The organism is Mycobacterium sp. 1164966.3 (assembly GCF_001665395.1).
Taxonomy (GTDB): domain Bacteria; phylum Actinomycetota; class Actinomycetes; order Mycobacteriales; family Mycobacteriaceae; genus Mycobacterium.
In genome coordinates this window covers 1-87865 of record NZ_LZSG01000015.1, presented here as the reverse complement: position 1 = coordinate 87865, position 87865 = coordinate 1, and the positions used below count along the sequence as shown (strand labels likewise).

At 66.2% G+C, this 87865-nt stretch carries 79 protein-coding genes and 2 pseudogenes; 31 read left to right on the top strand and 50 right to left on the bottom strand.

Features of this window, described 5'->3' with window-relative positions; translation table 11 throughout:
• Positions 1-733 precede the first annotated feature (733 nt).
• The 11 genes and pseudogenes from secA to A9W99_RS05865 form a co-directional block, all read right to left on the bottom strand.
• Complete coding sequence (gene secA / locus A9W99_RS05915; protein ID WP_067374758.1) at positions 734-3577, bottom strand: preprotein translocase subunit SecA; 2844 nt, start codon at positions 3575-3577, stop codon at positions 734-736.
• 208 nt (positions 3578-3785) lie between these two features.
• Entirely contained in the window at positions 3786-4496 is a 711-nt protein-coding gene (gene hpf / locus A9W99_RS05910) for a ribosome hibernation-promoting factor, HPF/YfiA family (RefSeq protein WP_082929845.1), read from the bottom strand.
• Between the two features lie 315 nt (positions 4497-4811).
• Entirely contained in the window at positions 4812-5444 is a 633-nt protein-coding gene (locus A9W99_RS05905) for a ComF family protein (protein ID WP_067374754.1), read from the bottom strand.
• Between the two features lie 149 nt (positions 5445-5593).
• The gene (locus A9W99_RS05900) at positions 5594-6433 is read right to left on the bottom strand and encodes a hypothetical protein (protein WP_067374752.1); all 840 of its coding nucleotides are present in this window, start codon (positions 6431-6433) and stop codon (positions 5594-5596) included.
• Between the two features lie 82 nt (positions 6434-6515).
• Positions 6516-7199 carry a hemerythrin domain-containing protein gene (locus A9W99_RS05895; RefSeq protein WP_156622959.1) on the bottom strand — a complete coding sequence of 228 codons (684 nt, stop codon included), beginning with the start codon at positions 7197-7199 and terminating at the stop codon, positions 6516-6518.
• 179 nt (positions 7200-7378) lie between these two features.
• A pseudogene (locus A9W99_RS27530) lies at positions 7379-7483 on the bottom strand (alpha/beta hydrolase); the annotation flags it as partial.
• Positions 7484-7578: 95 nt separating this feature from the next.
• Entirely contained in the window at positions 7579-9186 is a 1608-nt protein-coding gene (locus A9W99_RS05890; protein WP_067374748.1) for a GMC family oxidoreductase, read from the bottom strand.
• A 1-nt stretch (position 9187) separates the two neighbouring features.
• The gene (locus tag A9W99_RS05885; protein WP_067374746.1) at positions 9188-9907 is read right to left on the bottom strand and encodes an SDR family NAD(P)-dependent oxidoreductase; all 720 of its coding nucleotides are present in this window, start codon (positions 9905-9907) and stop codon (positions 9188-9190) included.
• 31 nt (positions 9908-9938) lie between these two features.
• Entirely contained in the window at positions 9939-10961 is a 1023-nt protein-coding gene (locus tag A9W99_RS05880) for a nitronate monooxygenase family protein (RefSeq protein WP_256389937.1), read from the bottom strand.
• Positions 10954-11760 carry a Crp/Fnr family transcriptional regulator gene (locus A9W99_RS05875; RefSeq protein ID WP_172828815.1) on the bottom strand — a complete coding sequence of 269 codons (807 nt, stop codon included), beginning with the start codon at positions 11758-11760 and terminating at the stop codon, positions 10954-10956. Before A9W99_RS05875 ends, A9W99_RS05880 begins: the two co-directional genes overlap by 8 nt.
• An 878-nt stretch (positions 11761-12638) precedes the next feature.
• Positions 12639-13580 (bottom strand): R2-like ligand-binding oxidase, encoded by a 942-nt coding sequence (locus A9W99_RS05865; RefSeq protein ID WP_067374742.1) that lies wholly within the window; start codon positions 13578-13580, stop codon positions 12639-12641.
• A 188-nt stretch (positions 13581-13768) separates the two neighbouring features.
• On the opposite strand from A9W99_RS05865, the gene A9W99_RS05860 reads away from it, so the two are divergent.
• The 3 genes from A9W99_RS05860 to A9W99_RS27695 all read left to right on the top strand — a co-directional run bounded on the left by A9W99_RS05860 (position 13769) and on the right by A9W99_RS27695 (position 16486).
• On the top strand, positions 13769-14809 hold the full coding sequence (locus A9W99_RS05860; protein WP_371514926.1) for an AraC family transcriptional regulator: 1041 nt from the start codon (positions 13769-13771) through the stop codon (positions 14807-14809).
• A 70-nt stretch (positions 14810-14879) separates the two neighbouring features.
• Complete coding sequence (locus tag A9W99_RS05855; RefSeq protein ID WP_067374738.1) at positions 14880-15947, top strand: LLM class flavin-dependent oxidoreductase; 1068 nt, start codon at positions 14880-14882, stop codon at positions 15945-15947.
• Between the two features lie 146 nt (positions 15948-16093).
• The gene (locus A9W99_RS27695) at positions 16094-16486 is read left to right on the top strand and encodes a hotdog domain-containing protein (protein WP_156622958.1); all 393 of its coding nucleotides are present in this window, start codon (positions 16094-16096) and stop codon (positions 16484-16486) included.
• A 34-nt stretch (positions 16487-16520) separates the two neighbouring features.
• On the opposite strand, the gene A9W99_RS05850 is transcribed toward A9W99_RS27695, so the two are convergent.
• On the bottom strand, positions 16521-17561 hold the full coding sequence (locus A9W99_RS05850; protein WP_172828813.1) for an AraC family transcriptional regulator: 1041 nt from the start codon (positions 17559-17561) through the stop codon (positions 16521-16523).
• Between the two features lie 744 nt (positions 17562-18305).
• On the bottom strand, positions 18306-19376 hold the full coding sequence (locus A9W99_RS05845; protein ID WP_067374734.1) for an AraC family transcriptional regulator: 1071 nt from the start codon (positions 19374-19376) through the stop codon (positions 18306-18308).
• Between the two features lie 323 nt (positions 19377-19699).
• On the opposite strand from A9W99_RS05845, the gene A9W99_RS05840 reads away from it, so the two are divergent.
• The 3 genes from A9W99_RS05840 (at position 19700) to A9W99_RS05830 (ending at position 21174) form a co-directional block, all read left to right on the top strand.
• Positions 19700-20116 carry a BBE domain-containing protein gene (locus A9W99_RS05840; protein WP_067374732.1) on the top strand — a complete coding sequence of 139 codons (417 nt, stop codon included), beginning with the start codon at positions 19700-19702 and terminating at the stop codon, positions 20114-20116.
• Between the two features lie 2 nt (positions 20117-20118).
• Positions 20119-20505 (top strand): methyltransferase dimerization domain-containing protein, encoded by a 387-nt coding sequence (locus tag A9W99_RS05835; protein ID WP_067374730.1) that lies wholly within the window; start codon positions 20119-20121, stop codon positions 20503-20505.
• 72 nt (positions 20506-20577) lie between these two features.
• Positions 20578-21174 (top strand): class I SAM-dependent methyltransferase, encoded by a 597-nt coding sequence (locus A9W99_RS05830; RefSeq protein WP_156622955.1) that lies wholly within the window; start codon positions 20578-20580, stop codon positions 21172-21174.
• On the opposite strand, the gene lpqB is transcribed toward A9W99_RS05830, so the two are convergent.
• From lpqB to A9W99_RS05780, 10 genes are all read right to left on the bottom strand, one after another.
• On the bottom strand, positions 21163-22908 hold the full coding sequence (lpqB, locus tag A9W99_RS05825; RefSeq protein WP_253869620.1) for an MtrAB system accessory lipoprotein LpqB: 1746 nt from the start codon (positions 22906-22908) through the stop codon (positions 21163-21165). The two genes, A9W99_RS05830 and lpqB, sit on opposite strands and share 12 nt — an antisense overlap.
• A 20-nt stretch (positions 22909-22928) precedes the next feature.
• Positions 22929-24611 carry an MtrAB system histidine kinase MtrB gene (mtrB, locus tag A9W99_RS05820; protein ID WP_067374724.1) on the bottom strand — a complete coding sequence of 561 codons (1683 nt, stop codon included), beginning with the start codon at positions 24609-24611 and terminating at the stop codon, positions 22929-22931.
• Between the two features lie 76 nt (positions 24612-24687).
• A complete protein-coding gene (gene mtrA, locus A9W99_RS05815) occupies positions 24688-25374 on the bottom strand; it encodes a two-component system response regulator MtrA (RefSeq protein WP_067237492.1) in 687 nt (228 codons plus the stop codon).
• Positions 25375-25477: 103 nt separating this feature from the next.
• Positions 25478-26119 (bottom strand): dTMP kinase, encoded by a 642-nt coding sequence (locus A9W99_RS05810; RefSeq protein ID WP_067374722.1) that lies wholly within the window; start codon positions 26117-26119, stop codon positions 25478-25480.
• 92 nt (positions 26120-26211) lie between these two features.
• Entirely contained in the window at positions 26212-27690 is a 1479-nt protein-coding gene (ahcY, locus tag A9W99_RS05805) for an adenosylhomocysteinase (RefSeq protein ID WP_067374720.1), read from the bottom strand.
• 92 nt (positions 27691-27782) lie between these two features.
• The gene (locus A9W99_RS05800; RefSeq protein WP_067374783.1) at positions 27783-28388 is read right to left on the bottom strand and encodes a TetR family transcriptional regulator; all 606 of its coding nucleotides are present in this window, start codon (positions 28386-28388) and stop codon (positions 27783-27785) included.
• 41 nt (positions 28389-28429) lie between these two features.
• Positions 28430-28612, bottom strand: a complete 183-nt coding sequence (locus A9W99_RS05795) for a rubredoxin (RefSeq protein WP_067374718.1) — start codon at positions 28610-28612, stop codon at positions 28430-28432.
• 13 nt (positions 28613-28625) lie between these two features.
• Entirely contained in the window at positions 28626-28787 is a 162-nt protein-coding gene (locus A9W99_RS05790) for a rubredoxin (protein ID WP_067374786.1), read from the bottom strand.
• Entirely contained in the window at positions 28787-30040 is a 1254-nt protein-coding gene (locus tag A9W99_RS05785; RefSeq protein WP_067374716.1) for an alkane 1-monooxygenase, read from the bottom strand. The genes A9W99_RS05790 and A9W99_RS05785 overlap by 1 nt, the downstream gene beginning before the upstream one ends.
• Positions 30041-30307: 267 nt before the next feature.
• Positions 30308-31819, bottom strand: coding sequence for an amino acid permease (locus A9W99_RS05780; protein WP_067374781.1), 1512 nt, complete (start codon positions 31817-31819; stop codon positions 30308-30310).
• A gap of 79 nt (positions 31820-31898) precedes the next feature.
• On the opposite strand from A9W99_RS05780, the pseudogene A9W99_RS05775 reads away from it, so the two are divergent.
• Positions 31899-33280 (top strand): annotated as a pseudogene (locus A9W99_RS05775) (FAD-dependent oxidoreductase).
• Here the strand turns inward: A9W99_RS05775 and manA are convergent.
• From manA to A9W99_RS05755, 4 genes are all read right to left on the bottom strand, one after another.
• On the bottom strand, positions 33258-34484 hold the full coding sequence (gene manA / locus A9W99_RS05770) for a mannose-6-phosphate isomerase, class I (RefSeq protein WP_067374711.1): 1227 nt from the start codon (positions 34482-34484) through the stop codon (positions 33258-33260). The pseudogene A9W99_RS05775 and the gene manA sit on opposite strands and share 23 nt — an antisense overlap.
• Positions 34485-34492: 8 nt before the next feature.
• Positions 34493-35575, bottom strand: coding sequence for a TobH protein (locus A9W99_RS05765; protein WP_067374709.1), 1083 nt, complete (start codon positions 35573-35575; stop codon positions 34493-34495).
• Positions 35572-36969: a phosphomannomutase/phosphoglucomutase gene (locus tag A9W99_RS05760; protein WP_067374707.1), complete on the bottom strand. Its 1398-nt coding sequence runs from the start codon at positions 36967-36969 to the stop codon at positions 35572-35574. The genes A9W99_RS05765 and A9W99_RS05760 overlap by 4 nt, the downstream gene beginning before the upstream one ends.
• Before the next feature lie 207 nt (positions 36970-37176).
• Positions 37177-37620, bottom strand: coding sequence for a DUF3499 domain-containing protein (locus A9W99_RS05755; protein ID WP_156622953.1), 444 nt, complete (start codon positions 37618-37620; stop codon positions 37177-37179).
• 160 nt (positions 37621-37780) lie between these two features.
• Between A9W99_RS05755 and A9W99_RS05750 the strand changes: the two genes are divergently transcribed.
• The gene (locus A9W99_RS05750; RefSeq protein ID WP_067374779.1) at positions 37781-38203 is read left to right on the top strand and encodes a metallopeptidase family protein; all 423 of its coding nucleotides are present in this window, start codon (positions 37781-37783) and stop codon (positions 38201-38203) included.
• 13 nt (positions 38204-38216) lie between these two features.
• Here the strand turns inward: A9W99_RS05750 and A9W99_RS05745 are convergent, their stop codons facing one another.
• A complete protein-coding gene (locus A9W99_RS05745; RefSeq protein ID WP_371514925.1) occupies positions 38217-38579 on the bottom strand; it encodes a WhiB family transcriptional regulator in 363 nt (120 codons plus the stop codon).
• 397 nt (positions 38580-38976) lie between these two features.
• On the opposite strand from A9W99_RS05745, the gene cofD reads away from it, so the two are divergent.
• The 4 genes from cofD to A9W99_RS05725 are packed head-to-tail and all read left to right on the top strand — an operon-like array spanning position 38977 to position 43508.
• Positions 38977-39975 carry a 2-phospho-L-lactate transferase gene (gene cofD, locus A9W99_RS05740; RefSeq protein ID WP_067374777.1) on the top strand — a complete coding sequence of 333 codons (999 nt, stop codon included), beginning with the start codon at positions 38977-38979 and terminating at the stop codon, positions 39973-39975.
• A complete protein-coding gene (locus tag A9W99_RS05735) occupies positions 39972-41321 on the top strand; it encodes a coenzyme F420-0:L-glutamate ligase (RefSeq protein WP_067374701.1) in 1350 nt (449 codons plus the stop codon). Before cofD ends, A9W99_RS05735 begins: the two co-directional genes overlap by 4 nt.
• Before the next feature lie 16 nt (positions 41322-41337).
• Entirely contained in the window at positions 41338-42909 is a 1572-nt protein-coding gene (locus A9W99_RS05730; RefSeq protein WP_067374699.1) for a class I SAM-dependent methyltransferase, read from the top strand.
• The gene (locus A9W99_RS05725; RefSeq protein ID WP_067374775.1) at positions 42906-43508 is read left to right on the top strand and encodes an NUDIX hydrolase; all 603 of its coding nucleotides are present in this window, start codon (positions 42906-42908) and stop codon (positions 43506-43508) included. The genes A9W99_RS05730 and A9W99_RS05725 overlap by 4 nt, the downstream gene beginning before the upstream one ends.
• Positions 43509-43604: 96 nt before the next feature.
• Here the strand turns inward: A9W99_RS05725 and A9W99_RS05720 are convergent, their stop codons facing one another.
• Genes A9W99_RS05720 through rfbD form a run of 3 tightly spaced genes read right to left on the bottom strand, consistent with a single transcriptional unit; the run spans position 43605 to position 46486 of the window.
• A complete protein-coding gene (locus A9W99_RS05720; RefSeq protein WP_156622962.1) occupies positions 43605-44681 on the bottom strand; it encodes a sugar phosphate nucleotidyltransferase in 1077 nt (358 codons plus the stop codon).
• 13 nt (positions 44682-44694) lie between these two features.
• Positions 44695-45588, bottom strand: coding sequence for a glycosyltransferase family 2 protein (locus A9W99_RS05715; RefSeq protein WP_067374694.1), 894 nt, complete (start codon positions 45586-45588; stop codon positions 44695-44697).
• Positions 45581-46486 (bottom strand): dTDP-4-dehydrorhamnose reductase, encoded by a 906-nt coding sequence (gene rfbD, locus A9W99_RS05710; RefSeq protein WP_067374692.1) that lies wholly within the window; start codon positions 46484-46486, stop codon positions 45581-45583. The genes A9W99_RS05715 and rfbD overlap by 8 nt, the downstream gene beginning before the upstream one ends.
• A 65-nt stretch (positions 46487-46551) precedes the next feature.
• Here rfbD and A9W99_RS05705 point away from each other — a divergent pair, with 65 nt between their 5' ends.
• Together A9W99_RS05705 and A9W99_RS05700 are read left to right on the top strand one after the other, a co-directional pair.
• Positions 46552-48015, top strand: coding sequence for an LCP family protein (locus A9W99_RS05705; protein ID WP_371514924.1), 1464 nt, complete (start codon positions 46552-46554; stop codon positions 48013-48015).
• Positions 48003-48728, top strand: coding sequence for a TIGR03089 family protein (locus tag A9W99_RS05700; protein WP_067374687.1), 726 nt, complete (start codon positions 48003-48005; stop codon positions 48726-48728). The genes A9W99_RS05705 and A9W99_RS05700 overlap by 13 nt, the downstream gene beginning before the upstream one ends.
• 23 nt (positions 48729-48751) lie before the next feature.
• On the opposite strand, the gene A9W99_RS27585 is transcribed toward A9W99_RS05700, so the two are convergent.
• On the bottom strand, positions 48752-50122 hold the full coding sequence (locus A9W99_RS27585) for a PPE family protein (protein ID WP_067374685.1): 1371 nt from the start codon (positions 50120-50122) through the stop codon (positions 48752-48754).
• 50 nt (positions 50123-50172) lie between these two features.
• A complete protein-coding gene (locus tag A9W99_RS05690) occupies positions 50173-51564 on the bottom strand; it encodes a PPE domain-containing protein (protein WP_067374683.1) in 1392 nt (463 codons plus the stop codon).
• 270 nt (positions 51565-51834) lie between these two features.
• Between A9W99_RS05690 and A9W99_RS05685 the strand changes: the two genes are divergently transcribed.
• Together A9W99_RS05685 and ctpC are read left to right on the top strand one after the other, a co-directional pair.
• Entirely contained in the window at positions 51835-52116 is a 282-nt protein-coding gene (locus A9W99_RS05685) for a DUF1490 family protein (protein ID WP_067374681.1), read from the top strand.
• Between the two features lies 1 nt (position 52117).
• The gene (gene ctpC, locus A9W99_RS05680; RefSeq protein WP_067374680.1) at positions 52118-54292 is read left to right on the top strand and encodes a manganese-exporting P-type ATPase CtpC; all 2175 of its coding nucleotides are present in this window, start codon (positions 52118-52120) and stop codon (positions 54290-54292) included.
• Positions 54293-54315: 23 nt separating this feature from the next.
• Here ctpC and A9W99_RS05675 read toward each other — a convergent pair whose 3' ends face one another.
• Complete coding sequence (locus tag A9W99_RS05675; protein ID WP_082929841.1) at positions 54316-55011, bottom strand: cation transporter; 696 nt, start codon at positions 55009-55011, stop codon at positions 54316-54318.
• A 116-nt stretch (positions 55012-55127) separates the two neighbouring features.
• Between A9W99_RS05675 and A9W99_RS05670 the strand changes: the two genes are divergently transcribed.
• The 3 genes from A9W99_RS05670 to A9W99_RS05660 all read left to right on the top strand — a co-directional run bounded on the left by A9W99_RS05670 (position 55128) and on the right by A9W99_RS05660 (position 59737).
• The gene (locus tag A9W99_RS05670; RefSeq protein WP_067374770.1) at positions 55128-56057 is read left to right on the top strand and encodes a class I SAM-dependent methyltransferase; all 930 of its coding nucleotides are present in this window, start codon (positions 55128-55130) and stop codon (positions 56055-56057) included.
• Positions 56054-57250: a CoA transferase gene (locus A9W99_RS05665; RefSeq protein ID WP_067374678.1), complete on the top strand. Its 1197-nt coding sequence runs from the start codon at positions 56054-56056 to the stop codon at positions 57248-57250. The genes A9W99_RS05670 and A9W99_RS05665 overlap by 4 nt, the downstream gene beginning before the upstream one ends.
• 207 nt (positions 57251-57457) lie before the next feature.
• Entirely contained in the window at positions 57458-59737 is a 2280-nt protein-coding gene (locus A9W99_RS05660) for a bifunctional SulP family inorganic anion transporter/carbonic anhydrase (RefSeq protein ID WP_082929840.1), read from the top strand.
• Between the two features lies 1 nt (position 59738).
• Here A9W99_RS05660 and A9W99_RS05655 read toward each other — a convergent pair whose 3' ends face one another.
• From A9W99_RS05655 to A9W99_RS05630, 6 genes are all read right to left on the bottom strand, one after another.
• The gene (locus A9W99_RS05655; RefSeq protein ID WP_067374676.1) at positions 59739-60179 is read right to left on the bottom strand and encodes a response regulator; all 441 of its coding nucleotides are present in this window, start codon (positions 60177-60179) and stop codon (positions 59739-59741) included.
• On the bottom strand, positions 60176-61741 hold the full coding sequence (locus tag A9W99_RS05650; protein ID WP_082929847.1) for a CHASE3 domain-containing protein: 1566 nt from the start codon (positions 61739-61741) through the stop codon (positions 60176-60178). Before A9W99_RS05650 ends, A9W99_RS05655 begins: the two co-directional genes overlap by 4 nt.
• Positions 61742-61809: 68 nt before the next feature.
• Positions 61810-63024, bottom strand: coding sequence for a PP2C family protein-serine/threonine phosphatase (locus A9W99_RS05645; RefSeq protein ID WP_067374766.1), 1215 nt, complete (start codon positions 63022-63024; stop codon positions 61810-61812).
• 314 nt (positions 63025-63338) lie between these two features.
• Positions 63339-64508, bottom strand: coding sequence for an acyl-CoA dehydrogenase (locus tag A9W99_RS05640; RefSeq protein ID WP_067374672.1), 1170 nt, complete (start codon positions 64506-64508; stop codon positions 63339-63341).
• Between the two features lie 13 nt (positions 64509-64521).
• Complete coding sequence (gene purE, locus A9W99_RS05635) at positions 64522-65037, bottom strand: 5-(carboxyamino)imidazole ribonucleotide mutase (RefSeq protein WP_067374670.1); 516 nt, start codon at positions 65035-65037, stop codon at positions 64522-64524.
• Positions 65030-66226: a 5-(carboxyamino)imidazole ribonucleotide synthase gene (locus A9W99_RS05630; RefSeq protein WP_082929839.1), complete on the bottom strand. Its 1197-nt coding sequence runs from the start codon at positions 66224-66226 to the stop codon at positions 65030-65032. The genes purE and A9W99_RS05630 overlap by 8 nt, the downstream gene beginning before the upstream one ends.
• A gap of 98 nt (positions 66227-66324) precedes the next feature.
• On the opposite strand from A9W99_RS05630, the gene A9W99_RS05625 reads away from it, so the two are divergent.
• Positions 66325-66996 carry a GtrA family protein gene (locus A9W99_RS05625; RefSeq protein ID WP_067374764.1) on the top strand — a complete coding sequence of 224 codons (672 nt, stop codon included), beginning with the start codon at positions 66325-66327 and terminating at the stop codon, positions 66994-66996.
• Here the strand turns inward: A9W99_RS05625 and A9W99_RS05620 are convergent.
• Genes A9W99_RS05620 through A9W99_RS05610 form a run of 3 tightly spaced genes read right to left on the bottom strand, consistent with a single transcriptional unit; the run spans position 66954 to position 69811 of the window.
• Positions 66954-67469 (bottom strand): PH domain-containing protein, encoded by a 516-nt coding sequence (locus tag A9W99_RS05620; protein ID WP_067374666.1) that lies wholly within the window; start codon positions 67467-67469, stop codon positions 66954-66956. The genes A9W99_RS05625 and A9W99_RS05620 overlap by 43 nt on opposite strands.
• Before the next feature lie 9 nt (positions 67470-67478).
• Positions 67479-68297 (bottom strand): biotin--[acetyl-CoA-carboxylase] ligase, encoded by an 819-nt coding sequence (locus A9W99_RS05615; protein ID WP_067374665.1) that lies wholly within the window; start codon positions 68295-68297, stop codon positions 67479-67481.
• 8 nt (positions 68298-68305) lie between these two features.
• The gene (locus tag A9W99_RS05610; protein WP_067374663.1) at positions 68306-69811 is read right to left on the bottom strand and encodes an adenylate/guanylate cyclase domain-containing protein; all 1506 of its coding nucleotides are present in this window, start codon (positions 69809-69811) and stop codon (positions 68306-68308) included.
• A gap of 124 nt (positions 69812-69935) precedes the next feature.
• On the opposite strand from A9W99_RS05610, the gene A9W99_RS05605 reads away from it, so the two are divergent.
• From A9W99_RS05605 to A9W99_RS05575, 7 genes are all read left to right on the top strand, one after another.
• Complete coding sequence (locus tag A9W99_RS05605; RefSeq protein WP_067374660.1) at positions 69936-71585, top strand: acyl-CoA carboxylase subunit beta; 1650 nt, start codon at positions 69936-69938, stop codon at positions 71583-71585.
• Complete coding sequence (locus tag A9W99_RS05600; protein ID WP_082929837.1) at positions 71582-71848, top strand: acyl-CoA carboxylase subunit epsilon; 267 nt, start codon at positions 71582-71584, stop codon at positions 71846-71848. The genes A9W99_RS05605 and A9W99_RS05600 overlap by 4 nt, the downstream gene beginning before the upstream one ends.
• Complete coding sequence (locus A9W99_RS05595; protein ID WP_067374658.1) at positions 71845-72483, top strand: nucleoside triphosphate pyrophosphatase; 639 nt, start codon at positions 71845-71847, stop codon at positions 72481-72483. The genes A9W99_RS05600 and A9W99_RS05595 overlap by 4 nt, the downstream gene beginning before the upstream one ends.
• 192 nt (positions 72484-72675) lie before the next feature.
• On the top strand, positions 72676-73572 hold the full coding sequence (locus A9W99_RS05590) for a sulfurtransferase (protein ID WP_067374656.1): 897 nt from the start codon (positions 72676-72678) through the stop codon (positions 73570-73572).
• The gene (locus A9W99_RS05585) at positions 73569-73997 is read left to right on the top strand and encodes a SufE family protein (protein ID WP_067374653.1); all 429 of its coding nucleotides are present in this window, start codon (positions 73569-73571) and stop codon (positions 73995-73997) included. The genes A9W99_RS05590 and A9W99_RS05585 overlap by 4 nt, the downstream gene beginning before the upstream one ends.
• A 110-nt stretch (positions 73998-74107) precedes the next feature.
• Positions 74108-75916 (top strand): acetyl/propionyl/methylcrotonyl-CoA carboxylase subunit alpha, encoded by a 1809-nt coding sequence (locus A9W99_RS05580; protein WP_067374652.1) that lies wholly within the window; start codon positions 74108-74110, stop codon positions 75914-75916.
• 239 nt (positions 75917-76155) lie between these two features.
• Positions 76156-76569: an STAS domain-containing protein gene (locus tag A9W99_RS05575; protein WP_067374650.1), complete on the top strand. Its 414-nt coding sequence runs from the start codon at positions 76156-76158 to the stop codon at positions 76567-76569.
• On the opposite strand, the gene A9W99_RS05570 is transcribed toward A9W99_RS05575, so the two are convergent.
• From A9W99_RS05570 to A9W99_RS05540, 7 genes are all read right to left on the bottom strand, one after another.
• The gene (locus tag A9W99_RS05570) at positions 76540-77328 is read right to left on the bottom strand and encodes an RNA polymerase sigma factor SigF (protein WP_067374648.1); all 789 of its coding nucleotides are present in this window, start codon (positions 77326-77328) and stop codon (positions 76540-76542) included. The genes A9W99_RS05575 and A9W99_RS05570 overlap by 30 nt on opposite strands.
• Before the next feature lie 7 nt (positions 77329-77335).
• Positions 77336-77770 (bottom strand): anti-sigma factor, encoded by a 435-nt coding sequence (locus A9W99_RS05565; protein WP_067374646.1) that lies wholly within the window; start codon positions 77768-77770, stop codon positions 77336-77338.
• A gap of 378 nt (positions 77771-78148) precedes the next feature.
• Complete coding sequence (usfY, locus tag A9W99_RS05560; RefSeq protein ID WP_067374644.1) at positions 78149-78466, bottom strand: protein UsfY; 318 nt, start codon at positions 78464-78466, stop codon at positions 78149-78151.
• Between the two features lie 175 nt (positions 78467-78641).
• Entirely contained in the window at positions 78642-79022 is a 381-nt protein-coding gene (locus tag A9W99_RS05555) for a phage holin family protein (protein ID WP_067374642.1), read from the bottom strand.
• 128 nt (positions 79023-79150) lie between these two features.
• Positions 79151-79534, bottom strand: a complete 384-nt coding sequence (locus tag A9W99_RS05550; protein ID WP_067374640.1) for a hypothetical protein — start codon at positions 79532-79534, stop codon at positions 79151-79153.
• A gap of 130 nt (positions 79535-79664) precedes the next feature.
• Positions 79665-80999 carry an L-lysine 6-transaminase gene (gene lat / locus A9W99_RS05545; RefSeq protein WP_067374760.1) on the bottom strand — a complete coding sequence of 445 codons (1335 nt, stop codon included), beginning with the start codon at positions 80997-80999 and terminating at the stop codon, positions 79665-79667.
• A 53-nt stretch (positions 81000-81052) separates the two neighbouring features.
• Positions 81053-81505 carry an Lrp/AsnC family transcriptional regulator gene (locus tag A9W99_RS05540; protein WP_067374639.1) on the bottom strand — a complete coding sequence of 151 codons (453 nt, stop codon included), beginning with the start codon at positions 81503-81505 and terminating at the stop codon, positions 81053-81055.
• A gap of 42 nt (positions 81506-81547) precedes the next feature.
• On the opposite strand from A9W99_RS05540, the gene A9W99_RS05535 reads away from it, so the two are divergent.
• The 4 genes from A9W99_RS05535 to A9W99_RS05520 all read left to right on the top strand — a co-directional run.
• Complete coding sequence (locus tag A9W99_RS05535) at positions 81548-82774, top strand: VOC family protein (protein WP_067374638.1); 1227 nt, start codon at positions 81548-81550, stop codon at positions 82772-82774.
• Entirely contained in the window at positions 82771-84288 is a 1518-nt protein-coding gene (locus A9W99_RS05530) for an aldehyde dehydrogenase family protein (RefSeq protein ID WP_067374637.1), read from the top strand. Before A9W99_RS05535 ends, A9W99_RS05530 begins: the two co-directional genes overlap by 4 nt.
• 49 nt (positions 84289-84337) lie before the next feature.
• A complete protein-coding gene (locus A9W99_RS05525) occupies positions 84338-85012 on the top strand; it encodes a TetR/AcrR family transcriptional regulator (RefSeq protein ID WP_067374635.1) in 675 nt (224 codons plus the stop codon).
• A 69-nt stretch (positions 85013-85081) separates the two neighbouring features.
• The coding region (locus A9W99_RS05520) for a DEAD/DEAH box helicase (protein ID WP_156622951.1) at positions 85082-87865 on the top strand (2784 nt) is incomplete at its 3' end.

Below are 87865 nucleotides of genomic sequence, written 5' to 3'. Positions count from 1 at the left end.
GCCCCCCCCCGGGGCCCGCGCCCCCACCGCGGCCAGGGGGCCCCCGCCCCCCGGGCGCCCCGCCGCCCACCACGCCGTTTTCCCAAAGGGGGGGCCCGCCAAACGGTGGGGGGGGCCCCGCTTCTTTCAGCTGAGGCGTTCATGCGTTCCACGTAGATGGCCACGACAAGTGGCGGTGCGCTGAGGTCTCTCGATCAAGCGCTGACAATGCGTCGCAATATTCGTGGACGGCATGACAGCCATCGCTCAACGTGCTGGTTCTCTTAGACCACCCCCTTCGTAGGTTCGGAACAAGTACTGGCACTGGGCGTTTCACCTCGACCCGGAGGTGAACGCTGCCGCGGCCACACCGCGCCGCTCGGGCGTCGGACGGGAAGTTCAGTTTCCGGGGCCGACCATGCGGCCGGCCTGGGCGTGGTCGTCACGCTGACGCGCGCCCGGCCCCCAAAACGCCTGCGCGCCAGCAACTCACGGGTGACGTGCTGAGCCGGTCCGCTCGGGCGCCGCAGGCGTATCCATTCGGCCTCCACGATCGCCGACGCCTCGATGACCGCCGGACAAACCGGCTCAACCGCACTCGGAGAGTCAAGATCAATCAACATCACATCCACCTCAACTCACGAGATGACCTGCACTTGTCGATATATATTTCTGATACCAGAACACTCAGATCATTTCAAGTGTCCACGGTATCGAATTACGGCGCGCCGCACCGGAGCTCGCCGTCGCCGGGCTAACGCTTCTTCACCGATTTCGGCGGCTTGGGGCCGCGACCCTGCTGACGCGCCGCCGCGCGCCGCTCACGACGACTTCCCCCGGCGGGCACCCCGGCCGGCGTCTTGCCGCCGCCGTTGCGCTGCACCGCCGCAGAGCCGTCCTCCGACGGTCCCGAATAGGTCAGCGCGGGCGACTCGTTGTCAATACCCTTGGCGCGCAAGGTGCTCGGAGCCTCTTCGCGAGCTGCGGCAGGGGCAGGGCTCCCGCCGTCGGGCTGGGCCGAGCCGCCGGCCGCTGCGGTCGCGAATTCCTTGAGCTCTTCCGGCTCCTCGACCGGGCCCACCTGCGGGGCCGGGACGGTCTCGACGGTGACGTTGAACAAGAAGCCGACCGACTCCTCTTTCATGCCGTCGAGCATGGCCATGAACATGTCGTAGCCCTCGCGCTGGTACTCCACCAGCGGGTCGCGTTGCGCCATCGCGCGCAGGCCGATGCCCTCCTTGAGGTAGTCCATCTCGTAGAGGTGCTCACGCCATTTGCGGTCGATGACGTTGAGCAGCACGTTGCGCTCCAGCTGACGCATGGCGCCCTCGCCGGCCAACTCCTCGAGCTCGGCTTCCCTTGTGGCATAAGCGCGTTCGGCGTCTTCGAGCAGCGCGTCCAGTAGCTCCTCGCGGGTGAGGTCGTCACGCTCCGAGTCGTCGTCATGACGCGTCAGGGTCTCGTGCTCGATCCCGACCGGATACAGCGTCTTGAGTGCCTCCCAAAGTTTCGCCAGATCCCAGTCTTCGGCGTAGCCCTCGGCGGTAGCGCCGTCGACGTAGGCGGTCACGACGTCGCGGAGCATGTCGAGCGCCTGCTCTTTGAGGTTCTCGCCTTCGAGGATGCGGCGGCGCTCGGCGTAGATCACCTTGCGCTGCTGGTTCATCACCTCGTCGTACTTGAGGACGTTCTTGCGGACCTCGAAGTTCTGCTGCTCGACCTGGGTCTGCGCGCTCTTGATGGCCCGGGTGACCATCTTGGCTTCGATCGGCACGTCGTCGGGCAGGTTCAGCCGGGTCAGCAGGGTCTCGAGCGCGGCCCCGTTGAACCGGCGCATGAGTTCGTCGCCCAGGGACAGGTAGAACCGCGACTCGCCCGGATCGCCCTGCCGGCCGGAGCGGCCGCGCAGCTGGTTGTCGATGCGCCGCGACTCGTGCCGCTCGGTGCCGAGCACATACAGCCCGCCGGCCTCGATCACTTCCTTGGCTTCTTTGCCGGCCTCTTCCTTGACCTGCGGGAGCTCCTCGTGCCAGGCCGCGTCGTACTCCTCGGGTGTCTCAACCGGATCGAGTCCCCGCTCACGCAGCCGCAAGTCGGTGAGGAAGTCGACGTTGCCGCCCAGCACGATGTCGGTTCCGCGGCCCGCCATGTTGGTGGCCACAGTGATGCCGCCGCGGCGGCCGGCGACGGCGATGATGCCCGCCTCCTGCTCGTGGTACTTGGCGTTGAGCACGTTGTGCGGGATGCGCCGCTTCTGGAATTGGCGCGACAGGTACTCCGAGCGCTCCACACTCGTCGTGCCGATCAGCACTGGCTGGCCCTTTTCGAAACGCTCGGCGACGTCGTCGACCACCGCGATGTATTTGGCTTCCTCGGTCTTGTAGATGAGGTCGGACTGGTCGGTGCGGATCATCGGCTTGTTGGTCGGAATGCTGACCACGCCGAGCTTGTAGATCTCGTGCAGCTCGGCGGCCTCGGTCTGGGCCGTGCCCGTCATGCCGGCGAGCTTGTCGTAGAGCCGGAAGTAGTTCTGCAGCGTGATGGTGGCCAGCGTCTGGTTCTCGGCCTTGATCTCGACATGCTCCTTAGCCTCGATGGCCTGATGCATGCCTTCGTTGTAGCGGCGGCCGATCAGCACACGACCGGTGAACTCGTCGACGATCAGCACCTCGCCGTCGCGGACGATGTAGTCCTTGTCGCGGTTGAACAGCTCCTTGGCCTTCAGCGCGTTGTTGAGGTAGCTGACCAGGGGGGAGTTGGCGGCCTCGTAGAGGTTGTCGATGCCGAGCTGGTCCTCGACGAACTCCACCCCTTTCTCGTGCACGCCGACGGTGCGTTTGCGCAGGTCGACCTCGTAGTGGAGGTCCTTTTCCATCAGCGGCGCCAGCCGCGCGAACTCGGTGTACCAGTTGGAGGCGCCGTCGGCTGGGCCGGAGATGATCAGCGGGGTGCGGGCCTCGTCGATCAGGATGGAGTCGACCTCGTCGACGATCGCGTAGCTGTGACCGCGCTGCACCAACTCCTCGAGCGAGTGCGCCATGTTGTCGCGCAGGTAGTCGAAGCCGAACTCATTGTTGGTGCCGTAGGTGATGTCGGCGTTGTAGGCGACCCGACGTTCGTCGGGGTTCATGCTGGCCAGGATCACCCCGACCTGCAGCCCGAGGAAGCGGTGCACCCGGCCCATCCACTCGCTGTCGCGTTTGGCCAGGTAATCGTTGACTGTGACGATGTGTACGCCCTTGCCGGCCAGCGCGTTGAGGTAGGCGGGCAACACGCAGGTCAGGGTCTTGCCCTCACCGGTCTTCATCTCGGCGACGTTGCCCAGGTGCAGCGCGGCGGCACCCATCACCTGCACGTCGAAAGGCCGCTGATCGAGCACCCGCCAGGCGGCTTCGCGCGCCACGGCGAACGCTTCGGGCAGCAGATCGTCGAGGTCCTCGCCCTCTTCCAACCGCTTCTTGAACTCGTCGGTTTTCGCCCTCAGCTCGGCATCGGTGAGCTTTTCGACGTCGTCGGACAACGTGTTGACGTAGTCCGCCACCTTCTTGAGGCGCTTGACCATGCGACCTTCACCAAGGCGCAGCAACTTCGACAGCACAGTGTTGTCCCCTTTTGGGATGTTCCCCTACTGGTAGGAGTCTTCTTCGATCAGGCGACTCCCATCGTAGGTGACGAGCCGGTGCTGACCGGCGTAGCGGCGATCGCAAGCGCGGCAGCGCCGCGCGCTGCGGGTCGCCGCCAACGACCCTAGCGGCGATCGCAAGCGCGGCACCGCCGCGCGCCGCGGGTCGCCGCCGAAGACCTCGTCAGGCGAGTCTGATCAGGCCGTAATCGTAGGCGTGCCGACGGTAGACCACCGACGGCCGTTCGGTCTCCTTGTCATAGAACAAGAAGAAGTCGTGCCCGACCAGCTCCATCTCGTAGAGCGCGTCGTCCACCGACATCGGCTTGGCCTGGTGGTCCTTGACCCGGACGATGCGGCCCGGCGCATGATCGGTGCGGGCCTTGACTTCCTCGCCGTCGTGTTCCGGCGTCTCGGCGGCCTTCTTCTTGCGTGGCTTAGGGGTCTGCCCGGCCGCGGGCACCACGGCGGTGGCGGCGGCCAGTGAAACCGGGGTCTTGTCCCCGTAGTGCACCTTGCGCCGGTCCTTGACGCGACGCAGCCGGTTCTCCAGTTTGGCGACCGCGGCCTCGAATGCGGCATAGAAGCTGTCGGCGCACGCCTCCCCGCGAACTACCGGCCCGCGGCCGCGAGCGGTGATCTCCACGTGCTGACAGGATTTGCGTTGACGTCGGTTGCGTTCGTGATCGAGTTCGACGTCGAACAGGTAGATGGTCCGGTCGAACCGTTCCAGGCGAGCGAGTTTCTGCGAGACGTAAATGCGGTAGTGGTCGGGGATCTCGACGTTGCGGCCCTTGACGACGACTTCGGCATGCGACGCCGGTTCGGCCTGTTCGTCGGTGTCGGCTGGCGGTTGGTCCAGGGCCCGACTGGAATCCACGGTAAGCCTTGACATACGTGACAACTCGTTTCTCTTTTCGCGTCACACGCGCCCTGCGTGCCGGCGTTTCTGAACGCGCCGACGGGGTTGGAACGGTGCCAGATCGGTTACCGCCTCAGGCTGCCCGCCGGAGCAAGGTGTCGAATACTCACCCCCTCCCTGCGGTGGCGTTTCAACCTGGGAAATCGCGACCATAAGTCTTCCGGTGAACCAAGAACGTTGTTCTCGACGTTAGCTCGTGTTCGCCCCGGCGTGCCACCAATTTGGTGGAGCTGTTGCGAGTTCTTCACGTCTTCATGCGATCTTCTTCAGTTCGGTACACGACTCGGCTCACGCCGCCGCGAGGGTCAGGACAGCGCTCACGTGAACGCCGGCGGCGTGCAGCACCCGGACGGACTCGCGAGCCGTCGCACCGGTCGTGACGACATCGTCGACGACCATCACTTCGGTGCGCGGCGGCCGGCCCCGCAGCCGTACCCGCCCCGCGATATTGCGTTCCCGGGCCGAGGTGCCAAGGCCGACGGAGTCGCGCGCCATCGGCTTCATTCGCAATGCGTCTGCGACGGCGATGCCGGGGTGCCCCGCGGCCGCAGCCACCACCATTCGGCCGACCGGGTCACCTCCGCGCCGGCGGGCCGCCGAGCGCCGCGTCGGCGCGGGCACGATGGTCAGCGGCGCGTCGACGATGCCCCAGGACAGCAGCCGGTGAACACCGACGGCCAGCACGTATGCCAGTGGCGCGGCCAGATCGGCGCGGCCGTGTTCCTTCAGTGCCAGGATCGCCCGGCGACGGGCGCCGGCATAGCGGCCGAGCGCGAACACCGGCACCTGCGGGTCGATGCGCGGGCTCACCACGTGCGGCTGGTCGGCTCTGACGTCGAGGTCGGCGGCGCAGGCGTCGCACCATCGCGTCGATGGCGTGCCGCAGCCGCCGCATTCAAACGGCAGGATCAGGTCGAGCACACTGCCAGTGTGGTAGCAGGGGGTGACAGAGGTGGTTCATCGTGCTGACGACCGTCGTCTGTCCGCTCGCCGGGCCTGTTCTCACGGTGAGATTTCGACCGATTTTCGCCGTGCGGACACCTCCGGCGCGAGCTGCTGGGCTCGTCGTGTCAATCGGAGCCTTTGAACACCGACGGCCAGGCGAAGCTGAGCGCCCCTTGGCTCAGCCGGCTGATCAGGTCTTCGAGGTACTTCAGCGGCAACTCCATCCGCCACTCCGGCAGCAGCCCCGACAACTGCAAGGAATCCACGCCGACGCTGACATCGGTGACCAGCAGCCCGTGCGGCAGCTCCGGCAGGGCCACCCGGTAGGCGGGCATCCGGCCCGGCAACGTCCAACGCCGTTGTCCGGTAACCAACGCGCGCGGGCGCAGCCACAACGTCTTGCCCAGCACTTCGACGTCGACGTCCAAGCCGCCCCAGCCGGGCCGACGGGCCCACCGCAGCCGGGCGTTTCCGTCCTCGCACAGCTCGCCGCGCAGCTGCGGTGTCGCCCGGCGCAGCACATCGTCAAAAATGTGCGACGACACCGCCGTCGACAGCTCCGCCGGGGCGGCCACCACCAGCGGCGGCATGCCCGGACGGATGTGCAGGTTGTGCAGGACTGCATCGGCGGTCTTCAGGTGGTTGCGGTCCCATCGGACGTCGCGGGCCGCCAGCCGCACGTCGCCGAGCTGTCCGACCGCCAAACCCTGCGGATCCAGCGCCGAATCCAGCTCGGTGACGGTCAGCTTCACGTCCTGGTCCCCGATCCGCACCGTCACCTCCTTGCCGACGAGCAATTGCTGCAGCGTGAGGAACAAGGTCCGGTACGGCATCGCAGCCGCCTGGGCGGCACCCGCGGTGACCGACGGCAGCCCCGGCAGACCGCTTGAGGACCACAACGAGCCAAGCATCTCCAGCGCGCCGAAGGGGTCCTCCCAACGCAGGCGGGGAACTTTCGGCGACATCGGCAGCGCCTCCTCACGGCGAGGGTAGCCGGTGCGGTCAGCGGGCTACAACGCGCCGGCCCGCACCCGGCGATTGGTGCCCCTAACTTGGCTGGCTCTCAAGGCGAGCCCGGTAGCTGCTCGCAACTCGTCCTGCAAACAACTTCGCCAGCACCCTTCGTGGCGCCGACATGCCAGCGAGAAACCGTCTGCGCTCATCGACTGTGCATGTCTCGAGGACCATGCCGATGAATGCGACGCCGAAACCAATGTTGTGAACAGTGAGGAAGGAAGCGCCCCGTTCGGTCGTCGCGTGCCATTCCGCGTCGGTGATGCACTCGTTGATCAGCGGAACGACCCGCAACTCTTCGGCGTTGAAGTGCTCGTTGACCAACTCGGCGAGGGTTTCGATCTCGTAGATCAATTTTTGCGCGGCACTTGACTGAGGGGCACAGCCCGCGGCAGTGCAGTCAGTGTCAGCAATCCAAGCTGCCAAGCGCACCTCGACGCTACTCACCAATTTGGCCATAAGCGCATGCTCAGTCTCCATACGATCGATGTCATCTGCTCGTAGACGTACCCGTGACCGCAGTGTCGGCCACAGCAGCTCGTCCTCGGCGTGGTGGTGGTGGTGCAACGCCGCCAGCACGTTCAAAATGTGATCCGCTACGCGCTTTCGGCGCCCGTACTGCCCGGGGTGCACCTGGCGAATAAGCTCCGAAGCAGATCTCAGTTCACTGCGAAAGACTCGATGCACCATGGCCATTTCGAATGCGTCGGTTGGCATCGTCACTTCACCGACGTGTGGCGAACATCCTCGGAGTACGCCCAATCCCAGTTAGTTGCCAATCGATTCTCCTTTTGTGGGGATCGAGCGATCGTCGACTCACCCATAGCCACACCACGCATTTGGGCAACGAGATCTCTAAAAGCATTGCAATGCAATCCCTTCATGTTCTGTCTCTTTCATCCGTTGCCCTCCAAGAAGGCTGGCAGCCGGTGCAGCACCAGGTCCGGTCGTTCTTCGACAATCCAGTGCCCAACGGCATCTACCGTCTCGATCCTCAGGTCGTCCGGCATCGGCAACATGAATCGTCACATCGTCGCTTACCTCGACGAACCGGTGCACGACGCCGTCGATCGTCGGCATCGGTATTGGGCGGCCATCAGGCCGAGGTCGCCAGTCGGTGTTCCGCCTTGATCTCTTCGGCAGCACGCTCCCCAATAATTACGCATGGCGCCATCGTGTTTCCGGTGGTGATTCTGGGCATGATGGATCCATCAGCGACGCGCAGGTTTTCGGTCCCATAAACCTTGAGGCTGCCGTCGACCACGGCCAGGGGGTCGCGCCCCATCTTGGCCGTGCCCACTTGGTGCCAGTAGCTGAGCCCGGCGTCGCGCAGATAAGTCACCAGGGCTTGGCCCTTCAGGTTGCCTGGCATGACCTCCCGCTTGAAAAAGGGCTGCAGCAATGTCGAGTTGCCCAGTTCCCGCATGCCTTCAATGCATTTCACTGCGATCCGCACATCATCCGGGTGCGACAAGTTGTTGTCGACCACCCTGACGGGCTCATCGGGATCCGGACTTCTCAGCTCGACCCTTCCACGACTTTTGGGTTGTGCCAGAGCACCGAACATGGTCCACGCGGCCCCCGGTACACCGAATCGTGCGAAGTTCTCCGAGCTGGCAAGTACGAGTGCCCCGTGACAGGCAAATAGATCGGGCTGGTCGAGGCCGTCCTCACTCGGCCAAAATGTCACCGCGTTGCCCGGCTGGACGTCGAGCTGGCCACCGGGCAGTTCCCACATGCACGAGAAGCCGAGGTGATCTTGGAAGTTACGCCCTACCCCAGGCAGGTGCTGGATAGCCGGGATTCCCAAGCGTCGCAAGGTGTCTTGGTCACCAATCCCGGAAAGCAAGAGCGCCTTGGGTGTGTGAATGGCGCCCATCGATAGCACAATCTCCGTGTTGGCGAAGAACTTTCGGACTTCGCCGCGATAGGTCACCTCTATCGCGGTCGCACGGCGACGGTGGATGATCACGCGACGTACATATGCCTCTGACAGCACCGTTAGATTTGGCCGATCCATGTACGGATACGTGTAGGACCGGAAGACCGATTGGCGCTTGCCGCAGCGGGCTCGAACATCGATGATCGCCGCGCCACCCCTGCCTTCCATCATCTTTCCGTTCGGATTTTCATGTGGCGCAACGCCCAAACACCTGGCAGCTTCCACCACGGCGGCAGTGGCGGGATGGGGATTAGATTTCGGTTGCACGAAGACTGGACCGCCGCTGCCCCGGTACTGCGGGTCTGGGGCGCCATGCCAATCCTCGATGCGGCGGTAGACGTCGAGGGTCGACGCGTAGCACCAGGCGTTGTTGCCCGACTCGGCGGCGAAGAAATCCCAATCCGACTTGTGGCCGCGTGCCCACGCCATCAGATTGATGCTGGACCCGCCGCCAAGGACTTTACCCATCGACAGGATGAGCGCCCTGCCATTGAGGTGCTGGTTCGGTTCAGCCTGAAAGGCCCAGTCCGTCACGTTGCCGAGATTTTCTTGCCACAGCCGCGGCTCGCTGACGCTGGGTATGTCATCGGAGCCGCCCGCCTCCAGCAACAACACTGTTACAGCTGGGTTTTCGGCCAAACGACCGGCGATGACCGAGCCGGACGTTCCCGCACCACAGATGATGAAGTCGTAATGCTGCTTGAGGTCAGTGGTGAGGCGCTGCTGGTTTTCGCGCACGCGCTGGTCCAATTCGGCGTCCACGCTAGTGCCCTGCGCTCTGTCCGCCGTCGACGTGCAGGATTTCGCCGGTGACGAAGGACGCCGTTTCCAGATATAGCGCACCGTGCACGACGTCGGCGACGGTGCCGATCCGATTCTGGGGATGCATTCCCGCGTAGGCGGTGGCTGCGTCGGCTCTCCTGTGCATGGGCGTGTCGATGACACCGGGAGATATTGCATTGAACCGGATTCCGCGCCCGGCGTACTCGATAGCCAATGATTTGGTCACGGCAGCCAGGCCGCCTTTGGTCAGTGCCGTGAGTGCCGATGGGACGGCAGTCAGAGCTTGCTCGGTCAGAGTCGTGGTGATGTTGACCACGTGTCCGCCGTTGCCCTGGGCAAGCATCATGTCGATGACGCGTTGCGTGACGTTAAAGAAGCCCCACATGTTCACCGACGTCACCCGCGCATAGTCTTCCAGGCTGTACTGGGTGAAGGGCTTGGAGATGAAGACACCGGCATTGTTGATCAGCGTGTCGATGCGGCCAAAGCGTGTGGCCGCCTCGACAACGAGGCGCTCGGCGGTTGCTGGGTCGGCGATATCGCCTGCCACCGTGCGGACTTCAGGATGGGGCGAGTGATCGATGGTGCGCGAGTTGGCAATCACCTGGTAACCGTGCTTGCGGTACGCCTCGACCAAGCCCGCGCCGATTCCTCGTGATGCGCCAGTGATGATCGCGACGTTCTCGCCGCTGAATCTCATTTCTCCTACCCTTCTCTGACTGGTCGGCGGTTCAACCGGCCAGCTGGCGAACAATGTCAGCGACTGAACCCGTCTTGGCGTTGCGGAACGACGTTCCTGCCCACATCCCCACGCCATGCGGATCACCCAACTTCACCGCCGCCTCCTGAACGGGGCCGGTCATCATCGCGACCTGCGGGAAACCGAAAATCGCGTGAGCATCGTGGTCATCGGTGAATCGGTTGCGCAATGCGCGTGCGTAGCGTCCGGTAAACGCCCGCGTCACAACCGTTTGGGTGAATTGCGGATCACGCAATGCCGCGCGATGCACCGCATTGGTGCCCGCTTCGTCGGCGAGCAAGAGCGCCGTACCGAGCTGTACGGCGGTGGCGCCGGCCTCGCGCATCCGGGCCACATCGTCTGGTGTTCCGAGACCACCGGCTGCGACGACGGGACAATCGAAACACGCGACCAGGCTGGCCACCAGATCATCGAGCGAACAGCGGGGCGGTGCGTCGAGCACGTCAAAGGTTGCGCGGTGCCCGCCCGCGTCGGGCCCCTGCACCACCAAGGCATCCACGCCGCAGCTGAGCGCTATCATCGCTTCTCGAACGGATGTGACCGTGGCCATAATCGTGATGCCGAGACCGCCGAGGCGCCCACACTGCATTTCGCTCGGCGAACCGAACGTGAATGACACAACCTCGGGCCGCAGGTCGAATACCACGTCGAGCTTCGCTGCCCAGTCGTCGTCGTCATGATGCGGTTCGCCAAGCGCTACACCATAGCGTTCGGCCTCCTGCATCAAGGCTGCCGCGAACGCTTCCAACTCCGCCGGCAAAGACATCGGCCGTTGGGGCACAAACAGATTCACACCAATCGGACCCGGCGTCTGCCGCCGCGCCGCGAGTATGTCGTCGGCCAACTCTTCGGCCGACAACATGCCGGCTGCGAGAAACCCCAGACCGCCCGCATTGGTTACCGCGGCGGCCAACGCAGGTGTCGTCGGACCGCCTGCCATCGGTGCGCCCAGCACCCGAAGGCTCAGTTCGGCCAAGGAGAATCGGTCAAACACAGTGAGCCTTAAGCATATTCGAGTGTGATATTGCTGAAAGCGCGTGGGCGTCAACGACCACCACGCTGTTGTACTCCAAACGGATCCAGCCGCGATGTTCAAATTCGCGCAACGTGTCGCAGATCGTCTCGGGAGCAACGCCCACAAGAAGCGAAAAGTCCTCCAATGTCAGGTCATGCACAACCCGGACCGCTTCGCCCTCTCGCCGGCCAAACCGCTTCCTCAACAACAGCAGCTGATTCGCAACACGGTTCTGGGCATCAGCAAAGGCGAAGTCCACCAACGAGTTCGTCGACGCCTTCACCCACCGCGCGAATAGACGCAGCACCTGATCACTGAATTCTGGACGCTCGGCTATCCAAAGCAGAAACTGTGCGCGTTCTATCGCCACTGCCACAACTGTGGTAAGGGCGGTTGCGTCGATTTCATGTGCTTCCGGATCGAAAAGCGTCATGGCACCAAACATTTCTCTGGGCCCTAAGATGGTCAACACCACCTCCCCGCCTTCAGGGTGACGGTAAGCGACCTTGACCTTTCCAGAGATGATGATGTAGACGCGGCCACCGCGGCTACTTTGCGCAACCATGATTTCTCCTGGCAAGAATTGCACGGGCTCAAGCTGCTCCGCTACGGCGAACAGACTCTCAGGATCGAGCTTGCTGAATAATCCCGACGCGATCAGCGCCTGGTATACATCGGAGCTTCCGCGACCGTCGTGCCGTCTTTCAGTCAGTGGATGATCAACGCGATTCCCATTGAGATCCTTCGGGTCGATATCTTGGTTCGCTGTGTTGCTCATCGAGGAGCAACCGTGGGACGTGCGTAAAGTTCGTGATTGCAACCCTTTTGTGGCCGGTTGCCCATCCATACCTAACGCATACCTACGCCGCGTCGTCGACAGCCGGAAGATCGGCGTCGCTATCCAGAATGCCGACGCGAGCACTGTGACCGCGGCCCGAATCATGAAACTCACGTTATGGAGGCGACTGCTGATCGACTAGCCACCGCACGAAGCACTGTGGCCGGTTTGCGCATCCTGGAATGACGCGGTACCACTAAACCGTCGACTGCAGCCCGAGCACTCGGAGGTCGCCGACGTGTTGGCGGTAATCGCTTTAGTGAGTGCGGATGTCGTTGCCCATAACGACTTTCGCGTCTTGGAGGATTCGAGGAGCCGATCGGTGAGTGCCATCGACCCATTTGTCGGCTACTCGGACTGCTGTAGTTGTGCAGCCTCGGCAGCAACGAGTACTGGCCAGCCGCTCGGGCAGGGCCAGCAGGAGGTCTCCAGCGGGGACGAATCAGCCAGTTGAGCTGTTTGTCAATTCCCATGTGTCATCGTGTGGATTCATTACTTAGTAGGTGTCGAATCCGTCGCTGGCTTCTGCGGAAATCGTGTCGATGACCTCCACGGGTAGGTCCTCGCAGTGCGCACGTTGACGAATGCTCTCGGCGTGAAGAAACTCCGAAAGCGATCTCGGGAGGAAGCTATCCAGCGCCGCGTTGCGCCTACTGCATCGAGCGCCAGTAGCACGCTCCGAACCGTGCGTCGACATGACGCAAGGCACAGACGCTGTCGGCCGATCTCGAAAACGTTCGATTGACGCTCATGGCCCCTACGTGCTTCCCGGACGGCGCGGTTCGCGAGCGACCAACGGAAACCCTGAGAAACACGGGTCACGCCGTTGCATTAAGGGTCCGTTGGTCCTCGTCAGCGAAGGTGTCCTCAAGTTGTAGCGGCGAGTAGTCCACATCGATTTCTTCGACCTGTCGCCCCCGGGCGCTGCTGATCGTGCCGAATCGTCGCATCCCCTTGTCGCTGGAATACTGCAAGAACTCGTCGAGCGACAAGCCGAACGGCATGTCATTACCGTAGGCTGCAAAGCTTTCTTCGGTGAGACGCAGTGCCAGCGGGATGAGCTCGTTCATTCTGGTTTCGAACACCGTCCAGTTGGCGTCGTCGGCGGCGACGTGGCGTCGACAAGTGAAGGTGCCCCATGCCATGTGGCGCCGCTCGTCGTCGCCGATGCGCCGAACGAGCTCCTGCATACCGGGAAGAACGCCACGCTCCGCGCAAATCTTGTGCCAGGCATAGTATCCCGTCAGCGCAAGCATCCCCTCGACGACGTGGTTGTAGACAACCGAGGCACGAACTTGGGCCGCCGGTGAAGGATCGATCGTAAGAGTCGCCAGCGAGTCCGGAAGTTCCTCGCTGAATAATTGCCGGTAAGCCGGCATCACGTCGAGATAGCCGTGCAGGTCCTCGTTCATTCCAACGGCATCGAGCCACATGCGAAAACCCTGGGTGTGTTTAGCCTCCTCGAACGCGAACTGGGTCAGATACATCTCGTCGCTCAGCCGCCCTTCGGCCCGCATCGCAGCCATGAACGGCTGGATATCCTTCGTGACGGCCTCCTCGCCGGCGACGAACTGCGCGCACAGCCGCGCTGCATAGTCGCGTTCACGGTCGGACAGCGCTTCCCAGTCGGCTCGGTCGCGGGTCAAGTCGATATCGGCGGGATTCCAAAACTTCGCGCTGCCGCCGGCGAACAGCCTGAGCGGCAGGCTGTCCCAGTTGAGACCGCCCTTATCGAGCGAGCCATAACGTGCCCGTGTCATCTGACCTCCTTAGATCAGAGGGCTGACCACATAGGGTGCCCCAGGGGTAGGAACCCAGCCGACGCTAACGGGGCCTTCGGACACCGACTAGCCGCTGCACGCGGGACTCTGGCCATCGCGCGCAGGAGCGAACTCGGCTTCGGCGACGAGACCGGTGCGGGTAATATTCTCTCTGGCATCAGTGCTTTGTGGACTGTTACCCACTGGTGTGCTTTGGAAGGTGGGAAGGGCTGACCGAGAAGGACCGACGGACAGCTACCGTTTCGGATACTTGTGCATGGACGACGGCGGACGCGTTCGACGATTTCGCCGTCCTGTGCTGCCCGGATCCGCACCTCAATCTTTTGAGTGACCCAAACTCGTTTTCGCTTAGGCAGCGGGCCCGTCGTATGGGTCCGATCGTCTTCGTTGACCTCGTCGCCGGCTCCGACATGTCACTGGATTCCGGTGAGCAGTGCAGCGGGTATCGCGTTAATTTCGTGCGGTCGGGCCACCTGGAGGCAACTTATCGAGGCTCATCGCTGAGCGCCGGCCCCGGTACTGTCGCCGTATACCAACCCGAGGGGCTGGCCGTAGCGCGATGGGCAGCGGGCAGCCGGATGCTAGGCATAAAGATCGACAGTAGAGCTGTCGATGATGCGCTTCGTGACGCGCTCGGTCGGCAGGTGACACGTCAACCTGACTTCGCAAAAACCATGCCAACCGAGGCGGCGCTGACGCAGAGCTGGGTAAGCATGGTATTGACGTTCGCGCACCAGCTTTTTCGGCCGGACAGTCTTCTCAATCAACCGATGGTCGGGTTGCCAGTTGTCGACGGCATCGTGCACGGGTTCTTATTGGCTGCTGACCACGCCCACCGCGAAGCCCTCATCGAAGACCCGCGGCTGGTCGCACCTCACGCGATTCGTACTGCAGTCGACATTATCGAGGCGGAAGCACAGTTGCCGTGGACGCTGTCCTCGATCGCCGCACGTTGCCACGTAAGTGTGCGTTCGCTACAGCAAGGCTTCGAGCGCTACCTGGGGACATCGCCGATGGCGTATCTGCGGCAAGTTCGATTGCGAAGGGCACACCAGACGCTGGTGGAGTCTGACCCCTCAGAGGTCACCGTGGCCTCAGTTGCGCACCGTTGGGGATTCACTCATCTTGGTCGGTTCGCCGCTGCGCACGCCGAGCGATATGGCGAGCCGCCTTCGGAGACACTGCACCGCAACACATTTGCGCGCTAGGACGCAAATTGGCCGGATTAGTGCGCGCATCGGCTAGCCGGCCCGCAGCCACCGCAATACTGTCGAAGTCATGCCTGAGCGCGGAACGGCCTTGCGCAGGCTGGGTTTCCTCACCATAGGTCGATTCGACGAGGCCGATCCGGGACCTGGTCACGAAGAGACACTGCGGATGATGGTGCGTGCGGAGGCGCTCGGCTTCGACAGTGTTTGGGTACGGCAACGGCATCTTCAAGCGGGAGTCTCTTCACCAATCGCGCTGCTTGCCGCCGCCAGCCAGCGCACCAGCCGAATCGAGTTGGGCACCGCGGTGATTCCGCTCGGCCTGGAGAACCCTCTACGGCTGGCCGAAGATTTGGCCACGGTCGACATCTTGTCCGGTGGCCGGCTCAACGTGGGCGTTTCAGTTGGCATTCCCCTGCTTTACGAACACTTCAAGACGGCGCTGTATCCCGAGACCCACGAGCTGGAGAACTTCACAAAAGCACGCGTTGAACGACTTGTGGCATGTCTGCGTGGTGATCCCGTCAGCGCCTTCCACGGGACCTTCGGCAACGACGAGTTCTACCGTCATGTTCAGCCTCACTCGCCGGGTCTGGCCGGGCGGGTCTGGTACGGCGGTGGGTTGATTTCCGCGGTGTGGGCAGCAACCCAGGGACTCAACTACCTCACCGCCAACCTGGTTAGCAGCGAAGGAGCCGAATCAAATGACTTCGCCACGATTCAAGCCGGGCATATCGACGCCTTCCGCACCCACCATCCCAGCCCCGAAACTGCCCGCATCTCACAAAGTTTGGTAATAATACCGACCGACTCGGCGACGCGGAAGCAGCTTGCCAAGTACCGCGCGTATGCCGAAAGCCGATCTGAGCGCACGCTGAAACCCCAGGGCCCACGGGGGATGATTGTCTCTCCCGATTATGTTGGTACATCGGACGAAATCGCCGATGTACTGTACGCCCATCATGGATTTCAGCGCGTAGATGAGATGGCTTTCGCATTGCCCCACGGCTTCGATGAAGACGATAACGTGCAAATCATCACCGACGTGGCCGAGAAACTGGGACCGAGGCTGGGCTGGATTCCAGCTCAACCGAGTAATGGGCGGCCATCCGCACAGCACGCCACGTCTGACGTCTAAGTGATCATGAAAGCACCGCCGTCACGCAGTAGTTGAGGCAAGCGAGCACCACGATTAACCATTCTCGGCTCTCGACACCGGACAGTTACCGGGTTCTGTTCGGTGAATCTGGCGCAGCGCTTTCCGACACAGAGTGGATCGCTGCGGTGAACAGCTCACTTCCACCTAATCTTTCGTCGCTCAATGCGCGATTCGAATCGGGATCTCGTTCAGACAAGTGCCTTCAAATCTCCTATGAGCCCGGACACCAATACTTTTCGTTCGTAAGTCTCAGTGGTGGGGCAATCGCCGAGATGCTGGACCAAGCTGCGACACACTGCGGTACCTTCGTAACAAGCCACGTCTGCCATACGCTGACAATACGGGTCAACTACTTACGAGCAGGCACCGGAAGTGTTTTCATTGCCACCGCTCGGATACTAGAGATGATTACCAGCTCGGCGGTGGTCAGAGCCGATTTGGCAGGCGATCGAGGAAGGCGAATCGCTTCGGCGTCCGTCGCCGTGCAGTTGGTCAGAGACGCCAAAAGGCATGCATAAAACGCCCGCGCGGCGAGGCTGACGTCAGCAAAACTTACGCGATAGACCTTGACGGTCGTCTGATCGCCGGGTCGGCCGGCCGGCGCAGAGTTATGGCTGGTCGCTCACCATAGCGAGCTGCATGCGCGGCGGCGAAACGTCCCAAATTGGCAAAGCCCCAACGAAATGCGACCGACGCGACTGTATCTACCGATGGATCGGAGGCCTCTAGGTCCTGGTGGGCGCGGCGCAGCCGAACCTCCCGCAAATACGCCGTGGGTGTAGTACCGACGTGTGCTCGGAAGCCTTGCTGCAGGGAGCGCACACTCACATAGCTGCGCGCGGCTAGTGCCGAGATGGTTAGTGGCAGGTGTGCTTCCGTTTCGATGATGTCGATCGCCGCGCGGATGGCGCGCGGCGGAGGGTCGATCGCCCCGCCTACCAAGGTTGCGCGGTATGAGTGGTCCGTGGCTAACAACAGGCCGCGGACTACACCCTCCGCGAATGGCATTCCGACCATTGGCTGATGCAGGATACTGCTAGGCCGGAAAAGCTGCTCGGTGAACAGCGACACCAGGTTAATCCAGCTACGCACCGCTTGACTTGTGGTCCGCATGAAGGGCTCCAAGTCAATTTGGGAACTTACCGAGCGCCCGATCGCATCTGCGAGAGCGTCTTCGACGGCGTAACGATCGATCATCACAGCTAGCAAACGGCCGACATAACCAGGGACGCCGGCTTGTCCCTCCGGCCGATACACCCCGACCGAACCAGGCCCCACTACGAGGGGGACATTGCTATCCATCCCAGCCGAAGAAGTCGCGACCGGCAGAGTGACATGGTAATGCGGACGAATTTCGCCACCGTTCACCCAGACTTCATCGTGAAAATCAATGTCTAGCACGGTAATCGGGCCGAGTCGACGCCTGCGATGGGTGAACGAAAGCCCCCCCGCGTCTTCCAGCGGGCCGATATCTGGCCACCAGGATGACTCCAACTTGCTGTGGCGTAGCTCGCCGAAGTCGTCCAACGACTGCACGGTAACCCAAGGGTTGGCGTCATCCGGCCGGACAGCCGGCGCGTTCTGCTCTCTCATCCGCATCGGCTTCTTCGTCCTGCGCTGAACGTCCTGCGACGCAATGTCTTCAGCGGCGGTTCACCGTACCGGGCATTGTGGGCGGCGGCGAACCGGCCGAGATTGGCGAAACCCCCATGGCAAGCAACGGAGGCCACGGTGACTGTCGATGGATCAGACTCGAGCAAGCTCTGGTGTACTCCACGCAATCGCACCTCGTGCAAATACCAGCGCTGTCCGCAATCCATCGACATATCAGACCCGACGACTTTAGCCAGGGTGACCGACCCTATGCGGCCCGCCCGCTGCGTGAGGACGAATGATTCGGAATCTCTCACCAAATGGAGGTCGCGCTCGCCGCAGCACGAAAATCCAAAATTATCGAATCCTGTTGTCGCGCAGGTATGCATACCGGAAGCATCCACTGTGGGCCGTTCCGCCACTCCGTCGCCTCACTCACTTTCTGTAGTAATATCTCATCCACATTCCGCATTCCACGCTAGCGCCGCCGGAACCGGTTCGATATCCCGCTGCCACAAATTTGCGCAATCTGGGCATAAACGTGCGCAATCTGGCTAGTCGGCGTGCCGGGCCCACCCAATCACCGACTGACGACCAAGTCCCCGCCGCCCGGGCTACCAACACGGGGCTGAGGACTTCAGCATCTGGTTGTCAATCGAACAACCTATGCCGACAACGCCTTTGGGTTGAACCCCCCGTAGGCTTATGGCATCCACGGCGACGAGGCTATGGTCCACTCCCGACTCACCGGATCGCCTCCCTGCGCGAGGTTGTGCCCAATTCACGCAGAGTCGGTGCAGCAGCGGCAAGCCCGGAAGCACTGCGGTGCAAGGTCTCGGTCGGCGTCTCACCATAGCGAGCCCCATGGGCGGCCGCGAACCGGCCGAGGTTGCTGAAACCCCATTGATACGCAATCGAGGCCACCGTAACCGCCGACGGATCGGCCCTGAGCAACGTCTGGTGGGCCCGGCGCAGTCGGACCTCGCGCAGATAAGCCATCGGGGAAGTGCTCAAATGACGTCGGAAGCCATGCTGTAGTGATCGAACACTGACATGACAACGCGCGGCGATCGAGGACAGCGTCAAGGGCGAATCTGCTTCCTCTTCAATGATTTCGATCGCCTTACGAATAGCGCGGGGTGCACCCGTCCGTTCATCTCTGAAGAGGGCGTCCCGGTGGAGGTGCTCCGCGGCGAGCAGGAACCCCCGCACCAGGCTGTCGACGAATGGCAAGCCGACCAGCGGTTGGTTCAGTACGGTTTCTGGCCGGAACAACTGCTCCTTGAGCAGCATCACCATGTTGATCCAGCTACGGGTAGTTGTCGAATTTGTCGGCATGACGGGCGCGAAGTCGGGTTGAGCCGTCACATGCCGACCAAGTGCATCGCTGAGCGCATCATCGACAGCCGATCGGTCCACTTTCAAAGAGATCAATCTGGTGCCAGCCGTCCAATGCCCTGCAGTGTGGCCCTCCGGCCCATACACGGAGGCCACGCCGGGCCCGGTGGTGAGAGACGATCCCCGATACACACCCTGGACGCGGCCGGACAGCGGAACAACAATTCGATAGGCACCGCACATTTCGCCGGCGTCCATTGAAATATCGGCGCCGAGGACGATTTCGGAGACCGTGACGAAACCCATCCGGCCCACCCGCTGAATAAGAGAGAATTCGTCGGGATCACTCAGCAGATGTAGGTGAGGTTGGCCGCAGCACACCAGGGCAAAGTCGTCGAACCCCTTGGCCGGCGTCCATAGGCGCGAATCGGCAGTGTCGGCAGTCGGTCCTTCCGTCGCTGGGTCGCCTTCGCTCACCGTCTGCAGATCCCCTCTTCGCGCGGCGCACGCAACGCTAGCTCCGCTGAATTTGCCGCGCTAGGCCGCGAGCACCACTCTGCGCGCTCCGTCCAGAGCATTGCGCTAATCGGCTAGGGCGTCCGGCGGGTATCCCACTACCGTCGGGATCGTGCTATCCAAACCATCGTCGACACCAGCGGCAAGCCCGTGAGCAGGAAGGAATCTCTTTCCGCCCAGTCCTTTTCAGATCAAGAGCTGAGCGCGCTAAACAGTCGGCTCGTCGGTGACGTGGTGAATCCGCGCCATCCTCACTCCAGTTCCAACGTCGAATCGGGAACTACATGATTGAGCGCAACCCCGCGGTAGTGCTTCGGTGCGCTACCGACACAGATGTTGCCAAGGGCGGTTCCCTCGACGAAATCAGCGGCTGCATCGAAAGTCTCGTCGAGTCAGCAACACGATTGCCCAACGAGCTCTCGGCCATCGAGTTCGGTTATCAACGCGGCGCCCAGGATGGGCTTCGCGAAGACGACACCGCATTCACTGACCGTCAGTCTGATTACCTCATCAACGTGCTGGGACGCTGGCAGACCGGCGGCTTGTGCTCGAATTTCATGGCTGTCGACGACGGCGACCGAGTCCAGGACGCTTACCGCGGCGGGAAATACGAACGGCTGGCAGTGATCAAGACCAAATACGATCCGGACAACATATTCTGCAGTAATCCAAACATTCTGCCTGCCAAGGCAACCGAGTGACCATGCGCCTCGGCTTGGTTCCGGACAACCCGGAAGAACGGGAAGCCCTGGCGTCTATACGGGTGCCAGTGCCATTCTTTGAAACCCACTACGCATTCGGTCTTGCCCGTACGGTCATGGCGGCAACCAAGCTTGGTGTCTTCGAATCATTGGATCGGCAGGCCGAGACCGTCACGGAAATCGCCAACCGCTGTCGAACCGACCCAGAAGCAACACAGAAACTCCTGACTGCGCTCGCGGGATCCGGCTACGTGTATGTCCACAATGGCCAATACGCGTTGACGCCAATGGCGCGTCACTGCCTGCTGGCGGGAACTCCCGACTCGCTCGTCGACACCGTGCTGTTCGCGTTCGACGAGTGGGATCTGATGGACCACCTCGAAGACTAGCTGCGCACAGGCAACGCCATCGATGTGCACCGGCACATCACTGATGAGCAGTGGCACCGTTATCAGCGCTCGATGCGCGCGCTGGCCGGCCAGACGGCATCACAAGCCGCACAGACTATTCCGGTCCCGTGCGGCGCATCCGACATGATCGATATCGGCGGCTCACATGGCTACTATTCGGTCGCACTCTGCCGGCTTCATACCTGCTTGCGATCGGTGGTACTAGACCTGCCTGAGGCGGTCAGGGGGGCCGCACCGCTGCTGGCTGCCGAGAAGATGGGCAATCGTGTCGTGCATCTTGAAGCTGACGCGTTGACGCACGAATTCGGTATCGAGACCTATGATTTGGCGCTGCTGTCCAACCTCGCACACCACTTCAGCGCGGCGCAGAACGCCTACTTGTTAGCCCGGTTGAGTCGGGCATTGCGGCCGGGCGGCGTCCTCGCGGTCATCGAACCCATCCGAACCGAACACGGCGACGGCATGGGTCAGTTCAGCGCATTGAGCGAACTCTACTTCGGCATGACAAGTCGATCCGGTACCTGGACAGCGCGTCAAATCGCCGAGTGGCAGCGCGATGCAGGGTTGCGACCGGCGCCGGAACCGATTCCCCTGAGGAGCGGCAATCTCGGTCTACAGCTCGCCACGAAGCCTAAGTCAGCCAGGTAATACCGGTGCCGCGCCCGGCGCCATCAGCCCGGGCACCTCCAGCCAGCCCTGCTGGCTTTCGGCAACCGAGGCCGAATACTGCAGCACTCCTTGCGGGGCTCCGACGTAGACCGTCGACGGGTTGGCCGCGATCGAGAACAGCGGAATCGCCAACCCGCGGGCCGGCGCATCGGAGTTCACCCCATCGAGGTTCACATAAGACACCGGGTGAGTGGCATCGTTGCGGGTCACCACGATGTCGTCGCCGGTTCGCCAGTACAGCGACACCACCGAGGCACCCAACCCAAACCCCAGCCGCCGCGGATAGGTCAGCGCGAACTGGCCGGCCTGGGTCTGCTCGACGCCCGCCAGGATCACTTCCCCGGCGATCACCATCGCGGCGCGGGTCCCGTCCCGGGACAGCTGCAGATCGGTGATCGGCCCCGGAAAGCGGCTGGCCACCGCCGCGGAATCGACCGGGATACGCGCCGGCTGTCCCGACGCCGGCTCCGGGATCGCCCGCAGCACATTGTTGGAGTCGACCACCACCCAGACGGCGTCGTCCAGCGCCCAGCTGGGGCGCGAGAGGCTGTGCCCGTCGGCGGACTGGACGGCCTCGCCCCCGAGGTCTCCGATCCACAACGAAGCGGCCATGTCCGGGGCGCCGCGTCGCAGCGTCACCACGGATGCCACCTGGCGCCCACTGCGCGACAGGGCCGCACCCGTCTGGTCGCCCATGCGTCCGAAGGCCCCGGCCAGCGGAGTGACGCGCTGTGCGTCCACTCCGACCAATGATCCGTTCACCAGCGCGTGCAGGCCCGCGCCGGCGCCGTCGGCCACACCCGGGTCGGTGGCGGCGACATCGGAGGTGTTCCACCCCTCGGCGAACCTGTCGTCCAGCGGAGCTCCGTCGGCGTTGATCACGTACGGCCCGCGGATGTCGGCCCGCGCCAGGGTCCAAATGATCTGTGCGGCAAGCAATTGCCTGCTGTGCGGATCGGTGGTGGTCAGTTTCTCCAGATCGATCCGCGCCCCGCCGTAGCCGCTGCCGATGCCGTTCTTGCCTCCGTCGGCCCGGGTTACCGGTCCGCGCAGCCGCAGTGGCGGGGCCAGCAGGTTGCGCACGGTGCGCGCCATCTCCGGGCGCGGCCCGGCCAGCAGTTTGGAGACGAGTTCGGTGGCCAGCTGGTCATGGTCGGACACCGCGACATAGCGCGGGTCGGGAACCACGGTCTTGCCGGTGGGGTCGGCGAAATACAGGGTGTTGCGTTTGTACGTCGCCTGAAATTGTTGCCAGTCCAGGAAGACCCCGTTGGGCAGACGGTCGATTCGCCAGCCACCCGACGTCTTGACCAATTCGATCTGACCGGGGTCGGGCAGCACACCCTCGGCGGTCTCGAACACCCCCACGTCGGACAGCGAGCCCAGGATGTCGGCCCGCATCGACGCCGTAACACGTTCGGCGGCACGGGTTTCGACGAAAACCACATGGTCGATCAGCAGTGCGCTACCGGCGTCGTCCCAGGAGTTGGAGGCCGATTGGGTGAGGAACTGGCGCGCCGCCAGATGCCGGTTGGCGGGGTCGGCGGTGGCCTTGAGGAATTCGCGCAGCAGCACGTCGGGATCCATGCCCGGGGTGGGCTTGGGCAGATTCGACGGCGCCGGTCGCTCGATGGTGCCGATGGCCTGCGGGGCCGACGAACTTGGCACTCCCGCGCAACCGGCGAGCAGGACGGCCGCGCAAACCAGCCGCATCGTCGTCAGCAACCGTCGCATCACCCACTCCGTTCGGCGTGCTCACGCTGACGCTCTTGGCGCGACGGCCCGGCAGCCTGCGGCGGTTGGGCAGGCGTCTGGGGGATCGGTTTCATGGGCAGCGGGCTGGTGGTGACCTTGTGACCCCGGAACAGGGGAAGCGTCAGCCGGAAGCAGGCGCCTTCGCCCGGCTCGCCCCACGCTTCCAGCCGGCCCTGGTGCAGCCGGGCGTCCTCGATGCTGATCGCCAGACCCAGCCCGGTGCCGCCGGAGCGCCGTACCCGCGACGGGTCCGAACGCCAGAACCGGCTGAACACCAGCTTCTCCTCGCCGGGCCGCAGCCCCACCCCGTAGTCGCGGACGGTGACGGCCACCGTGTCTTCGTCGGCGGCCATCCTGATGTCCACCGGCTGGTGCTCGGCGTGGTCGATGGCGTTGGCGATCAGGTTGCGCAGGATCCGCTCCACCCGGCGGGCGTCGACCTCGGCGATCACCTCCTCGGTGGGCAGGTCGACCCGCAGCGTGATGCCCGCCTCCTCGGCCAAGTGGCCGACATTGCCCAGCGCGCTGTTGACGGTGGTGCGCAGGTCCACTGCCTCAACGGACAACTCGGCCACACCGGCGTCGTGCCGGGAAATCTCCAGCAGGTCGTTGAGCAGGGTCTCGAACCGGTCCAGCTCGTTGACCATCAGCTCGGTGGAGCGCCGCAGTGTGGGATCGAGGTCGGAGCTGTGGTCGTAGATCAAGTCGGCGGCCATCCGCACGGTGGTCAGCGGTGTCCGCAGCTCGTGGCTGACGTCGGAGGTGAAGCGGCGCTGCAGGTTACCGAACTCCTCCAGCTGGGCGATCTGCCGGGACAGGCTCTCGGCCATGTCGTTGAACGAGACCGCCAGCCGCGCCATGTCGTCCTCACCTCGCACCGGCATCCGTTCGGACAGATGCCCTTCGGCGAACCGCTCGGCGATCCGCGACGCCGACCGCACCGGCACCACCACCTGGCGCGAGACCAGGATCGCGATGCCGGCGAACAGCACCAGCAGCACCAGGCCGCCGGTGGCCATCGTGCCGCGCACCAGCGTGACCGTGGCCTGCTCGTTCTTGAGCGGAAAGATCAGGTAGAGCTCGAGGTTGGCCACCCGCGACGACGTCGGCGTGCCGATGATCAGCGCCGGCCCGCTGTAGCCCTCGGTGTGCACGGTGGCGTATTGGTAGGCTGCTTGCCCGGCCTTGACGAAGCCGCGCAACGAGCCGGGCACCTGCTCGACGGGCCCTGCGGTGGTCGCCGCGCGCGGGCCGTCGCCTGGCACCATCAGCACCGCGTCGAACGCTCCGGCGAGGCCGACGGCCGAGGCCGGGTCGGTTTTGGAGGTCAGGGTGTTACGGGCCAGCTGCAGGCTGCTGTCCAGCGAGCGGGTCTCCTCGCCGTTGACGATCCCACTGACCGTGGTTCGCGCCCGCTCGATCTGCTCGATGGCGGCTTTGACCTTGACGTCGAGCACCCGATTGGTGAGCTGGCTGGTCAGCACGAAGCCCAGCGCCAAGATCACGGCCAGCGACAGTCCAAGCGTCAGCGAAACGACTCGCAGCTGTAGCGATCGCCGCCAGGCAACGCTCACGGCCCGGCTCAGCGCGCTCATGCCGCGTGCCATGGGACCCGATCGCCCCCAACGACCGCGTGTGCGCCGCCGTGAGCCCCACGTCACCGGCGCCGGTCCCCCTCAAAGTCGTCCCCTCGCAAGCTGGGGTGCCCCGAGCGCCATGCATCGTCTGCAGGGCAGGTCACGGAGGTCCGGCCTTGTATCCCACTCCTCGAACGGTGAGAACCACAGTCGGGTTCTCCGGGTCTTTCTCGACCTTGGCGCGCAGACGCTGGACGTGCACGTTCACCAGGCGGGTATCCGCCGGGTGCCGGTATCCCCATACCTGTTCGAGCAGCACATCACGAGTAAACACCTGGCGGGGTTTACGCGCCAACGCGACCAACAGGTCGAACTCCAGCGGTGTCAGCGAGATCTGCTCGCCGTTGCGAGTCACCTTGTGGGCCGGCACGTCGATCTCGACGTCGGCGATGGACAGCATCTCGGCCGGCTCGTCGTCGTTTCGCCGCAGCCGTGCCCGCACTCGCGCGACCAGCTCCTTGGGCTTGAACGGCTTCATGATGTAGTCGTCGGCCCCTGACTCCAGGCCCAGCACCACGTCCACGGTGTCGGTCTTGGCGGTCAGCATCACGATCGGGACGCCGGAGTCCGCACGCAATACCCGGCACACGTCGATGCCGTTCATGCCGGGCAGCATCAAGTCCAGCAGCACCAAATCGGGACGCAGCTCGCGTACCGCGGTCAGGGCCTGGGTGCCGTCGCCGACGACCGCGGTGTCGAAGCCCTCCCCGCGCAGCACGATGGTCAGCATCTCCGCCAGCGAAGCGTCGTCATCGACGACGAGAATCCTTTGCCTCATGCTGTCCATGGTGTCACCAGATCGGGACAAAACTGGGCTACCACACGGGCGTTTCGTGGCGGCTTGTTGCTTCGAAGGGCAAATATCGCCCAAATCCGGGCTCCGGGCGGCCTCAGATGAGCCCGCCACGGGTCAAGGTGGTCGCCAAACGGCCCGGATCGACGTCCGCGTCGACGATCAGCCACGGTCCGCCCCAGCCGGCGGCGGCCAGGCCGGCGTACACCGCGCCGGTGCGCTGCTGAAGTCCGTCGTCGCGTTCGTAGCTGTCGCGGACCCGGCCCGGCTCGATCTCGGCCCGGCTGCGGGCCCGCTGCCCGGCGAGTTCGGCGGGCACCGCGAGCAGCACCTGGCAGTCGGGCGCGGGCACCCCGAATCGCTGGTATTCGATCCGCTGTACCCAGGCCGCCGCCTCCCCGGCCGCGTCCTGGTGCAGGCGGGCCGCGCTGTATGCAGCGTTGGAGGCGACGTAGCGATCCAGGATCACGACATCGTGCTCGCGGCGCAGTTGCCCGATCTGTTCGACGGCGCCGGCGCGGTCGAGCGCGAACAGCATCGCCATCGCATACACCGACGACGCGAGGTCACCGTGCTCGCCGTGCAGGGCCTCCGCGGCGATGTCGGCCGGTATCGACTGGCCATATCGCGGGAAGGCCAGCGTGGCCACCGACTTCCCGTCGGCCTCGAAGGCGGTGCGCAACCCGTCGGACAGCGTGCGCTTGCCGGCGCCGTCAACGCCTTCGATCGCGATCAGCATCGCGCGAGCCTAACGCCGCCCCTGAGTGTGCGACTGGCCGCACACTCGATGTCGAACGTGCGGCTGGCCGCGCACTCGTGCCCTGAAAGCGCCTAGTAGCGGTAGTGGTCCGGCTTGTAGGGGCCTTCGACGTCGACGCCGAGATATTCGGCCTGGTCCTTGGTCAGCTTGGTGAGGTGACCGCCGAGCGCCTCGACGTGGATGCGGGCCACCTTCTCGTCGAGGTGCTTGGGCAGCCGGTATACCTCGTTGTCGTATTCGTCGTTCTTGGTCCACAGCTCGATCTGCGCGATCACCTGGTTGGCGAAGCTGTTGCTCATCACGAACGACGGGTGGCCGGTGGCGTTGCCCAGGTTCAGCAGGCGGCCCTCGGACAGCACGATGATCGCCTTGCCGGTGTCACCGAACGTCCACAAATCGACCTGCGGCTTGATGTTGAGCTTCGTCGCCCCGGACCGCTCCAGCGCGGCCATCTGTATCTCGTTGTCGAAGTGGCCGATGTTGCCCAAGATGGCGTGGTCCTTCATGGCCCTCATGTGCTCCAGCGAAATGATGTCCTTATTGCCGGTCGCGGTCACCACGATGTCGGCCTCACCGATGGCCTCCTCGACGGTCACCACCGGGAAGCCCTCCATCATCGCCTGCAACGCGTTGATCGGGTCGATCTCGGTGACGCTGACCCGCGCACCCTGGCCTTTGGCCGCCTCCGCGCAGCCCTTACCCACGTCGCCGTAGCCGCAGATCAACACGTTCTTGCCGCCGATCAGGGCGTCGGTGCCGCGGTTGATGCCGTCGATCAGCGAGTGCCGGGTGCCGTACTTGTTGTCGAACTTGGACTTGGTCACCGAGTCGTTGACGTTGATCGCCGGGAAGGCCAGATCCCCGGCCGCGGCGAACTGATACAGCCGCAGCACCCCGGTGGTGGTTTCCTCGGTGACGCCCTTGACCGAATCGGCGATCTTGGTCCACTTGGTCTTGTCGGTTTCGAAGCGCTGGCGCAGCACGTTTAGGAAGACCTTCCATTCGGCGGAGTCGTCTTCCTCGGCGGGCGGCACCACGCCGGCCGTCTCGTACTGCATGCCGCGCAACACCATCATGGTGGCGTCGCCGCCGTCGTCCAGGATCATATTTGCCGGCTTGTCGGGGTCCGGCCAGGTCAGCATCTGCTCGGCGCACCACCAGTACTCTTCGAGCGTCTCGCCCTTCCAGGCGAACACCGGGACACCCTTGGGCTCTTCGGGGGTGCCATGCGGGCCGACGACGACGGCGGCGGCCGCGTGATCCTGCGTCGAGAAGATGTTGCAGGAGGCCCACCGCACCTCGGCGCCCAGCGACGTCAGGGTTTCGATCAGCACCGCGGTCTGCACGGTCATGTGCAGCGAGCCCGAGATGCGGGCCCCCTTCAGCGGCTGCACCTCGGCGTATTCGCGGCGCAGAGACATCAGGCCGGGCATCTCGTACTCGGCGAGATCGAGTTCCTTACGGCCGAAATCCGCCAGCGACAGATCGGCGATCTTGAAGTCGATCCCGTTGAGAACGTCGGGGGTCAGCGCATTTTCGGTCGTCGTCATAGGGGTGTTCGTCCTTCTTTGGGGCTTTTGCGGGCTAGAGGCCGGAGTTCGTTAGCGTCAGCCACTCTAGTCCCGGCACCCACGCGTGCCGGTCACGGGACGTTGATGACCCCGTGGCGCTCCGCGAACGGCGTCATCAACCGGGCCAGGTCGGCCGCGACGTCGTGGTCCGACTCCGGCGGCATCGAGACGTAGCTCAGGCACAGCCGCACGAGTGTGCGCGCCAGCATGTTGGCGTCATCGTCGCTGGTGGTCAACCAGGTCTGAGTGAAGGCCGTGGCCAGCCGGGCCGACGATCGGGTGATGATGGGCCCGCTGTCGGTGGTGATCAGCTGCAGCAGGTCGGGCTTGGCGACGCCGGTCAGCAGCGACATCACCAACGGGTCCGCCGCCGACTCGACGAAGAAGGCCCGAAACCCCTCCAGGAACGATTGGTAGATGTTGCCGACGTTGGCCTCCAGGCCGCCCCTGACGGTGTCGACGAGGCGGTCGGCCAGGCGCAGGGCGTAACCCTGCGCCAGGCCCTGCCGCGAGCCGAACTCGTTGTAGATGGTCTGCCTGCTGATGCCCGCGGCGCGCGCCACGTCCGACAGCGTGATCGCAGACCAGTCTCGGGTCAGCAGCAGGTCACGCATCGCATCCAGCACCGAGTCACGCAACAGCGCCCGCGACGCCTCGGCGTAAGGAATACGCTTCACAGCCGCGACACTATCGGTTTTGGGCTCGGCGCCGGCGCTGATCACGGGCGGGCCACCTCGACCATCACGAAGTCCGACTTGGCGGCGCCGCAGTCCGGGCAGCTCCAGTCCTCGGGGATGTCGTCCCAGCGGGTGCCGGGTGCGATGCCGTCTTCCGGCCAGCCCAGGGCCTCGTCGTACTCGAAGCCGCACTGCACGCACTGATACAGCTTGTAGTCACTCATTTGATTGCTCCTCTCAGACGGGTTCGAAATCTGGCTTTTCGCGGACCGCGCAGTCCGGGCAGCACCACTCGTCGGGAATCTGTTCCCAGGGCGTGCCGGCCGGGAAACCTTCGCGGGCATCGCCGTTGGACTCGTCGTAGACGTAGTCGCACACGGGGCACTTGTAGGCGGCCATCATGCTGCAGCTCCATAGCGGGCCAACAGCTTCTCCCGCAGCCGCGGTTGCAGGTTCACCCTGGTGATGTCGCCGTCGTAGTGCGCCAGCACCCGGTGGTCCATGACCTTGCGCCACAGCGGCGGGAAGTACGTCAGCGAGATCATCGACGCGTATCCACTCGGCAGGTTGGGCGAGCCTTCCATGCTGCGCAGTGTCTGGTAGCGCCGCGTGGGGTTGGCGTGGTGATCGCTGTGCCGCTGCAGGTGGTAGAGGAACAGGTTGGTGACGATGTGGTCGGAGTTCCAGCTGTGCACCGGGGCGCAGCGCTCGTAGCGGCCGTTGGCGTTCTTCTGGCGCAGCAAGCCGTAGTGCTCGAGGTAGTTGACGGCTTCCAGCAGGGAGAAGCCCAACACCGCCTGGATGATCAGGAACGGGATGAGCGCCGGGCCGAAGACCGCGATCAGCGCGCCGAACAGCACCACCGACATCGCCCACGCGTTGAGCACGTCGTTGGAGAGGTAGGTTTTCGGGTTCCACGGGTTCTTGCCGAGCCGGCGAATCCGCTGCGCTTCGAGGTGGACGGATGAGCGCGCGCTACCGATCACGCTGCGGGGCAGGAACTCCCAGAACGTCTCACCGAAGCGGGACGACGCCGGGTCCTCCGGGGTGGAGACGCGCACGTGGTGGCCACGGTTGTGCTCGATGTAGAAGTGGCCGTAGGCGGTCTGCGCCAAGGTGATCTTGGACAGCCAGCGCTCCTGCGAGTCCTTCTTGTGGCCCATCTCGTGGGCGGTGTTGATCCCGACGCCGCCGAGCACGCCGACCGAGAGCGCCAGGCCGATCTTGCCCAGCCAGCCCAGGCCGCCCTCAAATCCGAGCCAGCTCAGGTTGGATGCGGTGAACAGGTAGGCGCCCAGTACCACGCTCGCGTACTGGAACGGGATGTACAGGTAGGTGCAGTACCGGTAGTACTTGTCGTTCTCCAGCCGCTCCATCACCTCGTCGGGCGGGTTCTGCCCGTCGGGGCCGAAGAACACGTCGAGTATCGGCAGCAGGATGTAGAGCAGGATCGGCCCGATCCACAGTGGAACCTGGGCCGCAGTGTGCCAGCCGAGCTGGTTCATTCCCCAGATGATCGGGAGCATCACGAACAGTGCCGTCGGGGCGATGAGCCCCATCAACCACAGGTAGCGCTTCTTGTCGCGCCACTCTGTTGCGGGCACTTCGGGTAATTCAAGCGCTTTCGCTTGAGGGCTGATTTGTGTGGTCATATGCCAAACCTCCTTGTGAGTCACACCACGTCGAGTTTGGACAATACCGGCGTTTGCGTCTCTTGTCTAGACATAGACGGTGCCTTTGTAAAGTACCTCCGGGCTCAGGGGTTTGGCGGGAACCGAGGGCGTTCAGTGTGTATCCAGGGCGGAAAAATCACGATTTCCCCGCCCTAGATACACGCCCAAAGCCGCCAATTCACGCGCAAAGCTCAGGCTTCACCCGCAAAGCCGCCATTTCACGCGGAAAGCCTTAGACGCAAACTCCTACGCGGCGGCCGTGCTGGTATCCGGGTCGGGTTCCTTGTCGGCCTCTTCTGCCTGTCGCTTGCCCTGCACCGAATGCCGGACCCCGTAACCGAGGTAGATCGCGGTGCCGACCACCAGCCAGACAGCGAACCGAACCCAGGTCAGAGCGGTCAGGTTCACCATCAGCCAGACACACGCGATGATCGACGCGATCGGGAGGGCGGGAACCCAGGGCGCCCGGAAGCCCCGGGGCAGGTCGGGCCGGGTTCGACGCAGCACCACAACCCCGGCGGAGACGAGCACGAACGCGAACAGGGTTCCGACGTTCACCATCTCCTCGAGCTTGTTGATCGGGAATACCGAGGCGGTCAGGGCCACCACAACGGCCACGAGCACGGTGATCCGGACCGGGGTGCCATGCGTCCCGGTCTTGGCCAACGGACGCGGCAGCAGCCCGTCGCGGGCCATCGCGAACAACACGCGGCATTGGCCGAGCATCAGGACCATCACCACCGTGGTCAACCCGGCCAACGCCCCGACGGCGATGATCTTGCTCGCCCAGTGCACTCCGTTGGCGGTGAAGGCGGTGGAGAGGTTCGCGTGTGCGCCGCCCGGAACGGTCTTGAGCTGGGTGTAGGAAACCATCCCCGACAGCACGATGGAGACCGCGACGTAGAGTACCGTCACGATGGCCAGCGACGCCAGGATTCCCTTGGGGACATCGCGCTGGGGATGCTTGGTCTCCTCGGCCATGGTGGCCACGATGTCGAACCCGATGAATGCGAAGAACACGATCGACGCCCCGGCCAGCACCCCGTACCAGCCGTAGTGGCTGCCGTGCGCCCCGGTCAGCAGCGACAGCACCGACTGGTCGATGCCGCGGGCGTTTGGTCCCGCTTCCGGCTTCGGAATGAATGGCGAGTAGTTGGCCGACTTGATGTAAAAGGCGCCGACCACAATGACCAGCAGCACCACTCCCACCTTGATGCCGGTGACCACCGCGGAAAACCGCGACGACAACTTGGTGCCGAGGGCAATCAGCGTCGCCACCACACCGACGATCACCAGGGCACCCCAGTCCAGGCTCACCGAGCCCAACTTGGCCGTGCCGCCGGCGAATCCGAACACCGTACCCAAGTAGCTCGACCAGCCTTTAGACACCACCGCCGCGCCGATCGCCAACTCCAGCAACAAGTTCCAGCCGATGATCCAGGCGAGGAACTCACCGAAGGTCGCATAGGAGAAGGTGTACGCGCTGCCGGCCACCGGCAGCGTCGAGGCGAATTCCGCGTAACACAGCGCCGCCAGCGCACACGTGATCGCCGCGATCACGAACGATATCCAGATTGCCGGGCCGGTGATGTCGCCGGTGGTGGACGCGGTGACCGTGAAGATCCCGGCGCCGATCACCACCGCCACCCCGAACACCACCAGGTCCCACCAGGTGAGGTCCTTGCGTAGCCGCGTACCCGGTTCGTCGGTGTCAGCGATTGACTGTTCGACCGACTTCGTGCGCCATCGACCGGCCATCTGCGGTGTCCTTTCCATTACTGGTTGTGACGGCACAGTACCGAGTAACCTCGCGTTGGTGCGCGATCAAGGGGAAATCGTGCGGGACCACGCGGTCGTCATCGGGGGCAGCATCGCAGGGTTGTGTGCGGCACGGGTGCTATCGAACTACTACTCTCGGGTGACGGTATTCGAGCGCGACGATCTGCCGAGCGAGCCCGCGAACCGCACCGCGGTACCTCAGGACCGGCACTTACACATGCTGATGGCCCGTGGCGCAATGGAGTTCGAGAATCTGTTTCCCGGGCTGCTGGCCGACATGGTGGCCGCGGGCGTGCCGATGCTGGAGAACCGGCCGGACTGCATCTACCTCGGTGCCGCCGGCCACGTCCTGGGGACGGGCCAAACGCTGCGCAAGGAGTTCACCGCCTACGTGCCCAGCCGTCCCCATCTGGAATGGCAGCTGCGACGGCGGGTCCTCGACATCGCGAACGTCGAAGTCATCCAGCGCCACGTCCTCGAGCCGCGGTTCGATCGGACCCGCCAGCGGGTGACGGGCGTGCTGCTTGATCCCGACAGCAACGGCGACTCGGAGTTTGTCGCCGCCGACTTGGTGGTCGACGCGGCAGGACGCGGCACCCGGCTGCCGGTGTGGTTGACGCAGTGGGGATATCAGCGCCCCCGCGAGGAGATAGTGGACATCGGCATCAGCTATGCCACCCACCAGTTCCGCATCCCCGACGGGCTGATCCGGGAGAAGGTGGTGGTCGCCGGAGCCTCACACGACGAATCGCTGGGGCTGGGCATGCTGTACTACGAGGACGGTACCTGGGTGCTGACCACCTTCGGGGTGGCCAACGCCAAACCGCCGAGGACGTTTCCCGAGATGCTTGCGCTGGCCGACCAGTTGCTGCCGCCGCATTTCAGCGCCGCCCTGGCGCAGGCGGAACCCTTGGGAGAACCGGCATTTCACGCTTTCCCGGCCAGCAAGTGGCGCCGCTACGACAAGCTGGAGCACTTCCCGATCGGGATCGTCCCGTTCGGCGATGCCGTGGCCAGCTTCAACCCGACCTTCGGCCAGGGCATGACGATGACGTCGCTGCAGGGCAATCATCTGCGCCGGGCGCTCGAATTCCCCGACGACAAGTTGGCTGCCGTACTCAACCGCGCCACCGCCAAGACGACCTATCCGGTGTGGATGATGAACGCCGTCGGCGATATCACCTTCCACCACGCCCAGGCGGAGACCGTCCCGTGGTGGTGGCGTCCGTCCGGTGCCCTGTTCGACCAGTTTCTCGGCGCCGCCGAGACCGAACCCGTTCTGGCCGAATGGTTTTTGCGCCGCTTCTCACTGCTGGACAGCCTGTACATGATCCCGCCGCCGCGCATCATCGGCCGTGCCATCCGGCACAACATGCGGTTGTGGCTTCGCGAACGACGGGAAGCCCGCGCGAACGCTTTACAGCCCGACAGTCGCCCTGAATAGCTTGGCGGGTTGGTTCGCGAGTAGACGGATGGGCCCGTCGTCGGCGGCTACCCAGGCCGCCATGCCGCGGTCCAGGGTGAGCGCGTCGGATTTCCCGTACACCGTCGCGGAACCTTCTGTGCACAAAAGGATCTGGGGGCCTTCGTGGCGTGATGACGCGTCGACCTCGTGGCCCAGATTCTCACCCTCGAGCACCAGCAACGAGACGGCGAACTCGTCGGTCGGGGTGTCGTAGACCAGCGACAGTCCGTCCCGGTGAATCGGCGCGCGTAGTTCGGCCTCAGCGGTCGGGGCGAAGTCGAGCACCCGCAACAGCTCTGGCACATCGACGTGCTTGGGAGTGAGGCCGCCGCGTAATACGTTGTCGGAGTTGGCCATTACCTCCAGCGCGAAGCCACGCAGGTAGGTGTGCAAATTGCCGGCCGACAGGAAGATCGCCTCTCCGGGGGCCAGGTCGATGCGGTTGAGCAGCAACGCGGCCAGTACCCCGGCGTCACCGGGATAGCGTTCGCCGAGCTCCAGGACGGTCTTGGCTTCGGCCTCGAATTCCGTTGCGCCAGAACTGACGTAGTGAATGGCCCCGTCGAGGACGGCGGGCACGAGCACGTCGATGTCGGGCTGGGGCGCGGTGATCCACGTGGTGAACAGCGCGCGCAGACCGTCGGCGTCGGACTGGTCGTTCAGCAATTCGATGTAGGGGTCGAGGTCGGAGACCGCAAGCGCGCGCAGCAGGTCGGTGGTACGCGAGGCCTGACGAAATCCGGCCAGCGCCTCGAACGGCTGCAGGGCCACCAACAACTCCGGCTTGTGACTGGTATCGCGGTAGTTGCGGGTAGGCGCGGACACCGGAATTCCGAGTCGCTCTTCCCGCAGGTAACCCTCGACGGCCTGCTCGGCACTGGGATGGGCTTGCAGCGACAGCGGCTCGTCGGCCGCCAGCACCTTGACCAGGAACGGCAGCACGTCGCCGAACCGGGCCCGGGACGCGCTGCCCAGCTGGCCTTCCGGATCGGCGACCAGCGCCTGCAGCAGCGACACTTCGCCGTCCGCGGTTTCCAGCCACGCCGGGTCGCCGGGGTGCGCACCGAACCATAGTTCGGCCTCGGGATGAGCAGCGGGAACAGGGCGCCCGGTGAAGTCGGCGATATCGGTGCGCGATCCCCACGCGTATGTCCGTAACGCTCCGCGTAGCAGTTCCACTTCTGTATCTATCCCCGCACCAGTCGCAGATAAACCGCGGCCATCTCAAGTCGAACGGCCAATATAGCCAGTTGCTGCTCGGCGCGAGTGGGCGCGGGCAAGGTGCCGGCTACGTCCGGCAGATCCGGCACGTCCTCGGCGGAAACCAGGTCGACGTCGTGCAGGCCGGCGACCCGGGCAGCCACGGCCAGCCGCTCGTCGCCCAACGTGAGCGCAAGCACGCGCAGCCGCTCCGGCAACGGACCGTCGATCTCTTCGTCGTGGAAGAGCGCGTCGGCGGGATCCTGGAATCTGTCCGCCGCCCCGATGCTCAGCGCCGCTATCGCTTCGGCCAGCCCGCTGGCGGCAGTGACCTGGTCGGCGATGCGCAGCAGCACCGAACTGGCGTGCCGGGCCAGCGCGAGGGTAGGGGCGCTGTCGCCGGCCAGCGCCAGCCGCCGCCCGGACATCCGCGCGGCGAGTGTCTTGGCGGGGTTGGTGAACAGCTCACGGCCCGCGCTGTTGTGCAGCGCCTCGGCGTCCAGCTCGTCGGCGAGCAGCGCCAGATCGACGCTGAGTCTGGGGTCCACGGTCTGCAGGGCGGCAAGACCGACGGCCAGATACCGGCACAGCCCGAACTCGTCGGGAACCCACAGCCGCGGCGAGAGCTCAGCGACCCGCCCCGCCGTGGTGTCCCGCAGCGGGCCCTCGTACGGTGTCGCCACCACAACCCGCGCGCCCCGGCGGACACCGGTCGCCGCGGCACCGACGAGAGCGGGGTCGCCCGCGTCGTCGCCCGCGACGACCAGCACGTCCAGCGGCCCGATCCAGGGCGGCGCCTCGGTGGCGACGACTATCGGCTCGGCGGCCGTACCGCCCATCGTCGCGGCCAGCATGGTCCCGGCCGTCTCGGCGGTACCGCGGCCGGCCACCCAGATCACCGTTCGTGGCCTGTCGTCGGTCCGCAGCGATTGCAGCGCGCCTTCGTCTTGGGCGGCGGCTACCGCACGCACCTGCGCGCCGGCCGACGACGCGGCCCGCAACAGGCCCTGCCGGTCGGCGGCCAGCAGACCCTCGGTGTCTTCGAGATCGATTGCGCTGGCGGTGTTCACGGAAGCGCCCCTTCGGGCGCGGATTGGGCGGCGATCTGAGCCCTGACGTGCGCCACCACCGCGTCGACGTCCTCGGTGCTGCGGCCTTCCACATTCAGCCGCAGCAACGGCTCGGTGTTGGAGCTGCGCAGGTTGAACCAGCTGCCGTCGCCCAGATCCACCGTCACCCCGTCGAGGTGATCGATGGAATGAATCCTGGTGCTCAAAGACTTGAGCACCGCGTCCACACATTGCGCCGCGTCGGCCACGGTGAAGTTGATCTCGCCGGACGATTCGTACCGTTGATAGTCGGCGGTCAGCTCGGACAGCGGGCGCTCCTGTTCGCCGAGGGCGGCCAGCACGTACAGCGCGGCCAGCATGCCCGAGTCCGCGCCCCAGAAATCGCGGAAGTAGTAATGCGCCGAGTGCTCACCGCCGAAGATCGCGCCGGTGTCGGCCATGAGCGCCTTTATATAGGAGTGGCCGACGCGTGAGCGCAGTGGCGTGCCGCCCCGCTCGGTGACCAGTTCAGCCACCGCACGCGAGGTGATCACGTTGTGGATGATCGTGGCGCCGATCTCCCGGTTCAGCTCACGGGCGGCCACCAGGCTGGTCACCGTCGAGGGCGACACCGGCTCGCCGCGTTCGTCGACCACGAAGCAGCGGTCGGCGTCGCCGTCGAAGGCCAGCCCGATGTCAGCGCCGGTGTCGCGGACGTAGGCCTGCAGGTCTGCCAGGTTCGCCCGGTCGAGCGGGTTGGCTTCGTGGTTGGGGAACGACCCGTCCAGCTCGAAGTACAGCGGCAGCAAGGTGATCGAGTCGATCGCGCCGAGCACGGCCGGGGTGGTGTGGCCCGCCATGCCGTTGCCAGCGTCGACCGCCACCCGCAACGGGCGCAGGCCGGCGGTGTCCACCAGTGAGCGCAGGTATGCGCCGTAGTCGGCCAGCACATCTTGGTCGGAGCTGGTTCCGGGCGGTCCGTCATAGCGCGGGACGCCCGCGATGACTTCGTCGCGGATGACGGCAAGGCCGGTGTCGGCGCCGACGGGTTTGGCGCCCGCCCGGCACAACTTGATGCCGTTGTAGGCCGCTGGGTTGTGGCTGGCGGTGAACATCGCGCCGGGACAATCCAGCAAACCGGAGGCGAAGTAAAGCTGGTCGGTGGAGGCCAGCCCGACCCGCACCACGTCGAGGCCCTGACCGGTCACCCCGGCCGCAAAGGCGGCCGCCAGGGACGGAGAGCTGTCCCGCATGTCGTGGCCGATCGCCACCTGCCGCGCGTCCTCGGCACGCATCAGTCTGGCGAATGCCGCGCCCAGCTCGGCGGCCAGCTCCTCGTCGATCTCCTCACCGACCAGCCCGCGCACGTCGTATGCCTTGATGACACGATGGACAGCCGCGGCGGTCCGAGACATGCGGTGGCTCCTGAGAACTTGGACTGATTGCGCCTCTTGGCCGCCAGCCTAACGGCCCGGGCTCAGTACGGGCCGGAGTAGCCCCTTGGCGATCGCGAGCGCGGCGCAGCCGGGCGACGCGGGTCGCCACCATGAGGCCCCGTGGCGATCGCGAGCGCGGCGCAGCCGGGCGACGCGCCACCATGAGGCGTCTCGCAACGTGCGGCGTCAGTCGGCGGGGTCGGGCAACACCCGTAGATGTCCACGGCGGCGCCCCGAGCGATGCTCGGGTGGTGCCAACACACCACCGCTGGGCACCGTCGCCTGGGCACCCGCATGCTGCAAAGGATCGGGGAAGCCGTTCACCGGCGCACGGGCCCCGCCGAAGCCAGACGCGGCCGCGCTCGGACCGCCTTCGCGGACGGCATCCGCCAGGGCCACCAAGTCGTCCTCGTCGGGATGGGTGGGTAGAGGCCCGGCGTGCCGAACCAACTCCCACCCGCGCGGTGCGGTGATGCGTCCGGCATGGCCGACGCACAAATCCCACGAATGCGGCTCCCGCACGGTCGCAAGCGGACCTACTACCGCCGTCGAGTCCGAGTAAACGAACGTCAACGTCGCCACGGCATAGTGCGGACACCCGGGCCGGCAACAGCGACGGGGTACGTTCACGACCGAAAGGCTATCGTGCGGAAACGCCGTGCAGCGCCGGACACGCGCAACCGGTCGGGGCGGGATGTGCAACCGTTACCATCGGCGCGTGGGCGATTCGCGCAGCTACCCGCGGGGCGGCCGCTCGGCGGCGCACCGGACTTCCCGGCGGGGCCGCGATATGCGCGGGCCGCTGCTACCGCCGACCGTGCCGGGCTGGCGCACCCGGGCCGAGCGGTTCGACATGGCGGTGCTGGAAGCCTATGAACCCATCGAGCAACGCTGGCGCGAACGGGTGGCCGAGCTCGACGTCGCGGTCGACGAGATTCCGCGCATCGCCGCGAAGGATCCCGAGAGCGTGCAGTGGCCACCCGAGGTCATCGCCGATGGGCCGATCGCGCTCGCGCGGCTGATCCCCGCCGGCGTCGACGTTCGCGGCAATGCCACCCGGGCGCGAATTGTCCTGTTCCGCAAGCCGATCGAGCGACGGGCGAAGGACACCATCGAACTCGCCGAATTGCTACATGAAATCCTGGTGGCTCAGGTCGCCATCTATCTGGACGTTGAGCCCTCGGTCATCGACCCGACGATCGACGACGATTGACGGGAGCTTGGGCTCAGCCGATGCCGCGCTTGAGGCGCCGGCGCTCACGCTCGGACAGACCGCCCCAAATGCCGAAGCGCTCGTCATGCGCCAGGGCATACTCGAGGCATTCATGGCGAACCTCGCAACCCAGGCAGATTTTCTTGGCCTCGCGGGTAGATCCGCCCTTTTCAGGGAAGAAGGCTTCCGGATCCGTTTGCGCGCATAATGCGCGGTCCTGCCATTGATCCGGAGTTGTCGGCAGGGGTTCGGGTTCGAAAGCGACGGGCGCTTCGGGAACCACAGTCAAATGCGGTCGAGTAATTGCCGCCGGCGGCGTGCCCACAGTGGTGTGCGGTGTGCTTGCCAGTACGCCCCGAAGGTGCTCGTAGGACATGCTTCCTCCGCCTCCTCAGATGCTTTGGGAGAGTGAATATTTGGCGCTGTTGTGATGTACAGACAATTCGAACAAGTGATCGAATCTCGGTCTGCGACACCGGAACCGGCCGGCCAACCGGGAAATGACACTGATGTGATTAGACACGGGTTGGCCTGTCCGGTCAAGCATTTTGGCGCATTTCCATACCATCTCGTGATCAAATTTCTGCGTTTCTGTCACGGTTGGCCTTCGGCGTGTCTAGTGCGACTGCTCACAATTGCCTTCAGCCGCAGTCACAATCGTCTCTACAGTCACTGCATTACCACTAATATCAGCCCGTTACAGAGTTCGCATCACGATGGCCGAATTCGGCCGACCCGGATGGCATTTTCGCCGGGCAGTACTGTCAAACGACGTGAAGGTCACCGTTCTGGTCGGTGGGGTTGGCGGCGCCCGCTTCCTGCTTGGCGCGCAGCAGCTGCTCGGTCTGGGTCAGTTCGCCTCAACCGGGGAACCGGACACCGGGCACGAGCTGACCGCCGTCGTCAACATCGGCGACGACGCCTGGATCCACGGGCTGCGCATCTGCCCGGACCTGGACACCTGCATGTACACCCTCGGCGGCGGTGTCGACCCGCAGCGCGGCTGGGGTCACCGTGACGAAACTTGGCACGCTAAACAGGAACTGGTGCGCTACGGTGTGCAGCCCGATTGGTTCGAACTCGGTGACCGCGACTTGGCCACCCACCTAGTACGCACCCAGATGCTGAACGCCGGCTATCCGCTGTCCCAGATCACCGCGGCGCTGTGCGACCGCTGGCAGCCCGACGCACGGCTGCTACCCGCCAGCGACGACCGGTGCGAGACACATGTAGTGATTACCGATCCGGCCGACGGCAACCGGCGGGCGATCCACTTCCAGGAATGGTGGGTGCGTTACCGCGCCCAAGTCCCCACCCACAGCTTCGCTTTCATCGGCGCCGAAAAGGCAAGCGCCGCAACCGAAGCCACCGCGGCCATCGAGGATGCCGACATCGTGTTGCTGGCGCCGTCGAACCCGGTGGTCAGCATCGGCGCCATCCTGGTCGTCCCCGGTATCCGCGGAGCGCTGCGGGCGACCACCGCGCCTGTTGTCGGCTACTCGCCGATCATCGGAGGAAAGCCGTTGCGCGGCATGGCCGATGCATGCCTGAAAGTGATCGGGGTGGAGTCGACCGCCCAGGCGGTCGGGCGGCACTACGGTGCGCGCGCCAGCACCGGGATATTGGACGGCTGGCTGGTGCACGACGGCCCAGCCGACTCCGGCACCGAAATCGAGGGGGTCGCGGTGGGCTCGGTACCGCTGCTGATGACCGACCCGAAAGCAACCGCGCAAATGGTAAGCGCCGGGCTGGAACTCGCGGGCGTGGCGTGACCGAACACGGCACCGGTTCCACCGTCGAGATCCTGCCCGTCACCGGGCTTCCCGAATTCCGTCCCGGCGACGACCTGTCGGCCGCCATCGCGGCGGCGGCGCCCTGGCTGCGCGACGGCGACGTCGTCGTAGTCACCAGCAAGGTGGTGTCCAAGTGCGAGGGCCGGCTGGTGCCGGCGCCCGAGGATCCGGATAGCCGAGACGAATTGCGCCGCAAGCTGGTCGACGACGAGGCGGTGCGCGTGCTGGCGCGCAAGGGCCGGACCCTGATCACCGAGAACCGGCTCGGGCTGGTTCAGGCCGCCGCCGGAGTGGACGGATCCAACGTCGGGCGCGACGAACTCGCGCTGCTGCCCGTCAACCCGGACGCCAGTGCCGCCGGGTTGCGCGCCGAGCTGCGCGAGCGCCTCGGCGTCACCGTCGGCGTGGTCATCACCGACACGATGGGCCGCGCCTGGCGCAACGGCCAGACCGACGCCGCCGTCGGCTCGGCCGGTCTGGCTGTGCTGCACAACTATTCGGGTTCGGTCGACCGGCACGGCAACGAATTGGTGGTCACCGAGATCGCGGTCGTCGACGAGGTCGCCGCGGCGGCCGATCTGGTCAAGGGCAAGTTGACCGCGCTGCCGGTGGCCGTGGTACGCGGACTGCCCGGCCATGTGGTGACCGACGACGGCTCGACGGCCCGGCAGTTGCTGCGGCCCGGCCCCGAAGACCTGTTCTGGCTCGGCACCGCCGAGGCTCTCGAGATGGGCCGGCAGCAGGCGCAGCTGCTGCGCCGGTCGGTGCGCCGGTTCAGCGACCAGCCGGTGCCCCAGGAGCTGATCGAGGCCGCTGTCGCGGAGGCCCTGACCGCTCCAGCGCCGCACCACACCCGGCCGGTGCGGTTTGTCTGGCTGCGCACCCCGTCCACCCGGACTCGGCTGCTGGACCGCATGAAAGACAAGTGGCGTTCCGACCTCGCCGGCGACGGGCGGCCCGCCGACTCGGTGGAACGACGGGTCGCGCGCGGCCAGATCCTCTACGACGCGCCCGAGGTGGTCATCCCGTTCCTGGTGCCCGAGGGCGCACACGCCTACCCCGATGCCGCCCGCACCGACGCCGAGCACACCATGTTCACCGTCGCGGTCGGAGCGGCCGTGCAAGCACTGCTGGTGGCGCTGGCGGTGCGTGAAGTGGGCAGCTGCTGGATTGGCTCGACGATCTTCGCCGCCGACCTGGTTCGTGCCGAGCTTCAGCTGCCGGGCGACTGGGAGCCGCTGGGTGCCGTCGCGATCGGTTACCCCGAAGAGCCCGCCGGATTGCGCGACCCGGCGCCCCTAGCAGACCTGCTGATCTACAAGTAAGGCGATACTTGACCCCATGTTCGCGGGCAAGGCGGCGGCGTCCGCTGACAAGATCCGCGGCGGCTACTACACCCCCGCGCCGGTCGCCCGGTTCCTGGCCCACTGGGTACGACAGGCCGGTCCGCGAATCCTAGAGCCGTCCTGCGGCGACGGGGCAGTCCTTCGTGAGCTGGCCGCTTTGAGCGGCGAAGTCCGCGGCGTGGAACTGGTCTCGGGTGAGGCCGCGAAGGCGCGGTCCTTTGCTCCGGTCGACGTCGCGAACCTCTTCGCCTGGTTGCGCGACGCCGGCGCCGGCAGCTGGGACGGGGTCGCGGGCAATCCGCCCTACATCCGGTTCGGCAACTGGCCGTCGGAGCATCGCGAGCCGGCCCTGGAGCTGATGCGCAGCGTCGGGCTCAAGCCGACGAGGCTGACCAACGCCTGGGTCCCGTTCGTCGTCGCGAGCACGATGCTGGTGCGCGACGGCGGCCGGGTGGGCCTGGTGCTGCCCGCGGAGTTGCTCCAGGTCGGCTATGCCGCACAGTTGCGCGACTTTCTGGTCAGTCGCTTCGCCGAGATCACGCTGCTTACCTTTCAACGGCTGGTGTTCGACGGCATCCTGCAGGAAGTGGTGCTGTTCTGCGGTGTCGGCGGGCCCGGACCCGCGCAGATCCGCACGGTCGGCCTCGACGATGCCGATGCCCTCCCGCACGCGGACCTGAACGTCGCCCGGGCTCCGGCCCTGCTGCACGAGAAGGAGAAGTGGACCAAGTATTTCCTGCGCCCCGCCCAGATCGAGGTATTGCGGACACTCAAGGCGTCCGGCGCCATGACGCGGCTGGGCGACACGGCCGAGGTGGACGTCGGCATTGTGACGGGCCGCAACAGCTTCTTCACGTTCACCGATGCGCAGGCCCGCACGCTCGGCCTGACCGCACATTGCGTACCGCTCGTCTCGCGCAGCGCCCAACTGAACGGCCTCGTCTACGACGCGGACTGCCGCACCGGCGATGTCGCCGTCAATCATCGGACCTGGCTGCTCGACGCGCCGCACCATCCGACCGACCCGGCACTCGTCGCGCACATCCGCGCAGGCGAGGCCGCCGGTGTGCACCGCGGCTACAAATGCTCGATCCGCAAGCCCTGGTGGAGCACGCCGTCGTTGTGGATTCCGGACCTGTTCCTGCTGCGCCAGATCCACTTGGCGCCCCGCCTGACCGTCAACGCCACCGCGGCAACCTGCACTGACACCGTCCACCGGGTCAGGATCAGCCGGGAAGTCCATCCGGCCGCACTTGCCACCGTTTTCCACAACAGCGCGACGTTCGCCTTCGCCGAGATCATGGGCCGCAGCTACGGCGGCGGCATCTTGGAACTGGAACCCGCCGAGGCCGAGCAGCTGCCCATTCCCCCGCCGGCCTATGCCAGTGCCGAACTGGCCCAGGACGTGGATCTGCTGCTGAAGGCCGGTGAAACCGAGAAGGCGCTCGACCTGGTGGACGCCCGGGTGCTCGTCGAGGGGCTGGGCTTGTCGCGTGACGTCGTGGCCCAGTGCCGGTCGGCATGGGAGGCGCTGCGGGATCGCCGGACCAGGCGGGGATCGCGGTGAGCGTTCGGGAGTCCACGATCGCAGTTCTGCGGGATTGGCAGGCGCCCGACCCGGCGCAGGACTCGTTGCGGCAGGCCGTGCTGGCGTTCGTGCTGGCCCGCGACGACGCCTGCCTTCGCGAATGCGTGCCGGGCCACATCACTGCTTCGGCGCTGGTCCTGGACGACACCGGCGCTCAGGTGTTGCTGACCCTGCATCCGCGCCTGGGTCGCTGGGTGCAGCTGGGCGGGCATTGCGAGGAGGACGACGACGACATCGTCGCCGCGGCACTGCGCGAGGCCGCCGAGGAATCCGGGGTGGCTAATCTGCGCATCGCGCCCGGGCTCGTCGCCATTCATGTCCACCCGGTCACGTGCTCGCTCGGCGTACCGACCCGCCATCTGGACTTGCAGTTCGTCGCCCAGGCGCCGGCCGATGCGCAGATCGCGCTCAGTGACGAGTCCGACGACCTGCGGTGGTGGCCGGCCGATGCCCTACCGCCCGGCACGGATCACGCGCTGCGGTATCTCGTGCAGCGGGCGACGAGATCGACGTCAGCGCGGAAAAGTGCGAGTGGGGATCACGCTAACGTCAACCTGGACGATAACCGCGACGCATGAGCGCTTGATTCACCCGTCTGACCACATCGTCTGGCCGGTGTTCGGCGACAACGCGGATCAAGCCTCACCCCCAGCGTCGATCTCGGCCGCGGAGGCTCAGACGTCGGACGAGTACCGGATGCCGCCGTCGGGGATGGAGACACCGGGCCACACCCGGGCGCCGCGCAGCAGCTCACAACGGGCACCGATGTCGGCGCCGTCGCCGATCACGCCGTCGCGGATCAGCGCCCGCGGACCGATGCGGACGCCGAAGCCGATGATCGAGCGCTCGATCACGCTGCCCGCCTCGACCTTTGCGCCGTCGAAGATCACCGCGCCGTCCAGCCGGACGCCGGGGCCGATCTCGGCGCCGCGCCCGACCACGGTCCCGCCGATCAGCACCGCACCGGGAGCCACCGCCGCGCCGTCGTGCACCCACTGCTCGCCGCGATGGCCGCTCAGGGCCGGTGATGGCGCGATCCCGCGCACCAGATCCGCCGACCCGCGCACGAAGTCTTCCGGTGTGCCCATGTCGCGCCAGTAGCTGGCGTCGACGTAACCGCAGATCGTGATGTGTATGTCGGAGAGCAGCATCGGGAACACCTCGCGCTCCACCGACACCTCTCGCCCGCGCGGTATCCGGTCGATGATGTGGCGCTTGAAGACGTAGCAGCCGGCGTTGATCTGATCGGTCGGCGGGTCCTGTGTCTTCTCCAGAAATGCGGTGACGCGGCCGTCCGCGGTGGGCACACAGCCGAACGCCCGCGGGTCGCCCACCCGCACCAGGTGCAGGGTGACGTCGGCCTGTTCGGTCCGGTGGAACTCCAGCAGCTCGCCCAAGTCGGCGCCGGAGAGCACGTCTCCGTTAAACACCATCACGGTGTCGTGCCGCAGCTTGTCGGCGACGTTGGCGATGCCGCCGCCGGTGCCCAGCGGCTGCTCCTCGGTCACGTAGTCGATCTGCAGGCCCAGCTTCGACCCGTCGCCGAACTCGGCCTCGAACACCGCGGCCTTATATGACGTGCTGAGGATCACGTGCTCGATGCCGGCCGCCGCGATCCGCGACAACAAATGGGTGAGGAAAGGGATGCCAGCAGTGGGCAGCATCGGCTTGGGCGCCGACAGCGTCAACGGTCGCAGCCGGGTGCCCTTGCCGCCGACCAGCACCACCGCGTCGACTTCGGCGGCCGCCACCGACATAGTCAACTCAGTGCCGCCCTTCGCCGAGCTTGAGCAACCTGCGACGCGAACTGCGCACCATCAACCGGGAGCGCACCGCCAGAGACCCCCGCAACACCCACCGCAAAGGCGCCCGCCACCAGCCAGGATGCCGATCGGCCAGGAAAATGTAGGTGCTCTTGTGGTGTGCCGTCAGGTGGCTTGCCGGGTCGCGGCCGGTGGAGTGGCCCTTGTGATGCAGCACTTCCGCGGACGGCACGTACACACTCAGCCAGCCGGCTCTGCCGAGCCGGTCGCCGAGGTCGACGTCCTCCATGTACATGAAGTAGCGCTCGTCGAAACCGCCGACCTCGGTGAAGGCGGAGCGGCGCACCAGCAGGCACGATCCCGACAGCCAGCCGACCACGCGTTCGCTGGGCTCGAGCCGCTCCTGGCGGTAGGCCGCCGTCCAGGGATTGCCCGGCCAGACCGGCCCGAGCAGCGCGTGCATGCCGCCCCGGATCAAGCTCGGCAGGTGGCGCGCGGACGGGTACACCGACCCGTCGGGGTCGCGGATCAGCGGTCCGAGCGCCCCTGCCCCCGGCCAGCGGGCGGCCGCGTCCAGCAGGGCGTCGATGCTGCCCGGTCCCCACTGCACGTCGGGGTTGGCCACGATCACCCACTCTGGGCCACCGGGGTCGCTGCCGAGCCTGGCGATGGCGCGATTCGCGGCGGTTCCGTACCCGAGGTTGCCCCCGGTCTCGAACAGCCGCACGTTGTCGTAGCGCTCGATCGCGGCCTGCGGTGTCCCATCGGTGGACCCGTTGTCGGCCATCACTACGCTCACCGGACGCTCGGTGGCCAGCGACAACGAAGCCAGGAACCGCTCCAGATGGGGTCCCGGCGAGTAGGTCACCGTCACGACCGGCAGCACGTCAGTCACGCGTAGAGGGTAGCGGTCGTTCGGCGAAGGCGTGGCTGGGACTTGCTGCCAGTGCAGCGATAAGGGCACTGCGCCAGGGTCTTAACGGAGTCAGGCCCGCCTCGGCGGATTGCCGGCTGCCCAGCGCGGAGTAGTACGGGCGGGGTGCGGGCCGCGGGAATTGCGCGGTGCTGACCGGCCGCACCCGCTGCGGATCGGCGCCGCATTCTTCGAACACTGCGCGGGTCTGCTCGAATCGGGATACCGCGCCCTGGTTGGCGGCGTGCAGGATGGGCCCCCGCGCGCGACCGTCTGCCACCTCGAGCAGCGCGTCGGCCAGGTCGGCGACATAGGTCGGTGAGCCGATCTGGTCGTCGACCACGTCCACCGGCCCGTCACCGGCGGCCAGCCGGCGCATCACGGCGACGAAGTCCTTGCCGGTGCCGCCGGTGTAGAGCCACGCGGTCCGCACCACGATCGCATCCGGCAGCGCTGCCAGCACCGCCTTTTCGCCGGCGAGCTTGCTGCACGCATACACGCCCTGCGGCGCGGTGTCGTCGCTCGGCTCATACGGATGTGGGTCGACGCCCGACGGCAGCGCGCCGAACACGAAGTCGGTGGAGATGTGAATCAGGCGCGCCCCGGCGCGTGCGCAGGCCCGCGCGATGTGTTCGGGGGCTTCGGCATTGACCGCGAAGGCGCCGGCTTCGTCGCTCTCGGCGGCGTCGACGTTGGTGTAGGCCGCGCAATTGACCACCACGTCGCCACGCTGGACGAAACGCTGCGCCGCGCCCGCGTCGGTCACGTCCCACTGCGACGACGTCAGCGCCACCACATCGCGGCTCTGGTCAGCAGCCCGTGCCGCCAAACGGCTGCCCAGCTGTCCGCCGGCGCCGGTGATCACGAGCCTTTCTGACATGTATTCGAGTCTGGCACGCCGGGGGTTAGCTTCCCGCCATGCGGGTGTGTCGCAAGTAACCTATTGTGATGCCTGTGCAACGTGTGGTTCGTGTGGTTGCCACGGTGCTGACTGTTGCAGTCGTGCTCGGCACCGGCGTCGCGTGGAGCAATGTTCAGTCGTTCCAGGACGGCATCTTCCACATGACGGCGCCCTCGTTGGGAAAGGGCGGCGACGACGGAGCGATCGACATCCTGCTGGTCGGGCTGGACAGCCGCACGGACGCGCACGGCAACGCACTGTCCCAAGAGGAACTGGCGACGCTGCGGGCCGGTGACGAGGAAGCCACCAACACCGACACCATCATCCTGATCCGGATACCGAACAACGGCAGGTCGGCCACCGCGATCTCGATTCCGCGTGACTCCTACGTGCAGACCCCCGGGTTGGGCAAGACCAAGATCAACGGCGTCTACGGCCAGACCAGGGAGATCAAGCGGACCCGCCTGGTCCAAGCTGGCGCGTCCGCCAACGAAGCCGCCGCGCAGGGCACCGAGGCGGGCCGCGAGGCCCTGATCAAGACGGTCGCCGATCTGACGGGCGTCACGGTCGACCACTACGCCGAGATCGGGCTGCTGGGTTTCGCGTTGATCACCGACGCGCTCGGCGGCGTCGACGTGTGCCTTAAAGAGGCTGTGTACGAACCGCTTTCGGGCGCCGACTTTCCGGCCGGACGGCAGAAGCTGAACGGGCCGCAGGCGCTCAGCTTCGTCCGCCAGCGCCATGAGCTGCCGCGCGGCGACCTGGACCGGGTGGTGCGTCAGCAGGCGGTGATGGCCTCGCTGGCGCACCGGGTCATCTCCGGCAAGACGTTGTCCAGCCCGGCCACGCTGAAACGGCTGGAGGCCGCCGTGCAGCGTTCGGTGGTGCTGTCGTCGGGCTGGGACATCATGGACTTCATGCAGCAGCTGCAGAAGCTGGCCGGCGGCAACGTCGCCTTCGCCACCATCCCGGTGCTCGACGGCTCCGGCTGGAGCGACGACGGCATGCAGAGCGTGGTGCGGATCGACCCGCGCCAGGTCCAGCAGTGGGTCGACGGCCTGCTGCACGAGCAGTCTCAGGGCAAGACTGAGCAGCTCGCGTACACGCCCGCCAAGACCACCGCCAACGTCGTCAACGACACCGACATCAACGGATTGGCCGCCGCGGTCTCGGACGTGTTGAGCGCCAAGGGATTCGCCACCGGCTCCGTCGGCAACAACGACGGCGGGCATGTGAAGAACAGCCAGGTGCGTGCCGCCAAGCCCGACGACGTGGGCGCCCAGGAGGTCGCCAAGGAACTGGGCGGGTTGCCGGTGGTGGCCGATGCGTCGGTACCGGCCGGATCGGTTCGGGTGGTACTGGCCAACGACTACACCGGCCCCGGCTCGGGACTTTCCGGCGCGGTCACGCCGCCGCGCACGGCTGGCGGCGGCTCCCCCGACGGCGCTGCTCCCTCGCCGTCGCCGATCCTCACCGCGGGCTCCGACAAGCCGGAATGCATCAACTGAGCACGCTGAGCGGGGCGATCCTGGAGCCGCTGCTGCAGGCCGACCCGGTCGGCCCGCGCATCACCTATTACGACGATGCCAGCGGCGAACGGATCGAACTGTCCACGGTGACGCTGGCCAACTGGGCCGCCAAGACCGGCAACCTGCTGCGCGACGAGCTGGGCGCCGGCCCGGCCAGCCGAGTGGCGGTGTTGCTGCCGGCGCACTGGCAGACGGCGGCGGTGCTGTTCGGGGTGTGGTGGATCGGCGCCGAGGTGGTGCTCGACGGCCCAGTAGACCCTGCCGATATAGCCCTGTGCACCATGGAACGGCTGGACGATGCCGACGCGGCGGTGGCCGGCGGGGAGGTGGCCGTGCTGTCGCTGGACCCGTTCGGACAGCCTGTTCCCGACCTGCCGATCGGCGTCACCGACTACGCGACTTCGGTGCGGGTGCACGGCGACCAGATTGTGCCCGAACCACAACCCGGCCCGGCCCTGGCCGGCCAGTCCGCCGCCCAGCTACTGGCCTCGTGTGCCCAATCCGCGGCGATGCAAGGCCTGAAGTCGACTGATCGCGTGCTCTCGGCCGCGACGTGGGAAAGGCCCGAGCTGCTGGTCGACGGCCTGCTGGCGATCCTCTCCGTTGGCGCATCGCTGGTGCAGGTCGCCAACCCCGACCCGGCGCTGCAGCCACGCCGGATCGAGAGCGAGAAAGTCACCCGCGTTCTGTAGAACGGCGGTGGATCGCGGCAGACCTACGTCCCGAACGAGATTTCGAGCAGGCTCTTCTTCTGCTCGGTGTAATCCTGCTCGCTCAGCAGTCCAGCGGCGTGCTGGGCGGCGATGTCGCGGATCGCGGCGGCGACGCCGGTCATGACGGTCCGCGGCGCGGGCACTACCTCGACGTCCTCGGCCGGCGCATCCTCGGTGCGGCCGGTGAGCCACGCCGCCCCGCCGTTCTTCTGAACGTCCGCGGCAGCCGGCGGGCCGGCCATCGCCTGTCCGGCCATTGCGCCAATTCCCATCTGGTTCCACGAGTTTGCCATGTCGAATTCTGCTGCCGGCACCGCCGCCGCGTTCACGCCCGACAGCGGTGTGGTAAGTGCGGTCGGGCGTACTTCGGTTGCGGCAGTGGCGATTTGGGTCCAGTTTGGCGGCACCGCCAATACCCCGACTCTGTTCGCCCCGCCGAAGGCCGCTGACATCGCCGGCCCAGGAAGACCGCCAGGGGGCGGGTTCGAAAGGGGCGCCACAAACGGCTCCACTGGTGCCGGTCCGGTATCCGGAAAGGCTTCCTCCCCGTTCCAGCCGCTGAAAGTCTCATCGTCAGCGACTGCCGAAGCAGTGGTGAACACGGCGATAGGAAAATCCACGACCGTAGCCAGCACATCTGCCGGGAGGATCCCAAAAAGGGTCGTTGCGTCGCTTGGTCCAATGATAAGGAGCGCGGCCAGGCTGGCCAAGAAGCCGAGCTGCTCGCCCTGGGCCGGCGCCGCCATCGCGGACAACGCCTGCGGCACAACCGATATGGCATCCTGCACATTGCTTGCGAAGGTGCCGATTTGGCTGACCGCGACGGCTTGGCTGGCCGTACCGCCCGGATCGGTGTTTTGGTGCGCAGGGGTGAACGGGGTCAGCACGACCGCGGCTGCTGACGAAGCTGCGTAGTTGTACATCGCCAGGGCGTCCTGCGCCCACATCTCGGTGTAGAGCGCCTCGGTCGCCGCGATCGCCGGCGTGTTCTGTCCCAAAAAGTTCGTCGCCACCAGCACCGCCAGCAGGACGCGGTTGGCGGCGATCTCCGGTGGCGGCACCGTCGATGCGAACGCCGCCTCGTAAGCGGCGGCCGCCGCCCATGCTTGGGCGGCGGTCCCCTCGGCTTGCGCGGCGGTGGCGCTCAGCCATTCCACATACGACCCGGCCGCTGCGCTCATCGCCGCGGACGACGGACCCGACCAAGCCCCTTCGGTAAGTTCCGACACCACCGACTGATATCCGGAGATCGCTGTAGACAGCTCGTCGGCCACGCTTTCCCAGGCCTGCGCGGCGGCTAGCATCGGCCCTTGACCCGGACCGGTATACATCCGGCCGGAGTTGATCTCCGGCGGATAGATCCCGAAATCCACTGCTGCGCATACCTCTTCTCGATGACTGTCGTATTCGCCCGACGGACGGTTCAGCGACCCAGCAGGCGGTTCTTCTGCTCGGTGTATTCCTCGTCGCTCAAAATCCCCTCGTCGCGGAGCTTGGTGAATTCACGCAGCTCGGCCGCGACTCCGGTCACCACGGCCCGAGGCTTGTCGTTGGGCACCTCGACGTTTTCGCCCGGTGCCGCATTGTCACTGGCGGTCGCCGCAGCTCGGGCGCGCGCCGGCCCAGGTGTTTGCTTGACCGCCTTGCCGCCACGCCGGCCGACGGTTCCGGCTATGGCTTGTCCGGCCATGCCCGCCAGCGCCGTCTGGCTGAGCGTGCTGCCCACGCCGGCTCCCGCCGCGGGGACGGCGGTTTCACTCAGCGCCGGCAGGGTGTACGCGACGGGGCGCACCGCCGGGGTTGCGACGGTCCACGCCGGTGGCACGGATAACGCCCCGACGGTGTTCGCCTCACCCAGACCGACGGACGCCCTCGGCGGCGGCAGCGTGCCCGCCGGCAAGTTGAGCAGCGGCGCCGGGAACGGCTTCACCGGTGCCGGCTCGGTGCTTGGGAAGGGCTCCACTCCCTCCCAGCCGCTGAGGATCTCGTCGGAGTGAATACCCGCCAGGGTGCCGTAGATGGTCACCCCAAACCCCATTACCCCGATCACATTGGCAGGCACGCCGATACCAAAGGTAGCGATGCCTGCTGATACGCCGAAGAAAAGGGTGGACAGATCGGCCACCAGGCTCAGCAACTCCAATTCGGTCAGGGTGGCCGCCGGGGCCGCCGCGGCCGCGCTCTGCAGGGCGCTGGGCACCGCGGAGAATGCCTGCTGGACCCTGCTCTCCGCGGTCCCGGCGATGCCGGTGGCAGGGACGGCGGCGGCTTGGTTGGCCAGGCCCTCCGGGTTAGTGGTCTGCGGGGGCGGGTTGAACGGCGTCAGCGCCGTCGCCGAGGCTGACGAGGCTGCGTAGCCGTACATCGCCGCCACGTCCTGGGCCCACATCTCCGCGTACTGCGCTTCGGTGGCCGCGATCGCCTGGGTGTTTATTCCGAACACATTGGTCGCGATCAGGGTCATCAGCTGACTGCGGTTGGCCGCCACCATCGGCGGCGGAACCGTCGCCGAAAATGCGGTTTGATAGGCAGCCGCCGCGGATCTGGCCTGAGCGCCGGTTTCTTCGGCCTGTGCGGCGGTGACTCGCAACCACGCCGCATACGGCGCGGCCGCAGAGCTCATCGACGCCGACGACGGCCCCAACCAGGGACCAGCGGTCAATCCCGATACCACCGCCAGGTACGAACTCGCCGCCGAATGCAGCCCGGCGGCAAGCGCATCCCACGCCGCGGCGGCGGCCAACCACGGCCCTGCCCCTGGGCCAGCAAACATACGGGCCGAGTTGACCTCCGGCGGATAGCTCCCGAAATCCATAGCTCTGTTGCTCCTCGAGGCACCGAAGAAACTCACGGTACATCGCGGGCCCACATCGTGCCCGCCGACGCGGTCAGCACATATCTCGCACAAATCTTTGCCGGCCAATGCGGTCAGGCGGCCGTCGAGCGCATGGGCCTCCGTGGTGAACAGACTCCGCACTGCGTGCCCGCAACGGTCCCGGCTACACGACTAGCAACCCATATTGATATCGCAATATGAAGATGTTAACGTCGTCGAACATCAGCTGACGAAGGAGAGGTTCGAGCGATGGCGGTGTACGGGCTCTTCGGCAAGGCGGCATCGACGGTGGTCACCGGGCTGGCCGGGGTGACGGCCTACGAGCTGTTGCGCAAGGGGCTGGCCAAGGCGCCGCTGCACGAGACGGCGGTATCGGCGGCAGCGCTAGGGCTGCGCGGGACCCGCAGAGCCGAGGAAGCCGCCGAATCGGCGCGGCTCAAAATCGCCGATGTGATGGCCGAGGCCCGCGAGCGCATCGGCGAGGAAGCACCTACTCCCGCCGTCGGCGACGTCCATCAGCACGAGCACTAGCATGGCCCTCGCGCTTGTCGAAGAGGTCACGGAACCCGAAGACCCTGCTCTGCAAGTGATTTCGGACGCGGCCGGACGCATGCGGGTCCAGGTGGCGTGGGTGCGCTCCGATCCTCGGCGGGCCGTGGCGGTCGAAGAGGCGGTAGCCAAGGAGAACGGTGTCCGCGTAGTGCACGCGTACCCGCGCACCGGGTCCGTCGTCGTCTGGTACTCGCCGACGCGTTGCGACCGCGCTGCGGTGCTGGCGTCCATCAGCGGGGCCGCGCACGTCGCCGCGGAGCTCATCCCCGCCCGTGCGCCGCACTCGTCGGAGATCCGCAACGCCGACGTGCTGCGCATGGTCATCGGCGGCGCCGCGCTGGCCTTGCTCGGCGTCCGCCGCTACGTGTTCGCGCGCCCGCCGCTGCTGGGGCCCAGCGGTCGGCTGGTCGCCACCGGGGTCACCATCTTCACCGGCTACCCGTTCCTGCGTGGCGCACTGCGCTCGCTGCGCTCAGGTAGGGCCGGCACCGACGCGCTGGTGTCGGCAGCCACCGTGGCCAGCCTCATCCTGCGCGAGAACGTCGTCGCGCTCACCGTGCTGTGGCTGCTCAACATCGGCGAGTACCTGCAGGACCTGACCCTGCGGCGGACCCGGCGAGCCATTTCCGAGCTGCTGCGCGGCAACCAGGACACCGCCTGGATCCGGTTGGCCGACGGCACCGAGATACAAGTCCCGATGGATACCGTCCAGATCGGCGACGAGGTAGTGGTGCACGACCACGTCGCGATCCCGGTCGACGGCGAGGTGCTCGACGGCGAGGCGATCGTCAACCAGTCGGCCATCACCGGGGAGAACCTGCCGGTGTCGGTGACGGCCGGAACACACGTGCACGCCGGTTCCGTCGTCGAGCGCGGGCGCCTGGTGGTGCGCGCCCGCGCCGTCGGCAAGCAAACCACCATCGGTCGCATCATCACCAGAGTCGAAGAGGCGCAACATGATCGGGCGCCGATTCAGACCGTCGGCGAGAACTTCTCCCGACGGTTCGTGCCGACGTCGTTCATCGTCTCGGCCATCACCATGCTGATCACCGGCGACGTCCGGCGCGCGATGACGATGCTGCTGATCGCCTGTCCCTGCGCGGTGGGCTTGTCCACTCCGACCGCGATCAGCGCCGCGATCGGCAACGGTGCCCGCCGCGGCATCCTGATCAAGGGCGGATCGCATCTGGAACAGGCGGGCCGGTTCGATGCGATCGTCTTCGACAAGACCGGAACGCTAACCGTTGGCCGGCCGGTGGTCACCAATATCGTTGCCATGCATAAGGATTGGGAACCCGAGCAGGTGCTGGCCTATGCGGCCAGCTCGGAGATCCACTCGCGGCACCCGCTGGCCGAGGCGGTGATCCGCTCGACCGAGGAACGCCACATCAGCATCCCGCCGCACGAGGAGTGCGAGGTGCTGGTCGGCCTGGGCATGCGGACCTGGGCCGACGGCCGGACCCTGCTGCTGGGCAGCCCGGGGCTGCTGCGTTCGGAAAAGGTGCGGGTGTCCAAGAAGGCGTCGGAGTGGGTGGACAAGCTGCGGCGCCAGGCCGAGACGCCGCTGCTGCTCGCGGTGGACGGCAAGCTGGTGGGCCTGATCAGCCTGCGCGACGAGGTGCGGCCCGAGGCAACCGATGTCCTGAAGGAGTTGCGCGCCAATGGCGTTCGCCGGATCGTCATGCTCACCGGGGACCACCCGGAGATCGCAGAGGTGGTCGCGCGGGAGTTGGGCATCGACGAATGGCGCGCCGAGGTGATGCCCGAGGACAAGCTCGAGGTGGTGCGCCAGCTGCAGAACGACGGCTACGTCGTCGGGATGGTCGGCGACGGCATCAACGACGCCCCTGCGCTGGCGGCCGCCGACATCGGGATCGCCATGGGCCTGGCCGGCACCGATGTCGCCGTCGAGACGGCCGACGTGGCGCTGGCCAACGACGATTTGCACCGCCTGCTGGATGTGCGGGACCTGGGCGCGCGGGCGGTCGACGTGATCCGGGAGAACTACGGGATGTCGATCGCGGTCAACGCCGCGGGACTGCTGATCGGCGCGGGCGGGGCGCTGTCACCGGTGCTCGCGGCGATCCTGCACAACGCCTCATCGGTGGCGGTGGTGGTCAACAGCTCCCGGCTGATCCGCTACCGCCTGGACTGAGTCTGGCGAGCAGACACAATCCTTCAGCAGCCGCAATCCATGCCGCGCCAGGCGCGGATGCCCGACCAGATCGCGATTCCCGCGATGACGAGTCCGATCGCCGGGTCCACCCACCAGGCACCGGACCAGGTGGCGGTGATCGCCAGACCGATCAGCACCCCGGCGGCCTGGGCAGCACAGAGGTAGTTCTGTGTACCTTCGCCCTTGGTCGCCCCGGAACTCAGTCGCGCGCCCAGTCGGTGCTTGACCCAGCCCAATGTCGGCATCAGGACCAGAGCCAACGCCGTCAGTCCGATACCGATCAGCGAGGTCTCGGCGTGCTTGCCCTCGGCCAAGTGGTGGATCGACTCGGCGGCGATGTAGGGCGCGGTCAACCAGAACGACACCGCGACCCCGCGCTGGGCCCGCCGCTCGGACTTGTCGCAGTGAGTGCGTGAGCCGCTGAAGCGCCAGATCACCATCGCGCTGGCCAGCCCCTCTGGCGCGCTGCCCAGGGCCCACCCGGTCAGCGCGACCGACCCGACCGCCAGGCCCTGCCACAGCCCGATCGCGCCCTCGGACAGCATCACCACCAGGCTCACCCACGCCAGCCGCCGCGCCCACCGTGCGCTGCGCTGCCATCCGGCGTCGCGGGTGTCCGGCACTTGCGACGCGGATCCGTCGCAGCAGGAGTCGACGCCGGTAGTGCCGAACGAGTCGGAAGTAGTGACCGGCCGCATCTCACGATGCTAAAGGCAAGGCTGGGCGGGTCGCTGTAAAGCTGGCGAGCGTCGGCGGCGGGCGTGTCGTTAATCTGTCTAACCAGTACGACGTGACGGATGGAGAAACGACGCCGATGGCACGCACCGACAACGACACCTGGGACCTCGCGACCAGCGTGGGAGCCACCGCCACCATGGTGGCGGCCGGACGCGCCCGCGCCACCAGGGCGGGATTGATCGACGACCCGTTCGCCGAGCCGCTGGTGCGCGCGGTCGGCGTCGACTTCTTCAGCCGGTGGGCCCGCGGGGAACTCGACTCCGCTGTGGTCGACGTTCCCGGTGCGCCGTGGGGCATGCAACGCATGACCGACCTGCTCGCCGCGCGCACCCGCTACATCGACGCGTTCTTCGCCAAAGCGACCTCGTCGGGGATCCGCCAGGTGGTCATCTTGGCCTCCGGCCTGGACGCGCGCGGACACCGGCTGAAATGGCCGACCGGCACGACGGTGTTCGAGATCGATCAGCCCCAAGTCATCGAGTTCAAGGCTGCGACCATTGCGGGCCTGGGCGCCGAGCCAACAGCGGACATCCGTGCCGTCCCCATCGACCTGCGGCACGACTGGCCGTCGGCACTGTGCCGGGCCGGCTTCGACGCCGAGCGGCCCGCCGCCTGGGCCGCCGAGGGCCTACTGGGCTTTTTGCCGCCGGATGCCCAGGACCGGTTGCTGGACAACGTCACCGCGCTCAGTGCCGACGGCAGTCGGCTGGTGGCCGAGATCTTCATCAATTCCGGTGCCAATCTGGCGGCGTTGAATGCCGCCGGTCAGCGGTGGCGCGAACACGGTCTAGACGTCGTGATGGAGAACCTCGGCTTCCCCGGCGATCGCAACGACGTCGCCGACTACCTGGACGGCCGTGGTTGGGAAACGGAGCGAACCTCGCTCAACAAACTGTTGGCCGACAACGGATTACCGGTGCACCCCGCCGGGGCTGAGCCCGATGCGCCGTTCGTCCGTAACTACTACTGCACCGCGGTACTGCACAAGGGAAAGGCCGGCCGGTGACCAACTCGCCAAACAGCAGCCCCGCCAAGCCGCTTGACGGGTTTCGGGTTCTGGATTTCACCCAGAACGTCGCCGGACCGCTGGCCGGGCAGGTGCTGGCCGACCTGGGGGCCGAAGTCGTCAAGATCGAGGCGCCCGGCGGCGAGGCGGCACGCCACATCACCGCCGTCCTGCCCGGGCGCCCGCCGCTGGCCACGTACTTCCTGCCCAACAACCGGGGCAAGAAGTCGGTGACGCTGGACCTGACCGACGAGCACGCCAAGCAGCAGGTGCTGCGGCTGGCCGACACCGCTGACGTGGTGCTGGAAGGGTTTCGCCCCGGGGTCATGGAGAAGATGGGCCTGGGTCCCGACGACCTGCGGTCACGCAATCCCAAGCTGATCTACGCCCGGCTGTCGGCCTTCGGCGGCAACGGTCCGCACAGCAGCAGGCCGGGCGTCGACCTGATGGTCGCCGCCGAGTCCGGCATGACCACGGGGATGCCCACGCCGGACGGCAAGCCGCAGATCATCCCCTTCCAGCTCGTCGACAACGCCAGCGGCCACGTCCTGGCCCAGGCGGTGCTGGCCGCGCTGCTCAACCGGGAGCGTCACGGGGTGGGCGACACCGTCCGGGTCGCGATGTACGACGTGGCGGTAGGGCTGCAGGCCAACCAGCTGACCATCCACCTGAACCGCCCGGCAGACACTCCGAAGCCGGACCACCCCGCGAAAACCAAGCGACGCAAGGGCGTCGGATTCGCCACCCAGCCGTCCGACGCCTACCGGGCCGCCGACGGCTACCTCGTGCTGTCCGCATATGTGCCCAAGCACTGGGCGAAGCTGTGCGAGATCATCGGCCGGCCTGACCTGCTCGAAGACGAGCGATTCATCGACCAGCGCGCCCGGGCCCTCAACTACCCCGAGTTGACCGAGGAACTCGAGACCGCCCTGGCCGCCAAGACCGCTGCCGAATGGGTCGAGCTGCTCCACGAAGGCGGACTCATGGCCTGCCTGCCCTACACCTGGAAGCAGGTTGTCGATACCCCGCTGTTCGCCGAGAACGACCTCGCCCTGCAAGTCGGCAACGGGGACAGAGCGATCACGGTGATCCGCACGCCGGCGCGCTACTCCAGCTTCAGCGCCGTGGCAGCCCATCCCCCGCCGACGCTCGGCGAGCACAACGACACATTTCTCGCTAAGGACGGACGTTAACGGCAAATGTGCATTCTTTGAATTCTTTGAATTGCCGATGAATCCGCTTCTGATTCACCGCATTTGCAAAGTCGTCGACGAGGATTTCTACAGAATGCTTTAGGGGGCAGCATATTTGCTGCCCACAAATTTGGCCGATTCACGTCTATTGGCGAGCGCTCTTGACTGCAGCCGGCCACCTGACTGACCGGTTCGAGGAGTCAAACAATGACGACCGACGTCCAGAGTCAACCCGGGAAAACCGATACCAACCGGTTTGTAGGTGCGCTCAAGTCCGGCGCCTTCCTGCCCAACCTGCGGCACGACATACCGTCGTCGATCGTCGTCTTCCTTGTGGCGCTGCCCCTTTCGCTGGGGATCGCCATCGCCTCCGGGGCGCCGCTGATGGCGGGTCTGATCGCGGCGGTGGTCGGCGGCATCGTCGCGGGTTCCATCGGCGGCTCGCTGCTGCAGGTCAGTGGCCCGGCCGCCGGCCTGACTGTGGTGGTCGCCGGTCTGATCAGCGACTTCGGCTGGCAGATGACGTGCATCATCACCATGTGCGCCGGCGCGATCCAGATCCTGTTCGGCGTGGTGAAGGTGGCTCGCGCCGCACTCGGCGTTGCTCCGGTCGTGGTGCACGCCATGCTGGCCGGCATCGGCGTCACCATCGTTTTGCAGCAGGTCCATGTCCTGATGGGCGGCTCGTCACGCAGCTCGGCATGGAAGAACATCGAGGCACTGCCCAGCGGCATCCTGCACCACGAGCTGCACGAAGTGATTGTCGGCGGAATCGTCATCGCCATCCTGCTGCTGTGGCCCAAGCTGCCCGCCAAGGTCCGCTTCATTCCCGGCGCCCTGGTGGCCATCGTCGCCGCCACCGTGGTCGCCGAGGCGGCCGGGCTGGAAGGTGTGGACCGAATCAACCTTTCCGGCAACTTCTTCCACGCCATCGGCTTGCCGCAGCTACCCCCCACCACCCCCGGCGGAGTGCCATGGATCCACGAGATCGGTGCCGTCGCGTTGGGTGTTGTCACGGTTGCCCTGATCGCCAGCGTCGAATCGCTGCTGTCGGCGGTCGCCGTCGACAAGCTGCACAACGGCCCGCGCGCGAACTTCAACCGGGAGATGATCGGGCAGGGCAGCGCCAACATGGTGTCGGGGTTGCTCGGTGGCTTGCCGATCACCGGGGTCATCGTCCGCAGCTCCACCAACGTCGCCGCCGGTGCTCGCAGCCGGGCGTCGGCGATACTGCACGGCATCTGGATCCTGCTGTTCGCGTCGCTGCTGACCGATCTGGTGGAACTCATACCCAAGGCAGCGCTGGCCGGCCTGCTGATCGTCATCGGCATCCAGCTGGTCAAGCTTGCTCACATCAAACTCGCTTGGCGCACAGGCAATTTCGCCGTCTACGCCATCACCATCGGGTGCGTGATATTCCTGAACCTGCTCGAGGGTGTGGCGATTGGACTCGGCGTCGCGATCTTCATGCTGTTGACGCGGTTGGTACGGGCGCCCATCGAGGCCCGGCCGTACGGCGACAAGGAGTCCAAGAACTGGCGGATCGACATCGACGGCACCCTCAGCTTCCTGCTGCTGCCTCGCCTCACCACGGTGCTGTCCACGGTGCCGCCGGGGTCTCATGTGCGGCTCACGCTCAACGCCGACTACATCGACGAGGCGGTCTCCGAGGCCATTTCCGATTGGCGTTTGGCGCACGAGGCGACGGGCGGGGCCGTCGTCATCGTCGAGACGTCACCGGCGACGCTGCACCACGCACACACCAGCCGGCCCAAGCGGCATTACCGCCGCCCGCCGGCCGAGGCCGTTTCGCGCAACGGACACCACGGCGACCACGGGGCCGAGGGCCAGTCGATTCTCGACGGCGTCGACGCCTACCACCGCAACGGTCGCGGAGAGCTATACCCGCGACTTGCCGAACTGACCGAAGCAGCGACACCGAGTGCGGTGTTCCTCACCTGCGCCGACTCGCGAGTCTTGCCCGACATCATCACCGCCAGTGGGCCCGGGGACCTGTATATCGTCCGCAACGTCGGCAACCTGGTACCCACCGATGCCAACGACCGATCGGTCGATGCCGTGCTCGACATCGCGTTCAACCAGTTCGGTGTGACTTCCGTTGTGGTGTGCGGACATTCGTCGTGCCGGGCGATGGAGGTCCTGCATTCCGGGCTTAGTGGCACCGTTGACCACACTGCGGTCGGTCAGTGGCTCGAACACGGTCGTGACAGTCTCGACGCGTTCCGGGACGGTCATCCGGCGCGTGTGAGGGCGGAATCCGACGGCCTGCGCGAGGCCGACCAGCTGGCCATCGTGAACGTAACCGTGCAGATGGAAAAGCTGGCCCACAACCCGATCTTGGCCGACGCCAGGGCCGCCGGCACGTTGAAGGTCTATGGCATGTTCTTCGACATCTCGACGGCGCGCGTCTACGAGGTGAATCAGCAGGGCCTCGTGCGGCCCGTCGAGCCTGCCGCCTTGACCTAGCTCAGCTTTGCGGCAGCCGCACGACCTGAAGGAAGAACTCGTCGATTTGCCGCACGGCGCTGATGAACTGGTCGAGGTCGACCGGCTTGGTGACGTAGGCGTTGGCGTGCAGTTGGTAGCTCCGCAGAATGTCCTCTTCGGCCGAGGAGGTGGTGAGCACGACCACCGGGATGCGCGACAGGTCCGGGTCGGACTTGATCTTCTCGAGCAGTTGCCGGCCGTCGTATTTCGGCAGGTTCAAGTCGAGCAGGATGAGGTCGGGTCGCGGCGCGTCCTGATATTCGCCGCGCCGGTAAAGGTAGTTCAGCCCCTCCTCGCCGTCATGCGCGACGTGCAGACGATTGCTGAGCTTGTTGTGCTCGAACGCTTCCCGGGTGATGAGCTCGTCGCCCGGGTCGTCTTCGACGAGCAGAATTTCGATTGGTCTGCCGTCCGGATTCATTCTGGTGCTCCTTCCCCATGGCCCGCCGAGACGGCGGAGTGTAGTGCGTCCGTGCCGGCCACCGACGGCTCGGCGTCCGGCTCGGCACCGGACTCTGCGGTGCACAACGTGAACTCGAACCGCGTCCCGTCGGTGTACGACGTGTCGATGCCGATGGTGCCGCCGTGGTGCTCGACGATCTTCTTGCACAGCGCCAGGCCCAAACCGGTTCCGCCGTACACGTCGCGGCCGTGCAGGCGCTGGAAGATCAAAAAGACCTTGTCGGTGAACTCCGGTGCGATGCCGATACCGTTGTCGGTGACGGTGACCACGATGTCGTCGGTGCGCTGTCGGCACTCGATGACGACGTGGGGCGAACGATCTTCCCGGCGGAACTTGACTGCGTTGCCAATCAGGTTCTGCCACAACATCGTCAGCAGCATCGGGTCTCCGGTGATCTGCGGCAGCCCATGCTCGGGCCGCACGATCTGCGCGTCGGATTCCTCTATCGCGGTGGCCAGATTGGCCAGCGCGGCATCCAGCGCGTCGTCGAGGTCCACCTGCGCGCTCATCGTCCCTAGCCGGCCGACCCGCGAGAAGCTGAGTAGGTCGTTGATGAGCACCTGCATGCGTTTGGCGCCGTCGACCGCGTAGCCGATGTATTCCGAGGCGCGGTCGTCGAGCTTGTCGCCGTAGCGCTTCTCCAGCAGCTGACAGAACGAGGTGACCTTCCGCAGCGGTTCCTGCAGATCGTGCGACGCCACATAGGCGAACTGTTCGAGCTCAGCGTTCGAACGCCGCAATTCTGCCGTCTGCTCGTCCAATTGCGCTGTCGCCGAACGTGATACCTCTAGGGCTTCGACGATGCGCTGTCTCATGTTCTCGACGTCGATCGCCATATCCCGGATGTCTTTCGGCCGCGGCGGCGGCGAGATGCGCTCACCGAAGTTGCCCTCGGTGATCCGTCGGCAGGCCGAAGCCAGGGCAGCCAACGGCAGCGTGACCGCGCGCCGGGTCAACACGCCCAACAGGGTGGCGGTGAGGCAGAACAGCAGCACCATGGCGCCCAACACGCTGTCACGCCAGTCGGCGATCTTGCGGGCCTGGCCGACGGCCTGCTGCTGCGCGTCGGCCAGATGCGTGTTCTGCGTATCGAAAAGCTGTCGCAGACGGTCAAATTGTGCCTTGCCGAGCTCCGCTGTCGCCCGGCTCACCACATTGGGTGCCGCGGGCGTCACGGCGGCGATGACGGGCTCGGCGTAGTCTTTGCGCCACTCGCGCGCGGCCCCCTCGATCGCATCCAGGTCGGCGAGCAGCTCGGCGCGCCCAGCCAGTCGTTGCCGAATGGCTTGGGCCGCAACCTGTTCGGCTTGCTGTCCGTCGTAGTAGGGGGTGAGGAACTGCCGATCGGCGGAGATCAGATAACCACGGGTGCCGGTTTCCTGGTCGCGCAATGCCGACTGCAGCTGGCCCGCTGCTATCCGCGCCGGCGAGATGCCGTCGGTCAGCCCGTGCGACACGTCGTCGGCGCGATGCAACAACACCGTCCCCACCGCCGCACCCGCGAGCACCAGCACACCCATGCTGAACAACACCAGGAACTGCCATTCGCGCACGGTGAGCTGCAGCTCCCGCAGGTTGAACTTGAGGCTCACTCGGCGGTCCGCTCCACCCGCACCACGGCTATGTCGTCGGTGAGCCCGCCGAGCGGCTGCGCCAGCTGCTGTGCGCCGTCGATCAGCGCGTCGACGAATGCCGGTCCCGGCAAGTTCGCATGCGTTCGGGCCAGCGCAAGCAGGCCGTCTTCGCCGAGCCGTTCGGTGCCCCGTCCCGAGTAGCCCTCGAAGAGTCCGTCGGTGAGCAGGACCAGCCCGTGGCCTGCGGGCAACACCAGCTCATGCTGCGGCCAGTCGTCGGCACGGAGACCCAGCGCCCGACCACCCGGCGGCACGATCCATTCGACGGTGCCAGGGGTGCCCGCGCCGTGCACCAACATCCCTGGGTGGCCGGCGCGGATGGCAGCGATCGGTTGATCGTCTACTCCTTCGGTACCTCCCGGAATATCCAGGTTGAGCACCGTCACGAAAATTCCCCTGCCCGCCCGCTCGGCATGCAGCACCCGCTCCAGCTGTGCCATCAGCTCAGCGCCGTGCACACCGGCCAGCGTGAGCGCACGCCAGGCGATCCGCAGCGCCGCGCCCAGGGCGGCCTCGTTGGGTCCGTGGCCCGCGACGTCACCGATCACGACGTGGACCGTCCGGTCCGGTGTCTGCACAACGTCGTAGAAGTCCCCGCACAGCAACGCGTCCTCGCGGCTTGGCCGGTACCTGGTGACGATCTCGACGCCCGAGTTCTCGTGCAGCAGTGGGGAAGGCAGCAGGCCGCGTTCCAGCAACGCGTTCTCGCGGGCCCGGAGTTGGCTCGCGCGCAGGTCGGCCGCGATCAGCTCGGCTCTCTTGCGTTCGATCGCATAGAGCAACGCACGCCGCAGAGCATCGGGCTCGACACGGCCCTTGACCAAGTAATCCTGCGCACCGGCGGCTACCGCGGAAGCGCCGAAGTATTCGTCGTTCAGTCCCGTCAGCACGACGATGGGGACGGTGTCGTCGTGCTTGGCGATGCGGTCCAGCGCCTCGATGCCATGGGCATCCGGCAAATGCAGGTCCAGGAGGACGCAGTCGGGCCGGGCGGCGGCGAGTTCGCGCTCGGCGTGTGCCATCGACTCGGCCCACACCACGCGGATATCGGCGACCGTGTCGGCGATCAGCTCTTCCACGAGCACTGCGTCGGCCCGATCGTCCTCGACCAACAACAACGAGAGCGACTGCCAGTTGGCCACCTGGGGCACTGGAGCTCGCGAGTGCATCAAGTCCCGGCCGCGCACGGGTGCTTCACCTCATACCCTCTCGGACACAGGTTGGACGCCAGCGGGTATGCCGAAAGGCCGGTACCTATGACCCTTGACTAACCCTCGACGTGTCTCGCCAGCCCGACTGGTGGTTGCCAATTACGCGGCCTTGGTCCTAAAGCCTCAGTGGATGGTATGCGGTGACGCCGGGCTTTTCTCGCCCTCCCCCAGAGTGTCGGGGCTTTCCCCAGCCGAACGTGCGGCCGGCCGCACACACGACCTCGAACGTGCGGCTGGCTGCACGGCCGGTGCCGACCGCAGCGCGACGCGAATCAGCGCAGCAAGGCGCGCGACATCACCACCCGCTGAATCTGGTTGGTGCCCTCGTAGATCTGAGTGATCTTGGCGTCGCGCATCATCCGCTCGACCGGGAAGTCGGTGGTGTAGCCGGCGCCGCCGAACAGCTGTACGGCCGACTCCGTGACGTCCATGGCGGTGTCGGAGGCGAAGCACTTGGCCGCCGCGGAGATGAATCCGAGATTGGGCTCGCCGCGTTCGGCGCGGGCAGCGGCGGTGTAGACCATCAAGCGGGCGGCTTCCACCTTCATGGCCATGTCGGCCAGCTCGAACTGCACGCCCTGGAACTCCGAGATCGACTTGCCGAACTGCTTGCGCTCACTGGTATAGGCAACGGTGGCGTCCAGCGCACCCTGGGCCAGGCCCACGGCCTGCGCACCCACGGTGGGGCGGGTGTGGTCGAGAGTCTGCAGCGCGGTCTTGAAACCGGTGCCCGGCTCGCCGATGATCCGGTCGCCGGGGACGCGGCAGTTCTCGAAGTACAGCTCGGTGGTCGGCGAGCCCTTGATGCCGAGTTTCTTTTCCTTCGGGCCGATGCTGAATCCCTCGTCGTCTTTGTGCACCATGAACGCCGAGATGCCGTTGGCGCCGCGGTCCGGGTCGGTCACCGCCATCACGGTGTACCAGGTCGACATGCCGCCGTTGGTGATCCAGCACTTGGTGCCGTTGAGAATCCAGTCGTCCCCGTCGGCCTTGGCCCGGGTTCGCATCGATGCCGCATCACTGCCGGCTTCACGCTCGCTCAGCGCATAGGACGCCATCGCCCCGTCCTTGGCGATCGACGGCAACACCTGCTTCTTCAGCTCGTCGGAGCCCTGCAGGATCAGGCCCATTGTGCCGAGCTTGTTCACTGCCGGGATCAACGAGGCGGACGCATCGACGCGCGCCACTTCTTCGATCACGATGCAAGCCGCCACCGAATCCGCGCCCTGACCGCCGTACTCCTCGGGAATGTGAACAGCGTTGAAACCGGACGCATTCAGCGCCGCCAGCGCCTCTTCCGGGAACCGTGAGTTTTCGTCTACTTCCTTGGCATACGGCGCGATGTCCCGTTCCGCCAGCGCACGGATCGCCGCCCGCAGTTCTTCGTGCTCCTCGGGCAGTTTGTACACATCAAAGTCGGGGTCTCCGGCCCATGCAGCCATGTCGGCCTCCTTACTACTCGCCGGTAACTTTATCCTGAAGCTTTTGGAGAGCCGCATCCTTGGCCCGGACGGTCTCCGCCAGCTGGTCCTGGAATGCGGCGATCCGGGCGCGCAGCTGCGGGTCAGCGGCGCCCAGGATCCGCACCGCCAGCAGGCCGGCGTTGCGGGCGCCGCCGATGGAGACGGTGGCGACCGGAACCCCAGCCGGCATCTGCACGATCGACAGCAGCGAGTCCAGGCCGTCCAGCCGGGCCAGCGGTACCGGCACCCCGATCACCGGCAGCGGCGTCGCGGCGGCGACCATCCCGGGCAGGTGGGCAGCACCGCCGGCGCCGGCGATGATCACCTCGATACCGCGGTCGGCCGCGCTGCGGGCGTAGTCGAACATCACCGCGGGGGTGCGGTGCGCCGAGACCACCCGGACTTCGGTGGGAATGCCGAACTCGGCCAGCGCGCCGGCGGCGTCCGCCATCACCGACCAGTCGCTGTCGCTGCCCATGATCACCCCGACGCGCGGCGCTTCAGTCATCCACGTCCCATCCGTTCGTCCACTCCGCGTGTGACAACCAGTGTGCCGCCAGCTGGGCGCGTTCACGCAGCTTGCCGAGATCTGCACCGACAAAGTTGACGTGCCCGACCTTCCGACCGGGACGTTCGGTTTTGCCGTACAAGTGGACCCGGGCGTCGGGCATGCGGGCGAACAGGTGGTGCAACCGCTCGTCGACGGTCATCGCCGGCTGCTGCCGCGCGCCCAACACATTGGCCATCACGGTCACCGGTGCGATGGCAGCCGTGTCGCCCAGCGGATAGTCGAGCACCGCGCGCAGATGCTGTTCGAACTGGCTGGTGCGCGATCCGTCCATGGTCCAGTGACCGGAGTTGTGCGGCCGCATCGCGAGCTCGTTGACCAGCAGTGTGCCGTCGATGGTTTCGAACAGCTCGACGGCGAGAACACCACCCACGCCGAGTTCGTCCGCCAACCTCAAGGCCAGGTGCTGCGCGGCCGCGGCGGAGTCCTCGGGCAGGTCCGGCGCCGGTGCGATCACCTGCACGCAAATGCCATCTCGTTGCACCGTCTCGACGACCGGCCAGGCCGCGCCCTGGCCGAACGGGGAGCGCGCCACCAGCGCCGACAGTTCCCGCCGCAGATTCACCTGCTCCTCGGCCATCACCGGCACCCCGTCAGCCAGGAAGCTGGCCGCGATCTCACGGGCGTGCGAAGGGTCGCGGGCCATCCGCACGCCGCGCCCGTCGTAACCGCCACGGACCGCTTTCACCACCACGGGGCCGGCGATGCGCTGGGCGAAGCTATCGAGTTCGTCGACGCTCTGGATTCCCGCATAGCGCGGCACCGGCGCTCCCAGCGCCTCCAGCCGCTGCCGCATGACGAGCTTGTCCTGGGCGTGCACCAGCGCCTGTGGCGACGGCGCCACGGCGATGCCCTCGGCGACCAGCTTCTCCAGCAGTTCGGTCGGCACCAGCTCATGGTCGAAGGTCAGCACGTCGGCGCCTTCCGCAACCTGGCGCAGCGCCGCGAGGTCGGTGTGCGAGCCGATCACCACATCGGGACTGACCTGAGCGGCGGGCTCATCGGCGTTGAGCGCCAGCACCCGCAAGGTCTGTCCCAACGCGATTGCGGCCTGGTGCGTCATCCGGGCAAGTTGGCCGCCGCCCACCATCGCGACCAACGGCGTTCGTGTACTCGGCACGGCCATCATGTTGTCATGGGCCCTGACCGGCGTGTTAGCGGCTACGCGACCAAATCGTTATGTACGATTTTGCGCCCTTTTTGCGTTACTCCGTAGACTGGCGTGCTGTGTCCTTTGCCGATGCCACGATCGCGCGTCTTCCCCAGTTGCTTCAACCTTTTGCGCTGCGCCATCACGAGCTGATCAAATTCGCCATTGTCGGCGGCACCACTTTCATCATTGACTCGGCGATTTTCTACACGCTGAAACTCACGATTCTCGAGCCCAAGCCGGTCACCGCGAAGGTGATTGCCGGAATCGTCGCCGTCATCGCGTCCTACATCCTGAACCGGGAGTGGAGCTTCCGTGACCGTGGTGGCCGCGAGCGCCATCACGAGGCGCTGTTGTTCTTCGCGTTCAGCGGTGTCGGGGTGCTGCTGAGCATGGCGCCGCTGTGGATCTCGAGCTACGTCCTGCAACTGCGAGTGCCGACGGTGTCGCTGACGGTGGAGAACATCGCCGACTTCATCTCCGCCTACATCATCGGCAACCTGCTGCAGATGGCGTTCCGCTTCTGGGCATTCCGGCGCTGGGTGTTCCCCGACCAGTTCGCCCGCAACCCGGAGAAGGCGCTGGAATCCGCACTCACCGCGGGCGGCATCGCCGAGGTGTTCGAGGACGCCTACGACGGCGGATTGCAGGATGGCAATGTCACGCTGCTCCGCGGCTGGCGCAACCGCAGGGCCAACCGGTTCGCTCAGTTGGGCGAGCCGGACGGGCCGGTGTCGAAAACTTCGTGATACAGCAGCGCGTGCACCTCGCGCAGGCGCGGAATGTCGTGAAACTCCAACGGATCCTGTGAAGCCGACTCGATAATCAGCGTCCCGGTCCGAAACATCCGCTCCAGAATCTTGTCGCGGAACTCCACGCTGTTGATCCGTGCCAGCGGGATGTCGATCCCGCTGCGGGTCAGCACTCCGTGCCGATACATCACGCGCCGGTTGGTGACGACGAAGTTCGTGGTCAGCCAGCGCAGGAACGGCCAGAGCGTCAGCCAGCAGACGAGCACCAGCCAGATCGCCCCGACGACGCCGTAGATCACGTTCTTGGTGAGTTGGGGCCACTGCGTCGAGTTGACGACGGCAACCCCGAACACGGCCAGCCCGGTGCCGAAGATCAGCACCAGAGCCGGCCCGATCAGCCGCTTCCAGTGCGGATGGTGGTGCAGGACGACCTGTTCGCCTTTGGCCAGGACATTCTCGGGATAGCCCACTTGGGAAGGCTAACGCAGGTGGACGACGTCGCCGGCCGAGACGACGGTGCCGGTTTCGGTGCCGCCGCCGGTTCGAATGCACAGCCGGCCTTGGTCGTCGATGTCGCGCGCGGTTCCGACGACCTGCTCGCCGCCGGGAAGCTCCGCCCGCACAGGATTACCGAGGGTGAGACAGCGGGCCCGGTAGTCGACCGCCAACCGAGGATCGGCACCGCGGGCGGCCCGCCAGGCGGCGACGCGCGCCGCCAGCTTGTCCAACAGCGTGACCACCAGGGCGCCCCGGTCGGGTGCCGCCACACCAAGGTCCAGCAGTGAGGTCGCCCCGGGACCGTCGACCTCCTCAGGCGCCTGCGTGACATTGAGCCCCAGCCCGATCACCAGGTACGGCCGCGCCACCTCGGCCAGAATCCCGGCGAGCTTGCCGCCGCCGGCGAGCACGTCGTTTGGCCACTTCAGGCCCACCTCTACCGCTGCCAGCTCGGGGGCGACGTCGTCCAGGGCGTCCAGCACCGCTACGCCGGTGGCCAGCGTCAGCCAGCCCCACGCGGCGACCGGGACGTCCACCACGGCTACGCCCACCGACATGGTGATCTGCGCCCGCGGTGTGGCCGACCAGCCCCTGCCCTGCCGTCCCCGCCCGGCGGTCTGGTGCTCGGCGATCAGCACCGCCCCGTCGATGTCGGCGCCCGAGGCGGCACGCGCCAACAGGTCGGCATTGGTGGAGCCGGTCTGCTCGACGACGTCGAATTGCCGCCAACCGGCACCGATCACCGCGGGACGCAATGCTTCGGCGTCCAGGGGCAACCTCAGGTGATCGCGGTCCATCACCCGCCAGCTTAGAAGAGCGCGTCCAGGCCGAAGACCTGCACGGAGGCCGACTTGCCCTTCAGGAAGTGCGACCCGCGGTCGATGAGTCCGGGCGGTCGGAAGGCCAAGGCGTCGATGCACTGCTGGGTGAGCAGGATCGCGTCGCCGGTGATTTTGGTGAGCTGCTCGACACGAGCCGCGACATTCACGGCGTCACCGATCAGAGTGAACTCGAGCTTGCCGCCGCCGCCGATGGTGCCGGCTATCACCTTCCCGGTGTTGATGCCGATGCCGATACGAAGCGTGCCATCGAATCGCTCGGTGACCAGACGGTGAATGAGCACAGCGGCATCCACAGCGGCGCCCGCATGATCCGCGAGGTCGTTCGGGGCGCCGAAGACTGCCAAAGCACCGTCCCCCAGGAACTTGTTCACGTGCCCACCCGCGTCGACAACCGCAGGCACGACGATTTCGAATAGGGCGTTAAGCCGGGCAACCGTGTCCTCGGCGGTGTTCGCCTCGGCGAACGGGGTGAAGTCGCGGATGTCGATGAACATCACCGTCACCTCGCGTCGTTCACCGGTGAAGACGTCGTCTCCCTGCTCGAGCAGCCGCGCCGCCAGGACTGGGTCGACGTAAGTCCCGAATGCGCCTTGAAGTCGTTGCCGCTCAGCCAAACCCGCCTGCATCCGGTTGAATGAGGCGGCCAAGGCGCCAAGGTCGTCGTCTTGAACCACCGGCAGGCGCTGGCTGTAGTCACCGGCGGCAACGCGTTCAGTTCCTTGTGCGAGGTCGCGAACCGGTCGAAGGGACGGTGAGAACGCAGCGGCGACGGTGACCGGCACCGCGAAAAGCAGCAACGCACACCCGATCACGAGCAAGACCACCGGTGCCTTACCGGCCCGATCGAACACGGCTGCCAGCATCGCGCCAGCGACGGCGTAAGCGAACGCGACCGCGAGCATGGAGGCGTTCGTCCACGCGGCAAAAGTTGGGCGCGAGCGCGGCAGGGAATCACCGATCCCCGTGTCGCCGACGATGGCGACCCGTGCCGGCCGCAGCGCGGCTTCCATCGTGCCGTGCACACCGGGCAGCAGGATGGCAGCTCCGAGGGCGGTGCCCAGCATCCCGTACTGGACCAGCCGCGATACGCCCGCTCCGGCGATGGCAGCGACGAGGACCAAAACCACGGCGCCCAAAACCGCGTTGCCTAGCACCGCTCGGACACCAAATCCCCGAGCCCAGGTGTAGGTGGCCTCCAGTGCGCTTGCCCGATCGACCTCGCGGCCGGCTGCCCACCGCTCCACAAGGCGGATCAGTCGGCGGCCGGGAAGGGCCGTCACACCCCCGCACACCAGCACGGCGACAACGGTGACGACGGCCGCCTCGACATAGTGATCGGACTGCTCCAGTGCGACAACGCAAAACGACGGAATAGCGTAGATCGACAGCAGTATGGGGAACGAGATCGCGCCGATCACCATCGTGTACCTTGCCCCGTACCGATCCCACGCCCACTGCCAGATGCGGTCCATAGCGCGAGACTAAACGCCGAGCACCCAAACGACCTGCGGATCGCTGCAGCTCACCGGGCATTCCGCGGATTTCTCCGCGCCGCGCCGAGGGTAGCCGTAAGGACTGCCGATAACATCGACTCCCATGACAAGCGTTACCGACCACTCGGCACATACCGCCGAGCCCGCCGCAGAGCACAAGATCGACATCCACACCACCGCGGGCAAGTTGGCCGAGCTGCACCGGCGACGCGAGGAGTCGATGCACCCCGTCGGTGAGGCCGCCGTCGAGAAGGTGCACGCCAAGGGGAAGCTGACAGCCCGCGAGCGCATCTATGCCCTGCTGGACGAGGACTCGTTCGTCGAGCTCGACGCGCTGGCCAAGCACCGCAGCACCAACTTCGGGCTGGAGGCCAACCGGCCGCTCGGCGACGGCGTGGTCACCGGCTACGGCACCATCGACGGCCGCGAGGTGTGCATCTTCAGCCAGGACGCCACGGTGTTCGGCGGCAGCCTCGGCGAGGTGTACGGCGAGAAGATCGTCAAGGTCCAGGAATTGGCGATCAAGACCGGCCGTCCGCTCATCGGGATCAACGACGGCGCCGGCGCACGCATCCAGGAAGGCGTGGTCTCGCTGGGCCTGTACAGCCGGATCTTCCGCAACAACATCCTGGCTTCCGGCGTCGTGCCGCAGATCTCGCTGATCATGGGCGCCGCCGCCGGTGGGCACGTGTACTCCCCCGCCCTCACCGACTTCGTCGTCATGGTCGATCAGACCAGCCAGATGTTCATCACCGGACCCGACGTCATCAAGACCGTCACCGGCGAGGACGTCACCATGGAGGAACTCGGCGGGGCCCACACGCACATGGCCAAGTCGGGCACGTTGCACTACGTGGCATCCGGTGAGCAGGATGCCTTCGACTGGGTGCGCGACCTGCTGAGTTACCTGCCGCCCAACAACTTCACCGACCCCCCGCGCTACGCCGAGCCGGTTCCCGAGGGCGCGATCGAGGACAACCTCACCGAGGAAGACATCGAGCTGGACACGCTGATCCCGGACTCGCCCAACCAGCCTTACGACATGCACGAGGTGATCACCCGCATTCTCGACGAGGACGAGTTCCTCGAGATCCAGGCGGGCTACGCCCAGAACATCGTCGTCGGGTTCGGCCGCATCGACGGCCGCCCGGTCGGAATCGTGGCCAACCAGCCCACCCACTTCGCCGGCTGCCTGGACATCAACGCTTCGGAGAAGGCGGCCCGGTTCGTGCGCACCTGCGACTGCTTCAACATCCCGATCGTCATGCTGGTCGACGTTCCGGGCTTCCTGCCGGGCACGGGCCAGGAGTACAACGGCATCATCCGGCGCGGCGCCAAGCTGCTGTTCGCCTACGGCGAGGCCACCGTCCCCAAAATCACCGTCATCACCCGCAAGGCGTACGGCGGCGCGTACTGCGTCATGGGCTCCAAGGACATGGGCTGCGACGTCAACATCGCCTGGCCGACCGCGCAGATCGCGGTGATGGGCGCCTCTGGCGCCGTCGGCTTCGTCTACCGCAAACAGCTGAAGGAGGCGGCCGACGCCGGCCAGGATGTCGATGCGCTGCGGTTACAGCTGCAGCAGGAGTATGAGGACACGCTGGTCAACCCCTACGTCGCGGCCGAACGCGGGTACGTGGACGCGGTGATACCGCCGTCGCACACCCGGGGCTACATCGGCACGACGCTGCGCCTGCTGGAACGCAAGATCTCTCACCTGCCTCCCAAGAAGCACGGGAACATACCGCTGTGAGTCAAGTGAGCGGAACGAACCCTGTAAGTGACGGGAACGAGACGGTGCACGCCCACGAGCCGCACATCCACATCGAAAAGGGCCGGCCCACCGATGCGGAGCTGGCCGCGCTGATCGCCGTCCTGGGCTGCGTCGGCGCCGCCTCCGCTGAGCCAGCCCAGCCCGAGGGCACCCGGTGGGGGCTCCCGGTCGACCGGCTCCGGTTTTCGATGTCCAACTACCAGCGGCTCACCCTGCAGCAAATGACGCACATGAAACAGTGACCCGCCTGGTGCTCGGCTCGGCCTCGCCGGGTCGGCTCAAGGTGCTGCGCCAGGCCGGCGTGGACCCGCTGGTCGCGGTGTCCGGCGTCGACGAGGATCGCCTCACCGCGAATCTGGGCTCGACGGCATCGCCTGACCAGGTCGTGTGCGCGCTCGCCCGCGCGAAGGCCGAACAGGTCGCGGCCAGGCTCGATGGGCCCGTCGGCTCGGATTGCGTTGTCGTCGGCTGTGACTCGATGCTCTATTTCGACGACCGGCTGTGCGGCAAGCCACGATCGCTGTCCGAGGCCCGCGCGCAGTGGCAATCGATGGCCGGCCGCGCCGGCCAACTCCACACCGGCCATTGCGTCATCCGCCTGGTGGACCAACGCGTCGTCCACCAGGAGACTGAAACATCAATCACGACAGTGCATTTCGGTACGCCGTCGGCTACCGACCTGGAAGCGTACCTGGCCAGCGGCGAATCGCTGCGGGTCGCCGGCGGCTTCACTCTCGACGGCTTGGGCGGCTGGTTCGTCGACGGTGTGGACGGCGACCCGTCGAATGTGATCGGCCTGAGCCTGCCGCTGCTTCGGTCACTGCTGCAGCGGGTCGGAGTGTCGGTGTCTGCGCTCTGGGCGGCCAATCCGGAGTGAATACAGGGCTTTCGAAGTGAAGCCAGGGCTTTCGAAGTGAGGCCAGGGCGGCGATTCGGCGATTTTTCCGCCCAGGATGCACAACGAACGCCATAGATGCACACCGAAAGCCGTGGATTCACACTCGACGCCCGAGCTACTCAGTCAGCACTCCCACCTGACGACCCGCGGGTCAGCGGTAGGCTCGAATGCGTGCCGCTACCCCCAGATCCGAGCCCCACATTGTCGGCCTACGCCCACCCCGAACGCCTGGTCACCACCGACTGGCTGTCAGCCAACCTGGGCGCGCCGGGCCTGGTGATCGTCGAATCCGACGAGGACGTGCTGCTCTACGACGTCGGTCATATTCCCGGCGCGGTGAAAGTCGACTGGCACACCGACCTCAACGAACCGCGGGTCCGTGACTACATCAATGGCGAGCAGTTCGCCGACCTGATGAACCGAAAGGGCATTGCCCGCGACGACACCGTGGTCATCTACGGCGACAAGAGCAACTGGTGGGCGGCGTACGCGCTGTGGGTCTTCACGCTCTTCGGGCATCCCGACGTGCGGTTGCTCAACGGCGGCCGCGACCTGTGGCTGGCCGAGCGCCGCGACACCACGCTGGACGTGCCGACCCACACGTCCACGGGTTATCCGGTGGTGCAGCGCAACGATGCACCCATCCGCGCGTTCAAAGACGACGTGCTGGCCGTGATCGGCAGCCAGCCGCTGATCGACGTGCGCTCACCGGAGGAATACACCGGCAAGCGCACCCACATGCCCGACTACCCGGAGGAAGGCGCGCTGCGCGCCGGCCACATCCCCACAGCCAGATCGATCCCATGGGGTAAGGCAGTGGACGAGAGCGGCCGCTTCCGCAGCCGCGAAGAGCTGGAAGAGCTCTACAGCTTCATCACCCCGGACGACAAGACCGTCGTGTATTGCCGCATCGGCGAGCGGTCCAGCCACACCTGGTTCGTGCTCACCCACCTGCTGGGTAAGCCGGGGGTGCGCAACTACGACGGCTCCTGGACCGAGTGGGGGAACACCGTGCGCGTGCCGATCGTCGCCGGCGAGGAACCTGGGCGGGCACCCGGAGCAGCATGACTCTGCCCGCCCCGCTCGCAGAGGTGGTGTCCGACTTCGCCGAAGTCCAGGGCCAGGACAAGCTGCAGCTGCTGTTGGAATTCGCCAACGAACTTCCCGCGCTGCCGTCCGAGCTGGAAGAGGCAGCGATGGAACCGGTGCCCGAGTGCCAATCCCCGCTGTTTCTGCATGTCGACGCCGACGATCCAACCCGGGTGCGACTGTATTTCAGCGCGCCGGCCGAAGCGCCGACCACCCGCGGATTCGCCTCCATCCTGGCCGCGGGCCTCGACGAACAACCTGCCGCCGACATTCTCGCGGTGCCCGAAGATTTCTACACCGACCTGGGTCTGGCCGCGTTGATCAGCCCGCTTCGGCTGCGCGGTATGTCGGCGATGCTCGCCAGGATCAAGCGGCGATTGCGGGAGACCTCGCCGGAATCCTGAATTCCCGGCACCGCCTGGCCGCGCGTCCGGCGCGGCGCTTAGACTTCCCACGAGTTGTAAGAAACTCTCTTAGACATCCAAGGTTTGCAGATATGCCAACAGGAGGCGCAGTGGCTAGTCACGCCAGCTCGAGGATCCCTGGGATCTCGAAGGTTCTGGTCGCAAATCGCGGCGAGATCGCGGTCCGGGTGATCCGGGCGGCGCGGGACGCAGGCCTGCCCAGCGTGGCGGTCTATGCCGAGCCCGACGCCGAGGCCCCGCACGTGAGCCTGGCCGACGAGGCCTATGCCCTGGGCGGACAAACCTCGGCCGAGTCCTACCTGGACTTCGCCAAGATCCTCGACGCGGCGGCCAAGTCCGGCGCGAACGCGATCCATCCCGGCTACGGCTTCCTGTCGGAGAACGCCGACTTCGCCCAGGCGGTCATCGACGCCGGCCTGATCTGGATCGGGCCCAGCCCGCAGTCAATCCGCGACCTCGGCGACAAGGTCACCGCGCGTCACATCGCCGCACGTGCACAGGCCCCACTGGTCCCGGGCACCCCGGACCCGGTCAAGGACGCTGACGAGGTGGTGGCGTTCGCCAAGGAGTACGGCGTGCCGATCGCGATCAAGGCCGCGTTCGGCGGCGGCGGCAAGGGCATGAAGGTGGCCCGCACCCTGGAGGAGATCCCCGAGCTGTACGAATCGGCGGTTCGCGAGGCGGTGTCCGCGTTCGGGCGCGGCGAGTGCTTCGTCGAGCGGTACCTGGACAAGCCCCGCCACGTCGAGGCGCAGGTGATCGCCGACCAGCACGGCAACGTCGTCGTCGCCGGCACCCGGGACTGCTCGCTGCAGCGCCGCTTCCAGAAGCTGGTCGAAGAGGCGCCGGCGCCATTCCTCACCGACGCGCAGCGCAAGGAGATCCACGAGTCGGCGAAGCGGATTTGCAAAGAGGCCCACTACTACGGCGCGGGCACGGTCGAATACCTGGTCGGCCAGGACGGACTGATCTCCTTCCTGGAGGTCAACACCCGCCTCCAGGTCGAGCACCCGGTCACCGAGGAAACCGCCGGCATCGACCTGGTCCTGCAGCAATTCAAGATCGCCAACGGCGAAAAGCTGGACATCACCGAGGACCCCACCCCGCGCGGGCATGCCATCGAATTCCGGATCAACGGCGAGGACGCGGGCCGCAATTTCCTGCCCGCGCCCGGTCCGGTGAGCAAATTCCACCCGCCCTGCGGGCCGGGCGTGCGCTTGGATTCCGGTGTCGAAACCGGCTCGGTGATCGGTGGCCAGTTCGACTCGATGCTGGCCAAGCTGATCGTGTACGGCGCCGACCGCTTCGAGGCACTGGCCCGGGCCCGGCGGGCGCTGGACGAATTCCAGGTCGAAGGCCTCGCCACCGTGATCCCCTTCCACCGCGCCGTGGTGTCCGACCCGGCGTTCATCGGCGACGAGAACGGCTTCTCGGTACACACTCGCTGGATCGAGACCGAGTGGAACAACACCGTCGAGCCGTTCACCGGCGGCGAACCTCTTGATGAGGAGGAGACCCGCCCGCGGCAGAAGGTGGTGGTCGAGGTCGACGGCCGGCGCCTCGAGGTGTCGCTGCCCGGCGATCTGGCGCTGAGCAATGGCTCCGGAGACGCCGGTGTCAGCGGTGTTATCAGAAAGAAGCCCAAGCCGCGCAAGCGCGGCGGCCATGCCGGCGCGGTAGCTTCCGGCGACGCGGTGACCGCCCCCATGCAGGGCACGGTGGTCAAAGTCGCGGTCGAGGAGGGACAAGAGGTCTCCGTCGGCGACCTGGTCGTGGTGCTCGAGGCGATGAAAATGGAGAACCCCGTCACCGCGCACAAGGACGGGACCATCACCGGTCTGGCGGTCGAGGCCGGCGCGGCCATCACCCAGGGCACGGTGCTCGCCGAGATCAAGTAACGATCGGACACGCCTGGCCTGCGTCGTTGTCGGCCGGGCGCACCTTGGGTAGGGTGCGAGAAGGTTGAGTTCACAGCCGCCCGGAATCACGCCATTGGCGCTCGCGAACGCGGAGTAGCCCCGCGAAGCGGGTCGCCGCCACCAGGATCAGTGACGCTCGGGAGGTGTCCCCCTTGCCCGCGAGCGACACCAGATCCGTCGGCGCGATCCATAGCACTAGCCGCTGATCGGAGTCAGCAATGTCTGTGACCCAATCGTGGCAAGAATGCCGCCCCGCGGAATTCACCACTTGCCGCGACAAGTTCGCCACCGTGGTCACCGCCCACGGTGAAATCGACGCTGCGAACGCCAACCAGCTCACCGACTGCGTCCAACGTGCCGTCCGTGGGTCCAAGCGAGTGGTCTTGGACCTGCGCAGCGTGGATTTCATTGGCACTGCGGGCTTTTCGGCGCTGCATCGGATCAACGTGGTGTGCTCGTCAGTCGGCGCGCAGTGGGCACTGATACCCGGCAGGGCGGTCAACCACTTGTTGAGCATCTGCGATCCCGACGCGACGCTGCCGACCGCAACGTCGCTGGCCGAGGCGATGAGCGGCGACGGGGACACCGCCCCCAAATCGGGCCTACTGCAATTGGTCCCGCAGCCGCGCTAGCGATTTCGCCAGCAGCCGCGACACGTGCATCTGCGAAATGCCGATCCGTTCGGCGATCTGCGTTTGCGTCATCGACTCGAAAAACCTGAGTACCAACACCATTCGCTCGCGCTCGGGCAGCGCCTCGAGTAGCGGGCGAAGCGCCTCCTGGTCTTCGATCCGGTCCAGGCTGTTGTCAACGTCGCCCAGCGTGTCGGCAATGGCGCGGGCGTCGTCCTCGTCGCTGCCACCGGCACTGTCGATGGACAAGGTGTTGTAGGAGCTGCCGGCCACCAGGCCTTCGACGACCTCTTCGCGGTCCATCCCGAGTTCGTCGGCCAGTTCCGTCGCGGTCGGCGCCCGGCCGAGCCGTTGGGAAAGATCGGCGGTGGCTGTGCCGAGCCGCAGGTGCAGTTCCTTCAACCGCCGCGGGACCTTCACCGACCAGCTGTTGTCACGGAAGTGACGCCGAACCTCACCCATGATCGTGGGCACCGCGAAGGACACGAAGTCCGAACCGGTCTCGACGTCGAAGCGGACGACTGCATTGACCAATCCGACCCGGGCGACCTGAACCAGATCGTCACGCGGTTCGCCCCGGCCCTCGAATCGCCGGGCGATGTGATCGGCCAACGGCAGGCATCGCTGCACGATCTCGTCGCGCCGGCGCTGGAATTCCGACGGATCTCCAGTCAGTGTCGCCAACTCACGGAACATCTCCGGGACATCGGCGTATTCGTTCGGGCGCGACACAGAACCGCCGGCAGCTCGCGCTGTCACCTGGCTCTCACCTGCTAGTGGCCGCCCGTGGCGCCGTCAGCGTGATGCCGAAAACACTGCCGGACTCATTGGGCTCACGTCCGTCATGGAAGGTCTGGACGTCGTCGGCCAGCGAGGTCAGTACGTGCCAACTGAAGCTGCCGGGTGCGACGACGTCGTGGGTGTCGCACGCCGCGGAAGCCTCCACCACCAGTTCGTCGTCGCGCGGATCCACGACGACGGTGAGCATTGCGTTCGGAGTAGCCGAGCGGATCAACCGGGTGCACACCTCGTCCACCGCTAGTCGCAGGTCCGCGACGGCGTCGAAATCCAGGTCCTCGAAGGTGCCGATCGCACCGACCAGGGTGCGCAGCATCGCCAAGTTCTCCAGGCGGGCGGCAACTTGCAGTTCGACAGCGCGCTCCCCGCGTTGGCGCTTGCCGCGCGATTCCGCATCGCTCATATAGTCTCCCGGCAATATGTGATCGACACTAGTACCGCTTTGAGTCTCGCCTTCGAGCTGGTTAGCCATGATTGCCCCCGGATATTCGACCCGATTGGGGCGAAACTGACAAATCCAGCACGCGGCGGACGCGCCAACGAGCCGGCCGGGCAGGCGCCTGTGCGGCACGCGGGATCATGCTGGTCATATTGATCGTGGTCGCGGTAAGGACGTTCGTCGATGGTGTCAATGATTCTGCGCCCCATGACGGGTTGGCCACGCTATCGCAATACCGCCCGCACTCATCATGGTCTAGACCTGATACCCACTCGACGCAGCCGGTAACCGCGCGAATTCACGTCTGTGCCGCGGCGCGAAACTGCGGGGCCGCTGGCGGTCTTAACTTTGGGCCGTGCGCTGGCGCGGCAGACTGTCCGCATGCTCGGAGTACCACTGCTCCTCGATGCGGCTCACTCGGCGATTCTCCACGACGAACCAGATCGCCCCGGCGATCAATCCGAGGACGGCGATCAGGATCGTCGTGCTGAGCCACTCGTAATGTCGGTAGCTGGCAGCTACCGCCGTGCCGATCATCCCGGACACCGCCACAGCCAGCAGGATCAACCCGGGCCAGAAAAAGTTGTCCTTCATGACGATGCCGGCGTGTGGTTGCGTGGTCCGGGAGTAATCCGTCGGATCGCGATGCGTGTCTCCCATCACGCCTCCCTCCCTCGTCGGACGAGATACTGAAATGCTACCCATTTGGCAGAGCCGGCGAAATGCCGAATTTGGCTTACCGGCGAGAGCCCGGGAAAGTCGCGAAATACTGCAAAGGGCCGTCCGGGGGCGAATTCGCACGGCATCGCGAATGGTCCGCTGGTGCTCGAATTGGTCAGACTGAGTCAGCGTCCTCGCGCGCGAACAGGTCGGGCAGCGAAATTGCTCCGATGGTCGTCACGAGCCAAGCCACCACCGTGGTGGCCACCCAGGATGCGCCGCCACGAATGGTGAGCCCGTGAGTCAATTCCGCGGCAAGACCCAATGCGACGACGGTCAAGGCCAGGCCGGCGCCGCCGAGGAGCAGCGACGCGTAACTGTGGGGCAGCTTCAAGATCACGAACGACAGGACCGCCTGTGCTACCGCGAACACCACCACGGCGACGATGAACCCCGACATCGACAACGAAACTCGGGGAACGACCCACGCTGCCACCAGTAGTCCGATCGCCCAGCATCCCAGAAGCACAACTGTCCGCAGCAAGATTTGCCTCATGGCAATAAGCGTAGGTCTTGCGGAGTGTGGCTGTGAAGAACCGCGTTGAGTGCGCAATATGCCGTCGGCTGTAGACGCAGTTGCCCGAAATTAGGAGCTCAATAATTGTTCGCCGGCGACAGCCGGACTCAAAATGCCATTACCGGCCCGACGATCGGGGGCACGACCATCGACAGCGACAACACCATCAAGGTGAACAAGAACCATCCCGCGCCGTGCCATCCCCACCAGGTGCCTTCTCTGCGCCACACGCGATAAGTCCGTACGAAGGCCCAGATGCCGCCCGCGAACATGATCAACGGTCCGCCGAGACCCAGCAGAGTCCGCTCGGGCGGACCGCACGCCGCGGTGTCCACGCTGACTCCTGGGCAGGTACTAACCCACAATGCGGCCAGAATGACGAAGCCGACGCCGGCGCCCGCAGCAAGAAGTGCAAAGCGGATAGCGGCGTGGACCTCGCTGTCCTCCTGGCCCAAACGATCACCGGGTGACCGCTCACGCGCTCTCTGCATTTTGAACCTCGTATTTCAGCGATCGGCCGCTCTCACGTCTTAAGGTGTTTCGTTCGCGATGCCCGATTCGTTTCAATAGCCGATTTGTCGGGTGAATACCCGTTTACCGCCGATGTAATCGCGGTCCGCCCTATTCGACCGACGTCAATACGCTGCGTACGCCGGCGATCGCCGCATCGATGTCGGCGCGGGAAACGGTCAATGCGGGACGGAAGCGCACGCCGCGTGCGCCGGTGGGGAGCACGATCACCGCGCGCTGCCACAACTTGCGGATCAATTCGTCGCGCTCTGCGGTGCCGGGCAGGTTGAACGCACACATCAGGCCGCGACCCCGCGGGTCGAGGACCAGACCGGGGAAGTCGTGGGCCAATTCGTCGAGCCGGGCGCGCAGGTAGCTGCCCAGTTCGGCGGCTCGCTGGAACAACCCGTCAGCCTCGATCACCTCGAGGATCCGACGCGCACGCACCATGTCGACCAGACTGCCGCCCCACGTCGAATTGAGCCGGGAGGCAACCGCGAAGACGTTGTCGGCGACCTCGTCGACACGCCGGCCGGCCATCACTCCGCACACCTGAGTTTTCTTCCCGAACGCCACGACGTCGGGCTGGACGCCCAATTGCTGGTAGGCCCACGCGGTTCCGGTCAACCCGCAGCCGGTCTGCACCTCGTCGACGATCAACAGCGCGTCGTGCTCGTCGCACAACTCGCGCATCTTCGCGAAGAACTCGGGCCGGAAGTGACGGTCCCCACCTTCGCCCTGGATTGGTTCGGCGATGAAACACGCGATGTCGTGCGGGTGCGCCTCGAACACCGCGCGGGCCTGGCGGAGCGACTCCGCTTCCCGCGCATCCATGGCGCGCCCATCCAGGCCTGGCTGAATAAACGGCGCGTCGATGCGCGGCCAGTCGAACTTGGGGAAGCGGTCGACGGCGACTGGCTTGGTGTTGGTGAGCGACAAGGTGTATCCGCTGCGGCCATGAAACGCCCCGCGCAGGTGCAGCACCCGGGTGCCGAGCACGGGGTCGATGCCGTGCTTCTCGTTATGTCTGCTTTTCCAGTCGAACGCGACCTTCAGCGCGTTCTCCACGGCCAGTGCCCCGCCTTCGACGAAGAACAGATGCGGCAGCGACGGGTCCCCCAGGACGCGGACGAACGTTTCGACGAACCGGGCGATCGCCACCGAGCACACATCGGAATTGCTGGGCTTGTTCAGCGCCGCCTGCAGCATTTCTGTGCGAAATTCGTCATCGCCGACCAGGGCCGGATGGTTCATGCCCAGCGCCGAGGACGCCACGAACGTGAACATGTCCAGATACCGCCGCCCGTCTCGGGCGTCGACCAGATAGGAACCGGCCGACCGCTGCAGATCGAGCACCAGGTCGAAGCCGTCGACCAGGATGCTTCGCGCCAGCACCTCACGGACCTGGTCAGGCTCGATCGCCGAGAGCTTGAGGGCACACGTCATGCCGCTCATGATAGCGGGGTATTTACGGAATCCTTGCTAATGCATCGGAAAGTTTATGGTATGTACTGTCTGTCGCTGTAAAAAGTATTCAAGATGATGGTGCTCCGGGTCTGTACGTTCGCGGTCGCCCGAATCCGTCGCAACAGGTCTTCGAGCACACGCGCCGACTCGACGCGGACCAGCAATATGTAGCTTTCTTCGCCGGCCACCGAGTGACACGACTCGATTTCCCCGATGTGCTCCAGGCGCGCCGGCGCATCATCGGGTTGAGACGGATCGAGAGGAGTAATGGCGACGAACGCTGACAGTAGGTGCCCGACGGCCTCAGGGTTGATCCGCGCCGAATACCCCGAGACCACGCCGCGGGACTCCAGCCGGCGCACCCGCGACTGGACGGCCGACACCGAAAGGCCGGCACTGGTGGCCAGCTCCGAAAGGGTGGCGCGTCCGTTGGCGACCAGCTCACGCATCAGGATCCGGTCGATGTCGTCGAGCGTCTCAGCCATGGCCGGAGATTATCGCAGCGCGCTTCCACCCCGAGGCATTCCATGAGCACGTTGCAAGCCTGGCAGCTGCGGGCCGCCTTCGCCGCGGGACTGTCGTCTATGTACGCGTCCGAAGTACCCGCCTACGGCACCCTGGTGCAGGTCAGCGAAGAGGTCAACCGCGACTACGTGACGCGCCATCCGGACGCCGAGCGGCTCGGCTCGCTGCAGCGGGTCACCGCCGAACGCCACGGCGCCATCCGTGTGGGTAGCCCGGCCGAGCTGACCGCGGTCGCCGACCTGTTCGCCGCGTTCGGGATGGCGCCGGTGGGCTACTACGACCTGCGCTGCGCCGAGTCACCGATACCGGTGGTGTCCACCGCGTTTCGTCCCGTCGACACCGACGAGCTGGCGCGCAATCCGTTCCGGGTGTTCACCTCGATGCTGACGACCGGAGACCGCAGATTCTTCGATGCCGGGCTGCGGCGCCGGGTGGAGTCCTTCCTGTCGCGGCGCGCGCTGTTCCACCCGGCGTTGCTCGCCCGCGCCCGCTCGATCACGTCCGACGGCGGCTGCGACGCCGAGCCGGCGCGCGGTTTCGTCGCGGCCGCGGTGGCGGCCTTCGCACTGTCCCGCGAACCCATCGATAAGGGCTGGTACGACGAGTTGTCGCGGGTGTCTGCGGTGGCCGCCGACATCGCCGGCGTCGGCTCCACCCACATCAACCACTTGACGCCGCGAGTACTCGACATCGACGAGCTGTACGCGCGGATGCACCGGCGCGGCATCACCATGATCGATGCCATTCAGGGACCTCCCCGCACCGAAGGACCGGCGGTGCTGTTGCGCCAAACGTCGTTTCGCGCCCTGGAGGAACCATGCCTATTTCGCGACGGGGCGGGTGTCGTCCGCCCGGGCAGCCTGCGGGTGCGCTTCGGGGAAGTCGAGTCGCGCGGTGTGGCACTGACGCGCGACGGCCGCGCCCGTTACGACGCCGCGATGGCTCACCCGGATCCGGCCCGCATGTGGGACGACCACTTCCCAGCCACCGATGCGGAGATGGCCGCCCAAGGGCTGGCCTACTACCGCGGCGGCGACCCGTCGGCGCCGGTCGTCTACGAAGACTTCCTGCCGGCATCGGCGGCGGGCATCTTTCGTTCCAACCTGGACCACGACGGCACAGCCCACGATGTCGCGGACGGTGCGGGCTACGACTGGCAGTGGCTGGCCGGCGCCATCGGCCGCGACATTCACGATCCCTACACGCTCTACGAGGAGGCCTCGGCATGAACCAGCACCGCGCGTTGTCGGCCCGGGCGCTCGACGCGTTCGCCGCGATCGGCGTCACCGCCGAATTGGGCGACCCGGGCGACCCAAGCGGCCTGCCCGCCGGCACCCCGATCACCGGTGAGGTGCTATTCACCGTTACGCAGACCACGCCCGAGCAGGCCGATCAAGTCATCGCCGATGCGGCCGAGGCGTTTTCGGCGTGGCGGGCGACGCCGGCACCGGTGCGCGGCCGGTTGGTGGCCCGGCTCGGCGAGTTGCTGACCGCACACCGCGACGACCTCGCAGCGCTGGTGACGATCGAGGTCGGCAAGATCACCTCCGAGGCGCTGGGCGAGGTCCAGGAGATGATCGACGTCTGCGACTTCGCGGTGGGGCTTTCCCGCCAGCTGTACGGCCGAACCATCGCCTCGGAGCGCCCCGGGCACCGGCTCCTGGAAACCTGGCATCCGCTGGGTGTGGCGGGCGTGATCACCGCCTTCAACTTCCCCGTCGCGGTCTGGGCGTGGAACGCGGCGGTGGCATTGGTGTGCGGAGACCCGGTGGTGTGGAAACCCTCGGAGCTGACGCCGCTGACCGCGCTGGCCTGCCAGGCCCTGGTCACGCGGGCCGCCGTCGACGTGGGTGCGCCGTCGGGACTGAGCGGGCTGGTGCTTGGCGGCCGCGAGCTCGGTGAGCGGCTGGTCGACGACTCGCGGATCGCGCTGCTGTCCGCGACGGGTTCGGTGCGGATGGGCGCGCAGGTCGGTCCGCGCGTCGCGGGTCGCTTCGGCCGGGCGCTGCTGGAGCTCGGCGGCAACAACGCGGCGATCGTGACGCCGTCGGCCGATCTGGACCTGGCGGTGCGCGGCATCGTGTTCGCCGCGGCCGGCACCACCGGGCAGCGCTGCACCAGCCTGCGCCGGCTGATCGTGCACCGTTCGGTGGCCGATGTGGTGGTGCAGCGGGTCGCGGCCGCCTTCGCGCGGCTGGCCATCGGCGACCCCTCGGCTCCGGACACACTCGTCGGACCACTCATTCACGAGACCGCCTACCGCGACATGGTGGGGGCACTGGAGCAGGCACGCGCCGACGGCGCTGAGGTGATCGGCGGGGAGCGCCGGCGGTTCGACGTGCCGGGCGCGTATTACGTCACGCCCGCCGTCGTCCGGATGCCGGCCCAGACCGCTATCGTGGCGACCGAAACCTTCGCCCCGATCCTCTACGTGCTGACTTATGACGACCTCGACCACGCGATCGCGCTCAACAACGCGGTGCCACAGGGCCTGTCGTCCGCGATTTTCACCACCGACCTGCGCGAGGCCGAGCGTTTCCTGGACGGCTCGGACTGCGGCATCGCCAACGTCAACATCGGCACGTCGGGCGCCGAGATCGGTGGCGCGTTCGGCGGCGAGAAGCAGACCGGTGGTGGTCGGGAGTCCGGTTCGGATGCGTGGAAGGCCTACATGCGGCGCGCTACCAACACCGTCAACTACTCGAGCGAACTGCCGCTGGCGCAGGGCGTGCGGTTCGGCTGAACGTCAAACCTGGCAGAGCGCATAGTTGACATGAGTATTATCTAGACACATGGCAGCAGCTCGCAGGCGGTTATCCCCGGAAGACCGCCGAGCCGAGTTGCTCGCGCTGGGGGCCGAGGTCTTCGGCAAGCGGCCCTACGACGAGGTCCGCATCGACGAAATCGCAGAGCGCGCCGGCGTGTCCCGTGCCCTGATGTATCACTACTTCCCGGACAAGCGCGCGTTCTTCGCCGCTGTCGTCAAGGACGAGGCGGACCGGCTGCACGAGGCCACGCTGAACCTGCCACCCACCGGCCTGACCATGTTCGAGGAAATCCGGATCGGTGTCTTGGGGTACATGGCGTACCACGAGCAGCATCCGGAGGCCGCGTGGGCGGCGTACGTGGGCCTGGGCCGGTCCGATCCGATCCTGTTGGGCATCGACGACGAAGCCAAGAACCGCCAGCTCGAGCACATCATGCAGCGCATCGGGGTCGTGGTCGGCGGCATTCCGGGCGCGAAGCTGGGGCCGGACGTCGAGCGGGACCTGCGGGTGATCCTCAACGGGTGGCTATCGTTCGCCTTCGAGATCTGCAGACAGCGAATCATCGACCCCACGTCCAACGCCGAGCGCCTGGCCGACGCCTGCGCACACGCCCTGCTGGATGCGATCGCCCGGGTGCCCGACATCCCGCCCGAACTCGCCCACGCGATGGCGACCGCGCGGCAGGTCCCGCAGGAGTAATTCGGGTCGCCGGCTCTTCTGCTTCGGCCACGGTGGTTATTTGTCGGTGCCCGTTGGCACGATGGCTGGGTGACCCCGTTAGGCCGATTCAGCGCGATCACCCGCGACTGGTTCACCAGCACCTTCGCCGCGCCCACCGCCGCGCAGGCCGGCGCTTGGGAAGCCATCGCGGACGGCAAGAACACACTGGTCATCGCGCCGACCGGGTCCGGCAAGACATTGGCGGCCTTCCTGTGGGCTTTGGATAACCTCGCCAGCGCGGCTGCTGCATCCGACCGCCGGCCGGGGACCCGCGTGCTTTACGTGTCTCCGCTCAAGGCGCTGGCGGTCGACGTCGAGCGCAACCTGCGCACGCCGCTGGCGGGGCTCACCCGCCTCGCCGAGCAGCGCGGTCTTCGGCCACCTGAGATCAGCGTCGGGGTCCGCTCGGGCGACACACCGCCCGCACGCCGCCGCGAACTGATCACTCGCCCACCCGACGTGCTGATCACCACGCCGGAATCACTTTTTTTGATGCTGACGTCGGCGGCACGCGAAACCCTGGCCGGTGTGCAGACGGTCATCGTCGACGAGATCCATGCGATCGCCGCCGGCAAGCGCGGCGCACACCTGGCGCTGTCGCTGGAGCGGCTCGACGAGCTGGCCGAGGGCCGGCCGGCGCAGCGGATCGGCTTGTCGGCGACCGTGCGCCCGCCCGAGGAGCTCGCGCGGTTCTTGTCCGGCGTAGGCCCGGGGTCCCAGACGACAGTGGTCGCTCCCCCGTCGGCCAAGACCGTGGAGCTGTCCGTGCAGGTGCCGGTGCCCGACATGGCCAATTTGACCAACAACACCATCTGGCCCGATGTGGAGGCGCGGCTGGTGGACCTGATCGAGTCGCACAACTCGACGATCGTGTTCGCCAATTCGCGACGGCTGGCCGAGCGACTGACCGCGCGGCTCAACGAAATCCACGCCGAACGCTCCGGGATCGCACTGCCCGACGCTGGTAACTCGCAGGTCGCCGGCGGCGCGCCGGCGTATGTGATGGCCAGCGGCCAGACGTTCGGTGCGCCGCCGGTGCTGGCCCGGGCCCACCACGGATCGGTCAGCAAGGAACAGCGCGCCATCGTCGAAGAGGACCTCAAACGCGGGCAACTCAAGGCCGTGGTGGCGACGTCGAGCCTGGAGCTGGGCATCGACATGGGCGCGGTGGACCTGGTGATCCAGGTCGAGGCCCCGCCGTCGGTGGCCAGCGGTCTGCAGCGCATCGGCCGGGCCGGGCACCAGGTCGGCGAGATCTCGCGTGGCGTGCTGTTCCCCAAGCACCGCACCGACCTCATCGGCTGCGCAGTCAGTGTGCAGCGGATGCTCACCGGCCAGATCGAAACCATGCGAGTGCCGGCCAACCCGCTGGACATCCTCGCGCAGCACACCGTGGCGGCGGCCGCGCTGGAGCCCCTCGACGCCGACCGCTGGTTCGACACGGTACGTCGCAGCGCCCCCTTCGCGACGCTGCCGCGCAGCGTGTTCGAGGCCACCCTGGACCTGCTGTCCGGCAAATACCCGTCCACCGAGTTCGCCGAGCTGCGACCACGGCTGGTTTACGACCGCGATACCGGCACCCTGACCGCGCGGCCCGGCGCGCAGCGGCTGGCCGTCACCTCCGGCGGTGCCATCCCCGACCGCGGACTGTTCACCGTCTATCTAGCTTCTTCAGTTGAAGACTCCGAAAAACCCTCTCGGGTGGGCGAACTGGACGAGGAAATGGTCTACGAGTCGCGGCCCGGCGACGTCATCTCGCTGGGCGCGACCAGCTGGCGGATCACCGAGATCACCCACGACCGGGTGCTGGTGATGCCGGCGCCCGGCCAGGCGGCCCGGCTGCCGTTCTGGCGCGGCGACGACGTCGGCCGGCCCGCCGAACTCGGCGCCGCGCTCGGCGCGTTCACCGGCGAGCTGGCCGACCTGGACCGCGAGGCGTTCGGGAAACGCTGTGCAGGACTGGGTTTCGACGACTACGCGACGGACAACCTCTGGGTGCTGCTGGACGATCAGCGGACCGCCACCGGGGCAATCCCCACCGACACCACACTGCTGGTCGAACGGTTCCGCGACGAGCTGGGTGACTGGCGGGTGATCCTGCACTCGCCCTACGGGCTGCGGGTGCACGGACCGCTGGCCCTGGCAGTGAGCCGCCGGCTGCGCGAACGATACGACATCGACGAGAAGCCCACCGCCTCCGACGACGGCATCGTGGTGCGGCTGCCGGACATCGGTCTGTCTCCCGGGGAAGACCGCCCGCCGGGGGCCGAATTATTCGTCTTCGACGCCGACGAGATCGACCCGATCGTCACCGCCGAAGTGGGCGGTTCGGCGCTGTTCGCGTCGCGCTTCCGGGAATGCGCGGCACGCGCACTGCTGCTGCCCCGCCGGCACCCGGGACGCCGCTCGCCGCTGTGGCATCAGCGCCAACGCGCCGCCCAGTTGCTGGAAGTGGCCCGCAAATACCCCGACTTCCCGGTCGTGCTGGAGACCGTCCGCGAATGCCTGCAAGACGTTTACGACGTCCCGACGCTGGTCGAGCTGATGGCCCGCATCGCCCAGCGCCGGGTGCGGGTGGTCGAGGTCGAGACGGCCAAGCCGTCGCCTTTTGCTGCCTCACTGCTGTTCGGGTACGTCGGTGCGTTCATGTACGAGGGCGACGTCCCGCTGGCCGAGCGGCGCGCCGCGGCCCTCGCGCTGGACAGCACGCTGCTAGCCGAGCTGCTCGGCCGCGTCGAACTGCGCGAGCTGCTGGACCCCGAGGTGGTCGCCGCGACCGGCCGCCAACTGCAGCACCTGTCGGCCGACCGGGCCGCCCGCGACGCCGAAGGC

Coding starts and splice junctions, on each gene's coding strand:
- hpf (WP_082929845.1), bottom strand. CDS start 4,496: ATGTCAAGGCTTACCGTGGATTCCAGTCGGGCCCTGGACCAACCGCCA.
- A9W99_RS05900 (WP_067374752.1), bottom strand. CDS start 6,433: ATGTCGCCGAAAGTTCCCCGCCTGCGTTGGGAGGACCCCTTCGGCGCG.
- A9W99_RS05895 (WP_156622959.1), bottom strand. CDS start 7,199: ATGCCAACCGACGCATTCGAAATGGCCATGGTGCATCGAGTCTTTCGC.
- A9W99_RS05885 (WP_067374746.1), bottom strand. CDS start 9,907: ATGAGATTCAGCGGCGAGAACGTCGCGATCATCACTGGCGCATCACGA.
- A9W99_RS05875 (WP_172828815.1), bottom strand. CDS start 11,760: ATGAGCAACACAGCGAACCAAGATATCGACCCGAAGGATCTCAATGGG.
- A9W99_RS05865 (WP_067374742.1), bottom strand. CDS start 13,580: ATGACACGGGCACGTTATGGCTCGCTCGATAAGGGCGGTCTCAACTGG.
- A9W99_RS05855 (WP_067374738.1), top strand. CDS start 14,880: ATGCCTGAGCGCGGAACGGCCTTGCGCAGGCTGGGTTTCCTCACCATA.
- A9W99_RS05850 (WP_172828813.1), bottom strand. CDS start 17,561: ATGAGAGAGCAGAACGCGCCGGCTGTCCGGCCGGATGACGCCAACCCT.
- A9W99_RS05840 (WP_067374732.1), top strand. CDS start 19,700: ATGATTGAGCGCAACCCCGCGGTAGTGCTTCGGTGCGCTACCGACACA.
- A9W99_RS05835 (WP_067374730.1), top strand. CDS start 20,119: ATGCGCCTCGGCTTGGTTCCGGACAACCCGGAAGAACGGGAAGCCCTG.
- A9W99_RS05830 (WP_156622955.1), top strand. CDS start 20,578: ATGCGCGCGCTGGCCGGCCAGACGGCATCACAAGCCGCACAGACTATT.
- lpqB (WP_253869620.1), bottom strand. CDS start 22,908: ATGCGGCTGGTTTGCGCGGCCGTCCTGCTCGCCGGTTGCGCGGGAGTG.
- mtrA (WP_067237492.1), bottom strand. CDS start 25,374: ATGGACAGCATGAGGCAAAGGATTCTCGTCGTCGATGACGACGCTTCG.
- A9W99_RS05810 (WP_067374722.1), bottom strand. CDS start 26,119: ATGCTGATCGCGATCGAAGGCGTTGACGGCGCCGGCAAGCGCACGCTG.
- ahcY (WP_067374720.1), bottom strand. CDS start 27,690: ATGACGACGACCGAAAATGCGCTGACCCCCGACGTTCTCAACGGGATC.
- A9W99_RS05795 (WP_067374718.1), bottom strand. CDS start 28,612: ATGAGTGACTACAAGCTGTATCAGTGCGTGCAGTGCGGCTTCGAGTAC.
- A9W99_RS05790 (WP_067374786.1), bottom strand. CDS start 28,787: ATGGCCGCCTACAAGTGCCCCGTGTGCGACTACGTCTACGACGAGTCC.
- A9W99_RS05785 (WP_067374716.1), bottom strand. CDS start 30,040: ATGACCACACAAATCAGCCCTCAAGCGAAAGCGCTTGAATTACCCGAA.
- A9W99_RS05780 (WP_067374781.1), bottom strand. CDS start 31,819: ATGGCCGGTCGATGGCGCACGAAGTCGGTCGAACAGTCAATCGCTGAC.
- A9W99_RS05760 (WP_067374707.1), bottom strand. CDS start 36,969: ATGTCTCGGACCGCCGCGGCTGTCCATCGTGTCATCAAGGCATACGAC.
- A9W99_RS05750 (WP_067374779.1), top strand. CDS start 37,781: ATGCGCGGGCCGCTGCTACCGCCGACCGTGCCGGGCTGGCGCACCCGG.
- A9W99_RS05745 (WP_371514925.1), bottom strand. CDS start 38,579: ATGTCCTACGAGCACCTTCGGGGCGTACTGGCAAGCACACCGCACACC.
- A9W99_RS05730 (WP_067374699.1), top strand. CDS start 41,338: ATGTTCGCGGGCAAGGCGGCGGCGTCCGCTGACAAGATCCGCGGCGGC.
- rfbD (WP_067374692.1), bottom strand. CDS start 46,486: ATGTCAGAAAGGCTCGTGATCACCGGCGCCGGCGGACAGCTGGGCAGC.
- A9W99_RS05700 (WP_067374687.1), top strand. CDS start 48,003: ATGCATCAACTGAGCACGCTGAGCGGGGCGATCCTGGAGCCGCTGCTG.
- A9W99_RS05690 (WP_067374683.1), bottom strand. CDS start 51,564: ATGGATTTCGGGAGCTATCCGCCGGAGGTCAACTCGGCCCGTATGTTT.
- A9W99_RS05685 (WP_067374681.1), top strand. CDS start 51,835: ATGGCGGTGTACGGGCTCTTCGGCAAGGCGGCATCGACGGTGGTCACC.
- ctpC (WP_067374680.1), top strand. CDS start 52,118: ATGGCCCTCGCGCTTGTCGAAGAGGTCACGGAACCCGAAGACCCTGCT.
- A9W99_RS05675 (WP_082929841.1), bottom strand. CDS start 55,011: ATGCGGCCGGTCACTACTTCCGACTCGTTCGGCACTACCGGCGTCGAC.
- A9W99_RS05670 (WP_067374770.1), top strand. CDS start 55,128: ATGGCACGCACCGACAACGACACCTGGGACCTCGCGACCAGCGTGGGA.
- A9W99_RS05660 (WP_082929840.1), top strand. CDS start 57,458: ATGACGACCGACGTCCAGAGTCAACCCGGGAAAACCGATACCAACCGG.
- A9W99_RS05655 (WP_067374676.1), bottom strand. CDS start 60,179: ATGAATCCGGACGGCAGACCAATCGAAATTCTGCTCGTCGAAGACGAC.
- A9W99_RS05650 (WP_082929847.1), bottom strand. CDS start 61,741: ATGGGTGTGCTGGTGCTCGCGGGTGCGGCGGTGGGGACGGTGTTGTTG.
- A9W99_RS05645 (WP_067374766.1), bottom strand. CDS start 63,024: ATGCACTCGCGAGCTCCAGTGCCCCAGGTGGCCAACTGGCAGTCGCTC.
- A9W99_RS05640 (WP_067374672.1), bottom strand. CDS start 64,508: ATGGCTGCATGGGCCGGAGACCCCGACTTTGATGTGTACAAACTGCCC.
- purE (WP_067374670.1), bottom strand. CDS start 65,037: ATGACTGAAGCGCCGCGCGTCGGGGTGATCATGGGCAGCGACAGCGAC.
- A9W99_RS05630 (WP_082929839.1), bottom strand. CDS start 66,226: ATGATGGCCGTGCCGAGTACACGAACGCCGTTGGTCGCGATGGTGGGC.
- A9W99_RS05610 (WP_067374663.1), bottom strand. CDS start 69,811: ATGGACCGCATCTGGCAGTGGGCGTGGGATCGGTACGGGGCAAGGTAC.
- A9W99_RS05605 (WP_067374660.1), top strand. CDS start 69,936: ATGACAAGCGTTACCGACCACTCGGCACATACCGCCGAGCCCGCCGCA.
- A9W99_RS05585 (WP_067374653.1), top strand. CDS start 73,569: ATGACTCTGCCCGCCCCGCTCGCAGAGGTGGTGTCCGACTTCGCCGAA.
- A9W99_RS05575 (WP_067374650.1), top strand. CDS start 76,156: ATGTCTGTGACCCAATCGTGGCAAGAATGCCGCCCCGCGGAATTCACC.
- A9W99_RS05565 (WP_067374646.1), bottom strand. CDS start 77,770: ATGAGCGATGCGGAATCGCGCGGCAAGCGCCAACGCGGGGAGCGCGCT.
- usfY (WP_067374644.1), bottom strand. CDS start 78,466: ATGGGAGACACGCATCGCGATCCGACGGATTACTCCCGGACCACGCAA.
- A9W99_RS05555 (WP_067374642.1), bottom strand. CDS start 79,022: ATGAGGCAAATCTTGCTGCGGACAGTTGTGCTTCTGGGATGCTGGGCG.
- A9W99_RS05550 (WP_067374640.1), bottom strand. CDS start 79,534: ATGCAGAGAGCGCGTGAGCGGTCACCCGGTGATCGTTTGGGCCAGGAG.
- lat (WP_067374760.1), bottom strand. CDS start 80,999: ATGACGTGTGCCCTCAAGCTCTCGGCGATCGAGCCTGACCAGGTCCGT.
- A9W99_RS05540 (WP_067374639.1), bottom strand. CDS start 81,505: ATGGCTGAGACGCTCGACGACATCGACCGGATCCTGATGCGTGAGCTG.
- A9W99_RS05535 (WP_067374638.1), top strand. CDS start 81,548: ATGAGCACGTTGCAAGCCTGGCAGCTGCGGGCCGCCTTCGCCGCGGGA.
- A9W99_RS05530 (WP_067374637.1), top strand. CDS start 82,771: ATGAACCAGCACCGCGCGTTGTCGGCCCGGGCGCTCGACGCGTTCGCC.
- A9W99_RS05525 (WP_067374635.1), top strand. CDS start 84,338: ATGGCAGCAGCTCGCAGGCGGTTATCCCCGGAAGACCGCCGAGCCGAG.